The organism is Leisingera sp. ANG-M6 (genome assembly GCF_000813905.1).
In the GTDB taxonomy this organism is placed as follows: domain Bacteria; phylum Pseudomonadota; class Alphaproteobacteria; order Rhodobacterales; family Rhodobacteraceae; genus Leisingera.
Map to the genome: position 1 here is coordinate 111460 of NZ_JWLG01000005.1, position 112357 is coordinate 223816.

The 112357-nt window shown below is 63.9% G+C and carries 103 protein-coding genes, 5 tRNA genes and 1 riboswitch (2 of these 109 running past the window's edge); of the genes, 56 read left to right on the forward strand and 52 right to left on the reverse strand.

Going from position 1 to position 112357, the window contains the following annotated elements:
* From RA24_RS03010 to RA24_RS03025, 3 genes are all read right to left on the reverse strand, one after another.
* Positions 1 to 3059 carry the 5' portion of a Pls/PosA family non-ribosomal peptide synthetase gene (locus tag RA24_RS03010; protein ID WP_082020314.1) on the reverse strand. The gene continues 1027 nt to the left of window position 1, outside the view, so only the first 3059 of its 4086 coding nucleotides appear in the window; its start codon is at positions 3057 to 3059; its stop codon lies beyond the left edge, outside the window.
* A gap of 293 nt (positions 3060 to 3352) precedes the next feature.
* On the reverse strand, positions 3353 to 4693 hold the full coding sequence (gene ectB, locus RA24_RS03015; RefSeq protein WP_052269519.1) for a diaminobutyrate--2-oxoglutarate transaminase: 1341 nt from the start codon (positions 4691 to 4693) through the stop codon (positions 3353 to 3355).
* Between the two features lie 1011 nt (positions 4694 to 5704).
* Positions 5705 to 5780 (reverse strand) — tRNA-Thr (locus tag RA24_RS03025).
* Positions 5781 to 5983: 203 nt separating this feature from the next.
* Between RA24_RS03025 and RA24_RS03030 the strand changes: the two genes are divergently transcribed.
* Entirely contained in the window at positions 5984 to 6859 is an 876-nt protein-coding gene (locus RA24_RS03030; protein ID WP_039189668.1) for a hypothetical protein, read from the forward strand.
* A gap of 43 nt (positions 6860 to 6902) precedes the next feature.
* Here RA24_RS03030 and RA24_RS03035 read toward each other — a convergent pair whose 3' ends face one another.
* The gene (locus RA24_RS03035) at positions 6903 to 7394 is read right to left on the reverse strand and encodes a hypothetical protein (protein ID WP_039149838.1); all 492 of its coding nucleotides are present in this window, start codon (positions 7392 to 7394) and stop codon (positions 6903 to 6905) included.
* Between the two features lie 167 nt (positions 7395 to 7561).
* On the opposite strand from RA24_RS03035, the gene RA24_RS03040 reads away from it, so the two are divergent.
* On the forward strand, positions 7562 to 8551 hold the full coding sequence (locus RA24_RS03040) for a hypothetical protein (RefSeq protein WP_039189670.1): 990 nt from the start codon (positions 7562 to 7564) through the stop codon (positions 8549 to 8551).
* Positions 8552 to 8557: 6 nt separating this feature from the next.
* Here the strand turns inward: RA24_RS03040 and RA24_RS03045 are convergent, their stop codons facing one another.
* From RA24_RS03045 to thiC, 8 genes are all read right to left on the reverse strand, one after another.
* On the reverse strand, positions 8558 to 9883 hold the full coding sequence (locus RA24_RS03045; RefSeq protein WP_206540658.1) for an amidase: 1326 nt from the start codon (positions 9881 to 9883) through the stop codon (positions 8558 to 8560).
* 148 nt (positions 9884 to 10031) lie between these two features.
* Positions 10032 to 10736: a bifunctional hydroxymethylpyrimidine kinase/phosphomethylpyrimidine kinase gene (gene thiD, locus RA24_RS03050; RefSeq protein ID WP_039189673.1), complete on the reverse strand. Its 705-nt coding sequence runs from the start codon at positions 10734 to 10736 to the stop codon at positions 10032 to 10034.
* Positions 10733 to 11701, reverse strand: coding sequence for a HesA/MoeB/ThiF family protein (locus RA24_RS03055; RefSeq protein ID WP_039189675.1), 969 nt, complete (start codon positions 11699 to 11701; stop codon positions 10733 to 10735). Before RA24_RS03055 ends, thiD begins: the two co-directional genes overlap by 4 nt.
* A complete protein-coding gene (locus RA24_RS03060) occupies positions 11698 to 12303 on the reverse strand; it encodes a thiamine phosphate synthase (RefSeq protein ID WP_039189856.1) in 606 nt (201 codons plus the stop codon). The genes RA24_RS03055 and RA24_RS03060 overlap by 4 nt, the downstream gene beginning before the upstream one ends.
* Entirely contained in the window at positions 12303 to 13070 is a 768-nt protein-coding gene (locus RA24_RS03065) for a thiazole synthase (RefSeq protein ID WP_039189678.1), read from the reverse strand. Before RA24_RS03065 ends, RA24_RS03060 begins: the two co-directional genes overlap by 1 nt.
* Before the next feature lies 1 nt (position 13071).
* The gene (gene thiS / locus RA24_RS03070; protein ID WP_039189680.1) at positions 13072 to 13269 is read right to left on the reverse strand and encodes a sulfur carrier protein ThiS; all 198 of its coding nucleotides are present in this window, start codon (positions 13267 to 13269) and stop codon (positions 13072 to 13074) included.
* Complete coding sequence (locus RA24_RS03075; protein ID WP_039189682.1) at positions 13238 to 14206, reverse strand: FAD-dependent oxidoreductase; 969 nt, start codon at positions 14204 to 14206, stop codon at positions 13238 to 13240. Before RA24_RS03075 ends, thiS begins: the two co-directional genes overlap by 32 nt.
* Positions 14203 to 16017: a phosphomethylpyrimidine synthase ThiC gene (gene thiC / locus RA24_RS03080; protein WP_039189684.1), complete on the reverse strand. Its 1815-nt coding sequence runs from the start codon at positions 16015 to 16017 to the stop codon at positions 14203 to 14205. The genes RA24_RS03075 and thiC overlap by 4 nt, the downstream gene beginning before the upstream one ends.
* Positions 16018 to 16154: 137 nt before the next feature.
* A riboswitch (TPP riboswitch) is annotated at positions 16155 to 16283 on the reverse strand.
* A gap of 212 nt (positions 16284 to 16495) precedes the next feature.
* Between thiC and bioB the strand changes: the two genes are divergently transcribed.
* The 12 genes from bioB (at position 16496) to RA24_RS03140 (ending at position 28901) form a co-directional block, all read left to right on the forward strand.
* Positions 16496 to 17473, forward strand: coding sequence for a biotin synthase BioB (gene bioB / locus RA24_RS03085; RefSeq protein WP_019294655.1), 978 nt, complete (start codon positions 16496 to 16498; stop codon positions 17471 to 17473).
* Positions 17473 to 18612: an 8-amino-7-oxononanoate synthase gene (locus RA24_RS03090; RefSeq protein WP_039189685.1), complete on the forward strand. Its 1140-nt coding sequence runs from the start codon at positions 17473 to 17475 to the stop codon at positions 18610 to 18612. The genes bioB and RA24_RS03090 overlap by 1 nt, the downstream gene beginning before the upstream one ends.
* On the forward strand, positions 18609 to 19250 hold the full coding sequence (gene bioD, locus RA24_RS03095; protein ID WP_039189687.1) for a dethiobiotin synthase: 642 nt from the start codon (positions 18609 to 18611) through the stop codon (positions 19248 to 19250). The genes RA24_RS03090 and bioD overlap by 4 nt, the downstream gene beginning before the upstream one ends.
* Complete coding sequence (bioA, locus tag RA24_RS03100; RefSeq protein WP_039152481.1) at positions 19247 to 20545, forward strand: adenosylmethionine--8-amino-7-oxononanoate transaminase; 1299 nt, start codon at positions 19247 to 19249, stop codon at positions 20543 to 20545. Before bioD ends, bioA begins: the two co-directional genes overlap by 4 nt.
* A gap of 3 nt (positions 20546 to 20548) precedes the next feature.
* Positions 20549 to 21163 (forward strand): pimeloyl-ACP methyl esterase BioG family protein, encoded by a 615-nt coding sequence (locus tag RA24_RS03105; protein WP_039189689.1) that lies wholly within the window; start codon positions 20549 to 20551, stop codon positions 21161 to 21163.
* A complete protein-coding gene (locus RA24_RS03110) occupies positions 21163 to 21954 on the forward strand; it encodes a methyltransferase domain-containing protein (protein ID WP_039189691.1) in 792 nt (263 codons plus the stop codon). The genes RA24_RS03105 and RA24_RS03110 overlap by 1 nt, the downstream gene beginning before the upstream one ends.
* A gap of 162 nt (positions 21955 to 22116) precedes the next feature.
* On the forward strand, positions 22117 to 23085 hold the full coding sequence (locus RA24_RS03115) for an ABC transporter substrate-binding protein (RefSeq protein WP_019294649.1): 969 nt from the start codon (positions 22117 to 22119) through the stop codon (positions 23083 to 23085).
* Positions 23086 to 23470: 385 nt separating this feature from the next.
* Positions 23471 to 24436 carry an ABC transporter substrate-binding protein gene (locus RA24_RS03120; protein WP_019294648.1) on the forward strand — a complete coding sequence of 322 codons (966 nt, stop codon included), beginning with the start codon at positions 23471 to 23473 and terminating at the stop codon, positions 24434 to 24436.
* A 10-nt stretch (positions 24437 to 24446) separates the two neighbouring features.
* On the forward strand, positions 24447 to 25499 hold the full coding sequence (locus RA24_RS03125; RefSeq protein WP_039152488.1) for a quaternary amine ABC transporter ATP-binding protein: 1053 nt from the start codon (positions 24447 to 24449) through the stop codon (positions 25497 to 25499).
* Positions 25499 to 27535, forward strand: a complete 2037-nt coding sequence (locus tag RA24_RS03130) for an ABC transporter permease (protein ID WP_039189693.1) — start codon at positions 25499 to 25501, stop codon at positions 27533 to 27535. The genes RA24_RS03125 and RA24_RS03130 overlap by 1 nt, the downstream gene beginning before the upstream one ends.
* A 122-nt stretch (positions 27536 to 27657) precedes the next feature.
* Positions 27658 to 28320, forward strand: coding sequence for an NnrU family protein (locus tag RA24_RS03135; protein WP_039189695.1), 663 nt, complete (start codon positions 27658 to 27660; stop codon positions 28318 to 28320).
* A gap of 62 nt (positions 28321 to 28382) precedes the next feature.
* A complete protein-coding gene (locus tag RA24_RS03140; protein WP_019294644.1) occupies positions 28383 to 28901 on the forward strand; it encodes a DUF2478 domain-containing protein in 519 nt (172 codons plus the stop codon).
* Positions 28902 to 29032: 131 nt separating this feature from the next.
* Here RA24_RS03140 and RA24_RS22175 read toward each other — a convergent pair.
* Positions 29033 to 29116: transfer RNA gene (locus tag RA24_RS22175), tRNA-Tyr, on the reverse strand.
* Between the two features lie 120 nt (positions 29117 to 29236).
* Here RA24_RS22175 and rlmB point away from each other — a divergent pair.
* The 3 genes from rlmB (at position 29237) to RA24_RS03155 (ending at position 31246) form a co-directional block, all read left to right on the forward strand.
* Complete coding sequence (rlmB, locus tag RA24_RS03145; RefSeq protein WP_039171397.1) at positions 29237 to 30013, forward strand: 23S rRNA (guanosine(2251)-2'-O)-methyltransferase RlmB; 777 nt, start codon at positions 29237 to 29239, stop codon at positions 30011 to 30013.
* Positions 30014 to 30107: 94 nt separating this feature from the next.
* Positions 30108 to 30569: a YHS domain-containing (seleno)protein gene (locus RA24_RS03150; RefSeq protein ID WP_019294642.1), complete on the forward strand. Its 462-nt coding sequence runs from the start codon at positions 30108 to 30110 to the stop codon at positions 30567 to 30569.
* Positions 30570 to 30775: 206 nt separating this feature from the next.
* A complete protein-coding gene (locus tag RA24_RS03155; RefSeq protein WP_039189696.1) occupies positions 30776 to 31246 on the forward strand; it encodes a CoA-binding protein in 471 nt (156 codons plus the stop codon).
* 229 nt (positions 31247 to 31475) lie between these two features.
* On the opposite strand, the gene RA24_RS03160 is transcribed toward RA24_RS03155, so the two are convergent.
* Together RA24_RS03160 and hisF are read right to left on the reverse strand one after the other, a co-directional pair.
* Positions 31476 to 31793: a phosphoribosyl-ATP diphosphatase gene (locus RA24_RS03160; RefSeq protein ID WP_039189698.1), complete on the reverse strand. Its 318-nt coding sequence runs from the start codon at positions 31791 to 31793 to the stop codon at positions 31476 to 31478.
* Positions 31794 to 31804: 11 nt separating this feature from the next.
* Entirely contained in the window at positions 31805 to 32566 is a 762-nt protein-coding gene (hisF, locus tag RA24_RS03165) for an imidazole glycerol phosphate synthase subunit HisF (protein WP_039152502.1), read from the reverse strand.
* A gap of 215 nt (positions 32567 to 32781) precedes the next feature.
* Between hisF and RA24_RS03170 the strand changes: the two genes are divergently transcribed.
* Positions 32782 to 33228: a DUF302 domain-containing protein gene (locus tag RA24_RS03170; RefSeq protein WP_019294638.1), complete on the forward strand. Its 447-nt coding sequence runs from the start codon at positions 32782 to 32784 to the stop codon at positions 33226 to 33228.
* A 2-nt stretch (positions 33229 to 33230) separates the two neighbouring features.
* Here RA24_RS03170 and RA24_RS03175 read toward each other — a convergent pair whose 3' ends face one another.
* Together RA24_RS03175 and hisA are read right to left on the reverse strand one after the other, a co-directional pair.
* The gene (locus RA24_RS03175) at positions 33231 to 33518 is read right to left on the reverse strand and encodes a hypothetical protein (RefSeq protein ID WP_019294637.1); all 288 of its coding nucleotides are present in this window, start codon (positions 33516 to 33518) and stop codon (positions 33231 to 33233) included.
* Positions 33519 to 33543: 25 nt separating this feature from the next.
* Positions 33544 to 34266: a 1-(5-phosphoribosyl)-5-[(5-phosphoribosylamino)methylideneamino]imidazole-4-carboxamide isomerase gene (gene hisA, locus RA24_RS03180; protein WP_039189700.1), complete on the reverse strand. Its 723-nt coding sequence runs from the start codon at positions 34264 to 34266 to the stop codon at positions 33544 to 33546.
* Positions 34267 to 34401: 135 nt separating this feature from the next.
* Between hisA and RA24_RS03185 the strand changes: the two genes are divergently transcribed.
* On the forward strand, positions 34402 to 34788 hold the full coding sequence (locus RA24_RS03185; RefSeq protein ID WP_039189702.1) for a DUF2147 domain-containing protein: 387 nt from the start codon (positions 34402 to 34404) through the stop codon (positions 34786 to 34788).
* An 18-nt stretch (positions 34789 to 34806) separates the two neighbouring features.
* Here RA24_RS03185 and RA24_RS03190 read toward each other — a convergent pair whose 3' ends face one another.
* Together RA24_RS03190 and RA24_RS03195 are read right to left on the reverse strand one after the other, a co-directional pair.
* Positions 34807 to 35058, reverse strand: coding sequence for a WGR domain-containing protein (locus RA24_RS03190; RefSeq protein WP_039152505.1), 252 nt, complete (start codon positions 35056 to 35058; stop codon positions 34807 to 34809).
* Between the two features lie 107 nt (positions 35059 to 35165).
* Positions 35166 to 35702 (reverse strand): peroxiredoxin-like family protein, encoded by a 537-nt coding sequence (locus RA24_RS03195; RefSeq protein ID WP_039189704.1) that lies wholly within the window; start codon positions 35700 to 35702, stop codon positions 35166 to 35168.
* A gap of 102 nt (positions 35703 to 35804) precedes the next feature.
* Here RA24_RS03195 and RA24_RS03200 point away from each other — a divergent pair, with 102 nt between their 5' ends.
* Positions 35805 to 36536: an AraC family transcriptional regulator gene (locus RA24_RS03200; RefSeq protein ID WP_039189707.1), complete on the forward strand. Its 732-nt coding sequence runs from the start codon at positions 35805 to 35807 to the stop codon at positions 36534 to 36536.
* Between the two features lie 66 nt (positions 36537 to 36602).
* Here the strand turns inward: RA24_RS03200 and hisH are convergent, their stop codons facing one another.
* Both hisH and hisB read right to left on the reverse strand, forming a co-directional pair.
* The gene (hisH, locus tag RA24_RS03205; RefSeq protein ID WP_039189710.1) at positions 36603 to 37241 is read right to left on the reverse strand and encodes an imidazole glycerol phosphate synthase subunit HisH; all 639 of its coding nucleotides are present in this window, start codon (positions 37239 to 37241) and stop codon (positions 36603 to 36605) included.
* Positions 37242 to 37829 (reverse strand): imidazoleglycerol-phosphate dehydratase HisB, encoded by a 588-nt coding sequence (hisB, locus tag RA24_RS03210; RefSeq protein WP_029204647.1) that lies wholly within the window; start codon positions 37827 to 37829, stop codon positions 37242 to 37244.
* Between the two features lie 192 nt (positions 37830 to 38021).
* Here hisB and RA24_RS03215 point away from each other — a divergent pair, with 192 nt between their 5' ends.
* Positions 38022 to 38261 carry an Lrp/AsnC family transcriptional regulator gene (locus tag RA24_RS03215; protein WP_019294629.1) on the forward strand — a complete coding sequence of 80 codons (240 nt, stop codon included), beginning with the start codon at positions 38022 to 38024 and terminating at the stop codon, positions 38259 to 38261.
* Between the two features lie 371 nt (positions 38262 to 38632).
* On the opposite strand, the gene RA24_RS03220 is transcribed toward RA24_RS03215, so the two are convergent.
* The 7 genes from RA24_RS03220 to RA24_RS03250 form a co-directional block, all read right to left on the reverse strand.
* Positions 38633 to 39985 (reverse strand): aminotransferase, encoded by a 1353-nt coding sequence (locus RA24_RS03220; protein WP_039171424.1) that lies wholly within the window; start codon positions 39983 to 39985, stop codon positions 38633 to 38635.
* Between the two features lie 152 nt (positions 39986 to 40137).
* Positions 40138 to 40212 (reverse strand) — tRNA-Gly (locus RA24_RS03225).
* Between the two features lie 144 nt (positions 40213 to 40356).
* A tRNA-Gly gene (locus RA24_RS03230) sits at positions 40357 to 40431 on the reverse strand.
* A 90-nt stretch (positions 40432 to 40521) separates the two neighbouring features.
* The gene (locus RA24_RS03235) at positions 40522 to 40935 is read right to left on the reverse strand and encodes a very short patch repair endonuclease (protein WP_039171426.1); all 414 of its coding nucleotides are present in this window, start codon (positions 40933 to 40935) and stop codon (positions 40522 to 40524) included.
* The gene (locus RA24_RS03240) at positions 40920 to 41822 is read right to left on the reverse strand and encodes a NaeI family type II restriction endonuclease (RefSeq protein ID WP_039189712.1); all 903 of its coding nucleotides are present in this window, start codon (positions 41820 to 41822) and stop codon (positions 40920 to 40922) included. The genes RA24_RS03235 and RA24_RS03240 overlap by 16 nt, the downstream gene beginning before the upstream one ends.
* A 48-nt stretch (positions 41823 to 41870) precedes the next feature.
* Positions 41871 to 42830, reverse strand: coding sequence for a DNA cytosine methyltransferase (locus RA24_RS03245; protein WP_039189715.1), 960 nt, complete (start codon positions 42828 to 42830; stop codon positions 41871 to 41873).
* A 143-nt stretch (positions 42831 to 42973) separates the two neighbouring features.
* Positions 42974 to 43048 (reverse strand) — tRNA-Gly (locus RA24_RS03250).
* Between the two features lie 119 nt (positions 43049 to 43167).
* On the opposite strand from RA24_RS03250, the gene RA24_RS03255 reads away from it, so the two are divergent.
* The gene (locus tag RA24_RS03255; protein ID WP_019298321.1) at positions 43168 to 43389 is read left to right on the forward strand and encodes a hypothetical protein; all 222 of its coding nucleotides are present in this window, start codon (positions 43168 to 43170) and stop codon (positions 43387 to 43389) included.
* Positions 43390 to 43627: 238 nt separating this feature from the next.
* On the opposite strand, the gene RA24_RS03260 is transcribed toward RA24_RS03255, so the two are convergent.
* The 3 genes from RA24_RS03260 to RA24_RS03270 form a co-directional block, all read right to left on the reverse strand.
* Positions 43628 to 47071, reverse strand: coding sequence for a pyruvate carboxylase (locus RA24_RS03260; protein WP_029205049.1), 3444 nt, complete (start codon positions 47069 to 47071; stop codon positions 43628 to 43630).
* A 322-nt stretch (positions 47072 to 47393) separates the two neighbouring features.
* Positions 47394 to 48539: an alpha-hydroxy acid oxidase gene (locus RA24_RS03265; protein ID WP_039189717.1), complete on the reverse strand. Its 1146-nt coding sequence runs from the start codon at positions 48537 to 48539 to the stop codon at positions 47394 to 47396.
* An 81-nt stretch (positions 48540 to 48620) separates the two neighbouring features.
* Positions 48621 to 50420, reverse strand: coding sequence for a sensor domain-containing diguanylate cyclase (locus tag RA24_RS03270; protein ID WP_039171434.1), 1800 nt, complete (start codon positions 50418 to 50420; stop codon positions 48621 to 48623).
* A 206-nt stretch (positions 50421 to 50626) separates the two neighbouring features.
* Between RA24_RS03270 and RA24_RS03275 the strand changes: the two genes are divergently transcribed.
* Positions 50627 to 52984 carry an ATP-dependent helicase gene (locus RA24_RS03275; protein WP_039189720.1) on the forward strand — a complete coding sequence of 786 codons (2358 nt, stop codon included), beginning with the start codon at positions 50627 to 50629 and terminating at the stop codon, positions 52982 to 52984.
* Between the two features lie 146 nt (positions 52985 to 53130).
* Here RA24_RS03275 and RA24_RS03280 read toward each other — a convergent pair whose 3' ends face one another.
* The 3 genes from RA24_RS03280 to RA24_RS03290 form a co-directional block, all read right to left on the reverse strand.
* On the reverse strand, positions 53131 to 53994 hold the full coding sequence (locus tag RA24_RS03280) for an EamA family transporter (RefSeq protein ID WP_039189723.1): 864 nt from the start codon (positions 53992 to 53994) through the stop codon (positions 53131 to 53133).
* Entirely contained in the window at positions 53995 to 54783 is a 789-nt protein-coding gene (locus tag RA24_RS03285; protein WP_039189859.1) for a phosphodiesterase, read from the reverse strand. It abuts the gene before it with no gap.
* A gap of 315 nt (positions 54784 to 55098) precedes the next feature.
* Positions 55099 to 55308 carry a DUF1127 domain-containing protein gene (locus RA24_RS03290; RefSeq protein WP_039189726.1) on the reverse strand — a complete coding sequence of 70 codons (210 nt, stop codon included), beginning with the start codon at positions 55306 to 55308 and terminating at the stop codon, positions 55099 to 55101.
* Between the two features lie 341 nt (positions 55309 to 55649).
* On the opposite strand from RA24_RS03290, the gene RA24_RS03295 reads away from it, so the two are divergent.
* Positions 55650 to 56714 (forward strand): Mrp/NBP35 family ATP-binding protein, encoded by a 1065-nt coding sequence (locus RA24_RS03295; RefSeq protein ID WP_039189728.1) that lies wholly within the window; start codon positions 55650 to 55652, stop codon positions 56712 to 56714.
* 87 nt (positions 56715 to 56801) lie between these two features.
* Here the strand turns inward: RA24_RS03295 and RA24_RS22430 are convergent, their stop codons facing one another.
* A complete protein-coding gene (locus RA24_RS22430) occupies positions 56802 to 56963 on the reverse strand; it encodes a hypothetical protein (RefSeq protein WP_193747105.1) in 162 nt (53 codons plus the stop codon).
* A 594-nt stretch (positions 56964 to 57557) separates the two neighbouring features.
* Here RA24_RS22430 and mraZ point away from each other — a divergent pair.
* The 7 genes from mraZ to mraY are packed head-to-tail and all read left to right on the forward strand — an operon-like array spanning position 57558 to position 65191.
* A complete protein-coding gene (gene mraZ, locus RA24_RS03300; RefSeq protein ID WP_082020315.1) occupies positions 57558 to 58061 on the forward strand; it encodes a division/cell wall cluster transcriptional repressor MraZ in 504 nt (167 codons plus the stop codon).
* Positions 58062 to 58064: 3 nt separating this feature from the next.
* On the forward strand, positions 58065 to 59057 hold the full coding sequence (gene rsmH, locus RA24_RS03305) for a 16S rRNA (cytosine(1402)-N(4))-methyltransferase RsmH (protein ID WP_039189732.1): 993 nt from the start codon (positions 58065 to 58067) through the stop codon (positions 59055 to 59057).
* Positions 59054 to 59404 carry a cell division protein FtsL gene (gene ftsL, locus RA24_RS03310; RefSeq protein WP_039189733.1) on the forward strand — a complete coding sequence of 117 codons (351 nt, stop codon included), beginning with the start codon at positions 59054 to 59056 and terminating at the stop codon, positions 59402 to 59404. Before rsmH ends, ftsL begins: the two co-directional genes overlap by 4 nt.
* A complete protein-coding gene (locus RA24_RS03315; protein WP_039189736.1) occupies positions 59401 to 61185 on the forward strand; it encodes a peptidoglycan D,D-transpeptidase FtsI family protein in 1785 nt (594 codons plus the stop codon). The genes ftsL and RA24_RS03315 overlap by 4 nt, the downstream gene beginning before the upstream one ends.
* Positions 61186 to 61202: 17 nt before the next feature.
* Entirely contained in the window at positions 61203 to 62690 is a 1488-nt protein-coding gene (locus RA24_RS03320; protein WP_039189739.1) for a UDP-N-acetylmuramoyl-L-alanyl-D-glutamate--2,6-diaminopimelate ligase, read from the forward strand.
* Positions 62687 to 64087, forward strand: a complete 1401-nt coding sequence (locus tag RA24_RS03325) for a UDP-N-acetylmuramoyl-tripeptide--D-alanyl-D-alanine ligase (RefSeq protein WP_039189745.1) — start codon at positions 62687 to 62689, stop codon at positions 64085 to 64087. Before RA24_RS03320 ends, RA24_RS03325 begins: the two co-directional genes overlap by 4 nt.
* 21 nt (positions 64088 to 64108) lie before the next feature.
* Complete coding sequence (mraY, locus tag RA24_RS03330; protein WP_019298306.1) at positions 64109 to 65191, forward strand: phospho-N-acetylmuramoyl-pentapeptide-transferase; 1083 nt, start codon at positions 64109 to 64111, stop codon at positions 65189 to 65191.
* A gap of 569 nt (positions 65192 to 65760) precedes the next feature.
* Here mraY and RA24_RS03335 read toward each other — a convergent pair.
* Positions 65761 to 66675, reverse strand: a complete 915-nt coding sequence (locus tag RA24_RS03335; protein WP_039189748.1) for a glutaminase — start codon at positions 66673 to 66675, stop codon at positions 65761 to 65763.
* 130 nt (positions 66676 to 66805) lie between these two features.
* On the opposite strand from RA24_RS03335, the gene murD reads away from it, so the two are divergent.
* Together murD and RA24_RS03345 are read left to right on the forward strand one after the other, a co-directional pair.
* Positions 66806 to 68203, forward strand: a complete 1398-nt coding sequence (gene murD / locus RA24_RS03340; protein ID WP_039189751.1) for a UDP-N-acetylmuramoyl-L-alanine--D-glutamate ligase — start codon at positions 66806 to 66808, stop codon at positions 68201 to 68203.
* Between the two features lie 19 nt (positions 68204 to 68222).
* Positions 68223 to 68564: a thiamine-binding protein gene (locus tag RA24_RS03345; RefSeq protein ID WP_039189754.1), complete on the forward strand. Its 342-nt coding sequence runs from the start codon at positions 68223 to 68225 to the stop codon at positions 68562 to 68564.
* Between the two features lie 60 nt (positions 68565 to 68624).
* On the opposite strand, the gene RA24_RS22180 is transcribed toward RA24_RS03345, so the two are convergent.
* Positions 68625 to 68768 carry a DUF1127 domain-containing protein gene (locus RA24_RS22180; protein ID WP_019298302.1) on the reverse strand — a complete coding sequence of 48 codons (144 nt, stop codon included), beginning with the start codon at positions 68766 to 68768 and terminating at the stop codon, positions 68625 to 68627.
* Between the two features lie 113 nt (positions 68769 to 68881).
* Here RA24_RS22180 and RA24_RS03350 point away from each other — a divergent pair, with 113 nt between their 5' ends.
* Entirely contained in the window at positions 68882 to 69775 is an 894-nt protein-coding gene (locus RA24_RS03350) for a LysR substrate-binding domain-containing protein (RefSeq protein WP_039152234.1), read from the forward strand.
* Between the two features lie 71 nt (positions 69776 to 69846).
* On the opposite strand, the gene RA24_RS03355 is transcribed toward RA24_RS03350, so the two are convergent.
* From RA24_RS03355 to RA24_RS03365, 3 genes are all read right to left on the reverse strand, one after another.
* Positions 69847 to 70296 carry a MarR family winged helix-turn-helix transcriptional regulator gene (locus RA24_RS03355; protein ID WP_039189758.1) on the reverse strand — a complete coding sequence of 150 codons (450 nt, stop codon included), beginning with the start codon at positions 70294 to 70296 and terminating at the stop codon, positions 69847 to 69849.
* Positions 70297 to 70301: 5 nt separating this feature from the next.
* The gene (locus RA24_RS03360; RefSeq protein WP_039189860.1) at positions 70302 to 70595 is read right to left on the reverse strand and encodes a putative quinol monooxygenase; all 294 of its coding nucleotides are present in this window, start codon (positions 70593 to 70595) and stop codon (positions 70302 to 70304) included.
* A 66-nt stretch (positions 70596 to 70661) separates the two neighbouring features.
* Positions 70662 to 71843, reverse strand: coding sequence for an NAD(P)/FAD-dependent oxidoreductase (locus RA24_RS03365; protein ID WP_039189863.1), 1182 nt, complete (start codon positions 71841 to 71843; stop codon positions 70662 to 70664).
* 235 nt (positions 71844 to 72078) lie between these two features.
* On the opposite strand from RA24_RS03365, the gene ftsW reads away from it, so the two are divergent.
* From ftsW to RA24_RS03435, 15 genes are all read left to right on the forward strand, one after another.
* Positions 72079 to 73245 carry a putative lipid II flippase FtsW gene (gene ftsW, locus RA24_RS03370; protein WP_029205045.1) on the forward strand — a complete coding sequence of 389 codons (1167 nt, stop codon included), beginning with the start codon at positions 72079 to 72081 and terminating at the stop codon, positions 73243 to 73245.
* Positions 73246 to 73271: 26 nt separating this feature from the next.
* Positions 73272 to 74363, forward strand: a complete 1092-nt coding sequence (locus RA24_RS03375; protein WP_019298296.1) for a UDP-N-acetylglucosamine--N-acetylmuramyl-(pentapeptide) pyrophosphoryl-undecaprenol N-acetylglucosamine transferase — start codon at positions 73272 to 73274, stop codon at positions 74361 to 74363.
* 5 nt (positions 74364 to 74368) lie between these two features.
* The gene (gene murC / locus RA24_RS03380; RefSeq protein ID WP_039189761.1) at positions 74369 to 75766 is read left to right on the forward strand and encodes a UDP-N-acetylmuramate--L-alanine ligase; all 1398 of its coding nucleotides are present in this window, start codon (positions 74369 to 74371) and stop codon (positions 75764 to 75766) included.
* Between the two features lie 4 nt (positions 75767 to 75770).
* Entirely contained in the window at positions 75771 to 76019 is a 249-nt protein-coding gene (locus tag RA24_RS03385; RefSeq protein ID WP_019298294.1) for a DUF2484 family protein, read from the forward strand.
* 128 nt (positions 76020 to 76147) lie between these two features.
* Positions 76148 to 76480 (forward strand): hypothetical protein, encoded by a 333-nt coding sequence (locus RA24_RS22435; protein WP_152614071.1) that lies wholly within the window; start codon positions 76148 to 76150, stop codon positions 76478 to 76480.
* Positions 76405 to 77346 (forward strand): UDP-N-acetylmuramate dehydrogenase, encoded by a 942-nt coding sequence (gene murB / locus RA24_RS03390; RefSeq protein WP_039174800.1) that lies wholly within the window; start codon positions 76405 to 76407, stop codon positions 77344 to 77346. The genes RA24_RS22435 and murB overlap by 76 nt, the downstream gene beginning before the upstream one ends.
* Positions 77347 to 77674: 328 nt before the next feature.
* Entirely contained in the window at positions 77675 to 78559 is an 885-nt protein-coding gene (locus tag RA24_RS03395) for a D-alanine--D-alanine ligase (protein ID WP_241480892.1), read from the forward strand.
* The gene (locus tag RA24_RS03400) at positions 78547 to 79443 is read left to right on the forward strand and encodes a cell division protein FtsQ/DivIB (RefSeq protein ID WP_019298291.1); all 897 of its coding nucleotides are present in this window, start codon (positions 78547 to 78549) and stop codon (positions 79441 to 79443) included. The genes RA24_RS03395 and RA24_RS03400 overlap by 13 nt, the downstream gene beginning before the upstream one ends.
* A 1-nt stretch (position 79444) precedes the next feature.
* Complete coding sequence (gene ftsA, locus RA24_RS03405; RefSeq protein WP_039152224.1) at positions 79445 to 80779, forward strand: cell division protein FtsA; 1335 nt, start codon at positions 79445 to 79447, stop codon at positions 80777 to 80779.
* Positions 80780 to 81165: 386 nt separating this feature from the next.
* On the forward strand, positions 81166 to 82896 hold the full coding sequence (ftsZ, locus tag RA24_RS03410) for a cell division protein FtsZ (RefSeq protein ID WP_039189865.1): 1731 nt from the start codon (positions 81166 to 81168) through the stop codon (positions 82894 to 82896).
* A 199-nt stretch (positions 82897 to 83095) separates the two neighbouring features.
* A complete protein-coding gene (lpxC, locus tag RA24_RS03415; protein ID WP_039189771.1) occupies positions 83096 to 84043 on the forward strand; it encodes a UDP-3-O-acyl-N-acetylglucosamine deacetylase in 948 nt (315 codons plus the stop codon).
* Between the two features lie 237 nt (positions 84044 to 84280).
* On the forward strand, positions 84281 to 85129 hold the full coding sequence (locus RA24_RS03420) for an outer membrane protein assembly factor BamD (protein ID WP_019298287.1): 849 nt from the start codon (positions 84281 to 84283) through the stop codon (positions 85127 to 85129).
* A gap of 27 nt (positions 85130 to 85156) precedes the next feature.
* Complete coding sequence (gene recN, locus RA24_RS03425) at positions 85157 to 86806, forward strand: DNA repair protein RecN (protein WP_039189773.1); 1650 nt, start codon at positions 85157 to 85159, stop codon at positions 86804 to 86806.
* Positions 86807 to 86895: 89 nt separating this feature from the next.
* A complete protein-coding gene (locus RA24_RS03430) occupies positions 86896 to 88578 on the forward strand; it encodes a chloride channel protein (RefSeq protein ID WP_039189775.1) in 1683 nt (560 codons plus the stop codon).
* 196 nt (positions 88579 to 88774) lie between these two features.
* Complete coding sequence (locus RA24_RS03435) at positions 88775 to 88966, forward strand: hypothetical protein (RefSeq protein ID WP_039152219.1); 192 nt, start codon at positions 88775 to 88777, stop codon at positions 88964 to 88966.
* Between the two features lie 186 nt (positions 88967 to 89152).
* Here RA24_RS03435 and RA24_RS03440 read toward each other — a convergent pair whose 3' ends face one another.
* The 5 genes from RA24_RS03440 to RA24_RS03460 form a co-directional block, all read right to left on the reverse strand.
* Entirely contained in the window at positions 89153 to 89494 is a 342-nt protein-coding gene (locus RA24_RS03440; RefSeq protein ID WP_019298283.1) for a DUF427 domain-containing protein, read from the reverse strand.
* 62 nt (positions 89495 to 89556) lie between these two features.
* On the reverse strand, positions 89557 to 91347 hold the full coding sequence (locus RA24_RS03445; protein WP_039189777.1) for an aminopeptidase P family protein: 1791 nt from the start codon (positions 91345 to 91347) through the stop codon (positions 89557 to 89559).
* Between the two features lie 370 nt (positions 91348 to 91717).
* The gene (gene cobT / locus RA24_RS03450; RefSeq protein ID WP_019298281.1) at positions 91718 to 93595 is read right to left on the reverse strand and encodes a cobaltochelatase subunit CobT; all 1878 of its coding nucleotides are present in this window, start codon (positions 93593 to 93595) and stop codon (positions 91718 to 91720) included.
* 166 nt (positions 93596 to 93761) lie between these two features.
* Positions 93762 to 94748 carry a cobaltochelatase subunit CobS gene (gene cobS / locus RA24_RS03455; RefSeq protein ID WP_019298280.1) on the reverse strand — a complete coding sequence of 329 codons (987 nt, stop codon included), beginning with the start codon at positions 94746 to 94748 and terminating at the stop codon, positions 93762 to 93764.
* Between the two features lie 409 nt (positions 94749 to 95157).
* Positions 95158 to 95781 (reverse strand): DnaJ domain-containing protein, encoded by a 624-nt coding sequence (locus tag RA24_RS03460; protein WP_039189778.1) that lies wholly within the window; start codon positions 95779 to 95781, stop codon positions 95158 to 95160.
* Between the two features lie 106 nt (positions 95782 to 95887).
* Here RA24_RS03460 and RA24_RS03465 point away from each other — a divergent pair, with 106 nt between their 5' ends.
* Positions 95888 to 96142 (forward strand): BolA family protein, encoded by a 255-nt coding sequence (locus RA24_RS03465; RefSeq protein WP_039189781.1) that lies wholly within the window; start codon positions 95888 to 95890, stop codon positions 96140 to 96142.
* 41 nt (positions 96143 to 96183) lie between these two features.
* Here RA24_RS03465 and RA24_RS03470 read toward each other — a convergent pair whose 3' ends face one another.
* From RA24_RS03470 to gatB, 3 genes are all read right to left on the reverse strand, one after another.
* A complete protein-coding gene (locus tag RA24_RS03470; RefSeq protein WP_039174793.1) occupies positions 96184 to 96681 on the reverse strand; it encodes a DUF4177 domain-containing protein in 498 nt (165 codons plus the stop codon).
* Between the two features lie 169 nt (positions 96682 to 96850).
* Entirely contained in the window at positions 96851 to 98092 is a 1242-nt protein-coding gene (gene pepT, locus RA24_RS03475) for a peptidase T (RefSeq protein ID WP_039189784.1), read from the reverse strand.
* A 196-nt stretch (positions 98093 to 98288) separates the two neighbouring features.
* Positions 98289 to 99800 carry an Asp-tRNA(Asn)/Glu-tRNA(Gln) amidotransferase subunit GatB gene (gatB, locus tag RA24_RS03480; RefSeq protein WP_039189787.1) on the reverse strand — a complete coding sequence of 504 codons (1512 nt, stop codon included), beginning with the start codon at positions 99798 to 99800 and terminating at the stop codon, positions 98289 to 98291.
* Between the two features lie 311 nt (positions 99801 to 100111).
* Between gatB and RA24_RS03485 the strand changes: the two genes are divergently transcribed.
* Complete coding sequence (locus RA24_RS03485) at positions 100112 to 102481, forward strand: Tex family protein (RefSeq protein ID WP_039189790.1); 2370 nt, start codon at positions 100112 to 100114, stop codon at positions 102479 to 102481.
* A 44-nt stretch (positions 102482 to 102525) separates the two neighbouring features.
* Here RA24_RS03485 and RA24_RS03490 read toward each other — a convergent pair whose 3' ends face one another.
* From RA24_RS03490 to pepN, 3 genes are all read right to left on the reverse strand, one after another.
* Positions 102526 to 103815, reverse strand: a complete 1290-nt coding sequence (locus RA24_RS03490; protein ID WP_039189793.1) for a hypothetical protein — start codon at positions 103813 to 103815, stop codon at positions 102526 to 102528.
* Between the two features lie 160 nt (positions 103816 to 103975).
* Positions 103976 to 104434, reverse strand: a complete 459-nt coding sequence (locus tag RA24_RS03495) for a hypothetical protein (protein WP_039174790.1) — start codon at positions 104432 to 104434, stop codon at positions 103976 to 103978.
* Positions 104427 to 106979 (reverse strand): aminopeptidase N, encoded by a 2553-nt coding sequence (gene pepN, locus RA24_RS03500; RefSeq protein ID WP_039189803.1) that lies wholly within the window; start codon positions 106977 to 106979, stop codon positions 104427 to 104429. Before pepN ends, RA24_RS03495 begins: the two co-directional genes overlap by 8 nt.
* Before the next feature lie 222 nt (positions 106980 to 107201).
* Here pepN and RA24_RS03505 point away from each other — a divergent pair, with 222 nt between their 5' ends.
* Both RA24_RS03505 and RA24_RS03510 read left to right on the forward strand, forming a co-directional pair.
* On the forward strand, positions 107202 to 109349 hold the full coding sequence (locus RA24_RS03505) for a malate synthase G (protein WP_039189805.1): 2148 nt from the start codon (positions 107202 to 107204) through the stop codon (positions 109347 to 109349).
* Between the two features lie 109 nt (positions 109350 to 109458).
* Positions 109459 to 109887, forward strand: coding sequence for a GlcG/HbpS family heme-binding protein (locus tag RA24_RS03510; RefSeq protein WP_019296836.1), 429 nt, complete (start codon positions 109459 to 109461; stop codon positions 109885 to 109887).
* 87 nt (positions 109888 to 109974) lie between these two features.
* Here the strand turns inward: RA24_RS03510 and RA24_RS03515 are convergent, their stop codons facing one another.
* Complete coding sequence (locus tag RA24_RS03515; RefSeq protein WP_019296835.1) at positions 109975 to 110454, reverse strand: fasciclin domain-containing protein; 480 nt, start codon at positions 110452 to 110454, stop codon at positions 109975 to 109977.
* Positions 110455 to 110612: 158 nt separating this feature from the next.
* Here RA24_RS03515 and RA24_RS03520 point away from each other — a divergent pair, with 158 nt between their 5' ends.
* The 3 genes from RA24_RS03520 to RA24_RS03530 all read left to right on the forward strand — a co-directional run.
* Positions 110613 to 111233: a helix-turn-helix domain-containing protein gene (locus tag RA24_RS03520; RefSeq protein WP_019296834.1), complete on the forward strand. Its 621-nt coding sequence runs from the start codon at positions 110613 to 110615 to the stop codon at positions 111231 to 111233.
* A gap of 108 nt (positions 111234 to 111341) precedes the next feature.
* Positions 111342 to 112121, forward strand: a complete 780-nt coding sequence (locus tag RA24_RS03525) for a gamma-glutamyl-gamma-aminobutyrate hydrolase family protein (protein ID WP_019296833.1) — start codon at positions 111342 to 111344, stop codon at positions 112119 to 112121.
* A gap of 9 nt (positions 112122 to 112130) precedes the next feature.
* A protein-coding gene (locus RA24_RS03530) for a GNAT family N-acetyltransferase (RefSeq protein WP_052269522.1) crosses the window boundary here: on the forward strand, positions 112131 to 112357 show its beginning. 289 nt of this gene lie beyond the right edge of the window; only the first 227 of its 516 coding nucleotides appear in the window; the start codon lies at positions 112131 to 112133; its stop codon lies off the right edge, out of view.

Genomic DNA, 112357 nt, shown 5'->3' on the forward strand with positions numbered 1-112357 from the left:
TCCGAAACCATTGTTCCGCTGCCAATGTCGCAAAGGAACGGATCGGTGTGGCGGTGATTGATCCCGAAATTCGACCCGGTCTGCACCACCTTGTTCAGGTTGTAGCCGACATACCGCAGGTAATAGACAATTGCCGAGCTGTCGCCGAAAATCAGATTGTAGAAGCGTGAATTCGACCAGCGGGCAACAAGGCCGTGCATGAAGTAGTGAAAACCATACAGCGTGTAGACCCGGCCAGGTTCCACGAATTTATGTGCAATGCGCGGCATGATGCCGATAAACAGCAGTCCGGCAGGAAAGGCCACGAGGTAAAGGACAAACGTGACTTGCACGGCGAGGATTGCCATTTCCCGCAGGTCAGTGATCGCGGCGATTTCATTCACATAGCCGCCCAGAATGACCGCGCCCAAGACGCTGGACATCAGCCCTAACATCAGGAAACCGAAGGTCAGTCCGCCGAGCGTATAGGCCCACCGGCGCAGTTCGCTGCAGCGGCGCGGTTCGATCCTGCAATAGTCATCATTTGTTTCGACAGCAGGGGTGCCGTGATAGCGCTTGCCGGAAAGTGCAACTTGATCCCTTTCCAGGCTCGACGCGTGGCCAAGCTGGGTTCCGTCTTCCATTGACGAGCCGATTTCAAGAATGCTGGCCTCGCCGATGAACACATCGTCTCCGATGGTGACTGGCCCGGTTTCGATGAAGCCGGCTTCGGCCTGGTAACCAAGTGCAACCGTTTCGCGGCGCAGGATTGTGTTGCTGCCGATTGATAGCAGATCGGTACAGACCGGCGTGGCGGAATGGATCACAGTGCCGCGTCCGATCCTGGCACCGAGGGCGCGCAAATAGACATTGTAGACCGGCGTGCCGGCGAGCAGGGCCGGCGGAGCGCTGCGCACCAGTCCCTTGACCAGCCAGAACCGGAAATACGCCATGCTCCAAATCGGAAAACGCTCAGGCTTCCAACGGCCGATCAGCGTCCATTTCGCGGCAATCGGAATCAGGCTGAACAGCACAAACAGACCAAAACCGGCGAGCATCATGCGCCCGCCCGCCTCTATGGCGGTAGGGCTGCCCGACAGCGCCCATTCAATGGATTTGACAATCAGCCACAAGCCCGCCAGCCCATAGGCCATCATCCAGGCGGCTTGCGCAGCTCCGCAAAGAAGGTACGCGCCGTCGCTTGCGATGTGTGCGGGTTTGGGCGCCTGCGGCGGTTTGCGGACCTGCGGGGCAGGTGCTGCGGCCTTTGCAAAATCGCCCAGCTTACGGATTGTCGGGTTAAGGTAGATATCGCGCATCGAGATGCTCGGCAGCTCGGGGCATTTGCGCAGCGCCGCGCAATAGCGCGCCATCAGCAGGGAATGGGCTCCAAGATCATCAAAGAAATGGTCGTCCGCCGAAATCTGTTCAACATTCAGGATCGGGTAAAGCTGCCCGGCGAGCAATTCCTCCACTTCGCCCTGCAGGGCAACCGCATTCTTGCTGCTGACAATGAAGCGCGGCCCGGCCGGGGCCGGCAGCTGCTTCCGGTCCGCCTTGTTGTTGACGGTCATTGGAATGTGTTTCAGCTCCTCCAGATATGAAGGGATCATATAGGCCGGCAGCCTCCCCTTCAGCTTCCGGGCGACAGTTTCCCTGTCCAGCGCTGCAACACCTTGATTGAGTGCGTAATAGGCAACCAGCTCCCGCGTTCCGGGTTCGGTTTCCCAGGTGTCGACGACGGCTTGAGAGATTTCAGGAAGTTCAAGCAGCACCGACTCGATTTCTGTCAGCTCGATACGGTACCCCCGCAGTTTGACCTGGGTGTCTATCCGGCCGTGGAATTCGATTTCGCCATCGGCGTTGATACGGCCCAGATCGCCCGTGCGGTAAAGCCGGCGGGAAGGGTTGTTGGGGCCGTTCAGGCAATCGGGAACAAATTTCCTGGCGGTCAGATTCGGACGGTTGAGATAGCCGGCGGCCAAGCCAACGCCTGCGACGGCTATTTCCCCCAGCTCGCCATCTGCCAGCTCGGTGTCCTCGTCCGGGTCGAGGATGGCAATCGAATAACTGGGCAGCGGGCCGCCGATGGTGACCGGCTTGTCCGGGTGCAGTTCAGTTATGGTGCATGTAACGGTCGCTTCCGTTGGTCCATAGGCATTCAGGATCGTGCGGCCATCCCGGTGCCAGCGAGAGATCAGGCCTTGCGGACATGCCTCTCCCGAAACAAGCAGCAGCCGCAGGTCCGGCAATTCTTCTTCCAATGTCGCCAGCAGCGTCGGCACGCAGCACATCGCAGTGACCTGGCGCCGGCGTAGAAAATCTGCCAGTTCTTCTCCGACCAGACTCACTCCCTGCTTGGTGGGAACAAGTGCCGCCCCGGCCAATAGCGGCACCCAAAGCTCTTCGACGGAAAAGTCGAACGCAATCGTCATGCCCTGATACACCCGGTCGTCGGGCCGGTAGCCATAGGTCTCGGCTGCGACCCGCACAAAATTGCAGATACTCGCCTGTTCAATCACGACACCCTTCGGCTTCCCTGTCGTGCCTGACGTGTAGATGAGATAGGCAACCTCGTCGCCTTTGCCTGTCAGTTCAGCGGGGCTCAGCCGGGCCGTGCTGCAGGCTTCGATTTGCGGCGCAGCGAAGTCCAGAAAATGTGCGGGAAGATCAATTCCGCTAAAGCAGCCGGCATACCGCTCAAGCGAAAGAACCGCGTCGACGCCCGCGTCTTCCAGAATGAAGGCTATGCGCTCGCGGGGGAAACCTTCATCCAGCGGCACATATGCGGCGTGTATCTTCTGCACCGCCAGAAGGGCGGTATAGGATGCCGCGGATTTGTCGAACATCAGGCCAATGCGGTTGCCCGGTCCCAGCCCGTTTGACAGCAGGTAGCGGGCCAGCTGGTTGGCATGGTTGTCCAAATCCCGGAAGGTCAGCGTTGCGTCCCTGGAAATGACTGCAAGGTGGTCACTGTCGCCGGCGGCCTCGAATTCATCGCAGCGTCTTTCGAACAGGTGGTGCAGCCGTTCACCGGGCTGCCAGCGGACAGAGTTCACTGCTGAATGACACGTAAGCACTTTTGAGCTCCATTGGCCGGAACGCCGTGCAGCGCGGGCTGTTCAGGCGTCGTTGCGTGGTGGTGCTGTGCTCTGTGCTTTCCGTCGCCCTGGCGGGGATTGCGTGGATGGATGCGGCTGCAGGCTCGCAAATGCGGTGCCCGCAGTCCGGTTGGGAAGGAAAACTGTGCCCCCCTTCCCAACCTTTCCGGCTCAAGGGTCGCAGAACGGCAGACTTTGAGCCGGAATTCTCATGCAAACGTCCCTCAACAGCGCTGTCCAGCGGTTAGGAAAGCTGATGCACAGTTGCCGGGTCAGGACTTCGCGATGCGGATTTTCGGGCCGGATCTGCCTCGCGCACCCAGAATATCAGCGGTGGCGCGCTCCAGGATGTCCAGTCCCTCGGCCAGTTCCCCGTCGGTGATCGTCAGAGGCGACATGCATTTGACGACTTCGTCATCCGGTCCGCAGCGCTCGCAGATCAGCCCAAGGGCGAAGCAGCGGTCGCGCACCTGACCGGCCTTGCCTGCGTTCGCAAAGCTGATGCCCCGCATGAACCCGCGCCCCTTGACCCTCTCCAGATGCTCGGGGAACCGGGCGACGATGCCCTGCAGGCGCCCCACGAGATATTCGGCCTTCTGCATGACATCCCGGGAGAAGTCCTTTGTCCGCCAATAGTGGCGCAGCGTTGCAGCGGCGGTCACGAAGGCATGGTTATTGCCGCGGAAGGTTCCGTTGTGCTCACCGGGCTCCCATTGATCCAGTTCCCGTTTCAGCAGGACTATCGCCAGCGGCAGCCCATAGCCGGAGAGGGATTTCGACAGCGTGACGATATCCGGAACAATGCCCGCCGCCTCAAAGCTGAAGAACGTGCCGGTGCGTCCGCAGCCGGCCTGAATGTCGTCGACAATAAGCAGGATCTCCAGGCGGTTGCACAGCGCCTCAAGCTTGCGCAGCCACTCCCGGCTTGCGGGGTTGAGGCCGCCTTCCCCTTGAACGGTTTCAACAAGCACCGCCGCTGGCAGGTCGATGCCGCTGGAGTTGTCGCAAAGCATCCGGTCCAGAATGGCGATCGTATCCACGCCGTCCCCGAGATAGCCGTCGAATGGCATGCAAACCGCCCCCTGCAGCGGCACGCCGGCCGCCTTGCGCAGGGTCTGATTGCCGGTCATGGAAAGCGAGCCAAGCGAAACACCGTGGAAGCTGTTGGTAAAGTGCACAACAGTGGTCCGGCCGGTCACTTTTCTGGCAAGTTTCAATGCCGCTTCCACCGCGTTTGTGCCGGTCGGCCCGGTGAACTGAGCAACATAATCCAGCCCGCGGGGCCGCAAGATGGTGTCCGCAAGTTCCGCCAGAAAGAACGCCTTGGCCTCTGTGTGCAGGTCAAGGCTGTGAACGATGCCATCCGAATTCACATATTCGGTCAGCGCGTTTTTCAAAACGGGGTTGTTGTGCCCGTAATTCAGTGATCCTGCACCTGATAGAAAATCGAGATAGCGGTCTCCCGCCTCGCTCCAGATTTCACAGCCGACGGCTTTTGCAAAAACTGCAGGCATTGACCTGGCATAGGATTGCACATTGGATTCATATCTCGCAAATAGTCCGGTTTCGGAAAATTGGACATTTTCCGATCCGAATTGCTGCACGTGTTCCATGGTATTCTCCATATCTAACGCAGCACACCCCAGACACAGGTCTGGCCGGGGAAATTAACTGTATTTGAAGTTGTGTGGCAGCCCGGTTCGGGGCCGTGCAGGAGGGGCGCCTATTCTGAGGACCCAATCAGCACGTACACAAGGGGCGCCCTGCAGCCGGCAAGTTCCTGGCGGATAAACCGCGTGGCAGACACGCGGTCCTGAAACACTCCGCCGCAAGCAAACTTGGCATCCAGAACTTGCCACAAGCCGGTTTTCGTCTTTGCAAGCTGGAATTTCAGGTCTGCCTTCGGAGAATTGCCCACATGCCCGGTGGCGGCGTCCTTGCGGATGGCCGCACGCTCTCCACGAGAAGAAAGCAGGCTTTTAGGTGCAGAACGGACGCTTGCGCTGCTTTGTGTTTCGCAGCGCAATTCTGGCCTAACAATCATTTGATACCCCCCCTAGTAAATAAACCCCCTAGTTTTGCTCCATTAGCAAATGAGAAGAATAGCAAATTGCTATTCAACGCTCTCCGTGATCCCGGATGAACGCATCAAGTCCACGGTTTACCATGTTAGGATAATTTAACCACTCACTGTTGCATGGCAGTATCAGCTTATGTCATTTTTACGAAATTTTCAAGAAATTATTTGAAATGCGGACCCGCCATACTAGCGCGGATCGGGTATCATTTTGAATTTCCCAGCATCAATTGGAGTCTAGCTCCAGTTCACTTTTTCGAGTGCCAGGTTACACTTTGGCCATTGAAGCTGGCGACCAGTGCTCAGCAAAAACTGCAGCTCGGCGCGAGGGCCGGGAGCACGTTCCGCATCTGAGGCCTGGCGATCGAAGCCAGCTTTTTGTAGAAACGCCTTGGGTATACAGTGCCGGCAAGCCGCCCGCATCTGCGCAGGCAATTGAAGTCTTTTCCCGCCGCAGCGAAATACAGAGCAGTTTTGCCGCAGGTATTTTCATCCGCCTGTGCAGACCGCAACCTGGTTGCTTCGGAATAACTGATATCCGGGAAAATGGTGCCCCCACACGGACTCGAACCGCGGACCTACTGATTACAAATCAGTTGCTCTACCAGCTGAGCTATAGGGGCGCTGAGCTGTGAAACCGCGCTTAGCATCGTTCGCGGGTCGGTCGCAAGAGGTCTTTTTCAACAAGCGGACAGGCCTGCTCTCATGTGGGGAAAACCTGTTGAATATCCGTTGCAGACCGGGCAGGTGCCTGGCCTCTGGTTTGACCTGGCGGCCGCGCCGCAGTAGGTCTGGACACAGGCAACAGGCAACCACGGGTCCGCTCATGCAGGTCATCATTCACTGCGGCGCGCATGCCACTGAGGAGGACCTGCTGCTGAAGGCGCTGTTGAAGAACACAGGCGCGCTGTCACGGCAAGGGGTTGCCGTACCCGGTCCCGGAAAATACCGCAGTTTGCTGAAGGATTGCCTGGCCGCCATGAAAGGCGGCACCGCCGCAGCAGAGGCGCCTGATGTCCTGTGGGATGCCATTCTGGATGACAGCCCGGCCAGCCGGGTGGTGTTTTCGAACCCGCATTTCTTCGGTTCGCCGCGGCATGCGCTGCGGGGCAGCAGTTTTTATCCGGACGCAGAGCAGCGGCTGCAGGGGCTGCAGCAGCTGTTTCCCTATGATCAGCTGGAAATCTTCATGGCGCTGCGCAACCCGGCGGCCTTTCTGCCTGCGCTGTTTGCAAAATCCGCCCGCGGCACCGTGCGCGAAGCTTTGCAGCGATGCGATCCGTTGCAGCTGCGCTGGTCCGGCCTGCTGCAGCGGATGCGGCAGGCGGTGCCGCAGATGCCAATCACGGTCTGGTGTTACGAGGATTTGCCACTGATCTGGGGCCAGGTTTTGCGTGACCTCGCGGGGCTGGAAATGTCAGCGCCGGTCAAGGGCGGGTTCGACCTGCTGGCGTCGCTCATGCAGCCCGCAGGGGTTGAGCGATTGCGCGCCTATCTGGACGCACACCCGGATATGACAGAGATCCACAAGCGCCGGGTCTGCGCAGCCTTTCTCGAAAAATTCGCAAGGGAGGATGCGCTCGAGGAGGAGCTGGATTTCCCCGGCTGGACTGCAGGGCTGGTCGCGGAAATGAGTGAGGCCTATGAGGAGGATCTCTATTCCATCCAGCGTCTGCCCGGCGTGTCTCTCATTTCCCCGTAACAGCCCGTTTGCCGCGCGGATTGCAGGCCGCAGCTGCTCTGTATTACTGCACCGGCTGGCCGTTGCGGCCGAAGGTCAGGCTTTCGGAGGTCAGGTCATCATAGGTCACCTCAACCGCGATCTGCTGGATCGAGCCCAGCGGGTAGCTGCGGTAGGGCAGGCCGTCTTCTTCCTTGATCATGTTGGGAAAGCCTTCGTCCAGATGGCAGTCCGGCAGCGGCCAGATTTCCGGCGCCTGGCCGTTCACCCCCAGCTTGATCTGCGCCAGGCCGCAGCGCCAGGACCACAGATGAGTCACATAGAGCAGATCCTGCCCGTCAAACTCGCGCACATGGATCCAGTTGGCCTGCGTCGCCGCCAGGATCGGCTTGACCTCAAGCGCGGTCGTAAAGCTGCCAGTCGCCTCTTGCGGTTCCGCGGTCAGGGCGGTCTGCACCGCTTCCGCGGCGGGTGCCGCTGCGGCAGCTGCCGGCGCGCCGCTGTCCACCCCGGGTCGGGCCGAGGCAGCAATGATGGCCAGGATTACGTCAAACATCGTCTCTCTCCACTCTCGGGCGCCTTTTGCGTCACAAGGCGCCCTGAAATTCCTAAGGCCGGTTGCGCGGCTTCCTGCCGGCTTATAGCTAGCTTAGCAGGCAATTCTCTTTGCTGCCTTAACGCGCAGTCCTAACCGCCCGGCAGAGACGGAAAACGGGGAAAACAATGGCAAATGCCCCCTTCAATGTGATGATCGTCGGCCAAGCGGGCCGGCTGCAGTATGAGGCGCTGCTGTTTGCTGCCTCGCTGCGCCACTGTTCTCCGGGATTTTCCGGCCGCCTGTTCGTGGCCGTGCCGCAGCCGGGGCCGCTGTGGGACAAAGATCCCGGCATCCGCAATCAGGATGTCCTGCAGGCACTTGCGGATCTGGGCGCAGAGATCCTGCCGTTCGAAAGCAAGCTGTTCGGCGCGGCCTACCCCTATGGCAACAAGATCGAGGCGCTGCAGGCGCTGCCCGAGGGGGAGCCGTTTGTGTTCTTTGACACCGACACGCTGATCACCGGCGAGCTGGCAGAGGTGCCGTTTGACTTCTCCCGCCCCAGCGCCTCGCTGCGGGTTGAGGGCACCTGGCCGAAACCGACGCTGTACGGTCCGGGCTACGCGGGCATCTGGCAGGCGCTCTATGACCGCTTCGGCCTTGATTTTCTATCCAGCCTCGATCTCAGCCAGCCGGATGAGTACTGGAAGCGTTACCTCTATTTCAACGCGGGCTTTTTCTATGGCGCCTGCCCGCGGGCCTTTGGCAAACGCTTTCTGGTTTATGCGCAATCGGTCCGCAACGACCCGCCGCAGGAACTGGCGGGCCAAAGCCTGGACCCCTGGCTGGACCAGATCGTGCTGCCGCTGGTGATCCACTCCTTCGGCGGCGGCCGCGATGCGCTGCCCGCAGGCTATCTCGACGGCGAGGTCAGCTGCCACTACCGGCTGTTCCCGCTGCTTTACGCGCGCGAAAGCGACCGCGTGGTGGAAGTGCTGCAGGAGGTTGCCGCACCAAACAGGATCAAAAAGGTGCTGAAAGGCTACGAGCCGATCAAGCGCATGGTCTATCAGGGCCGCGGCGAGAAGGTGCGGGCGCTGTTTGACCGCAAAAACCTGCCGCGGCGCGAGCAGGCGATCCGCAACCGGATCAAGTCCGAAGGCTTCTGGATGCGCTGAGGCACGTCAGCCCTGGATCGCCCGCTCGATGCTGCGGGCAAACTGCAGCAGCCGCGCATCCGACCCTTTCGGCCCGGTGATATGCAGCCCAACCGGCATCCCGTCAGCGGAATTGCCAAAGGGGATGGAGGCTGAGGGCAGCTCCATCGGCGGTGTCAGCGTCACCGTGCGCCAGTCCTCAGTGATCTCCCCGTCGCGCAGGTCAGCGGAAAACGGCATCCCCGTCGCAGTGGGCCAGAGGGCAAAGTCGTAACGCTGGAAGAAGGCGCAGACATCTGCCCAGACCTTGGCGCGGGTAGTCTGATAGGCGATCAGCTCCGCCAGGCTGCGCCCCTCGGCCTGGGCGCAGGCGGTGCGGTAGCTTTCGCCCGCCAGCGCCATATCCGGCTGCAATGCAGACCGGAGCTGCAGCGCGCATTGGCCCCGGATGATGTCCTGATGCGCCAGCAGCGGCTCCAGCGGCGGCGTGTCTTCCGCGACCTGCCAGCCCAGCTCGCGGCACAGCGCCTCCACCGGGGCAATCGCCGCCTGCACGGATGGCTCCACGCTGGAGCCAAACGGGGACAGTGACAGCGCCACCCGGCCAGAGCGCGGTGCAGGGGCCTCTTCCAGCTCCGCCAGCCGCGGCAGCGCCTGCCAGTACCCCAGCGGCTGGCAAGCCGCATTGCCCTGCATCACCTCCAGCATCAGCACCAGGTCCCGCACAGTCCGTGCCATCGGCCCCGGCACCGACAGCCCGTCAAAAGGCGCCGGGTTCGGATCATAGGGGATCAGGCCGGAGGAGGGACGCATCCCTACGACGCCGCACCAGGCGGCAGGGGTGCGGGTGCTGCCGCCCAGGTCGGAGCCGTCGGCCAGCGCCGCCATGTTTGCCGCCAGTACCGCTGCCGCGCCGCCGGAGCTTCCCGCAACGGATTTTTGCGGGTTCAGCGGATTGCGGGTGGTGCCGGAGACCAGGTTGGCGGTTTGGCCCGACAGGGTGAACTCCGGCGTATTGGTCTTGCCGGTGATCACCGCACCGGCTGCGCGCAGCCGGGCCACATGCAGCGCGTCGTAATCCGGCACAAAGGTCTCAAAACTCTTGGACCCCCAGGTGGTGCGCAGCCCCTTGGTTTCAAAGCAATCCTTGATGGCAACGGGCAGACCGTGCAGCGGGCCGGCAAAATCCCCGCGTGTCGCCATTGCATCCAGCTCCGCCGCCCGCCCCTCTGCTGCCTCCCAGTCCAGGGTGATGAAAGCGTTGACCGTGGGTTCCTGTACTTCGGTCCGCGCTTGGTGGGCCTCCAGCACTTCGCGGGCACTCAGCTCCCGCGCCCGCAGTTTGGCAGCCATTGTTTCGGCGCTAAGCGCGGTTATTTCGGCCATGCGGCAAGTCTCCCTGTTAAGATGGCAGCGGTGCTGCCGCGACCCTAGGGAGACTGAACGCTTCGCTCCGTCCTGAAACCGTCCTGAAAGCGGCCTGCCAGCGACCTTGCCGCGGTCAGCGGCGCAGCCAGCGGTGGACAGAGAGCTTGGCTTGACCGCAAGCGCTGTCCAAATCAGCGCCCCGCGCCAGATGGCAGGCAATTGCGGTGGCGAGGCTGCATCCGGTGCCGCGTTTCGCAACAGGCAGCCGCTGCGCCGTGTGCCGCCTGACTGACCTTTGCGGCGTGAACAACAGGTCGGTGCTCTTGGTGCCGGTGCCGTGCCCGCCCTTGACCAGCACCGCCTGCGCGCCTTGGCTCAGCAGGGCTGCTGCTTGTGTCTCAAGCGGACCACCTATTCTGGCGAGCACCTCAAGTTCAGCCAGGTTCGGCGTAACCAGCGCGGCACGGCGCAGCAGGACGCCAAAGCCGTTCGCGTCCATCAATGTGCCGCCGGAACTCGCTTTCAGGACCGGGTCCAATATAATGGGCAGCCCGGCTGGCAAGGCAACCGCCACAGCCTCCGCGACTGCGGCGGAACCGAGCATGCCGATCTTCACAGCACCCGGCGCCGGGGATGTTGCCAGCGCCGCGCGGATCTGATCCGCCACCGCCTCGGGCGGGCAGGGGTGAACACCCAGAACTGCCTCGTCTGTTTGCACCGTGACGGCTGTCACCACCGGGCGGACAGTCACGCCCAGCTCTGCGGCCATCGCTGTATCCCGTGTCAGCCCCGCACCGCCGCTGCTGTCGGTGCCGCCAATGGCCAGGATCACCGTCATGCGCTGTCCCCCGCGGCGAGCAGGGCCAGATCGCTGTACCCCGCCTGTCGCAGATCCTGCGCTGCGCCCCAAGCGCGCAGCCCGCTGCGGCAGCACAGCACGATCCGGCTCTCCCTTGGCAGCCCCGCTGCTGTTAGCTCCGCACGCGCGATCCGGCGGGCCTGCGGAGCCAGCAACTTGGGCGCTTCAGCGGTGTCCCGCAGTTCAACCACCGTGTCGTCAGGCGAGATATGAGCCGCGGCAAGGAAGGGCAGGGCCTCCTCTGGCTCCTCGGCTTTGTCAAAGCGGAAAGTGCTCACCTGCAGCTCTCCGAGCCGGAAAACAAACAGCTGCCCCAGCGGCGAGGGCTCATGTTTCAGCAGCGTCTTCAGCGCCAGTTGCGCCTGCAGGGCGCCGATCATGCCCACCACCGGCCCCATCACACCGGCGGTTGCGCAGGTCGCGGCCTGTGCAGGCAAGTCCGGGAAAACGGCACGCAGCGACGGCGCGCCGCCGCAAAAGCCCCCGGCATAGCCCGACTGCCCCAGTGCAGAGGCCGAAACCAGCATCTTGCCCTGCCGCAGGCATTCATCCGACAGAATATAAGACACCGCAAAACTGTCCGCCGCATCCACCACCAGATCGACGCCAGCCACCATCTGCTCCGCGTTGGCTGCATCAAGATACCGGGCCTGCGCTGTAAACTGCAAACCCGGATTGGCGGCTAGCAAGTGCTGCCGGGCCGCCTCCACCTTGGGCAAACCGATGTCCGCCATGGAATAGAGCACCTGCCGGTGCAGGTTGCTTTCCTCTACCATGTCGCCATCCATCACCGTGATCCGCCCGACACCCGCGCCGCTCAGGTATTGCAGCACCGGACAGCCAAGCCCCCCGGCGCCAACCACCAGCACATGGGCGCGGGCGAGGCGTTCCTGCCCTTCCGCACCCACTTCCGGCAGGATCATCTGGCGTGCATAGCGGCTCATGCGTTCTCCCGGATCCGGCAGGCCTGCACCCATTCGCGGGTGCGGGCCTCAGGATCGTCTGCCAGCTGGATGTCCGTCACCACCGCCGCGCTGTCGGCGCCCGCTGCAAAAACCCCCGGCAGCCGTTCCGGCGTCAGCCCGCCGATGGCAACCAGCGGCACATCGCCTGTCATCTGCTTCCAGCGCGTCACCCGCTCCAGCCCCTGCGGCCCCCATTTCATCTTCTTCAGAAGCGTCGGATAGACCGGCCCCAGCGCCACATACGCGGGCCCCAAGGACAATGCGCGGTCCAGCTCCGCCTCGTCATGGGTCGACAGTCCAAAGCGGACCCCCTTGCGGCGCAACGCGGCAAAGTCGGCACTGTCCATGTCCTCCTGTCCCAGGTGCACAAAGTTGCAGTTCAGGTCCAAAGCCGCCTGCCAGTAGTCATTGACCACCAGCTGGGCATCATGCACCGCGCAGAAGTCGCGTGCCCGGGCGATCTGGCGGCGCACCTCAGCCTCCGGCTGGTCCTTGATCCGCAGCTGCACCAGCTTGGCCCCATGCGGCACCAGCAGCTCCAGCCGTCCCACATGGCCTGTGATCATATAAAACCGTTCCATCATGCAAACTCCGCCATTCCCAGAACCGGGGTTGAGGGCACCGCCATATCGCGCCGCTCCATTGGATCGGCAGCAAACCCCGCACGGCCCGCCTCAACCGCCAGCGCCATTGCACGGGCCATGCCCGCAGGGTCGCCGGCCTTGGCGACCGCAGTGTTCAACAGCACCGCATCCATGCCCAGCTCCGTCGCCTGGGCCGCGTCCGAGGGCCGCCCGATGCCGGCATCAACAACCAGCGGCACCCCCGGAAAATGCGCTCGCATCGCCCGCAAGGCGTCCGGGTTGCGCAACCCCTGGCCGGAGCCGATCGGCGCCCCCCAGGGCATCAGCACCTCGCAGCCCGCCTCCAAGAGTTTCTCACCCACCACCAGATCATCGGTGGTATAGGGAAACACCTGGAAGCCTTCGCTGCTCAGGATACGCGCGGCCTCTACCAGACCAAACACATCCGGCTGCAGCGTGTCGGAGTGTCCGATCACCTCCAGTTTGATCCAGGGCGTATCAAACAGCTCCCGCGCCATGCGGGCCGTTGTCACCGCCTCCTGCACCGAATGGCAGCCCGCTGTGTTCGGCAGGATGCGGCAGCCGGTCTTCTGCAGCTCCTGCCAAAATGCAGTGCCGGATCCATCGGCGGTTTCGCGGCGCAGGGACACGGTGATGATCTCCGTGCCGCTGGCCTTCACCGCCTCCGCCAGCACCGCAGGCGACGGGTATTGCGCGGTGCCCAACAGCAGCCGCGAGGTGATCTCTGTTCCGTAGAATTGCATCTCAGCCTCCCTGCATCGGGGCCAGGACTTCCAAGCAGTCACCCTCAGCCAGCTGCACCTCTGTCCGCTGGCCGCGCGCAATAAATGTGCCGTTCAGTGCGGTCGCAACGGAGGAGCAGGCATAGCCGAGTTCCTGCAGCGCCCCCTTCAGGTCGCTTGCGGCAACCTCATGCGGTTTGGCGTTCACGATGATCTTCATCTGATGTCTCCGTTAGCAGGTGGTCCGCGGCCTGCTGCGCCATCGCGGGTGCCAGCAGAAATCCGTGGCGGTACAACCCGTTGAGGTAAAGCGTGCCGTTCTGTTCAGTGAGCCGCGGCAGGTTGTCGGCAAAGGCCGGGCGCAGGCCTGCGCCGGTCTCCACTACGCTGGCCTCGGCAAACCCCGGGTGCAGGGCAAAGGCCGCGCTCAAAAGTTCACTTAAGGAGCGCAGCGTGATGGCACGGTCAGAACTGCTCTCGATCATGGTGCCGCCGATCATGAAATACCCGTCGCCGCGGGGCACCAGGTAGAGAGGCATCCGCGGGTGCAGCAGGCGCAGGGTGCGGGTGATCTCCACCTGCGGGCAATGAAGGACCGCCATCTCGCCGCGCACCGGGCGCAAGCCGGGCAGCGGTGCCGCCATCCCGGTGCAATCCAGCGTGACGCGGGCCGGGGCGGGTGAGCCATAGCGGATCTCGACCCCCAGTTCCTGCACCTTGGCGCTCAAGTCCCGCAGCGCCCGCCGCGGGTCCAGATGCGCCTCGCCTTCAAAGAACAGACCTTGCGCAAACCGCCCCACCAGCGCTGGCTCCAGCGCGCCGATCTCCGCTCCGTCCACACTGCGGTGGCTACTTGTGCGGCGGGCGAAACGGGTCAGCTCTGCCCGGTCGCGGGCAGGCGCCACCACCAGCGTGCCGCGCCTGTGCACGGTCGTGACCTTGGCCCACCAGCCGAAGGCGCGGCTGCCGAGGGTGATCACCTCTGCTTCGGCGCTTTCGCGTTCGCACCAGGGTGCCAGCATGCCGCCCGCAAAGCGCGCGACACTGCCAGCCCCGGGCGTCTCGCCCCGCTCATAGACGGTGACCGCCGCCCCGCGCTGCGCCAGTTCATAGGCGCAGGCGAGACCGGCAAGCCCCGCACCGGCGATGGAGATCATTCCGCCGGTTCCGCAGCTTCAGCCGCAGGCACATAGAGCTCGCCGCCCTCGCGGAACTTGGCGGCCATCGCCTCCATGCCCTCTTTCTGCGCTTCCGAGCGGATGTCGTGGCTGATCCGCATCGAACAGAATTTCGGCCCGCACATGGAGCAGAAATGGGCAACCTTGTGGGCCTGTTTCGGCAGGGTCTGGTCGTGGAATTCGCGTGCGGTGTCCGGGTCCAGCGACAGGTTGAACTGGTCCTCCCAGCGGAACTCGAACCGCGCGCGGCTCAGCGCATCGTCGCGGCGCTGGGCGCCGGGCAAACCCTTGGCGAGGTCGGCAGCATGGGCTGCGATCTTGTAGGTGATGACCCCGGTCTTAACATCGTCGCGGTCGGGCAGGCCCAGATGCTCCTTCGGTGTCACGTAGCACAGCATCGCGCAACCGAACCAGCCGATCATCGCCGCCCCGATGCCGCTGGTGATGTGGTCATAGCCCGGCGCAATGTCGGTGGTCAGCGGCCCCAGCGTATAGAACGGCGCCTCGTGGCAGCACTCCAGCTGCTTGTCCATGTTCTCCTTGATCTTGTGCATGGCAACATGGCCCGGCCCCTCAATCATCACCTGGCAGTCCTTGGCCCAAGCGATCTTGGTCAGCTCACCCAGGGTTTCCAGCTCGGCAAACTGCGCCTCGTCATTGGCGTCCGCAATGGAGCCCGGCCGCAGCCCGTCGCCCAAAGAGAAGCTCACATCATACTGGCGGCAGATGTCGCAGATTTCCTCGAAATGCTCATAGAGGAAGCTCTCCTTGTGGTGATGCAGGCACCACTTCGCCATGATCGAGCCGCCGCGCGAGACAATCCCCGTCACCCGGTTCACCGTCATCGGCACCATATGCAGCCGCACGCCCGCATGGATGGTGAAGTAATCGACGCCCTGTTCCGCCTGTTCGATCAGCGTGTCGCGGAACACTTCCCAGGTCAGGTCCTCGGCGATGCCATTCACCTTCTCCAGCGCCTGGTAGATCGGAACCGTGCCGATCGGCACCGGCGAGTTGCGCACGATCCATTCGCGGGTGTTGTGGATGTTGCGGCCCGTGGACAGGTCCATCACGGTGTCGGCGCCCCAGCGGATCGCCCAGACCAGCTTGTCGACCTCTTCCTCCATTGAGGAGGTCACGGCAGAGGTGCCCATGTTGGCGTTGATCTTCACCTTGAAATTGCGGCCGATGATCATCGGCTCGATTTCCGGGTGGTTGATGTTTGCGGGGATGATGGCGCGACCGGCGGCGATTTCGGACCGCACGAATTCCGGCGTCACGTAGTCCGGGATGTTGGCGCCAAAGTCATTGCCGTCGCGGTTGCCGTGGCAGGGCGACAGCTCGCGCAGCTGGTTTTCGCGGATCGCCACGAACTCCATCTCCGGCGTGATGATGCCCGCACGCGCATAGGCCAGCTGGGTCGGCGCCTTGCCGTCCTTGCCGCGCAGCGGGGCAGGATTCACCGGGAACTCCGGCGTCAGCCGGTCGCCTTCGACAAAGCCGTTGTCCTCCGGCTTCACATCGCGGCCCTGGTAGCTCTCGACGTCGCCGCGGGCCTCGATCCACTGGCGGCGCAGCTGCGGCAGGCCCTGGCGGATGTCGGTCAGCACCTCCGGATCGGTATAGGGGCCGGAGCTGTCATAGACCGGCAGCGGCGCCTCGCCCGCGGTGGGGTGGGTGGAGATCTCACGCATCGGCACGCGGATGTCCTCATGGACCTCGCCGTTGACGTAGATCTTGCGCGATGCGGGCAATGCGCCCGTGGTGATTTTCGGGTTGGGGACGTTCATCTGGTGTTCCTCCGGGCCTTCGGTTCAAAAACACCAATTGAGCCGGGACGGAGGAAAACGGGCAGGGGGGTGTACAGCCGGTGTACGGCCGGTGCACGCATGCTGCCTGTCCGAAACACCGCTTGCCGCCGGGGCGCCGTGCGATGCTTCTTGCTTCCTACGCCAGTATCAACTGGGTCAGGTTCAAAGGGTCGCGCCGCCGGTCCGGGATCCCCCGCACCATGACGCCTCTCAGTCCCTTGGGCGGGACTCCCCTGCGTGCCTATAGGGCTAGGGGAGGTGCGGGGTTTGCGTCAACCGGAATCTTTGTAGATTATTTTTTGGCATTAATATCAGTTCAGTATTGGCCTTATTGGCACCGGATTGGGGCAAATCGCTGCAGCGCAGCTTTGATGCTTGATCGAAGGCTGCAAATTTATCTATAAAACCGGAAACGCCATCCGCGCATGGCCAACAGGTATAGAGAACAGGAGACAGCATGCTGGACGCTGCACCCATCCGCACCGACTGGACCCGCGAGGAAGCGGAAGCGATTTATAACAAACCTTTCATGGACTTGCTGTTTCAGGCGCACACCGTGCACCGGCAGTATTTCGATCCCAACCAGGTGCAGAAATCCAAGCTGCTCAGCATCAAGACCGGCGGCTGCGCCGAGGATTGCGCCTATTGCTCTCAGTCGGCGCGCAACGGCGCGCAGCTCTCTGCCTCCAAGCTGATCGAGGTGCAGCGGGTGATCGCCGAGGCCAAGAAAGCCAAGGAAGGCGGCGCGACGCGCTATTGCATGGGGGCCGCCTGGCGTTCGCCCAAGGACCGCGACATGGCCGCACTTGAGGCGATGGTGCAGGGCGTCAAGGACTTGGGCATGGAAACCTGCATGACCCTGGGCATGCTGGACGAGGAACAGGTGTTCCGCCTGCGCGATGCCGGTCTGGATTACTATAACCACAACATCGACACCTCGGAGCGTTACTACTCCGAGATCATCACCACCCGCACCTTTGCCGACCGGATCGACACCCTGAACCGGGTGCGTGAGGCGGGCATCAAGGTCTGCTCCGGCGGCATCGTTGGCATGGGGGAAAAGCAGCTCGACCGCATCGACATGATGCTGGCGCTGGCGACGCTGGAGGTGCACCCGGATTCGGTGCCTGTGAACATGCTGATCCCGATTGCCGACACGCCGCTGGCCAATGTCGAGAAGCTGGACCCGATCGAATTCGTCCGCTCCGTGGCGCTGGCCCGCATTCTGATGCCGAAATCGCACGTGCGCCTGTCCGCAGGCCGCACCGATATGTCGGACGAGATGCAGGCGATGTGCTTCTTTGCCGGTGCCAACTCGATCTTTGTGGGCGACACGCTGCTGACCGCGGACAACCCCGAAGAGGACAAGGACCAACAGCTGTTCGACCGTCTGGGCATCACCGCGATGGCGGCAGGCTGCGACGGCAGCCGCTGATGGCGGGCGCCTTTCCGCGGCATGAGAAATCGCTGGAAGCGCTGCGTACGCGCGGACGCTACCGGCAACTGATGCCGCGGGACGGGCATGACTTTGCCTCTAATGACTATCTTGGGCTGGCGGGCAGCGATGTGCTGCGCGCCGCCGCCGCAGACGCGCTGGCGCGCGGGGTGCCGGTGGGGGCAGGCGGCTCGCGCCTGCTGCGCGGCAACGATGCAGAACATCAGCTGCTGGAGGCTGAGGCGGCTGCGTTTTTCGGCACTGAGGCCGCGTTGTTCATGGGCGGCGGTTTCAACGCCAATCAGGCGATCTTCTCCACCCTGCCGCAGCAGGGCGATCTGGTGCTCTATGATGCGCTGATCCATGCCAGCACCCATGACGGGATGCGGCTGGGCCGGGCAGAGACCCGCAGCTTTGCCCACAGCGATGCGGAGGACGCGGCACGGGTGCTGAAGGACTGGCGCTCGACAGGCGGCGAGGGCCAGGTCTGGTTCGCGGTTGAGGCGGTCTATTCGATGGATGGCGACCTCGCGCCGCTGGACGCGCTGATGGCGCTGGCGGATGCAGAGGGCGCCGTGCTGGTGGTGGATGAGGCGCATTCCTCTGGCGTGTTCGGCGATCTGGGGCGCGGGCTGGCGCACGGCATCGCCAACCGTCCGAATGTCCTGTCCCTGCACACCTGCGGCAAGGCGCTGGGCGCCTCGGGCGCGCTGATCTGCGGCCAGAAGGTTTTGATCGAGACACTGATCAACAAGGCGCGCGGGTTCATCTTTGCCACCGCGCCGTCGCCGCTGAACGCGGCCCTGGTGCGCGCAGCTTTGCAGGAACTTCAGCAGAACCCGCGCCGCCGCGAACAGGCGTGGCAGGGAATTACCCATGCCCAAGATGAGGCCAAGCGCCTGTGCGGGCTGGATGGTTTCCAAAGCCAAATCCTGCCGGTGGTGATCGGTGACGACAAGAGCACCATGGCGCTGGCCGCGGCCATGCAGGCGCGCGGCTACGACATCCGCGGCATCCGCCCGCCGACAGTGCCGCGCGGCACCTCGCGGCTGCGGCTGTCGATCACACTGAATACGGGGGCAGAGGTCATCACCCGGATGTTCGAAGACCTCGCCCGGGAAATGGAGAGTGCAGCATGAGCGCGCTGATCGTCACCGGAACCGATACCGGTATCGGCAAGACCATCTTCTCGGCCGGCTTGGTGCAGGCGCTGGGCGCCACCTATTGGAAGCCGGTGCAATCGGGGCTGGAAGAGGAGACCGACAGCCAAATCGTCTCCCGCCTGTCGGGCCGCCCGGCGCTGGCCGAGGGCTACCTTCTGCAACTGCCCGCTTCGCCGCACCTGTCAGCAGAGGCCGAAGGCGTTGAGATCGACCCGGACGCGCTGTCCTTGCCGGAGGTGGACGGTACTCTCATCGCCGAAGGCGCGGGCGGGCTGATGGTGCCGTTGAACCGCGAGGTTCTGTATCTCGATCTGTTCGCCCGCTGGCGCGCACCGGTGATCCTTTGCGCGCGGACCCAGCTGGGCACGATCAACCATACGCTCCTTTCGCTGAAGGCGCTGCGCGATGCGCGCTGCCCGGTGGTCGGCGTGGCCTTCATCGGCGACGCGGAGCCGGCGGTTGAGGAGACCATCTGCCAGTTCGGCCAGGTGGCGCACCTGGGGCGGCTGCCGGTGCTGGGCGAGCTGACCTCTGACGCGCTGGCCGTGGCCTTTCAGGCCAGCATCCGGGTGGATCTGATCAAGGAGGCCTTGGCCCAAGGAGAGATGGCATGAGTGCCGCAGACCTCACCCAGCTGGAGTTTGATCAACAGCACCTCTGGCATCCCTATACAAATGTCACCAAGCCCGGCCCGACCTTTGTGGTGAAGGAAAGCGAAGGCATGTACATCACCCTGGACGACGGCACCCGTCTGATAGATGCCATGTCGTCCTGGTGGTGCATGATGCACGGCCACAAGAACCCGGCGATTACCAAGGCAATCCACGACCAGCTTGACACCCTGCCGCATGTGATGTTCGGCGGGCTGACCCATGACCCGGCCATCGACCTGGGCCGCAAGCTCTTGGAGATCACCCCCGAAAGCCTGACGCGCATCTTCTATTGCGACAGCGGGTCCGTCTCGGTCGAAGTGGCGATGAAGATGGCGGTGCAATACCAGCACGCCATCGGCCAGGCGGGGCGCAAGGAATTTGCCACCATCCGCTCCGGCTATCACGGCGACACTTGGAAGGCGATGAGCGTCTGCGACCCGGATACCGGCATGCACCACCTGTTCCAGGGCGCGCTGAGCGTGCAGCACTTCGTCTCCCGCCCGCCAGTCCGCATTCATGAGGATTGGATCGACGACCCGGCGCAGAACGGCCTGGGCGAGCTGCGGGCAGTGCTGGAGGCCAACGCCAAGAGGATCGCAGCCTTCATCCTGGAGCCCGTGGTGCAGGGCACCGGCGGGATGTATTTCTATCACCCCGAATATCTCAATCAGGCGCGCGCGCTCTGTGATGAGCTGGGCATCCTCCTGATCTTCGACGAGATCGCCACCGGCTTTGGCCGCACTGGCGAGTTGTTTGCCACCAATTTCTGTTCGGTTGAGCCGGATATCATCTGCCTCGGCAAGGGGCTGACCGGCGGCCATATCTCCTTTGCCTGCACCATGACCAATGACCGGGTGGCAGAGGGCATCGGCGGCGGCAACCCGGGCCTGTTCATGCACGGGCCGACCTATATGGGCAACCCGCTGGCCTGTGCCGCTGCCAAGGCGTCGCTGGACCTGCTGACGGGGCAGGACTGGCGCGGCACGGTGGCGGCAATCGGCGAACAGATGCAGGCCGAACTGGCCCCGGCGCGGGATCTGCCGAATGTGGCCGATGTGCGGGTCTTGGGCGCCATTGGAGTCATTGAGATGAAGCATCGCGTCTCAGCCGACGAGGCGCATGCCCGGGCGCATGAAATGGGCGTGTTTCTGCGCCCCTTCGGCACCAACATCTACACAATGCCGCCCTTCATCACCTCGCCGGATCAGCTGAGCGAAATCACCGCAGGTATGCTGCGGCTGGCGCGGGAGCTGTAAGCCATGGAGTTCCGCTGGCTCAAACAGATCCAGGCAGCCGAGGCCATCGTGGTCTTCGGCGGCTGGGCTGTGGGGCCGGAGGTGTTCTGGCATCTGGATGGCCCCCAGGACATCCTGTTTGCAAGCGATTACACGGATTTGGATGCAGAGCTGCCGAACCTTTCCGGCTATGAGCGGGTCAGCCTGCTGGCCTGGTCGTTTGGCGTGGCTGCCTATGCGCATTGGCAGCAGGGGCGTCCGGACCCGTTCAGCCGCAAGACGGCAGTGAACGGCAGCCTGCAGCCGGTGAACCGCGGGGCGGGCATACCGCCGGCCGTGTTCCGCCGCACTGTGGAAACCCTGAGCCTTGACAGCTATCAGCAATTCCTAGGCCGGGTGTTTGGCGCCCGGCAGGACGCCGAAGCTCTGGATGTGGAAGCGCGCCGGGCAGAACTGCTGGCGGTGGAGCGCCGCGGGGACGCGCCTCAAATGCGCTTTGACAAGGTCTGGATTTGCTCCGGCGACAAGATTTTTCCGCCAGCCAATCTGGCGCGTGCCTGGGCGGGGCAGAACGTTGCGAACCTGGACGCGCCGCATGCGCCATTTGACCGGTTTGCGCAGTGGGAGGCGCTGTTCTGATGAAAGACATGCAGCCCCAGCATCCGGATCAGTCACGTGTGCGGAAAAGCTTCCGGCGCGGGCTGGAGAGTTATCACGACGCCGCATCGGTACAGGCGGAAACTGCCCGCCAATTGGCCCGGATGCTGCAGGATCAGGCGGGGGCGCGGCGCTTCGGCAGTGTTCTCGAGTTCGGCTGCGGAACCGGCCATTTGACGCGGCAGATTATGCAGCGGTTCCGGGCGGACCGTCTGATCCTCAATGACCTTGTGCCGGAGGCGGGACAGGTGTTGCAGGCACTGGAGGAGGAGACCCGGCTGAACGCCAGGTTTGAGGCCGGTCCGGTGGAGAGCTTGCCGCTGCCGTATCAGCTGGATTTGATCGCTTCTGCCTCGACCGTGCAGTGGATACCTGACTTGCCGGCGCTGCTGTCCCGGCTGGCAATGCAACTGAAACCCGGCGGCTGGCTGGCGCTATCGGGTTTCGGCCGCAGCCAGTTCCGCGAGCTGGCAGCGTTGGGGTCCGCCGCCGCTGCACCCAGTTACCTTGATGCGGATGAATGGTGCTCGGTGCTGCCCGATGGTTTGGAAGTCCAGCAAATCGCCCAGCATCCAGTCGTTGTGGAGTTCGGCTCTGCGGTAGAGCTGCTGAAGCATCTGCGCCAGACCGGGGTGAACGGCAATGCGCAGCAGGGGTGGAGCCGCAGGAAACTGCGTTCGTTCGAGGATGACTACCGCGAGCGGTTTGGCCGGGGCGGCAAGCTGCCGCTGACCTATGATCCGGTGATTCTGGTTGCCCGTCGTGCTGGCTGATCCGGGCGGATGCTTGAAGCAAGTTTTAGGCTTTTTCCTATTCAAAGGCGCAGCTGTTCCCGCAAGCCGTTAATCTTTGTCAACTCCCGCCTGATATGCCGGTCCGCGGAGCTGCGCTGAGGCGCGGCGCGTGGGACGACTGGCAGAACGGGAGTTACGCCAATGAAAATCAATGTGATTGCCGCAGCTTTTGCGGCACTGGCGGCTACGGGGGCCGCCGAAGCTGCAGATATGGGGGATATGGGAACTCCGATCCGGCTGTCGCTGAACAACTGGACCGGCCAGCACCTGTCGACTTATATCGCTGGCGGACTGCTGGAGGAGGCGGGCTATACCGTCGAATATGCCGAGGCGGACCAGAGCAACCTGTACGGTGAAATCGCCGACGGCGATATGCATGCAATGGTGGAGGTCTGGACCAGCAGCGATCCTGCTGAGTACTTCGATCTGGTGGATGCGGGCCGTCTGGAGAACCTGGGCGACATGGGGCTGGATGCGCGCAACGGCGTGGTGTTCCCGCCCTACGTGGCGCAGATGTGCCCTGGGCTGCCCAATTGGGAGGCGCTGCGCGACTGCGCAGGCATCTTCTCAGAGGACGGCAAGGGCAAACGTGGCATTTACCTGGCCTACCCGGAATCCTGGGGCTCGCCCGGTGCTGACCGGATCCGCGCGCTGGAATTGCCGTTTGACGTGGTCGCGGCCGAGTCAGAGGCGGCGATGATCGAAGCCTTCCAGGCGGCTTATCGCGAGAAACGCCCGGTGATCTCCACCTTCTGGGCGCCGCATTGGGCAATGTCTTCGTATGCGCTGCAGTTTGTGCGCCTGCCCAAGCCGGAGCCCGCCTGCTACACAGACCCGTCCTGGGGGCCGAACCCCAAGGCCACTGGCGACTGCGATTTTTACCGCGGCGGCGTGGTCAAGGCGAGCTGGCCGGGGTTTAAGGAGCGCTGGCCTGCCGCCTATGAGATCTTGAAGAACTACCAGCTGAGCATCTGGGACCAGCAACCATTGATCGGGCTGGTGGATGTCCGCGGCGAAACCCCGCAGGGTGCGGCCCGCGGCTGGCTGGCGGTGAACCGGGCCAAATGGATGCCCATTGTCGAGGAAGCGACGGGCAAGGGCCGTTCCTGAGCCGGGCTGCTCTTAACTGCTAAAAAATAGACAGCGCTCCCGCGATGCGGGGGCGCTCGTCCCGTTTCATCGCATCCGGCTTGCGGTCTGAAGAGCCCCCGGGCTAAGTCCAGCGGGCACGCCTGTTGATTCCGGAACTTGTGTGGTTGCACAAAAACTTAAACCGTCAATCAAAATTTTTTGCCATTTGCGTCGCATTTGCTCGACAAGCGGTCGTAATATGTTCCAATACTTGCATTATCCCCGGCCACACTTGGGGCATCGGCGTCTGCAAGTAACAGAACGGCCGGCCAAAAGGCTGGCCAGGCGCCATGAACCGCCGGGTTCCAATGACGCGCCAAGCCGGACAACCGGTGGCGCAACAACAATGACAGGGAGTAGAAGGATGAACTTCAAGGGATTTGCGCTGGCGCTGGGCGCCGCAACAATGACGGTTGCCGCGGGCATCGCCTCCGCTGCCGAGCTGGGCGACACCAGCAAGCCGATCAAGCTGGCGGTGAACGAATGGACCGGCCAGCATGTGACCACCCACATCGCGGGCGAGATGCTCAAGGCTGCGGGCTATGATGTGGAATATGTCTCTGCTGGGATGATGAACCAGTTCCAGGCGATTGCAGATGGCGACATCCATGCGACGCTGGAAATCTGGTCCTCCAATGTCTCCGATGAATACGCCAAGAAGGTTGAGGAAGGCACCGTCGTCGAGCTGGGTGACCTGGAGCTGAACGCCCGCGAAGGCATTGCCTATCCGGCGCATGTGGCCGAGATCTGCCCCGGCCTGCCGGCCTGGGAGGCGCTGAAGGACTGTGCCGCGCAATTCGCCACCGCTGAAACCCTGCCCGAAGGCCGCTTGGTTGATTACCCGGCCGATTGGGGCACTCCGGGGGCCGATCGCATGACCGGCCTGGCGCTGCCGTTCAAGGCCGTGCCTGCGGGTTCCGAGGCCGCGCTGATTGTTGAACTGCGTGCCGCGACCGAACGCAAGACGCCGCTCCTGATCACCTTCTGGCAGCCGCATTGGGCGATGTCGGCATATGACGTGAAATTCGTCGATCTGCCGCCGGGCGAGGACGCCTGCTTCTCCGATCCGGCCTGGGGCCCGAACCCGGATGCTGTCAACGACTGCGACTTCTCACCCTCGCGCATCTTCAAGGCCGCCTGGTCCGGCACCGCGGAAACCTGGCCCGCGGCGTTTGAGATCCTGTCGAACTACACCCTGGCCGTGGAAGACCAGCAGCCGATGATGGGCGCGGTCGACGTGGATGGCGGCAAGGTTGAAGAGGTGGTTGCCGAGTGGATGGCCGCCAACGAGGACAAGTGGCGCCCGGTTGTCGACGCCGCCATCAACTGAGCTGACCCAAGTGAGCGGCTCTGAGACGCCAGCCATCACCTGCCGGAATGTCTGGCAGGTGTTTGGCAACAACGCAGACAGCGCCTTGAAGGAGGCGCTGTCGCAACACGAAACACCTGAAGCAGCAGCACAGGACTTGCGCTCCAAGGGGCTGATCCCCGCCGTGCAGGACGCTTCCTTTGACGTGAAGGAGGGGGAGCTGTTTGTGATCATGGGGTTGTCGGGTTCTGGTAAGTCGACCCTGATCCGATGCATCTCGCATTTGCTGCACGCCACCGGCGGCGAGATCCGCATCGACGGCGAAAACATCGTCGAGGCCAGCCCCAAGCGGCTGATCGAGCTGCGCCGCAAGAAGCTGGGCATGGTGTTCCAGCATTTCGGCCTGTTCCCGCATATGACCGTGGCCGAAAACGTCGCCTACCCGCTGCGGGTGCAGGGGGTGAAGAAGAAACAGCGCCTTGCCAAGGCGCAGGAGGTGATCGAACTCGTTGGCCTTGGCGGGCGTGAAAAGAACTTCCCGCGTGAACTCTCCGGCGGTCAGCGCCAGCGCGTTGGCATTGCCCGCTCACTGGTGGCGGATTGCTCGGTCTGGTTTCTGGATGAACCGTTCTCGGCCTTGGACCCGCTAATCAGGCGGCAGCTGCAGGATGAGTTCCTTGAAATCCAGGCCAAACTTAGGACCACCATCGTTTTCATTACCCACGACATCAACGAGGCGCTGAAGCTGGCTGACCGGATCGCCATCATGCGCGACGGCAAGGTGGTGCAGATCGGCACCCCCGCCGATATCGTGCTGCGCCCGGTGGATGACTATGTGCGCGAGTTCTCCAAGGACGTGGCCAAGGGCCAGCACGCGCATGTGTCCTCGGTGATGCAGACCGGCGAGCACCATGTCTATGGCGCTGACGATCCCGGCCTGCGCCAGGATATGACGCTGGACGCGGCCCTTGCACGCTGCATGGAGTTGTATGAGCCGGTGCCGGTCCGCACGCCGGAGGGCAAACTGGTCGGCGTCGTGAACCCGGCAGACCTGGCCGCCGCATTGCAGGTGGAGCAGGGGTGATGGCAGGTCTTTCGAAAGGCTCGATTGCGGCGCTGATTGCTGCCGCAGTGGGCGCCCTGTGCCTTCTGCTGGAAAGCAGCATGCCGTGGCTGGTGAAATTTCCCGCTGCCTGGGTGCTGCCCGCCACCGACTGGGTTGGGGCCTTCATGGAGTGGTTCCTGGCGCTGATCAAACCAACCGCACGCGCCTTCTCAGCGCTGATGTTCTATCCGATGGAAGCGGCAAACTACGTGCTGAGCCACACGCCTTGGCCGCTGGTCATCTGCGCCACCACGGCGCTGGCTTGGACCCTGGGCGGCGTGCGGATGGCGCTGATGGCGGTGGTGGGCCTCGGCTTTGTGCTCGCTTCCGGCTACTGGCCCGAAAGCATGAACACCCTGGCGCTGGTTGCTGTCTCGGTGCCGTTGGCGCTGATCATCGGCGGCGGTATAGGCATCCTTGCCAATGAATACCCCCGCATCCGCCAACCGGTTCAGGCGGTGCTCGACATCATGCAGACGGTGCCGACCTTTGCCTACTTGACGCCGTTGCTGGTGCTGTTCGGCTTTGGTCCTGTGGTCGGCCTCATCGCCTCTGCCATCTACGCGGCGCCGCCGATGGCGCGCAATGTGCTCCTTGGCCTCGAACGGGTGGAGCCGGAGATCAAGGAAGCCGCCGTCATGGCGGGCGGCACCCGCCTGCAGCAGCTGTTCCAGTGCGAGATCCCCTCCGCCGGGCAGCAGATCATGGTTGGTGTCAACCAGTGCCTGATGGCGGCGCTGTCGATGGTGATCATCGCCGCCGTGATCGGCGGCTTTGACGACATCGGCTGGGAGGTCCTCTTGACCATGCGCAAGGCCCAGTTCGGGCAGAGCCTGCTGGCAGGCCTGGTGATTGTGATCTTCGCGATCCTGATCGACCGGATGAGCGGCACCCTGACCCAGGACCGGCGTGACAGGCATGACCCGCGCGTTGCCTGGGGCATCCTGGCGCTGGGCGTCGTGGTCAGCGCTGCCTTCTGGGGCAGCGTTCAGCAGCCCGGCGCCTATGGCTTGTTCAATCCGGTGGCGGATAGCGTGGACCGGGGCCTTTCGTCCTTCACCAGCGCCAATGCGGAGTTCCTGACCGCCCTCAAGAACAACGTGCTGTTCTACGTGCTGCTGCCGATGCGGATCGGGCTGGATCAGGCAGTGCTGCCCTTCACCTGGGGCTTTGCCTGGACCCCGATGATGAGCGCGGCGCTGTTTGCGGCTGGTGCCGCGGCAGGCGTGATCTTTGCACTGCGCGGCCAGATGGCGCTGGGGGTGATGCTGCTGATCGCGGCGGGAATGCTGGAAACCGGCATCTCACAGCTGCCCTGGCCCTTCGTTCTGGTCGGTGCCGGCGCGTTGGCCTGGGTCGCAGGCGGGCGCAATTTGGCCATCCTGACTGTCGTCCTGCTGGGCACAATCCTGGTCTCCGGCCTGTGGGAGCGGGCATTGCTGTCGCTCTACCTTTCCGGGGCTGCCGTGTTTGCCTGCGCGCTGATGGGCGGTGCCATTGGCCTGGCCTCGGCGGTGTCGCCCGGAATCTGGCGCGTGGTGCGCCCGGTCTGCGACATGCTGCAGACCATTCCGCTGTTCGTGTTCCTGATCCCGGTGCTGATGGTGTTCCAGATCGGCGAGTTCTCCGCCTTCCTGGCGATCATCGCCTATGCCATCGTGCCGATGATCCGTTACACAAGGCACGGGCTGGTCTCGACGCCGGACGAGATGATCGAGGCCGCCACTGCCTCCGGCGCGACCACGTGGCAGATGCTCAAGGACATCCGCGCGCCCTATGCAGCGCCGTCGATCCTGCTTGGGCTCAATCAGACCATTCTCTACGCCTTTGCGATGCTGGTCATTGCGGCCCTGATCGGCACCACCGGCCTCGGCCAGTCGATCTATCTGGCGCTAGGGCAGGCGGATGTGGGGCTGGGCATCTCTGCAGGCGCGGCGATGGCGATCCTCGCCCTGATCGCCGACCGCATGGTGCAAGGTTTTGCTGAGGAGCGGCGTAAGGCGCTGGGTCTGTAACGGCCCAAGAAGCCAATAGAAAGGGCGCCTAAGCGGCACCCTTTTTTGATCTGGGGCAACGTTTAATACTGCCAGCCCGCCTATAGCTGCACCGAAGACTGATCTATATCCGGAGAGACCCTATGGGCTGGCTTGAATTCACCGCTGCGCTGCTCTTGTTCCTGGCCAGCCATGCCATCCCTGTGCGCCCGCCAGTGCGGCCCTGGCTTGTCAGTCGTCTGGGCCTGCGCGGCTACACTATCGGCTACAGCCTGCTGTCGCTGATGATCCTGGCCTGGCTGGTCGTGGCAGCCGCCCGCGCGCCTTATGTCGGCGTTTTGCCTTATTGGGAGGGCTTCCGCTGGGTGCCGCTGCTGGTTATGCCGCTGGCCTGCCTGCTGGCGGTGGCGGGAATGATGCGGCAGAACCCTTTCAGCTTCGGGGGACTTGGCATCACACCTTTCGACCCTGCCAATCCCGGCATCCTGGCCGTCAGCCGCCACCCGCTCTTGGCGGCAATGGCGCTCTGGGGCGGGGCGCATCTTCTGGCCAACGGCGACCTCGCGCATGTGATCCTGTTCGGGCTCTTTGCGGGATTTGCCTGGATGGGCATGGCACTGATCGACAGGCGCAAGCAGCGCCAGATGAGGCAGGGCGAATGGCGCCGCCTCAGCCGTAACACCGTGCGGCTGAACCTGCTGCGCCTGCGCCCCGCGGCTAGTGAGGCCGTGCTGGCCGCTGCGGTGTTCCTGGCGCTTTTGCTGCTGCACGCCCCTGTCATCGGCTACAACCCGCTGCCCTGGTAGGGGTTGACCCCGGCGCCCGCATGACCACCTATGAAACGACACGAGACCGGAGAATAAGACCGATGCACCTAGCCTATGTGATGACCGAAGAACGCGGTGCCACGGACCGCTTGCTGAGCGAGCTGGCCGAACGGCTGCAGGCCAAGGGGATCCGCCTGGCCGGCATCGTGCAGACCAATGTGGAATGCTACGACAAGGAACTGTGCGACATGGATGTGCGGGTGCTGCCCGCAGGCGAGACCATCCGCATTTCGCAATCCCTTGGCGCTGGCGCCCGCGGCTGCCGCCTGAACCCGGAGGCGCTGGAACAGGCGGTCGGGCAGGTCTCTGCCACCCTGCAGACGGACCCGGCACCGCAGCTGATGATCGTCAACAAATTCGGCAAGCATGAAGCCGACGGGCGCGGCATGCGGCCCATCATCGGCGAGGCGCTGGCGCTGGGCATCCCGGTTATTTCCGGTGTCAACAAGATGAACGTGGAGCCGTTCCAGGCGTTTGCCGACGGCATGGCGGTCGCGGCAGGCCCGGATCTGGATGCACTGGCCGAATGGGCGGAACAGGCCGTGGCCGAAACTGCCTGAGTGGCGGATTCTCTATTCAAATCAAAGGAAAGGCCTGCGAAGCTCACGCGGGCTTTTTGCTGTGCGCACAGCGCGCGGCCTGTCCAGCCTGCTGCTGAACCACCATCGTCATTTCTGAAATAGAGAGAAGATGGTGGGCGACCCTGGAATCGAACCAGGCGTGCGTCTCCGCGAGGGAGTTACAGTCCCCTGCCACACCTTGCGGCCTGTCGCCCACTGTCAGTTGCTTGTTGCACCTGATGTGGAGGCGTGATTACAAGCAGGCCAAAGGGGCGTCAACCGGAAAAACGCAAGTTTTTCGCGTGCCTCGAAATTTCTTTCTGCCGGAGAGCAAAATGTCCAAGAAACCCAAATGGGTCGTCGAAAAAGAACAGTCCAAGAAGGCCGCCGCGGCAGAAACCGTATGGCTGTTCGGGCTGCATGCGGTGCGCGATGCGCTGCTCAATCCCAAGCGTGAAAAATTGCGGCTGATGGTGACCATGAACGCGCAGGCGAAACTGGCAGATGCCATTTCTGACTCCGGCATCGAGGCAGAGGTCATCGACCCGCGAAAGTTCAACCCGCCAATCGACCCGCAGTCGGTGCACCAGGGGGCGGCGCTAGAAGTGAAACCCTTGAATTGGGGCGGGCTGGCAGAGAACTGCATTGGCCGTGAAGCGCCCCGCGTGCTGCTGCTGGACCGGGTCACCGACCCGCACAACGTCGGCGCCATTCTGCGCTCTGCCGAGGTGCTGGGCGCCAGCGCGGTCATTGGCACCCGCCACCATTCGGCACCGGAAACCGGCGCGCTGGCCAAAACAGCCAGCGGCGCGCTGGAGCGCCAGCCTTATCTGCGGATGCGCAACCTCGCCGACACCATCACCGAACTGCAGAATATGGGCTTTGTCGTGCTGGGTCTGGATGGCGAGGCGGAGCAGACCATCGAAACCGCGCTGGCGGGTAAGCAGCACCTGCCGGTGGCGCTGGTGCTAGGGGCCGAAGGGCCGGGCCTGCGCCAGAAGACCAAGGAAACCGTCGATGGCCTGGTCAAGATCGACGCTGCGGGCGGTTTTGGATCGCTCAATGTCTCCAACGCAGCCGCCATCGCCCTTTACGCCTCCATCGCCCGCTGACGCGACCCGCGTCACACCCTGTTCACATCTGCGTATGCTGCCTTTGCAAAGCGCGGCCTGTGCGGCAGACTCGCAGGGTTGCTGCAAGTAGTGAATGGAGTGCAATGTGATCCTGCGTCTGGTCCTGATGGCTGCCGCGGTGCTGTTCTTGTCCATGCCGGATACGGTGCGGGCCGAACCAGCGGTGTTTTCCTCCCGCTCAGGGGTGGCCATTGGCGGATATGATGCGGTTGCCTTCTTTGAACGCGGCGCGGCTGAGCAGGGGCGGCGCAGCCATGCTGTAATGTGGAAGGGAGTCGTCTGGCGCTTTGCCTCCTCCCGCAACCAGGCGCTGTTTGAGGCCAACCCGCGCGCCTATGCCCCCGCCTTTGGCGGCTACTGCGCCTATGCCATGTCCAGGGGGCAGCTGCACGAAGGCAATCCGCAGCTGTGGGCGATCGTTGATGGAGACCTGTATCTGCTGAATAACAGGCGGGTGCTCGTTCTGTGGCAGGCAGATACCGCCCAGATGATTGCCGCCGGGCACATCCACTGGCCTGCAATCCTGCGAAAATAGCTTGTCACCTCACAATTGCGTGACAGCCCCTTTTATTTTTCAATGTGTGACCCATATTCAATGCAGACTGCGGAGTGGAACCACCGCAGATCTTTTTCACTGTCCCTCGTTCCATACCTAGCGCCCGGTTCTTCCGGGCGCTTTTTTGTTTGCTCAGCTCCGAATCCGGCTTTGCGGCGGGTGGCACCGCAGCTAGGGTACGCGGCATGACAGATTACAGCGATGAGCATCTCAAGAAGGTCCTGCAGCGTGCCAAGACAGTGGCCGTGGTGGGCGTGTCGATGAACCCGGTGCGTCCCAGCTACTATGTGGCGCGCTATCTGGGCCTCAAGGGCTACCGTGTGATTCCGGTGAACCCCGGCCATGCCGGCAAGATGCTGTTTGAAGAGGCGGTACGGTCCAGCCTTTCGGATATTGATCTGCCTGTGGACATGGTCGACATCTTCCGCCGCTCAGAGGCAGTGCCGCCCATTGTCGATGAGGCGCTGGAGGCCTTTCCCAAGCTGCAGACCATCTGGATGCAGATCGGGGTTGAACACACAGAGGCCGCCGCCAAGGCCGAGGCGCGCGGCGTCACCGTGATCCAGAACCGCTGCCCCAAAATCGAATACCAGCGCCTGTTTGGTGAGCTGCGCATGGGTGGCTTTGCCACCGGGATCATTTCCTCGAAACTCTGACGGCTGACGCGGGGCTAGGCGCTCCCGCCCGCTGCTGCCGTCCTGCCGGGCGGCCTTCACGGTTGGGCCCGGCGCCGCTGCGCTGCGCAAAGGATTTGCTGAGAAGCCCTTGAAGGGCAGGTTTGCCCTCTAGGTCCTGGCTGAGATTGCTCAAGACCGCGCGTCAAGGACAAGCCACGCGTGCCGCGCGGAGGCTGCGCCTCCCTTGACCCGCCGCCGAACCCGTCTGTCAGTCCTTGGGTCGGCTGGCCTTCTCGGCAATGCCGCTGAGCCCCTGCCGTTCAGCCAGCACCTGCAGCACTTCATCCAGCGCCACGTTGCGGGCGGCCAGCATCACCAGGAAGTGATACAGAACATCGGCGCCCTCGGACGCAAGCCCTGCCTTGTTATCCTTCACCGCCTCGATGATCGCCTCAATGGCTTCCTCGCCGAATTTCTCGGCGCATTTCTCCGGCCCTTTGGCCAGCAGCTTGGCCGTCCAGCTGGTCTCCGGGTCGGTGCCCTTGCGGGACAGGATGGTGGCTTCGAGATCGTGCAGCAGGCTCATCACATGTCCCTTCAGTTCAACCGCATCGGGATGCCGGCGGCAGCCATGTGGTCCTTGGCTTCCTGGATGGTGAATTCCCCGAAATGGAAGATCGAGGCCGCCAGCACCGCGCTGGCACCGCCCTTGGTCACGCCCTCCACCAGGTGATCTAGGTTGCCGACGCCGCCGGATGCAATCACCGGCACGTCCACCGCATCGGAAATCGCCTTGGTCAGCGGCAGGTTGAAACCGGACTTAGTGCCATCGCGGTCCATTGACGTCAGCAGGATTTCCCCCGCGCCTTTGGCTGTCACCAGCCTGGCAAATTCCACCGCGTCGATGCCGGTGGGCTTGCGGCCGCCGTGGGTAAAGATCTCCCAGCGGCCCGGCTCCACCGTCTTGGCATCAATGGCGCAGACAATGCACTGGCTGCCGAACTGGTCTGCGGCTTCGGCAATCACGTCCGGGTTTGCCACTGCGGCCGAGTTGAAAGAGACCTTGTCAGCACCCGCCAGCAGCAGCGCGCGCACATCTTCCTTGGTCCTGACGCCGCCGCCCACGGTAAGCGGCACGAAACACTGCTCGGCGGTGCGCTGGACCATGTCGAACATGGTGCCTCGGTTTTCATGGGTTGCGTGAATATCCAGAAAGCAGATCTCATCCGCGCCCGCCGCATCATAGGCCTTGGCGCATTCCACCGGGTCGCCCGCATCACGCAGGCCGACAAAGTTGACGCCCTTGACCACGCGCCCGTCAGCGACGTCGAGACAGGGGATGATGCGGGTTTTCAGCATGGATCGTGCCTTTCAAGCTGCTTGCCCCGTGGGTACGAAATGACTGCCGTAAGCGCAACAAATATAGCGGGGGATGCGCGTTTTGGTCCTGACTGTCGGCGGAGGAAGCATCCGCGTGGAACCGCCGGAACGGGCTGGTCTCGCAGATTTGAGTTGCCTGCCCGGCCTGCCTGCCCGGATCATGGATGGACGCCGTGACATTTGGAGACTTCGTTATGACAAAATCCCTTGTTCTTGCAGGCGCCGTTGCGCTCGCCTCTGCACTCCCCGCCGCCGCTGAACTGGTGACTGTGCAAAGCCAGAAATCCGTCGGTGAAACCATGGATGCGCTGCAGGCCGCGGTGGAGGGTGCGGGCGCGACTGTCTTTGCCCGGGTGGACCATGCCGCAGGAGCGCAGAATGCAGCACTGGAGCTGAGCCCGTCCCAGCTCCTGATCTTCGGCAATCCGAAACTCGGCACTCCGGCGATGCAGGCAGACATGCGGGCGGGGCTCTACCTGCCGCTCAAGGTGCTGGCGTATGAGGATGGGGACGGCCAGGTCTGGCTGACTTATCAGGATCCAGGCGAAATGCTCTCTGGCCTCGACATCCCGGCTGACGCGGCGTTTATCGCCAAGATGCAGGGCGCCTTGGGCAAGCTGACCGCAAAAGCAGCCGAGTAGGCTTAGCGCCGCGCTGCCAGATAGCGTGACAGCGCAATTGCCAGCCCCCACAGCAGACCGGCCCCCATGGAGACCGGGCCAAAAATCAGCGGCCCCCAGGCGGCAAGGACACCCATGGTATAGGCGGTCTCACCCAGGTCCTGGCCCAGCACCACGCAGGGGTTGGCAAACCCTTCGTGAATTTCGCAATCAAAGCCAAACCCCAGCAGCATCACAAAGGCAATGCACAAGAGCCACAGGACAATCGGCCCAATGGTCAGGATGGCCAGAACTCGGCGGACAAGGCGCATGGGTTTTCCCTTCGCCAGTAAGGTGTCAGGCTTTCAGAACCGCCAGCGCCTCTTTCAGGTCAATGGCGCCATCATAGAGCGCCCGGCCTGAAATCGCACCATTGAGAGGCGCGCCGCAGGATTTCAGCGCCCTGAGGTCATCCAGCGATGACACGCCGCCGGAGGCAATCACCGGAATGCTGACCGCATTGGCCAGATCGGCGGTGGCTTCCACATTCGGGCCCTTCATCGCACCGTCGCGCAGGATGTCGGTATAGATGATCGCGGCAACGCCCGCGTCCTCAAATGATTTGGCGAGGTCGGTGACCATCACGTCGGTCTCCTCGGCCCAGCCCTTGGTGGCAACTTTGCCGTTGCGCGCATCAATACCGACCGCGACCTTGCCGGGAAACTCCCGCGCCGCCTCGCGCACGAGGTCCGGGTTCTCAACCGCCACGGTGCCCAGGATCACCCGTGCCAGGCCCTTGTCGATCCAGCGCTCGATGGTCGCCATATCGCGGATGCCGCCGCCCAGCTGTGCGGGCACCTTGGTCTGCTTCAGGATCTCTTCGACCGGCGCCGCATTCACCGGTTCGCCGGCAAACGCGCCGTTCAGGTCCACCAGATGCAGCCACTCACAGCCCGCCTCGACAAACTCCAGTGCCTGCGCGGCGGGGTTGTCATTGAACACAGTGGTCTTGTCCATCTCGCCATGCAGCAGGCGCACGGCCTGGCCGTCTTTGAGGTCAATCGCGGGGTAGAGGATCATCCGGGCGGTCCTTCGTGAAATCAAGCTGGCGGTGTTTTGCACAACGTAAGGGCAGATTGCAACGCGACCCGAAGTCAACCTTGCCTCAAAGACGGCATCAGGGACAGGCTGCCTGAAAAACAGGGAGGAAATGGAATGAAACATCTTCTGGCAGGCATTGCTGTCGCCTTGGGACTGGCAGGCGCCGCAGCGGCGGATCCGGTGCTGGGTGTCTGGAAGACGGAAGCAGATGACGGCTCCTATGCTCATATCCAGATGGCGAAATGCGGCGCAGCGGTCTGCGGCAAGATCGCCCGTACCTTCAACAGCGAAGGCGAGTACAAGTCCCCGAACATCGGCAAGACGCTGGTGATCGACATGGTGCCGAACGGCGACGGCTCCTATGAGGGTAAGGTGTGGCGGCCGTCGAATGACAAGATCTACATCGGCAAGATGGATCTGGCGGGCAGCTCTCTGGCCTTGCGCGGCTGCGTCGCGGGCGGGCTGATCTGCTCCAAGCAAACCTGGACCCGGGTCCAGTAAGCACCTTGAGGGCTGCCGCTACAGCAGCCCCAGCTGCACCGGGATCGGCGCATAGCCGCGTTTCAGCTGCCGGTCCCGGAAGCGCTCGAATATTGCTTGCGCCTCGGCCTGCGCCGCGAAATAGGTCCGCTTCTGTGCGCCGCCCGGAGCATTCAGAGGCCCCGAGACACGCTCAACACACCAGTCGCCGAACAGCGTCGGCGTCAGGCTCAGCAAGCAATACCGGTGCTTGCCTTCGGCGTGGTCGTATTTCTCGAAACGGATGTGCAAGGGGGCTGCCGCAGTGACAAGAGGTCCGCCCCGTATGCCTCGAAGCGGACCCCTTGTCTATTGTTCAATCCGGCGAATTGCACCGGCCCCGGCGGCAGCTGTGACGCTTACACCTCACCTGTGTATTCGCCGCGCGCCGGGTAGTTGTTGGGGATGGCAAAATCCAGCGCCGCCACCAGCTCGGCGAAACGCGGGCGCACAAACGGCATCGTTTGCACAGACCCGTAATAGAGCGTCTGCTCCGGCGTCACCATGAACAGGCCGGGCTCGGAGAACAGCGCCGGCTCCTCGATCCCGATCGAGGTCTTGCCGCGCGAGGTTGAGATATAAAGCCCCCATTCCTTGGCCACGGACAGCGGCAGGTCATAGCCGAACCGCAGTTCCTTGGCCTCGATCTTGTCGGCCATCGCGCGGGTACGCTCCTCGCCGTCGGAGCTGATCGCGATGCAGTTGACGCCGCGCTCGGCAAAGGCCGCAACCTTCTTCTCGAACTCTTTCAGATAGGTGGCGCAGATCGGGCAGTGCAGACCGCGGTAGAAACAGATCACGGTGCCGCGCTCGGCATTTTCCGAGGACAGGTCGAACTGCCCGTGATCCAGCGTCGGCAGGGTCAGGTCCGGGGTCTTCTGGCGGGGGATCAGCATGTGAATGGTCCTTGTGAGTGGTGTGAGTGGTGGTGCTTGCCTGAAGGTATCGCGCAGCTTATTGTCGTATAAATCCGAAAAACCTGATGGAAACACCGGAATATGGACCGCCTCACGACCTTAATGGACCGTTTCCAGCTCGCCGTGCAGGCTGCTGCCCCGGGCCGGGCCAACCTTATTGCCCTAGCGGAAGCGGCAGGGCAGCCGGCGCAGATCCTCTACAGCACCCGCGGACCGTTGGCGGATCCGGCTCTGGGCGCGGTCATGTGGGCGGCGCGGGTGGAATGGTCGGGGCAAAGCAACCCGTTCCTGGCCGCCCTGCCGCCGGTGGTGGAGTATGACGTGTCCGGCAATGCCGAGGCGCAGGGGCTGGTTAGGCTGATGCGGGACGAGGCAGAGGGCCAGCACTGCGGCGCGCAATCGGTGATCAACCGGCTGGGCGAGGTTCTGATGGTGCGCCTTCTGCGCAATCAGATCCAGAAAGGTGCGACAGAGCCAGGGCTCTTGGCGGGTCTTGCCGATCCCCGCCTCAGCCGGGCCATCGTGGCGATGCATGACCATCCGGGCCGCCTCTGGACCAATGCCGATCTGGCGCAAGAGGCAGGTCTGTCGCTGTCGCGCTTTGCGGAACTCTTTGCCGCCGAAGTGGGCGAAACCCCGATCGGCTACCTGCGCCGCTGGCGGCTGATCCTGGCGCATCAGGACCTCGCACGCGGTGACCGGGTGGAGGCCGTGGCCCGCCGCTACGCCTACACCAGCCCCGAGGGTTTCACCCGCGCTTTCCGCAAGGCATACGGCGTCGCGCCGGTCTCCCTGCGCTCCGCTGCCGCCTGAACGCCGCGGCTTTCATCTCTCCACAAATACTCCAGCCGGAGGCAACGGCGCATCAGCGCCGTCCCCTTACGGTTTCCAGGTCAGGAAGTTGCCGATCATCCGCAAGCCCGTGGCCTGGCTTTTCTCCGGGTGGAACTGCATGCCCACCATGGTGTCCCGCCCGATGACAGCAGTCACGTCGCCAGCATAATCCACATGCGCCAGCCGCTCCGCCGGGTTTGCCACGCGGAAGTGGTAGGAGTGCACGAAATACACATGGTCGCCGCTCTGGATGCCGTCAAACACCGGGTGCGGGTGATCAATAACCAGATCATTCCAGCCCATATGCGGCACCTTCAGCGACGCATCCGCTGGCGTGATCTTCGCCACATCGCCGCCGACCCAGCCGAGGCCTGGCGTCTCTTCATACTCATGGCCGGTGGTCGCCATCAGCTGCATGCCGACACAGATGCCCAGGAACGGCCGGCCCCTTTGCTCTACCGCTTCGACCATGGCGTCATAAATGCCCTTGTGGCCGCGCAGCTCAGCCGCGCAGGCAGGGAAGGCGCCATCGCCGGGCAGCACCAGCCGGTCGGCGCGCGCCACAACGTCAGCGTCTGAGGTCACCACGACCTCGCCCGCATCCATCTCCCGCGCCATGCGCTGGAACGCCTTCTCGGCCGAGTGCAGGTTGCCGGATTCGTAATCAATGATTGCGGTCAGCATTTACAGCGCACCCTTGGTCGACGGAATCGCATCCGCCTTGCGCGGATCGGTCTCCACCGCCAGCCGCAGCGCGCGGGCCACTGCCTTGAAGCCCGCCTCGGCGATGTGGTGGCTGTTGAATCCGTGGATCTGGTCGATATGCAGGGTGATGCCGCCGTGGGTGCTGAGCGCCTGGAAAAACTCGCGCACCAGCTCGGTGTCAAAGGTGCCGATTTTCTGGGTCGGCAGCTCCACATTCCAGATCAGGAAGGGGCGCGCCGACAGGTCCAGCGCACAGCGCACTTGGGCGTCATCCATTGGCAGGTGGCACTCGCCGTAACGGCGGATGCCTTTCTTGTCCCCCAGCGCTTGCACCAGCGCCTGACCCAGCGCGATGCCGGTGTCCTCCACGGTGTGGTGGTCGTCGATGTGGTAATCGCCCTTGGCGCGAATGGTCATGTCGATCAGCGAATGGCGCGCCAGCTGGTCCAGCATGTGGTCGAAAAAGCCGACCCCGGTCTGGTTGTCATAAACCCCGGTGCCGTCGAGGTTGATCTCGACGGAGATTTCGGTCTCCGCGGTCTTGCGGGTCACTTTGGCGGTACGCATCAGCGGCTTATCCTTCGTCATGCTGCAAGAACTTCAATTCTGCCTGGGCGCTTATAGGGCGGGCAGGGGGCATGGCTCAAGTGCGGCATTGTGCAAGGGGGGTAACCTGTTGCAGCAATCCCGGTCTCTTGCGCCCGCCTGCGCCGCGTGCGAGCTTGGGCGAAAATCCGTGACCATTCAAAAGGGCCGCCCATGTCCACCTGCGTCTTTGTCCAGATCCGCTGCAAACCCGGCACCACCTACAAGGTGGCCGAGGAGATTGCCCTGCGCGAAATCCATTCTGAGCTTTACTCCACCAGCGGCAACTTCGACCTGCTGATGAAGCTCTACATTCCATCGGGCGAGGATGTTGGCAAATATATCAACGACCAGCTGTTGCAGATCGACGGAATCGAACGGTCGCTGACCACCATGACCTACAAGGTGTTCTGAAAGGTCAAAGAAAGCCCCCCGCAGCTGCCCGGGCTGCGAGGGGCATTGAGGGTCCCCGGTCCCCAACGGAACTCGTGACCGGAACAGGTGCCCGGTCTGCTGTCAGCAGGCTGAGATTCGGCGCAGAGCGCTTAAGCGGTCACAAAACGGACCCTTGCAGTGGTATCTCTGGCAGATGGACCGGCAATGCCGGTGCGGCGTGTCATAATTAAAATCTCGGTCTGAAACAAACTGTGTGAAGTGTAGCGGATTTGAGCAGAAAAATCGACCCGCTTGACGAGGGGTGATTAACCTCTTGCGCAGCAGACACTTAACGGAAAACGCCCCGGACAGGCCGGGGCGTCTCACGGAAATTTGTCAGGTCGCTGGCTTCAGCCTGCAATCAGCCCCTGCGCCTTCAGCTCCTCATAGGCGCTGTCGACCGCGGTTTTCATCCGCGCCAGCATGTCATTGACCTCTTCCTTGGTAATAATGATCGGCGGGCACAGCGCCAGCGCGTTGCCAGCCACCGCCCGCAGGATCAGCCCGTTTTCTTGGCAGGCCTTCTGCGCGGCGGCGCCTGCGGCCCCTTTGTCAAAGCTGGCGCCGGTGGTCTTGTTCGACACCAGCTCCAGCGCCGCAATCAAGCCCTTGCCGCGAACTTCGCCGACCAGCGGATGATCAGTGAAAACCTCGCGCAACTGCGCCTGCATATAGGCACCCACTTCGGCGGCGTGCTCGAACAGGTTGTCACGCTCATAGATTTCAAGCGTCTTCAGCGCCGCAGCGCAGGCCGCCGGGTGGCCCGAGTAGGTGTAGCCGTGGCCGAAGACGCCGACCTCATTGGTCTGGTCGATCATCGCCTCGTACATGTAACCGGGAATGACCGAGGCGGAGATCGGGAAATAGGCAGAGCTCAGCTGCTTGGCGAATGTCATCAAGTCCGGCTTGATGCCCATGGTGGTGCAGCCGAAATCGGCGCCGGTCCGGCCAAAGCCGCAGATCACCTCATCGGCCCAGACTAGAATGCCATGCTTGCGCAACAGCGCCTGCAGCTTCTCGTAATAGCCTTCCGGCGGCACGATCACGCCGGACGCGCCGGTGATCGGCTCGACAATCATCGCTGCGATGGTGTCGGGGTCCTCGGCCAGGATCTGCTCTTCCAGGTTATGGATGATCCGGTCGACAAACTGCTCCTCGGTCTCATTGCCCTGGCGACCGGTGTAATAATGCGGCGCGTCAGAACGCAGAATGTGCAGCGCTTCCAGCGGCGCATCGAAATGCGCCAGATTCGCGGGCAGGGAGGTCAGCGAGCCGGCGGCGACAGTCACACCGTGATAGCCGCGCTCGCGGGTGATGATCTTGCGCTTCTCCGGCTTGCCGATGGCGTTGAAGTAATAGCGCAGCATCTTGTAGTGGGTGTCATTGGCGTCCGAACCCGAGTTGCCAAAGAAGATATAGGCATCCTCCACCGGCACCATCGCCTTCAGCTTCTCGGCCAGCTCCATGATCGGCTTGTGGGTCTTGCCGCCGAATGTGTGGGTGAACGGCAGCTTGTGCAGCTGCTCGGTGATCGCGTCCATCACCTCAGTATTGCTGTAGCCCAGCGAGGTGCACCACAGGCCTGCCAGCCCTTCGATATATTTGTTGCCGTCGGTGTCATAGACATGGATGCCTTCGCCGCGGTCCAGGCACAGCTGTTCGGTCGCGGTGAAATTGGTGGTGGGGTAGATGACTGGGGCCATGGCCAAACTCCTGCGATGATCTGCCCGTGAGCATTGTTTGGCAGTAGCATTGGCCTGTTTTTTAGCCCGCGTCAAAGGAATTTGATCAAATTTCACAAGGGCGCTAGAAAAAGCGAAAGGCCGCCCCGAAGGGCGGCCTGTCCGTTTCCCGATGGAGCGGGCGATGAGATTCGAACTCACGACCCTTACCTTGGCAAGGTAATGCTCTACCCCTGAGCTACGCCCGCGCTGCCATCCGGTGACGCGGTGAATAGGAAATCCGCGCGCAACCCGCAAGCGGAAAATGAAAGGATGGTGAAGAAAATGCCGCCGATGCCGCGGCGCAGAAAAGCGAAAGGCCGCCCCGGAGGACGGCCTTTTCGGCTTTCGAATGGAGCGGGCGATGAGATTCGAACTCACGACCCTTACCTTGGCAAGGTAATGCTCTACCCCTGAGCTACGCCCGCGCTGCCATTCGGTGAGGCGGTGTTTAGGGTTTTCCCAATCGGGCCGCAAGAGGAAATTTTCAGAACCGCGCAAGTATCTGTGGATAATCGTTATTCTTCGTTTCTAAGGAACTCCGCGAGGCGGATTTCCAGTGCAGCAAGATCCTTGGTCTCGCATTCCCAGATTGTCAGCACCTGCCAGCCTGCCGCCTGCAGGGCAGCCAGATGCTCCGCGTCACGTTCCGCATTGCGCAGCAGCTTGGGTTCCCAATAGTCGCGGCGCGTTGCCGGGATGCGCCCGTCGCGGCAGTCATGCAGATGCCAGAAGCAGCCATGCACAAAGATCACCTTGCGGCGCGGCCCGAACACCAGATCTGGCTTGCCCGGCAGGTCTTTGCGGTGCAGGCGGTATCGGATGCCCATCCCATGCACCATCCGCCGCACCAGCATTTCCGGCTTGGTGTTCTTGGCGCGGATCTTGGCCATATTGGCGCTGCGCCGTTCCGGTGTCAGCTTGTCGGCCACGCGATGGGATGCCCTGATTGTCCGGCCATGCGGGCATGGTACTCCGTTTCAATCCGGCAGGAAATGAATTCGCTGGCCGCACAGGGCGGCAGATCCAGCGCCTTGATCAGCTGGGCATCCTTGCGCCCCTCCAGCACCACAATCTGCTCCCGCCCCAGAATGTCGCGGGTGCCATGGCCGCCGTCGGCGCGGATGCGGCGCATGAAATCCTTCTGCTGCGCCACCGCCTCCACCGCAGCGCGGGGAATCGGGCGGCGCTGCATCAGCCGGAACAGTGTGGCCATGCGGGCGTTGCCTGTGTCGCAGCCAAATATCTCCTCGACTGCATCCGCATCTGCAGTGCGCCAGAAGTTGGCGGGGTAGGGGTGGTCCTTCAGCAGCCATTGGATGTGCTTGAACCCTTCGGCAGAAATGGTGCGCTTAGCATCCTTGTTCTGGCCTGCGGTCAGATACTCGGGCCGCGCCACGATCAGCCCCAGATAACAGCGCGCCCGCGCCTCGTCCGCGGCCACCAGCAGGCAGGCGCTGCCCACCGCTTCAGTTGGGATCATCCAGTTGCTGCCCATGGTGTGCTTGATGTCCACGTCATGGCCCAGGATCACGGTATCCAGCCGTCCCTTCCGCAGGCCCAGCAGCGCCCGCAGTTCAATCTCCACCCGGGTGCCGATGTATGTCTTCTCGGTCTTCTCCAGCTCTTCGTAGGACCGCCGCCCGGTCTTGGGCGTCATGATCACATCGTCGATGCAGTCGCGCAGCATGAAGGCCACGTCATGCTCAAGTGCCAGAAACCCGCCGGCGCGCTGGGTGATCTCCATCTCAAGGTGGAGCAGAACGTTGAAATCCTGGTGGTCGAAATCAACAAGGCTGTCGGGAATGTTCTGTTTCATGGCTGCTGCTGTCCAACGATCCGCAAGACAGCGGGGGCAGGAAACGGATTACGCCCGAACGGCATGCAGCTTCGGCTTGGCAATCGCCGCCTTCAACTCCCGCGCCACCGCCTCTGCCACCGGCGGCGGGAAGGCGTTGCCCACCTGGCGGTAGGCATTGGTCTTGGCGCCGGTGAAATGCCATGAGTCCGGAAACCCCTGGATACGCGCGACCATCCGCACCGTCAGACGCGGCATGTCGTTGTGGAAGGGATCCGGCGCCTCATTGGCGATGGTGCGCCCCTCAACCCCCAGCGCCGCCCAGGCGCGCCGCGCACGGGTCGGACCCAGATCGGGGCCGCCGTGTTTCTTGGAGCCGCCCACGATGGTCGGCGCAATCTCATCCGCCTTGGCAGCCCAGTCATCCGCCCCGCGCCAGCCGCGCTCCTTCATCAGGTCCACTAGGGTTGCGCCCACGGTCGGCGGATTGTGCGGCAGCGGCTCAGGCCAGTTGAACTGGCCGGCAAATTCCTTGCGCAGCGCAACAATTGCCACCCGTGGCCGCAGCTGCGGCACGCCGAAATCGGAGGCATTGAGCAAGCGCCAGTCGGTTTCATAGCCCAGTTTCGAGAGCTGTTTCTTCAGCTTTTCGCGGTAGTCATGAAACACCGCATCCAGAAAGCCGCGCACGTTTTCAATCATCACCGCGCGAGGGCGGGTGGCATCGACGATCTCGATCGCATCATCGAACAGGTTGCGCTCGTCCTTCTCGCCCAGCTGCTTGCCCGCGACCGAAAACGGCGGGCAGGGCAGGCCGCCGGCCAACAGGTCGATGCCTTTGTAGTCGCCCGCGACGTCCTTGAACTTGCGCACGTCCTCTTCCAGCACGTTCCACGCGGGGCGGTTGTGGCGCAGGGTGGCGCAGCAGTGCTTGTCGATCTCAACCAGCGCCGTGTGGTCAAAGCCCGCCGCCTCGAGACCGAGGGCCTGGCCGCCCGCACCTGCGCATAGTTCTACCGATGTCAGCATTCTGCTCTGCCCGCCCGTTTCTGTTCTTGCTCTGTTCCTAAGCGGTAAAGCGATTCCGCACAAGGTTTTCTGCACCCGGCCAGACTATGCGGAAATGCCGAAAAGCGAAAGGCCGCCCTAAGGGCGGCCTGTCCGTTTCCCGATGGAGCGGGCGATGAGATTCGAACTCACGACCCTTACCTTGGCAAGGTAATGCTCTACCCCTGAGCTACGCCCGCGCTGCCATCCGGTGAGCGGTGAAATAGGGTCTCGGGGGCTAAGCTGCAAGAGGAAAATCGGCAATGGAAGAAAAAAATCTGCATCGGCAGCGACGGAAAGCCAAAGGACGTGCGTTTGATTGGCGAAGAAGAAGATTTTCAGGGAGATTGAGCCCATGCCGTGCAAGGATTACCTGCGGATCGCCAGCTTGGCGGCCGCGATTGCCCTGGGGCTATTTGTGCACAGTGATCATCACTTCAGCACACCTCAGGCGGACAGCTGGGCGGGGCAGTTCGAGGCGGTTAAGCCAGTGCAGGTTGAAACCATGACCCTGCCGGCTCCAGCCGCCTTAAAGGCCTGACAGCGAAGCAATCCGTTTCCCGGCGCGGGAAACGGCCAAAATCCTGCGAGGATTTTCGGCTGCCGGCGACGCCGGTTTTCCGCGCCGGTAAATTGGCCGGAATTCGCGCCGAATTCCGCCTCCTGAAAACGCGCCGAATTCCGCCTCCTGAAAACGCGCCGAATTCCGCCTCCTGAAAAAAAGAAAAGGGCGCCCCGCCATCCGGCGGGACGCCCTCTGTTGAGTTCAGCCTTGCAGCTTATTCCAGCTCGACCAGCAGGTCCTTGGCGTCAATCTGGCCGCCGGCCTGAACATGCACCGCCTTCACCACCGCGTCGCGCTCGGCGTGGATGCCGGTCTCCATCTTCATCGCTTCGATGGTCAGCAGCATATCACCTTCATGCACTTGCTGGCCCACCTGAACCGCGACAGATGCCACAACACCGGGCATCGGTGCGCCGACGTGGTTCGGGTTGCCCGCTTCCGCCTTGGGGTTGGCCTGGGTTGAGGCCTTCACCAGACGGTTCGGCACCCGGATCACCCGCGGCTGGCCGTTCAGCTCGAAGAAGACCTTCACTTCGCCCTTCTCGTCGGTCTCGGAAATCGCCTGCAGGCGGATTTCCAGGGTCTTGCCCGGATCGATCTCGGCGGTGATCTCCTCACCCGGCTCCATGCCATAGAAGAAGGTCTTGGTCGGCAGGGTGCGCACCGGGCCGTACTGGCGGTGGCGGCCCATGTAGTCCAGGAACACCTTGGGATACATCAGGTAGCCGTTCAGGTCCTCGTCATCGACGGTGAAGCCTTCCAGCTGCTTGGAGAGATCCGCACGGACCGCCTCCAGGTCAACCGGCTCCAGATGCGCGCCGGGGCGCTCGGTGTTGGGCGCTTCGCCCTTCAGCACCTTGGCGACGATGCCGTCCGGGAAGCCGCCCGGGGGCTGGCCCAGGTTGCCGCGCATCATGTCGACGACCGAGTCGGGGAAGGCCACGTCGGTCTTGGGATCCTCGACCTCATCACGGGTCAGGCCCTGGGAGACCATCATCAGCGCCATGTCGCCAACCACCTTGGACGACGGAGTCACCTTCACGATATCGCCGAACATCTGGTTCACGTCAGCATAGGTCTGCGCCACGTCGGCCCATTTCTCTTCCAGACCCAAGGAGCGCGCCTGCGCCTTCAGGTTGGTGAACTGGCCGCCCGGCATCTCGTGCAGGTACACTTCCGAAGCCGGGGCTGCGAGGCCGCTTTCAAACGCCGCATACTGCGCCCGCACCTGTTCCCAGTAGCCGGAGATCTCGCGCACCTTGGCAATGTCGATGCCGGTGTCGCGGTCGGTGTTGCGCAGGGCCTCGACTATCGAACCCAGGCAGGGCTGCGAGGTGCCGCCGGAGAAGGCGTCCATCGCCGCATCCACCGCATCCACGCCGGCATCCGCCGCCGCCAGGATGGTGGCACCGGCCACGCCGGAGGTGTCGTGGGTGTGGAAGTGGACCGGCAGGCCGACCTCTTCCTTCAGCGCCTTGACCAGCTGGCGGGCCGCGGCGGGTTTCAACAGGCCCGCCATGTCCTTCAGGCCCAGGATGTGGGCACCGGCGGCCTCCATCTCCTTCGCCATGCCGACATAATACTTGAGGTCGTACTTGGCGCGGTTCGGATCCAGGATATCGCCGGTGTAGCAGATGGTGCCTTCGCAGACCTTGCCGCTCTCGACCACTGCATCCATCGCAACGCGCATGTTCTCGACCCAGTTCAGCGAGTCGAAGACGCGGAACACGTCGACGCCGGTCTCCGCCGCCTGGCGCACGAACTCCTGCACCACATTGTCCGGATAGTTGGTGTAGCCGACGCCGTTGGAGGCGCGCAGCAGCATCTGGGTCATCAGGTTCGGCATCCGCTCGCGCAGGTCGCGCAGGCGCTGCCAGGGACATTCCTGCAGGAACCGGTAGGCCACGTCAAAGGTCGCACCGCCCCAGCATTCGACCGAGAACAGCTGGTTCAGGTGCTGCGCATAGGCCGGCGCCACTTTGATCATGTCGATCGAGCGCATCCGGGTCGCCAGCAGCGACTGGTGGCCGTCGCGCATGGTGGTGTCGGTCAGCAGCAGCTGGCGCTGCGCCTTCATCCAGTCGGCCACGGCCTGCGCGCCTTTCTGCTCCAGCAGATTGCGGGTGCCATAAGGCAGATTGCCCACATCCGCCTTCGGTGCGCGCGGCTCCTTCAGGTCGGCAGCGGGGGCCGCCCGGCCTTCTGTCTCCGGGTGGCCGTTCACGGAGATATCCGCGATATAAGTCAGCACCTTGGTGCCGCGGTCGCGCCGTTTCTTGAATTGGAACAGGTCCGGGGTCTCGTCGATGAACTTGGTTGTGTATTCATTCGACAGGAAGGTCGGGTGCTTCAGCAGGTTCTCGACAAAGGCGATGTTGGTGCTGACACCACGCACCCGGAATTCGCGCAGCGCGCGGTCCATGCGAGCAATCGCCTTCTCCGGGGTCGGCGCCCAGGCGGTCACTTTGGTCAGCAGCGAGTCATAATAGCGGGTGATCACGCCGCCCGCATATGCGGTGCCGCCGTCCAGGCGGATGCCCATGCCGGTGGCGGAACGGTAGGCGGTGATGCGGCCGTAGTCCGGGATGAAATTGTTCAGCGGATCTTCGGTGGTCACGCGGGTCTGCAGCGCGTGGCCATTCAGGCGGATGTCGCCCTGGCTGGCCTTGCCGGTTGCCTCAGCAATGGTCTTGCCTTCGGCGATCAGGATCTGCGCCTGCACGATGTCGATGCCGGTGACCTCTTCAGTCACGGTATGCTCCACCTGCACCCGCGGGTTCACCTCGATGAAGTAGAACTTGCCGTCGTTCATATCCATCAGGAATTCGACGGTGCCCGCGCATTCATAGTTCACATGCTGGCAGATCTTGCGGCCCAGGTCGCACAGCTCGGCGCGCTGTTCTTCGCTCAGGTACGGGGCAGGCGCGCGCTCAACCACTTTCTGGTTGCGGCGCTGCACCGAGCAGTCGCGTTCATAGAGGTGGTAGATCTCGCCGTGCTTGTCGCCCAGGATCTGCACCTCGACGTGGCGGGCGCGGGTGATCATCTTTTCCAGATAGCCCTCGCCGTTGCCAAAGGCGGCTTCCGCCTCGCGGCGGCCTTCCAGCACCTTTTCTTCCAGCTCTTTCTCGGCGTGGATCGGACGCATACCGCGGCCGCCGCCGCCCCAGGAAGCTTTCAGCATCAAGGGATAGCCGATCTCGGCCGCTTCCTTGCGGATCGCATCCATGTCATCGCCCAGCACCTCGGTTGCCGGAATGACCGGCACGCCGGCCGCAATCGCCACCTTGCGGGCAGAGGCCTTGTCACCCAGCGCGCGCATGGTTTCGGCCTTGGGGCCGATAAAGGTGATGCCGTTGCGGGCGCAGGCGTCCACGAACTCCGGGTTTTCCGACAGCAGGCCGTAGCCGGGGTGGATCGCGTCAGCGCCGCTTTCCTTGGCAACGCGGATGATCTCGTCGATCGACAGGTACGCCGCAACCGGCCCCATGCCTTCGCCGATCCGGTAGGCTTCGTCCGCCTTGAACCGGTGCAGGCCGAGCTTGTCCTCCTCGGCATAGACGGCGACGGTGCGTTTGCCCATTTCGTTGGCGGCGCGCATCACGCGGATCGCGATCTCGCCACGGTTGGCAATCAGGATTTTTTTGAAGTCGGTCATGTCACCCTCGGGGTCCGTGCAAGTTGGTGCAGTGTTAGGCGGATATTATCGAACCGCACAACAGTAGTTCTGGGTATTTCCGGCATGATTGCGCTCTCAAGCGGCTTGTCCTTTCCTTTCTGGCCTCGTTTTTGGGGGTTCCTGACTTTGCAATTTACCGCATTGCTCGGCGCTAACATTTGCAGATTCTGCAGAAATTCTGCACATGCAGCATGATTTTGTAACTTTTTTTGTTGCGGTGCAGCGCAAAGTGACGCTGCGTGTGCGTCATTTTGGCGCAATTCGTGCGAATTCGCGCAAAAAGCGCCGGCCGGGTGCACAATCAGCCCAGTTGACGGGTTTGCAATCCGCATGCCCCGGCCAGGCTGGACAGGCCTAGCTGGCCCATATTGGCCTCCAGGTCCTTGGCCAGGATGCTGATCAGATGCGCCGGCCCGGCACTTCCCAGGGCCGCCAGCGCATAGTGGAAGGCACGCCCCAGCATGACGAAATCCGCCCCTAGCGCCAGCGCCCGCAGGATGTCCAGCCCGCCCCCGATGCCGCTGTCAAAGACCACCGGCACGGTGACGGCCTCGCGGATCTCCGGCAGCAGGCTGATGGCAGGCGGGCAGCCGTCGAACTGGCGGCCGCCGTGGTTCGACAGCCAGATGGCATCTGCGCCGGCCTCCTGCAGCCGCTGCGCATCCGCAGCCCGCTGCACGCCTTTGATGATCAGCGGTCCGTCCCAGTTGCGCCGCAGCCAGTGGACATACTCCCAGTCGGGTGAGGTCCGAAGCAGGTATCCGATATGCGCCGTTGGTGGCAGGTTGGCCTGTTCGCCGCTGATGTATTTGTCCAAGGTCCGCATATGCGGTATCCCGGCCCGCGCCATCCCCAGCGCCCAGGCGGGCCGCAGCGCGATCTGCGCCAGCAGGCGGGGTGTCAGCCGCGGCGGCTGCGTCAGGCCAGAGCGCGTCTGCCGTTCCCGGCGCGAGGCCACCGGCACATCCACGGTCAGCACCAGGGTGCGGAACCCGGCGTCCTTCGCTCGCGCCAGCATATCGGCACGGATGCCTTCATCCTTGGGCGGGTACAGCTGGAACCAGGCATTTGCCCCCAGATGCGGCGTCAGATCCTCAGGCGATTGGCTGGCCACGGTGGACAGGCAATAGGGAATGCCTGCCGTTCTGGCGCTGCGGGCCAGGATGCCCTCCGCATCCGGCCAGATCAGCCCGGACATGCCGACAGGAGCGACCCCGAAGGGGAAAGCGTGCTTCGTGCCCAGCAGATCAACGGACAGGTCGGTCTCCAGCGGCCCGTGCAGCACCGAGGGCAGCATGCCGATCCGGTCCAGCCCGGCGCGGTTCTGCGCCTTGGCGGATTCAATGCCTGTGCCGCTGTCCAGATACTCCCAGACAAACTTGGGCAGCCGCTGCCGGGCGCGGCGTTTCAGGTCATCCAGGCCCGGATATGTCTGATGCAGATCCATCTGCGCATTGGTACGCGCCGTGAACGATTGTGCAAGGCAAAGCGCCGGCGCCTGCAATTGGCGCCGGCGGCCAGCCGAGGCTTACGCCGCGCCTTTCTGCCGGTCCTCAGCATCCTCTGCGCTGTCTGCAACTGGCAGCGCTGCCGGGTTGCGGGGCAGGGGGCTGGCGCCTTCGGCGACGCAGACCTGGTTGCGGCCCTTGGCCTTCGCCTCATAGAGGGCCTCATCCGAGGCGCGCAGCAGATCCTGCGGCATGGTGCCATGCGCCGGGTAATGGGCCACCCCCAGCGAGATCGAGATCCGCGGCAGCGCCTTTTCACCATAGCGCACCACCACGTCCTCAATGGACTGGCGCAGCAGCTCCGCCTTGGTGACCGCATCGTCCGGGCTCACGCCCGGCAGCAGCAGCGCAAATTCCTCACCGCCGGGGCGGCAGGCCACCTCATCGCCGTCACAGGCCTGCTCCATCGCGGCGCCAACCGCGCGCAGCACCATGTCGCCTGCATCATGGCCGTGGTTGTCATTGAATTTCTTGAAGTGATCGACGTCGATCGACACCACGCTCAGCGGCTTGCCGCTGTTCTGGCTGGCCCCCACGAACTTGCGCAGGGATTCGGTCATGTGGCGGCGGTTGAACAGCCCGGTCAGCGAATCGCGCACCGACTGGTCGTGCAGCTGATCGCGCATCTTCACGTTGGCAATCGCCATGCTGATCTGCTCGGCGCACATTTGCGCCAGCTGCTTGCAGCCGGCAAAATCCCCGGCCCGGCTGGGACGCGCCCGCAGATGCATCAGGCCCACCGTCTCGCCATGCGCCAGAATCGGAAAGCAGAAATAGGGGCGCCCGTCGTGCGGTTCTGCATGGGCACAGGTGAACTCGACTTCCGAGGCGCCGAACTCATAGGTCCGCCCGCGGCGCAGGCCCCAGCACTCGCCTGGCTGGATATGGTCCTTGTGGCTGCCGCCGTTCCAGCTGGAGCATCCATCCAGCACATCACGCGAATTGGAGAACACATAGATGCTGCCTTCTGCATCCGGCAGCAGATGGCCCATGAACTCCGACACCATGTCAAACAGCTCACCCAGCGAGCGGCAGGATTGCAGCCACTCGTTCAGTTCGCCCAGCAGCTTCACCTCCCGCGCCAGTTGCAGCTGGTTCGCCATTGCCTCCTGATCGCGGGCAGAGCGTTCCTCAACCTGGCGCAGGCTGCGGCGGTTGGCCTTGAAGACGACAACCGACACGATGGTCATCGCCGCCACTGTCACCAGCGAAATCAGCGCCAGCGAGATCCGGACGCGGGTGATGAAGGTGTTCCGGATATCGGTGATGTCCGAATAGAACTCAATGGCGCCAATGAAAATGCCGTCGTGCAGCACCGGGGAATAAACCTCTGCCACCTCGCGCTCCGGGATCGACCCGTCCGCATTGGCCGCGGTGCGCAGCCCGTCCACCTCTGTCGCGGGCTTTTCCTCATGCTTGTAATAAACCAGCCCTTGCGAGACGACGGACTGAAAATACGGCTTGGTGTTGCGCTCACCGATTTCCTCGGGCCGCGTCGACCAGAAGATAGTGCCATCCGCCTCAAACAGTTTCAGCCGGTACACATCCGAGGTTTCCGGCACCAGGCCCAGGTATTCCTGGTCGTGCTCATCCAGATCACCCAGCACAAAGGCATCCTTGCTGTTATCAAGATGCAGCAGAACCGCCCGCCGCCAGGTGTCGGCCTGCTTTCGCAGGTCCGCTTCCAGCATCCGGTCCACAATAGGTGCCGGCACAGAATAGACCGCCCAGGCGCTCAGGCCGGCCGCCGCCAGCAGCAGCGGCAGCATCGAAAATGTTTTGAGCTTGGATATCAGCTTCCGGGCCGTCCCCTGTGTCATGGTGGTCCTCTGGCATTGGGCGTTTGCGCTAGAATTGCGCGTTAGCCTTTACAGAACATGAAGACACCGGTCTGCGCTTGTGCCGAATAGGCAAAATGCAAGTAAAAGCAGGCCTTGACGCCGGGTGCGGATACTACGGGCGGACAAGTGAACAGACTGTGAACGTCCTCTTTCCGCCGGACCTGAATCACGCTAGGATCACGGCCATGAGCAGTTTTGACGAAATGGACGCCTTTGAGGGCGCATCGCTGTCGTCCCGCGCCATGGGCGCGCGGGTGATGCCCTATTTGGACACGCTGAATCCCGCCCAGCGGGAGGCGGTGGAATGCCTCGACGGACCGGTGCTGATGCTGGCCGGCGCCGGAACCGGCAAGACCAAGGCGCTGACCACCCGCATCGTGCATCTCCTCAGCACCGGCCGCGCGCGCCCGAACGAGATCCTGTCGGTGACCTTTACCAACAAGGCCGCCCGCGAGATGAAGGAGCGGGTGGCAGGCATGCTCGGCCAGGCGGTCGAAGGCATGCCCTGGCTCGGCACCTTCCACTCGATCTGTGTCAAGCTCCTGCGCCGCCATGCGGAACTGGCGGGGCTGAAATCGAATTTCACCATTCTCGACACCGATGACCAGATCCGGCTGCTGAAACAGCTGATCCAGGCCGCAGGCATAGACGACAAACGCTGGCCTGCGCGGATGCTGGCAAACATCATCGACGATTGGAAAAACCGCGCCCTGACGCCGGAGAAGGTCCCCGCAGGCGACGCCAGCGCCTACAACAACCGCGGCACCGAGTTCTACGCTTTGTATCAGACCCGCCTGCGCGAGCTGAACGCGGTCGATTTCGGCGACCTGCTCCTGCACATGGTGACGATCTTCCAGAAACATCCGGACGTGCTGGAGCAGTACCAGCGCTGGTTCCGCTACATCATGGTGGACGAATACCAGGATACCAACGTCGCCCAGTACCTCTGGCTGCGGCTGCTGGCCGGCGCGCACAAGAACGTCTGCTGCGTTGGCGACGATGACCAGTCGATCTACGGCTGGCGCGGCGCCGAGGTCGGCAACATCCTGCGGTTCGAGAAGGATTTTCCCGGCGCCATGGTGGTGCGGCTGGAGCAGAACTACCGCTCCACCGGCCATATCCTCGCCGCCGCCGCGGGCGTCATCCGCGGCAATGCCGGCCGCCTGGGCAAGGAGCTGTGGACCGACGCGGGCGATGGCGAGAAGGTCCGCCTGATCGGCCATTGGGATGGCGAGGAAGAGGCCCGCTGGATCGGCGAAGAGATTGAATCGATGCAGCGCGGCACCCGCGGGCAGGCGCCCATTGGCCTCAACAGCATGGCCATCCTGGTCCGCGCCTCCCACCAGATGCGCGCGTTTGAGGACCGCTTCCTCACCATCGGCCTGCCGTACCGCGTGATCGGCGGCCCGCGCTTTTATGAGCGGATGGAGATCCGCGATGCCATGGCCTATTTCCGCGTCGTGGTCTCCCCCGATGACGGCTTGGCTTTTGAACGCATCGTCAACACCCCCAAGCGCGGCCTTGGCGACAAGGCGCAGCAGACCATCCAGATGATTGCCCGCGAGAACGGCGTCTCGCTGGTCGAGGGCGCCCGTCTGGCAGTTGAAGGCGGCCACATCAAGGGCAAGGGCGCAGGCAAGCTGCGCGAACTGGTCGAGGGCATTGCCCGCTGGGGCCGCATGGCCGGCGACGCGGACATCACCCATATGGAGCTGGCGGAGATCATCCTCGACGAGTCCGGCTACACAACCATGTGGCAAAACGACAAAAACCCGGATTCGCCCGGTCGGCTGGAGAACCTCAAGGAGCTGGTCAAGGCGCTGGAAAGCTTCGAGAACCTCCAAGGCTTCCTCGAGCACGTCAGCCTGGTGATGGACAATGACAAGCAGGACGCGGATGAGAAGGTCTCGATCATGACCCTGCACGCCGCCAAGGGCCTGGAGTTCCCCGCTGTTTTCCTGCCGGGCTGGGAGGATGGGCTGTTCCCCTCGCAGCGCTCGATGGACGAAAGCGGCCTGAAAGGCTTGGAGGAAGAACGCCGCCTGGCCTATGTCGGCATCACGCGGGCAGAGCAGATCTGCACCATCTCCTTTGCCGGCAACCGCCGGGTGTTCGGCCAGTGGCAGTCGCAGCTGCCCTCCCGCTTCATTGACGAACTGCCGGAGGAGCACGTCGAGGTGCTGACTCCGCCGGGCCTCTACGGCGGCGGCTACGGCGCGGCGGCTCCAGGTGCCGCACAAGTCCGCTCCACCATCGACGAGCGCGTGGCACAGGCCGACGGCTACAACTCCCCCGGCTGGAAACGGATGCAGGCCCGTGCAGGGCAGTACGGCATGTCTCAGCCCAAGGAGAGCAGGAACACGGTGATCGACCTCACCGCCACCTCCAGCTTCACGATGGGGGAGCGGGTGTTCCACCAGAAGTTCGGCTATGGCGCCATCACCGGCATCGAGGGCGACAAGCTTGAAGTGGACTTCGAGAAGGCAGGCCCCAAGAAAGTGGTGGCCAAGTTTGTGACCGCCACCGACGACGTGCCGTTCTGAAACATCCATCTGCATCGGGATGACCGCCGGATCGGATCGCGCAGCGATCCGATCCGGGCGCAGGCGCGGCGGGCAGCACTGCTGCCCGCCGCGCCTGCGCCACCCTCTTCCTCTGAAGTTCGCGTGAGGCGGGGAGGGCTGCAGGTTTACCGCAGCGCAATCATCGCAATACCTGCGGCAATCAGCACCGCCCAGCCCAGCCGGCTGAGACCGCGCGGCTCCTTCAGCACCAGCGCCGCCAGGATCACAGACACCGGGATCGACACCTGCCGCACCGCGCTTACCGCCGCCGCCTCGGCGCCCAGCTGAAACACCCGCAGGATCAAGAGGTACGACAGGTAGGACGACAGCCCGGCAAACAGGATGCGCCAGGGGTTCTGCGCCCAGCCGCGCACCACGCCTAGCAGCGGCGCCGACTGCCCCCTATCCTCCCAGGCGCGCAACGCCCCCATCGCCAGCGTCACCAGGATATAGGTCCAGAACAGGAACGGTGCGCTGGCTGCTCCTTGCATCGCTGCCGCGTCGGAGATCGAATAGGCAGCCGACCCCAGCATCGCCATCCCCGCCATGGCAAAGGCGCGCGGGTCATCCAGCAACCGCCCCTTGCCCTTCTGGATCATCAGCCCGGCCCAGATGATCAGCCCCATCCCCAGCAAGGCCGCGCCGGTATAGCTGCGGTCCAGCGCCAGCCAGCTGAAGGCGGCAATCGCCAGGGGCGAGGAGCGCACGATCGGGTAGTAGGCCGACAGGTTTCCCCGCCGCAGCGCCGACAGGGTGCCATAGTAGTAAACCGTCAGCCCCAGCGCCGAGGCCAGCACCAAAGGCCAGATCCCGGTGGGCAGGGCAAGGCTATGCCCCGCCAGCGCCATATGCGCAGCGGCAAACACCACCCACGACAGGCACACGCCGGTGTAGCAGGACACCGGATGCGCCACGCCCTTCAGCGTCAGGTCGCGCAGCGGGTGGGTGACCGCCGACAAGAGGACCAGCAAGATCCACAGAAGTTCCACTTAGGAGACAGCCCCCTGGCCGGGCCGGTCCAGATAGGCATCGAAATGCACCGTTACCTGGTCATCGCTCACCTGCACCACGCCATAGGCCATCGGCTCAACGCAGTATTCGCTCCCGGCCCGTTCCGGCACCAGCGGGATCTGGTGGTTGGTGCTGGGCAGCGAGGTGAAGCTGTAGCCGCGCCAGTTCACATAGGTCATCCGGTGGATATGGCCAAAGAAGATATGGCGGATGTTCCGCCCCTTCTGCAGTGCGGCGTGAAAACATTCCGGATCGCGCAGCTTGATGTCGTCCACATAGGGCAGACCGACGTCAAACGGCGGATGGTGCAGGAACAGGAACACCGGTGTTTCCCCGGCCTGCTCCAGCTCCGCCTCCAGCCAAGCCAGCCGTTGTGTGCACAACTCGCCATCATGGACACCCGGCCCGCCGGTCAGGGTGTCCAGAAACAGGAACCTGGCACCACGCGCCGCGTGACTGTGCTGCACGAAACCGCCAGAATCGCGGGGGTGATCTGCAAAGACACCCAGGAAGTTCTCCCGCACATCATGATTCCCCAGCATCAGGAACGTTGGCAGCGGGAACGCCGCCAATTGCTCCTGCAGCCAGCCATAGGCCGCCGGGTCGCCCTCATCCGCCAGATCGCCCGAAATCACGCAGAACGCCGCATCGCGGTGCCACTCAGTAATATCCGCCAGCACCCGGCTGAGATTCGCAGCCGGATCGCCGCCATTCAGCGGCACGCCCGGCGCCATCAGGTGGATATCGGTGAGGTGGATGAATTTCATGGCGCGGTCCCGCAAATCACTGATGCCTATGCCTGCGATCAAATCAGCAGATGCGGCAAAGGGATAGCGCAAAACCGTCAGCCTCCCGGCCCGGGCGCGGCAAACCGCGGCCCTAGAACCAAGAAACGGCGGCGCCCAGGGAGGAGGAGGGGGCACCGCCGTTCTGTCAAACACCGGGTATCAGGGAGGAGGAGACCCCGGTGATCCAAACCCGGCTTTCGGCCGGTATAGGGTGCGGCGGCATCAGGGAGGAGGAGGATGCCGCCGCAGAAGACAGGCTCTTCTAAGGGAGGAGGAGAAGGAGCCTGATCTCTATTAGTTGTTCTCGTATGCCGCCTGGTAGGCGACGCGCTTGATTTCGGACCGGTTCAGGCCCAGGTCTGCCAGATCGCGGGCGGTCAGCGCGGACAGCTCATTCACGGTCTGGCGGTACAGGCGGTAGCGGGTGAACTTGACCAGCAGGGCATCCAGGAAGCCTACCGGGGATGCAATGCTCACCGCGGAGATCTGTTGTGCTGCTGCCATCGTTCTGTTCCTTCGTCTATCGTCTCGTCTGTGCCGTCGTGGCGTTTCTTGAATGACAATTTAAGGAAATGCCGCAGATGCACAATCCCGCGCTTCGTCAATGCCGCTATGCAGCATCTGCATGGGTGACGCAGGGTAGGCCTTTGTAATTGGCCAAGATTTTCCGCGGCCCGTTGCGCAGCTGTATAATTTCCGGGCATGCAGCCACGCTCAGCGCATGGCTTGTGCGGCTATGGATTGACACATCTGCCGCCCTGTTGATGCGGCAAACGCGCAGGCCGGGTTTCCTGCGCGCGGGCACACACATATATATGGGCCGGATTTGACGCAGGAGAGCAGCAATGAGTGTCACACAGGAACAGATTCGCGCGGTGCTGGAGCGGCTGGCGCTGCCCGATGGCGGCACGCTGGTCTCACGCGACATGCTGCGCGCGCTGCGCATCGAGGGCAGCAAGGTGAGCTTCGTGATCGAAGCGCCCAGCCCCGAGATCGCCAAGCTGATGGAGCCGCTGCGCAAGGCCGCCGAGGCCGCGGTGCAGTCGCTGGAAGGCGTTGAAACCGTCTCCGCCGCGCTGACCGCCCATGCCCCCCAGCAGCCCGCACCCAGCCTCAAGGTCGGCGGTCACCCGAAGCCGCAGGCGGAGCCGCTGAAGCCTGCAGGGGTGAAGCGTATCCTGGCGATTGCCTCCGGCAAGGGCGGGGTAGGCAAGTCCACCGTGTCGTCGAACCTCGCTGTGGCGCTGGCCAAACAGGGCCGCAAGGTGGGCCTCTTGGATGCCGACATCTACGGCCCGTCCCAGCCGCGGATGATGGGCGCCAAGGGTCGCCCCGCCAGCCCGGACGGCAAAATCATCGAGCCGCTGCACGCCCATGGCGTCACCCTGATGTCGATCGGCTTCATGGTGGATGACGCCAAGGCCGTGGTCTGGCGCGGCCCGATGCTGATGGGCGCGCTGCAGCAGATGCTGGGGCAGGTGAATTGGGGCGAGCTGGACGTGCTGATCGTCGACCTGCCGCCCGGCACCGGCGACGTGCAGCTGACGCTGTGCACCAAGGCAGAGCTTTCCGGCGCCATCGTGGTCTCCACCCCGCAGGATGTGGCCTTGCTGGACGCACGCAAGGCGATGGACATGTTCAACACCCTTAAAACCCCGGTGCTGGGACTGATTGAGAACATGTCATTCTTCACCTGTCCCGATTGCGGCGGCGAACATCACATCTTCGGCCACGGCGGCGTCGCGGCAGAGGCTGAGACTCTGGGCCTGCCGCTGATGGGCGCGCTGCCGATTGATCTGGAGACCCGCCTGGCCGGCGACAGCGGCACGCCCATCGCCGCGGGGGAGGGGCCAATGGCCCAGGTCTATGCCCGCATTGCCGAAGGCTTGATCGGCGGCGGCATGGCCTGAGGCGTTCCTCGGCCCATATATTTCTCCACTAATATTTGGAGAGGCCTGGCGGACCCGCCGTTCTGGTGGGTCTCGTTGCAATTGCGCCTAGCTCTTTTTTCGCTTCAGTGCTTCCCGCACTAGTTCGAGGAGTTGAGGTCCAAGCCAAATAAGCAACAGTAGTGCCAGTGCAAAGAGCAGTATCACTCCTGCGCCGTTGGTCTTGAAGCCAAAGAAGCTGGCCTCGCTTTTCAATAGAAATTCATACATGCAAGCCCCCCTAGGCGCATCTTCTTCATAGATACACCTCGAGAGCCGAATCGGCAAGCGACTTACAAATTTATCTTTCCCATGATTTCCCGGCAGTTTCTAGGGGTATCCATGGGAGATCGTGGGAAACTTGGAAATTTTTTTTGGTGTGCGCTTTTTGTAGGTATTTTACAGCAGTTGCACCATATGTTGTGTGGATTGCTGTGCGGGACTCCAAGATTAAGAGGTTGGGCTGGTGTGGAAGGGATGGGAAGGCATGGGTGGAGTGGCGAATCGTGCCATGAATTCCCATTTTTTTGTTGCCATACCATCAATTCCCATAGTATCCCTAATTTATCGAATGAGACGAGGGACGGGGCGCTAAACGACCCCAGAGCCAAAAACAAAACAAGCAGGTTTCATACAGGCCTTCGCTTTCATCGAACCAAGAGATCCGGCGCGCGGGCGAGCAGACATCCCCCCAGGTGGCGCGTGCAGTCGGACATCCCGCAAAGCGGGCCAAGGCGGCGGGTTGATCAGTGGCAGCAGATCAACCCGCCCCTTTTCATTCTGGGGGACGGATTAACGCGAGGGACGCGCGAAAAGGACGGGAAATTGGGCCGCAGGTTCAGAGGCGAAAGCCACCACAAGGTGGATACAAAGGGGCGGGTGTCAGTGCCTGCCTCCTTTCGCCGTGTGCTGGAGGCCGCTGACCCCAATTGGCAGCCCGGCCAGAACCCCGAACTGGTGATCGTCTACGGCGACCAGCGCCGCAACTTCCTGGAATGCTATACTATAGAGGCGATCGAGGAGGTCGACGCCAAGATCGACCAGCTTCCCCGCGGTTCGATGCAGCGCAAGATGCTGCAGCGCATGTTCCACGGCCAGTCCTTCCCGACCAACGTGGACGAAACCGGCCGCCTGGTGCTGCCGGCCAAGCTGCGCCAGAAAATCGACCTTGAGGCAGAGGCTTTCTTCATCGCTGCGGGCGACACCTTCCAGATCTGGAAGCCGGAAACCTACGAGCAGGAAGAACTGGCCCAGGCCGAAGAATGGATGGACGACCTGCCAGAAGGTTTCGATCCAATGGAATTCCTAGACGGCGCCGGGGGCGCTTAAGACATGACCCAGGACCAAACAGCTGCCAATGGTCCCCACATCCCGGTTCTTCTCCGCCCGCTGCTTGGAGCCGTGGCGCCGGTGTCGGGCCGCTGGCTTGATGGCACCTTCGGGGCAGGCGGCTATACCCGCGGCCTGCTGGAGGCTGGCGCGGAGCAGGTGATCGGCGTTGACCGCGACCCGCTGGCCTTTGAACTGGCAAAACCCTGGGCGGGGGAGTACGGCGACCGCCTGATCCTGCAGCCCGGTGTCTTTTCCCGCATGGATGAATACGCCCAGGACCTCGACGGCGTGGTGCTGGACCTTGGCGTCTCCTCTATGCAGCTGGACCTGGCCGAGCGCGGCTTCTCCTTCATGAAAGACGGCCCGCTGGATATGCGGATGTCGCAGTCCGGCCCCTCCGCCGCGGACCTGATTGCCGAGCTGGACGAAGCGCAGATCGCCGACATCCTGTTCCACTACGGTGAGGAACGCGCCAGCCGCCGCATCGCCAAGGCGATTGTCAAAGAGCGCGCGATTGAACCCATCACCACCACCCTGCGCCTTGCGGGCATCATCGAGAGTTGCCTGCCGCGCCCCAAGCCCGGCCAGTCGCACCCGGCGACCCGCAGCTTCCAGGGCCTGCGCATCGCGGTGAACGCCGAATATGACGAGCTGTTCGAGGGCCTTCTGGCCGCTGAACGGGCGCTGAAGCCCGGCGGGCTGCTGGCGGTCGTGACCTTCCACTCGGTCGAGGACCGCATGGTCAAACGCTTCTTCCAGCACCGCGCAGGCAAAACCGGCCGCGCCAACCGCTATGCACCGGAACAGGCGGAAACACCCTCGCAGTTCGAACTGGTCACCCGCAAGGCCGTGGGCCCGGACGATCAGGAGTTGGCCGAAAACCCGCGCTCCCGCTCCGCCCGCCTGCGGGTCGGACGCCGGACGGACGCCGCACCGGGGCCAATCACGGCCAAGGAACTTGGAATGCCGCAGCTGAAAGAGGCGCGCAAATGAAGACTTTGCTGTATGCCGCAACCTGCCTGGCCGTCTTCGGCCTCGCCTTCTGGGCCTACCGCGAAAACTACGCCACCCAGCAGGTGCTGAAGGATACCCGCGGATTGCAGCGCCAGATCGGTACCGCCCAGGTGCGTCTCAGCGTGCTGCGCGCGGAATGGGCCTACCTGAACCGCCCGCAGCGTCTGCGCGACCTTGCGGACATCAACTTTGACAGCCTTGGCCTTTTGCCGCTGCGCCCGGATCAGTTCGGCCGCGTGGATGAGGTCTCCTACCCGGCGCCGCCGGAGCTGGAGATCACCAACGAGGTTGAAGTTTCCGGCCTGAATGCAGGGAGCCAGCCATGATCCGCACACCGCTCCGCCCGCTGGCCCGCATCCTCCACGCCCGCGCAAGCGGCGAAAACCCGGATGTGATCGAAGAGGAAAACATCAGCCTGCGCCATCAGGAAATGCAGGTGCAGGCCCGCCAGCGCGCCGAGGGGCGGCTTCTGGTGCTGGGGTTGTTCTTTGTCTGCGCCTTTGGCGCCATCATCGCCCGCATGGGCATGACCGCAGTGTCGGAACCGGCCGAGCCCGTTGCCAGCGTTCCCGGCGCCGCCATCGCCGCGCAGCGCGCCGATATAGTCGACCGCAACGGCAGCCTGCTGGCCACCAATTTCGAAACCCACTCCCTTTACGCGCAGCCGCCGCAGATGATTGACCCGGTTGGTGCCGCGGAAAAGCTGGTGGCGATCTTCCCCGACCTCGACCGAGAGCGCCTGATCAAGGACTTTACCGGCAAGCGCAAGTTCCTGTGGGTGAAGAAGAAAATCAGCCCCGAGCAGCTCCAGGCGGTGCATGATATCGGCGATCCCGGCCTCATGTTCGGCCCACGCGAAATGCGCCTGTATCCCAACGGCAGTCTGGCCGCGCATGTGCTGGGCGGGGCCGGGTTCGGCAAGGAAGGCGTGAACGCGGCTGAGGTGATCGGCGTTGCCGGTGTCGAACGCCAGTTCGACGACTACCTGCGCGACCCGGCCAATGCGGGCAAACCGCTGCAGCTGTCGCTGGACCTCACCGTGCAGGCGGCGGCGGAGCAGGTGCTTTATGGCGGCATGAAGCTGATGAACGCCAAAGGAGCCACCTCGATCCTGATGGACGCTCACACAGGCGAAGTGATCTCGGTGGTCTCTTTCCCGGATTTCGACCCCAACGACCGTCCGCGCCCGCCCACCTCCGGTTTTGACCCCTCCGACAGCCCGCTGTTCAACCGCGCGGTGCAGGGCGTGTATGAACTGGGCTCCACCTTCAAGATCTTCACCGCCGCCCAGGCGATGGACCTCGGCCTGGTCAACGCCGACACCGTGATCGACACCCGCGGGCCGCTGCGCTGGGGCCGCTTTGCGATCCGCGATTTCCGCAACTACGGAAACGAAATGTCGGTGACCAAGATCATCGTCAAATCCTCCAACATCGGCACCGCGCGGCTGGCGCAGCAGATCGGGGTGGAGCGGCAGAAAAGCTTCCTGGAAACGATGGGAATGCTGGAGCCGACGCCGTTTGAAATTTCTGAGGCTGCAGGCGGCAAGCCCCTTCTGCCCGCCAACTGGTCGGAGCTGTCGGCGATGACCATCTCCTACGGCCACGGCATTTCCACCACACCGATGCATCTGGCAGCGGGCTATGCGGCGGTGGCCAATGGTGGCCGTTACGTGGCGCCGACGATTCTGAAGCAGACCGCGCCGCAGCTGGGCCAGCGGGTGATGAGCGAGGCATCTGCCAGGGCCGCGCGCAAGATGTTGCGCAAGGTGGTCAGCGAAGGCACCGCCTCTTTTGCTGAAGTTGAAGGCTATCAGGTCGGCGGCAAGACCGGCACCGCCGACAAGCCCAAACCCCGCGGCGGCTATTATGATGACAAGGTGATCGCTACTTTTGCCTCTATTTTCCCGGCACATGACCCGAAATACGTGCTGATCGTAACGCTGGACGAACCGTCTATTATTGCCCATGGCGAGGAGCGCCGCACCGCCGGCTGGACCGCCACCCCGGTGGCGGCTGAGATGATCGGCCGCGTCGCGCCGCTCCTGGGGCTGCGTCCGCAAGTTGAACCCGCAGAGGTGACTGGTATAACCCTCACCTCGAACTGACACAGGTGAGGGCCGCCATGAGCAGCAGCAGACCAGACCAGCCCCTGAGCCAATTGGGGCTCACTGCCCGCGGCGGCGCTGACCCGCAGATTTCCGGACTAGCGGTGGACAGCCGCGAGGTGCGCGAGGGGTTCCTGTTTGCCGCGCTGCCGGGCAGCCAGGTGCATGGCGCCAAGTTCATTCCCGGCGCATTGGATAAGGGGGCAACCGCCATCCTGACCGATGCCGCAGGGGCAGAAATCGCCGCCAAAGTGCTGGACGAAAGCCATGCCGCTTTGGTGGTGGTCGAGGATCCGCGCCAGACGCTGGCCTATGCCGCCGCCTTGTGGTTCGGCGGCCAGCCGCAGACCGTGGTGGCGGTCACCGGCACCAACGGCAAGACCTCCGTGGCGACCTTCGTGCGCCAGATCTGGAGCGAGCTGGGCCATGAGGCCGTCAACATGGGAACCACCGGCATCGAAGGCGCCTGGAGCTACCCGCTGGCCCATACCACGCCGGAACCCATCACCCTGCACCGCGCGCTGGCCGCTGCGGCAGAGGCAGGCGTGACCCATGCAGCGATGGAGGCGTCCTCGCACGGGCTGGACCAGCGGCGTCTGGACGGGGTGCAGCTGGCGGCTGCCGGCTTTACCAATTTCACCCAGGACCACCTGGACTATCACGAAACATTCGACGCCTATTTCGCCGCCAAGGCGGGCCTGTTCCGCCGGGTGCTGCCGGATGAGGGCGTAGCTGTCATCAATATGAACGACCCCCGCGGCGCTGAAATGCGCGCCGTCGCCGCTGCCCGCGGGCAGGAGGTGATTTCTGTCGGCCGGGGCCTCGGCGATCTGAACTTGATGGGGATGCGCTATGACGGCACCGGCCAGGACGTGCGCTTCTCCTGGCATGACAAACCCTACCAGGTGCGGCTGAACCTCATCGGCGGTTTCCAGGCGGAAAACGTGCTCTTGGCCTGCGGGCTGGTGATTGCCGGCGGCGAGGACCCGGAGCGGGTGTTTGAAACCCTGCCGCATCTGACCACGGTGCGCGGCCGGATGCAACTGGCGGCATCGCGCGACAATGGCTCTGCAGTGTTTGTGGATTACGCGCACACTCCTGATGCCGTTGCCAGCGCCATCAAGGCGCTGCGGCCGCATGTGCTGGGCCGGCTGATTGCCATCGTCGGCGCTGGCGGCGACCGCGACACCACCAAGCGGCCCCTGATGGGGCAGGCGGCGCATGACAATGCCGATGTGGTGATTGTCACCGACGACAACCCGCGCAGCGAGGACCCGGCCATCATCCGTGCTGCGGTCAAAGGTGGCGCGCCCGACTGTATTGAGATCGGTGACCGTGCCGAGGCGATCCTGCGCGGCGCTGACATGCTGCAGGCGGGTGATGCGCTGATTGTCTGCGGCAAGGGCCATGAGACCGGCCAGACCGTGGGCGACACGGTGCTGCCGTTTGACGATGTGGAGCAGGCCAGCATTGCCGTGGCCGCGCTCGATGGGAGGATCGCATGACCCTTTGGACCGCATCTGAGGCCGCCGCTGCAACTGGCGGGAAGGCGCAAGGCGACTGGTCTGTTTCCGGCCTGTCGATAGACACCCGCACCATCGAACCCGGCGATATGTTCGTGGCGCTGAAGGCCGCGCGCGACGGCCATGATTTCGTGGCGCAGGCGCTGGAAAAGGGTGCAGGCGCTGCGCTGGTCTCCCGCGTTCCCGATGGGGTGCCTGCGGACGCGCCGCTGCTGATTGTGGACGACGTGCAGGCGGGGCTGGAGGCCCTGGGCTGCGCGTCGCGGGCACGGACGAACGCCAAGGTCGTTGCGGTGACCGGCTCGGTCGGCAAGACCTCGACCAAGGAAATGCTGGCGCGGATGCTGTCGGACCAGGGCCGCACCCATGCCGCCGTTGCCAGTTACAACAACCACTGGGGCGTGCCGCTGACGCTGGCGCGGATGCCGCGCGATACCGAGTTTGCGGTGATCGAGATCGGCATGAACCACCCCGGCGAAATTGCGCCCCTTGCAAAGCAGGCGCGCCCGCATGTGGTGATGGTGACGACGGTTGCTGCCGTTCATCTGGAGGCCTTTGAAAACGTCGAAGGCATCGCGGCTGAGAAGGCCGCGATCATGGAAGGGCTGGAGCCCGGCGGCACCGCGGTTTTGAATGCCGATATTGCTGAGGCCCATGTACTGCACGACGTGGCCGCTGGTCTGGGCGCAACCGCCCGCTGGTTTGGCGAGAGCGCTGCGGACTACACCTTGCATTCCGCCGGGATAGAGGGCGAGGAGACCGTGGCCCGCGCCACGGCAAACGGCCGGGATGTTGAGCTGCATATTCAATCGCTTGGCGCCCATTTCGCAATGAATGCGCTGGGTGCGCTGGCCTGCGCCGAAGCTCTGGGCGCTGATCCGGCTAAAGCCGTTGAAAGCCTCGCCCTGTGGTCGCCGGTCAAGGGCCGCGGCGTGCGCGAAGCGATCCAACTGGAGAACGGTTCGATTACCCTGCTGGACGACAGCTACAACGCCAACCCGACCTCAATGGCGGCGGCGCTGGCGGTGCTGGCGGCGACGCCGGGGCGGGGGCGGCGGATCGCCTATATCGGCGACATGAAAGAACTGGGGCCGCAGGAGGTGCAGCTGCACGCCGGGCTGGCGGATCTGGACGCGGTCCAGGGCATCGACAGGATTCACTGCATTGGACCGCTGATGCAAGCGCTGCACGAAGCCTTGCCGGAGGAAAAACGCGGCGGCTGGTTTGCAACCAGTGCCGAGGCAGTACCCGGCCTTGCAGAAGAAATCCGGGGCGGCGACATCGTGCTGGCCAAGGGCTCGCTCAGCATGGCGCTGGCCAGGATTGTTGACGGCATCCGCGAAATGGGTCACTCCACCCCCACACAAGAAAACGCATAAGAGAACGAGGGAAGGGCCCAGATGCTCTATTGGCTGACCGCTTTGTCGGATGGGGGGGATGTTTTCAACCTCTTCCGCTACATTACATTCCGCGCAGGCGGCGCCTTCATGACTGCGCTGATCTTTGGCTTCCTGTTCGGCAAGCCGCTGATCAACGTGCTGCGCAAGCGCCAGGGCAAAGGCCAGCCGATCCGCGATGACGGGCCGGAGGGGCATTTTTCCAAGGCTGGTACCCCGACCATGGGCGGCCTCCTGGTGGTCGGCGCGCTGCTGACGGCAACCCTGATGTGGGCGCGCTGGGACAATCCCTTTGTCTGGCTGGTGCTGTTTGTGACGCTGGCCTACGGCCTGATCGGCTTTGCCGATGATTACGCCAAGGTCTCCAAGCAGAACACCGCGGGTGTGCCGGGCAAGGTCCGGCTGGCGCTGGGGATCATGATTGCGGTAATAGCGGCAGTCTGGGCCGCGGCCTATCACCCGGCGCCCTTGCAGAACCATCTGGCGCTGCCGGTGTTCAAGGACACGCTGATCAATCTTGGGATTTTCTACGTGCCGTTCTCGATCTGCGTCATCGTCGGTGCTGCTAATGCGGTGAACCTGACAGATGGCCTGGACGGTCTGGCGATCATGCCGGTGATGATCGCGGCAGGCACCCTGGGCGTCATCGCCTATGCGGTGGGCCGCGTCGACTTCACCGAGTATCTGGACGTGCATTACGTGCCTGGCACCGGCGAGATCCTGATCTTCTGTGCCGCACTGTTCGGTGCCGGCCTTGGCTTCCTGTGGTACAACGCGCCGCCCGCGGCGGTGTTCATGGGCGACACCGGCTCGCTGGCCCTGGGCGGCGCGCTTGGCGCTATCGCCATTGCCACCAAGCACGAGCTGGTGCTGGCCATCGTCGGCGGGCTGTTCGTGGTCGAGGCGCTGTCGGTGATCATTCAGGTCCTGTACTTCAAGCGCACCGGACGGCGGGTGTTTCTGATGGCGCCGATCCATCACCACTATGAGAAGAAGGGCTGGGCCGAGCCGCAGATCGTGATCCGCTTCTGGATCATCTCGCTGATCCTGGCAATGATCGGTCTGGCGACGCTGAAGGTGCGGTAAGACACGCCGTTTTACCGCCGCGCCGTGTCCTTGACGGGGTGGTTTGAACTCTCTTTTCCATGGAACCGCCCGGGGCTGCTGCGTCGGGCGGTTTGTCTTTGAGGAAGAAGGCGGCGCCGCCGGAGGGGCGGAGCATCGGACAGCCCTTGCCAAGGGGCTGTGCCCGTCTATCGGCCTATGCGGGCCCGCCCTGCACCCAATGAAGAGGTGGTCTGAGGGGGCCGGTCTCCTGGTCTTCTTGTTGCAACGGTTCGAAGGTAACCCGGCGGAGTGAAGATGTGGTGAGGGCAGCGTACGCAGGGTACGCAACACCTTTCAAAAGCCTTCCGCCCGGCCGATAGGCCGGGCAGCGCCCGTCCCGCCCCCCACGGGGCGGGCGCTTCGCTTCCCACCCCGCCGGGCCGGGCGCCGCCCTCGGTGGTGGACGCGGGGTTTCAAACTCTATGCGATTTGGTGTCCGGTTCAATTAAGGCCGTAGACTGGATTGAAATGGAAGGTGCCAGGGACGTTTTGGCGCCTTCCCGGCACCGCTCTGCGCAGGCTGTGCAGGGGGGCTCGGAGCAACCGGATCAGAACACCGACCAGTCCATCTCGCGGGCCAGCAGCTCCATCGCTTCGGTGCCAAGTTTGGAGTTGCCGTTGTGGTCCAGCCCTGGCGACCAGACCGCGATGCTGGCTTTGCCCGGCACAATCGCCAGAATGCCGCCGCCGACCCCGCTCTTGGCGGGCAGGCCGACGCGGTAGGCAAACTCTCCCGACCCGTCGTAATGGCCGCAGGTCAGCATCAGCGCATTGAGCCGCCGCACCCTGCCTTGCGACACCAATGCCGGTTTCGCACCGCCGCCAATCAGGAAGCGGCCCGCCTTGGCCAGCTGCACCGTTGTCAGTTCGGTGGCGCATTGGTGGAAATAGGTGCCCAGCGTTTTCTCCGGCGTGTTCTTGAGGTTGCCGAAAGACGCCAGGAAATTGGCAAGGGCAAAGTTGCGGTGCCCGTGGCGGGTTTCCGAGCTGGCAACTGCCTTGTTGATGTGGATGTCCTCGTCCCCTGCGGCGGCGCGGAAGAAGGCCAGGATTTCCGCCAGTGCCTCTTTGGGGGCGCGGCCGGCCAGCAGCTCATCCGTGGTGACGATAGCGCCTGCGTTGACGAAGGGGTTGCGGGGGCGGCCGCGCTCATGCTCCAGCTGGACGATAGAATTGAAGGCGGTGCCCGAGGGCTCGCGCCCGACACGGCTCCACAGCTGATCTCCAGCGCGGCCAAGCGCGATGGCGAGCGTGAACACCTTGGTGATGCTTTGGGCGGAAAACCGGGTCAGCGCATCGCCCGCGTGGAACAGGCCGCCTTCGGCAGTGGCCACCGCGATGGCGAACTGGTTGGGGTCAACCTGCCCCAGTTCCGGAATATAGCTGGCGACGGCGCCGCGGTCGGTGCGGCCCTGCATCTCAGCACTGATCCGGTCGAGCAAAACCTGCATATCCGCAGCCACGGGGCGATCCTTCCTTCTTGATTTGCGCGGAATCTCCGGCATGGGCCGGGGCTTGTCAATCTGACGGCTCTGGCAAAGGCTGAGCGGATCGGATAGCGGTTCTGGCAATAGGTCTATGGGAGGGCAGGTGATGATCCCGGTCAAAGGATATGAGGGCGCGAAAGTTGCTGTGCTGGGTCTTGGACGCTCAGGCCTGACAACCGCACGGGCCCTGCGGGCAGGCGGTGCGGAGCCGCTGTGCTGGGACGACAACCCGGCAGCGCGGGAGGCGGCGGAGGCGGAAGGCTTCACCTGCCGCGACCTGCATAAAGCCGGTGCCTTTGATGACGTGGCGGCGCTGATCACGTCGCCCGGCATACCGCATCTCTATCCCAAGCCGAACCCTGTGATCCGCGCCGCGATGGAGGGTGGGGTGCCGGTGGACAATGACATCGGGTTGTTCTTCCGCTCCTTTGCCGATGCCGACTGGCAAATGCACGACCAGCCGCCGCGGGTGGTGGCTGTCACCGGCTCCAACGGCAAGTCGACCACGGTGGCGCTGCTGCACCACATCCTGCAAGAGGCGGGGCGAGAGAGCCAGCTGGCGGGCAATATCGGCCGCGGTGTGCTGGACATTGATCCGCCCGGTGAGGGTGGCGTGGTTGTGCTGGAGCTGTCGAGCTATCAAACAGAGCTGGCGCGCGCGCTGACCCCGGATGTGGCGGTGTTCACCAACCTGTCTCCTGACCATCTGGACCGGCACGGCGGCATGGGTGGCTACTTTGCTGCCAAACGCCGCCTGTTTGCCGAGGGCGGGCCGGACCGCGCCGTTATTGGCATCGACGAGGATGAGGGACTGTTCCTGGCAGGCCAGCTGTCGGAAGGAATGGGCGACGACCGGGTGATCCGCATTTCCGCCGCGCGCAAGCTGACCGGGCCGGGCTGGCAGGTCTTTGCCCGCAAAGGCTTCCTGAGCGAATACCGCAAGGGGCGGCAGGCGGCCTCGATCGACCTGCGGGAGATGATGGGCCTGCCGGGCGCGCATAACCACCAGAACGCCTGCGCGGCCTATGCAGCGGCGCGCACCCTGGGGCTGGCGCCGCGGCTGATCGGCGAGGCGATGGCCAGCTTCCCCGGCCTGCCGCACCGCAGCCAGACCATCGCTGAGGCGGATGGCGTCCGCTATGTGAATGACAGCAAGGCCACCAACCTGGACAGCGCTGTAAAGGCGCTGAGTGCCTTCAGGAACATCCGCTGGATCTGCGGCGGGCTGGAGAAGGACGGCGGGCTGGACGCCCTGAAGGGGCAGACCGGCAATGTTCAAAAGGCCTATGTGATTGGCCGCGAGGCGGCAGGGTTCGCGCTGCAGCTGGATGTGGAGGCCGAAGTCTGCACCACCATGGCCGCAGCGGTGGAGCGCGCCATGGCGGAGGCGCAGGCTGGCGATACGGTGCTGCTGGCGCCGGCCGCCGCAAGCTTTGACCAGTACGACAACTTCGAGCAGCGCGGCGATGATTTCGTGGCTGAGGTGAAGAAGCGGCTGGGATGAGCCGCAGGAGGAGACAGGCATGACTGCAGGCGCTGCGACCGGCAATGCCGTGATGCTGGCCTTTCAGGTCATACCGCGGCTGCGTGAGGGTAACAATTTCGAGGCGGTGGACGCGGCGATTGCCGTGGTGAAATCCGCAGGCGTGCCGTTTCAGGTGGGGGCGATGGAAACCACCATGAAGGGGGAGCTGGATCACCTGCTGGAGATCGTCAAAGCCGCGGAGAAAGCCTGCCTGGAGTTCGGTGCGGTGGAGGTGATCACCAATATCAAGATCCACACCACCACGCCCGAGGCGCATGACACCTTCTGCACCTATACCCGCGGTGTGACCCCGAACAACAAGGTGTTCATCGAAGAGTGAGCGAAGCGGCCGGCGGCAGGACGGCCTGGCTGATTTCCAGGGCTAGTCTCACAGGCCGGCTCATAGGCCGATGTCCCGCAGCAGATGCTCTGGCAGGTGGTTAAGCCGCCTGCGGGCCAGCTGCTGGCCGGCAGCCTGGCTGGCGGAGGCGTCCTCGCGCGGGTGCGAGACAAAAACTCTGCTGATAACGTGCCAGAGGCTCATCTGTGAAAGCATTTCAGACATGGGGTCAATCCTTGTTCTGTGTGAACAAGATGTGGCTGCTTGCCGCTTCAATGACCAATTGAATCTCAGCGGTTCTGGTATAAGCTGTCTTGATGGATCGACCTGTAAATCCCCTGCCGCCGCTGCCGGCGGTGCGCGTCTTTGAAGCCGCGGCCCGGCTGGGCAGTTTCAGCCGCGCGGCGGAGGAGCTTGCGATGACGCAGGCAGCGGTCAGCTATCAGATCAAGCTGCTGGAAGACCGGGCGGGCCAGCCCCTGTTCCGGCGCCTGCCGCGCGGGGTGGCGCCAACCGCGGCGGGAGAGGCCCTGCAGCGCCACGCCAGTGAGGCGCTGGACCTGTTGCGCCAAGGATGGGCGGATCTGCGCGGCGGGGGCGAGGAGCTGGTGATCAGCACCCTCACCAGTTTTGCCGCCTTCATTCTGGCGCCGCGGCTGGGGCAGTTTCAGGTCGCGCACCCTGGTATCACCACCCGGGTCGACGTCAACCCGCGCGTCGCGGACCTGCTGGCAGGGGAGGCCACCGTGGCGATCCGCGCCGGGCGCGGCAGCTGGCCGGGGCTGGCGGCGGATCTCTTGATCCGCGGCAGCTATACGCCGCTGCTGACGCCTGCGCTGATGGAGGCCTATGGCCCCATAGTGCAGCCAGCTGACTTGCTGCGGGTGCCGCGGGTGGATGCCGGGGACCCGGCCTGGGCCCTGTGGTTCCGCGCTGCCGGCGTGGCGCCGCCAAAGCCGGCCGAACAGCACAGCCTGGGAACCCAGATGCTGGAAGTGCAGGCGGCCCTTGCGGGACAGGGCGCCTGTCTGCTGACACCGGCCTATGCCCGCGGCCTGATTGCCAGCGGCGCGCTGGTGCAGCCGTTCGATCTGGTGACGGAGGATGATATCTCTGTCTGGCTGGTCTACCCGGAGGCACGCCGCGACGCGCCGGCCATTTCCGCTTTCCGCAGCTGGCTGCTGGCGGAGGTGGCGGAGCTGGCCGGGTAAAGTCTGGCAGGTGAGGGCGGAGGGCTTCAGGCCCACCCAAGCGGAAAATCCCCAAACAGCAGGCCGGAGGCTCAATCCCCGGCGGCGGGCGGGTGGGCCATTTCCTCCGACAGAATCCTGAAATAGCCGGGCAGGGCATCTTGCAGCTGCTGCCGCCCTGCCGCTGTCAGCGCGGCTTCCTTGGACCTCTTGTCGGTCTGGCTGGCCGCAAGGCTGATCAGCCCGTCCTGCTGCAAGGATTGCAGGGTGCGTGTCATGACCGGTTTTGACACATCTATGCGGCTGGCGATCTCATTTGGCGTCAGCGACTGGCGTTCAGGTTCCCGGTCAATAACGATCAGCACCAGAAAGCGCAGCTGCGACAGGCCATGCGCGGCAAAATAGGCATCGAGCCTGCGGATCAGCAGGCTGGCGCGGCGCATCATCAAGAGCGCGCTGGTGATATGTGCAGGATCGGCGCCGTAGGTTTCGGCGTAAGTGCCGACCATCTGCTGCGATGGCAGTTCCTTGAGGAAGAACATGAGGGTCAGGCCAGGGAAGTCATCTTGTGGATTTCCACCGGCTTGGCCAGCCAGGCTTCGTATTTTGCGAAGACCGGGGTGATGTAATCCGCCGCGTAATGCGCTGCCAGGGCGTCGTCGCTGGCCCATTCTTCGTCAAGGTAAAAGCAAGTGCCATCGCGGCCTTCGAGCAAGCGGAACTTCAGACAGCCGGCTTCAGCGCGGGTCGGCTCCAGAACATCCAGCAGGCTTTGCCGGACATCCTGCATGTGCTCGGGTTTCGGGGTGATCCTGGCGACGAGTTGAAAGGGGCTGGTCATCATAGGCTCCATTTATGTTATCATGGTAACTAAATGGGCGGTCCCGCGCCCAAAGTCAAGCCGGCTTCATCTGCCGGCGGCGATGGCAGTGCCCGCGGCATGGCCCGACGCCCAGGCCCATTGGAAGTTGTAGCCGCCGAGCCAGCCGGTCACATCCACTGCTTCGCCGATCGCATAAAGGCCGGGGACGGCTTTGGCTTCCATGGTCTTGGAGGACAGGCCATCGGTGCAGATGCCGCCCAAGGTGACTTCGGCGGTGCGGTAGCCCTCGGTGCCCGCGGGCAGCAGGCGCCAGCTTTGCAGCGCCTCGCAAAGGGCGGATAGCGCGGCGTCGGATTGGTCGGCGAGGCGGCCCTTGAGGTCCAGTTGCGGTTTTAGGAACTCCACCAGTTTGCCCGGCAGGTGGCGGGACAGCTCGGTGGTCAGGTCGCGGCGGCCCTCGGCCTGGCGCTGTTCGCGCAACAGGTCATAGAGCGGAGTTTCCGGGATCAGGTTCACGGTGATCTCCTCGCCCTCGCGCCAGTAGGAGGAGAGCTGCAGGACGGAAGGGCCGGAGAGGCCGCGGTGGGTGAACAGCAGGGCCTCGTCAAAGCTGGTGCGCGCATTGCTGAGGCGCGCGGGCAGGGAGATGCCGGCCAGCGGCTGGAAACGGCCGTCGGGGAAGGTGAAGGGCACCAGGCCGGCGCGGGTCTCGGTGACCTCGAGCCCGAACTGGCGGGCGAGGTCATAGGCAAGGCCGGTGGCGCCCATCTTGGGGATCGACTTGCCGCCAGTGGCCAGCACCAGGTTGCGGCAGATGACGGTATGGGGTTTGCCCTCGCGCAGGAGCTGGACACGGTAGCCGTCCGCGGTCTGCTCCACCGTCTCGACGGAAGTGTGAAGCCACAGGTCCGCGCCAGCCTGCGCCATCTCCTGCGTTAGCATGGCGATGATCTGTTTGGAGGAGCCGTCGCAGAACAGCTGGCCCAGGGTCTTCTCGTGCCAGGCGATGCGGTGGCGGTCCACCAGTTCAATGAAATCCCACTGGGTATAGCGCGCCAGCGCCGACTTGCAGAAATGCGGGTTGGCGGAGAGGTAGTTCTTGGCCTCCGCATACATGTTGGTGAAGTTGCAGCGGCCGCCGCCGGAAATGCGGATCTTCTCGCCCGGCGCTTTGGCGTGGTCGATCACCAAAGTGCTGCCGCCGGCGTGGGCCGCGCACATCATGCCAGCCGCGCCGGCGCCGAGAATCAGGGTGTTTATCCGCATGGCGCGCATCCACCACGGAACCGGCAGCGGCGCAAGAGGCAGGCCGGCGGGCGCGGTCCGGCGGATTGGCGCTGGCGCGCGGGCAGCTTCCTGCCTGTCAAGATGGCCCGCCGTGCGGGCGGTGGATTCTTGCCGAACTGTGTTCTTTTTCTGGCGCCGCGGCTCACGTTTCGTTACAGTTTCTGTGAGACCCCGAAAAATGGGGCGGAACGAGGCATATAGTGGCGGTATTCCCATGACTGAGATGGTCTATGGCGCGGTTCCCGTGCAGGCTGGTGAGCCGATTCTTCCCAAGTGGTGGCGGACGCTGGATAAATGGACGATGTCCTGCATCCTGATGCTGTTCGTGATCGGACTGCTGCTGGGGCTTGCCGCCTCAGTGCCGCTGGCAGAAAGGAACGGGTTCAGCAATTTCCACTATGTGCAGCGGCAGGCGGTTTTCGGCCTGACGGCGCTGATGGCGATGCTGATGACCTCAGTGATGTCGCCGGTGCTGGTGCGGCGGCTGGCGGTGGTCGGCTTTGCCGTGGCCTTTGTGGCGCTGGCCTTCCTGCCGATTTTCGGCACCGATTTCGGCAAGGGCGCGGTGCGCTGGTACTCGCTTGGCTTTGCCTCGCTGCAGCCGTCGGAGTTCCTGAAGCCCGGTTTCATCGTGGTCGCCGCCTGGATGATCGCCGCCAGCCAGCAGATCAACGGCCCGCCGGGCACGCTGATGTCCTTCGCGCTGTGCATGATGGTTGTGATGATGCTGGTTTTGCAGCCGGATTTCGGCCAGGCGAGCCTGATCCTGTTCGGCTGGGGCGTGATGTATTTCGTGGCGGGCGCGCCGATGCTGCTGCTTGTGTGCATGGCCGCCGTGGTCGTGATGGGCGGTGTTTTTGCCTACAACAGCTCTGAGCATTTTGCCCGCCGCATCGACGGCTTCCTGAACCCGGATGTCGATCCCACCACCCAGCTGGGCTATGCCACCAACGCTATCCGCGAGGGCGGGCTGTTCGGGGTCGGCGTCGGCGAGGGGCAGGTGAAATGGTCGCTGCCTGATGCCCATACCGACTTCATCGTTGCCGTCGCGGCAGAGGAATACGGGCTGGTGCTGGTGGCGGTGCTGATCGCGCTTTACGCCTCCATCGTGGTGCGGTCGCTGTTCCGGCTGATGCGCGAGCGCGATACTTTCATCCGCCTCGCGGGCACCGGCCTGGTGTGCATGTTCGGCGTGCAGGCGATGATCAACATGGGGGTTGCAGTGCGGCTCTTGCCCGCCAAAGGCATGACTTTGCCGTTTGTCAGCTATGGCGGATCTTCGCTGATTGCCACCGGGATCGCGGTGGGTATGCTCCTGGCCTTTACCCGGACACGCCCGCAGGGCGGGATTGCCGACTACCTGAACGGCCGCGGCCGCTGACGAGATAAGAAAAGAGACCAGCTGCGATGGCACAGAAAATGCTCTTGATGGCTGCCGGGGGAACCGGCGGCCATATGTTTCCTGCACAGGCGCTGGCCGAGATGATGCTGGCGCGCGGCTGGCGGGTGAAGCTGTCGACCGATGCGCGCGGCGCGCGCTACACCGCGTCCTTCCCCAGCGCGGTTGAAATCTCCCAGGTGTCCTCTGCCACCTTTGCCCGCGGCGGGCTGCTGGCCAAGGCGCTGGTGGCGCCGAAGATTGCCGGCGGCGTGCTGTCGATGGCGATGCAGATGCGCAGTGACCGCCCCGATGCGGTGATCGGCTTTGGCGGCTACCCGTCAATCCCGGCGCTGGGCGCGGCAACGCTGCTGAAGCTGCCGCGGATGATCCATGAGCAGAACGGCGTGCTGGGCCGCGTCAACCAGATCTTTGCCACCCGCGTCGCGGGCGTCGCCTGCGGCACCTGGCCGACCACGCTGCCTGAAGGTGTCGCGCATGAGCATGTGGGCAACCCGGTGCGCAGCGCGGTGAAGGAGCGGGCAGGGGCCGGCTATATTCCGCCGGGCGATTACCCGATGTCGCTTTTGGTGATGGGCGGCAGTCAGGGCGCGCGCATCCTCTCTGACGTGGTGCCTGCTGCCGTCGCGGCGCTGCCGGAGGGCATCCGCCAGCACCTGCGCGTGTCGCATCAGGCGCGCGAGGAGGACCTGGAACGGGTCAATGCGTTTTATGCAGAGCACGGCATAAATGCCGATGTGCAGACCTTTTTCACCGATGTGCCCGCCCGCATGTCGGAGGCGCAGCTGGTGATCTCGCGCTCCGGCGCGTCTTCGGTCGCCGACATCTCGATTATCGGGCGGCCCTCAATCTTGATCCCCTTTGCCGCCGCCGCAGGCGACCATCAGAGCGCCAACGCCCGCGGGCTGGTTGATGCCAATGCTGCCGTGATGATTCCCGAAAGCGCCCTTGATATCCCGGTGCTGGCAGAGCATATGGGCGCGATTCTGAGTAACCCGCAGGCTGCCACCCAGATGGCAACCGCTGCACTGAGCGCCGGGGTTCCCGATGCCGCCGAACGTCTGGCGGCACTGGTGGAGCAACTGGCCGAGGAAGGATAAACGTTATGAACCCTGCAACCAAACTGCCTGGTGATGTCGGCCCGATCCATTTCGTGGGTATCGGAGGCATCGGCATGTCGGGCATCGCCGAGGTGCTCTTGAACCTCGGCTACATGGTGCAGGGCTCGGACCTGAAATCCTCCAAAATCACTCAGCGGCTGGAGAAGCTGGGCGCGCGCATCTTCGTGGGCCAGCAGGCAGAGAACCTGGAAGAGGCCGCGGTTGTGGTGATCTCCTCCGCGATCAAGCCGGGCAACCCGGAGCTGGACGAGGCCCGCCTGCGCGGCCTGCCGGTGGTGCGCCGGGCCGACATGCTGGCGGAACTGATGCGGCTGAAGTCGAACGTCGCCATTGCTGGCACCCATGGCAAGACCACCACCACCACCATGATGGCAGAGCTGATGGTGGCCGGCGGCTTTGACCCGACCATTGTCAACGGCGGCATCATTCACGCCTATGGCTCAAATGCGCGGATGGGGCAGGGCGAATGGATGGTGGTCGAGGCGGATGAGAGCGACGGCTCCTTCAACCGGCTGCCTGCAACCATTGCCGTTGTCACCAATATCGACCCGGAGCATATGGAGCACTGGGGCGACTTTGACCGGCTTCGCGACGGCTTCCTGGAGTTTGTCTCCAACATCCCGTTTTACGGCGTTGCCGTCTGCTGCACCGACCATGCGGAAGTGCAGGCGCTGGTCGGCCGGATCTCTGACCGCCGGGTGGTGACCTATGGCTTCAACGCGCAGGCTGATGTGCGGGCGGTGAACCTGACCTACAAGGCAGGCGTTGCGCATTTCGACGTGGTGCTGCAGGCCGAGGACCGGGTGATCGAGGGCTGCACACTGCCGATGCCGGGGGACCACAATGTCTCCAACGCCTTGTCTGCCGTTGCAGTGGCGCGGCACTTGGGCATGAACAGCGTTGAAATCCGCGAGGCGCTGGCAGCCTTTGGCGGGGTGAATCGCCGCTTCACCAAGGTGGGCGAAGTGAACGGCGTCACCATCATCGACGACTACGGCCACCACCCGGTGGAGATCGCCGCGGTGCTGAAAGCGGCGCGCCAGGCCAGCGAGGGCCGGGTGATCGCGGTGCACCAGCCGCACCGCTACTCGCGCCTGTCCAACCTGTTCGACGATTTCTGCGCCTGCTTCAATGAGGCTGACGTGGTGGCAATTGCCGAAGTGTTCTCTGCCGGGGAGGGCCCGATCGAGGGCGCCAGCCGCGATGACCTGGTGGCAGGCCTGATCCGCCACGGCCACCGCCACGCCCGCGCCATCCTGAACGAGGAAGACCTGGAGCGCCTGGTGCGCGAGCAGGCGCGGCCCGGCGACATGGTTGTCTGCCTCGGCGCCGGCACCATCAGCACCTGGGCCAATGGCCTGCCGGAACGGCTGGGGCGCTAGGGGTATGACGCTGTCGCTGACCCTGGCCGCCGTCTGGGCGCTGGCTGCCAATGTGCTGGCGATGATCCCCAGCCGCGACAACCATTGGCGGCGCGCCTATGTGCTGATTGCGCTGGGCATTCCGCTGCTGGGCTATGTCACCTATGAGAACGGTCCCTGGTGGGGGCTGGTTGTTCTCTTGGCCGGGATGTCGGTGCTGCGCTGGCCGGTACTGTATTTCGGGCGCTGGGTCAGGCGCACGCTGGGAATGTAAACCTCCGCAAAAAGGCCGCCGTTGGGGAAAGCTTAACCTTTTCTTCCGGATGGCCTGATAATCAGACGGGAATACCCAGTGTACCCTGTTTGACGCCAGCGCGTTTCCGCTGGCGGTGGAGGCCTCTTTTGGCTGCTGTTACTGTAATCTGGCTGCTGTTCGGTGCCGTATGGCTGGCGGCGTTTTATAATCTTGCCCGGGCCAGGCAGGCGGCTGCGGCCATTGTTGCCTCAGTAATCTGGCTTATGGTGCTGGTCCTGCTGGCTGGCCTGCTGTTGTTTGCGGCGGAGACTGGCCGCCAAACCGTGTTATCCCTTTATTTCATCGGCCACCTGGTCTACGGACTGTGCTCGCTTGCAGGATGGAATTTGGGACGGAAACGGCGATGGCGGCGCAAGGTGAAATCATTCTTCCGGCGGTGCGTGGCCGCCTTACCGGACAGAAACCGCTTGCGGAGCTGACTTGGCTGCGGGTCGGCGGACCGGCGGAGCATCTGTTTCAGCCCGCGGATATTGATGACCTGGCGGATTTCCTGCGCCAGCTGGAGCCGGGCGTGCCGGTGTTTCCGATGGGGGTCGGCTCCAACCTGATCGTGCGCGACGGTGGTATGCGGGCGGTGGTGATCCGGCTGGGCCGCGGCTTCAACAGCATCGAAACTGAGGGTGATACGGTGACCGCGGGCGCTGCGGCGCTGGACGCGCATGTGGCGAAGAAAGCCGCGGATGCGGGAATCGACCTCACCTTCCTGCGCACCATTCCCGGTTCCATCGGCGGTGCGGTGCGGATGAACGCGGGCTGCTACGGCAGCTACACCGCAGATGTGTTTGTGTCGGCCACCATCGTCACCCGCCAGGGCGAGGTCCGCGAGATCAGCGCGGAAGAGCTGGCTTTCCAATACCGCCAGACGGCGTTCCCGGAGGGGGCAGTGCTGGTTTCCGCTACCCTGCGCGGCCCCAAGGGCGACCCGGAGGAGCTGCACGCCCGGATGGCGGCGCAATTGCAAAAGCGGGACGAAACCCAGCCGACAAGGGACCGTTCGGCCGGCTCCACCTTTCGCAACCCGGCGGGGTTCTCCTCTACTGGCCGCGCCGATGATGTGCATGACCTCAAGGCCTGGAAAGTGATCGACAACGCAGGCATGCGCGGCGCGCGGCGCGGCGGCGCGCAGATGAGCGAGAAGCATTCCAACTTCCTGATCAACACCGGTGGCGCAACTGCCGCAGATTTGGAAGGGCTGGGCGAAGATGTGCGGAAAAAGGTTTACGAAGATTCCGGCATCACGCTAGAGTGGGAAATCATGCGGATAGGTGATCCGCTTCCCGAATAACCGGAAATCTTGAGCGCCGGCAAAGGCTTCTGCAATGGCAGCTTGAGCAGGAACAGGGTCTGACACAGATCCGGGGAGCGGAAATCTTAACCGTGGTAAAGGCACTGTTAACACGCCGGTAAGATTTTGGGCGTTACGGTGCCGCTAAGGCGGCAAAGCACCGCCGGTTTCAGGGGCGCCGAGCCCCGCAATAATCAGCCGGGATCAGCCCGGCGCAAAATGATAAGGCGGGCCTGCAAGGGGTCCCAAGAAACAGGGGCAAAAAGCCCCGCGTATATTGAGGCGTTTTGTGGTGAGTAAGTCGAGCAGGGCACTCCCGAAAGTCGCGATGCTGATGGGCGGACCGTCAGCCGAACGCGAGGTATCGCTATCCAGCGGCCGTGAATGCGCGGCCGCGCTGCGCGGTGAGGGGTTCGAGGTTGTTGAGGTGGATGCGGGTGCTGACCTGCACGCGCGCCTGTTGGACATCAAACCGGATGTGGTGTTCAACGCGCTGCACGGGCGCTGGGGCGAGGATGGCTGCGTCCAGGGCGTGCTGGAATGGCTGCAGATCCCCTATACCCATTCCGGGGTGCTGGCCTCGGCGCTGGCAATGGACAAGCAGCGCTCCAAGGAGGTTTTCCGCACCGCCGGACTGCCGGTGGTCGATAGCGGCCTGTTTGCCAAGGATGACGTGAGCGCAGGCCACGTGATGGCGCCGCCCTATGTGGTGAAGCCCAACAACGAGGGCTCCAGCGTTGGCATTTATATCGTGCATGAGGCTACCAACGGCCCGCCGCAGCTGTCGGAGGAAATGCCCGCCGAGGTGATGGTTGAGACTTATGCCCCGGGGCGCGAGCTGACCACCACCGTGGTCGGGGACCGGGCGCTGACCGTCACCGATATTTTGACCGACGGCTGGTATGACTATGACGCCAAGTACAAGCCCGGCGGCTCGCGCCACGTGCTGCCCGCCGATGTGCCGCAGGAAATCTTCGACCTGTGCCTGGAATACGCCCTGAAGGCGCATGAGGTGCTGGGCTGCCGCGGTGTCAGCCGCACCGATTTCCGCTGGGATGAGGCGCGCGGCGCCAGCGGCCTTGTGCTGCTTGAAACAAACACTCAGCCCGGCATGACGCCGACCTCGCTGGCGCCGGAACAGGCGGCCCACTGCGGCATGACCTTTGGCCAGCTCTGCGCCTGGATGGTGGAGGATGCCTCATGCAACCGCTGAAGGACCGGTTCCGGCGCAGCGGTGGTGAGGGACGGTGCGATCCGGCGCCGTCGCGGCTGAAATACCGTTTGCAGCGCTGGATGCTGACGCCGGGCATCCGCTTTGGCCTGCGTTTCGGGGTGCCGTTCTGCCTGGTGTTTGCGGCGGGCAGCGCCTATCTGGCGGACGAGGCCCGGCGCGATACGCTGGTGGGGCTCTATAATGATGCCCGTGCCGCGATCCAGGAACGGCCGGAGTTCATGGTCAAAGTGATGGCGGTGGATGGTGCCGGCGCCAGTGTGGCGCGCGACATCCGCGAAGTGGTGCCGCTGGACTTCCCGGTCAGCTCCTTCGATCTGGACCTGGAGCAGATCCGCGACGTGATCACCGGGCTGGACCCGGTCAAGACTGCCAGCGTCAGGATCCGCCCCGGCGGCATCCTGCAGGTTGACGTGGAGGAGCGCGAGCCGGCGCTGATCTGGCGCAGCCGCGAGGGGCTGGCGCTGCTGGACGAGCAGGGCATTCACGTGGCCGAGCTGGGCCGCCGCAGCCTGCACCCGGATCTGCCGCTGATCGCGGGCAAGGGGGCGGCCAAGCATGCGGCGCAGGCGCTGCGGCTGTTTGCGGCGGCAAAACCGCTGGGGCCGCGGTTGCGCGGACTGGTGCGTGTCGGCGAACGGCGCTGGGACGTGGTGCTGGACCGCAAGCAGCGCATCATGCTGCCCGCGCAGAACCCGGTCCGGGCGCTGGAGCGGGTGCTGGCGGTCAGTGAAGTACAGGATTTGCTGGAACGCGATGTGGCAGCGGTGGATATGCGTCTGGCTGGACGCCCCACCGTGCGGATGACCGAAAACTCAGTGGAAAACTGGTGGCGGATCCGGCAGTTGAACGGGGGCGGGCAGTAACATGACAGATCTTTATCAATCGCAAAGGGCGATGCGGCAGATGCGCCGTCAGGCGATGCAGCGCGGAGTGGTGGCCATTCTGGACGTGGGTAGTTCCAAAATCGCCTGCCTGGTGCTGCGCTTCGACGGCACCGGGCGGCTGAGCGAGGACGGCTCCATCGGCGCCCTGGCCGGGCAGTCGGGGTTCCGGGTGATCGGCGCTGCAACAACGCGGTCGCGCGGCGTGCAGTTCGGCGAGATCAACGCCATGCAGGAGACCGAGCGTGCGATCCGCACTGCGGTGCAGGCGGCGCAGAAGATGGCAGAGGTGCGGGTTGATCACGTGATCGCCTGTTTCTCCGGCGCCAATCCGCGCTCTTACGGGCTGGATGCCAGGCTGGATCTTGAGGGGCAGGTGGTCTCCGAGCATGAGGTGGCGCAGGTGCTGGCCTCCTGCGAGGTGCCGGAATACGGGGCGGGGCGCGAGGTGCTGCATGCGCAGCCCGTGAACTTCGCGCTCGACAACCGCTCCGGCCTGGGCGATCCGCGCGGCCAGATGGGGCAGACGCTGGCGGTCGACATGCACATGCTGACGGTGGACGCCATAGCGGTGCAGAACCTGGTGCGCTGCATCCAGCGCTGCGACCTGGAGCTGGCGGGGATCGCCTCCTCGGCTTATGCCTCCGGCTTCTCGGCGCTGGTCGAGGATGAGCAGGAACTGGGCGCGGCCTGTATCGACATGGGCGGCGGCTCCACCTCGATCTCGATTTTCATGAAGAAGCATATGATCTATGCCGACGCGGTGCGTCTGGGTGGCGATCACATCACCAGTGACATCTCGATGGGGTTGGGGGTGCCGCTGGCCAATGCGGAGCGGATCAAGACCTTCAACGGCGGGGTGCATGCCACCGGCGCCGACGACCGGGAAATCATCGACATCGGCGGCGACACCGGCGACTGGGAGCACGACCGCCGTACCGTCAGCCGGGCAGAGCTGATCGGCATCATGCGCCCCCGCGTCGAGGAAATTCTGGAAGAGGTGCGGGCGCGGCTGGATGCAGCCGGGTTCGAATACCTGCCGAGCCAGCAGATCGTGCTGACCGGCGGCTCCAGCCAGATCATGGGGCTGGACGGGCTGGCAAGCCGCATCCTGGGCCAGCAGGTCCGCTTGGGCCGCCCGCTGCGCGTCCATGGCCTGCCGCAATCGGCAACCGGGCCGGGCTTTGCCTCTGCCGTCGGCCTGTGCCTGTTTGCCGCCCATCCGCAGGATGAATGGTGGGATTTCGAGATGCCCGCAGGCCGTCATCCGGCAGGCACCCTGGGCCGTGCCGTGCGCTGGTTCCGCGACAACTGGTAAAGCCGGGACGAAAGCCGCAAATCAATTCAGCCGGAACGGGCAAAGAGGGCGTGACAGCGCCCCGGTCACCCGTTAAGTTGTGCTTAACGTCCGCGGCAAACGCGGCGATTCAGCAGGCCGGGCAGTGGCCAGCCAAGTTTCGGAACCGACCTCCTCTGCAAAGCGATTTTGCGGCTGGAGAGGTTTTGTTGTGTGTGGCTTGTGCTCAATCCGCAATATCTGCTAGGGACGGCGAAATACCGCGGTTTTTGCCTTAGAATGAGGCCTTATTTTGTGGTTCGTCGTGCTTTTTAGGATGACGAAACACCCTCTCCGCGGTAGATTATGGTGAATAGGACAGGAATAAGCCCTTTGCGGGAAGGGCAGGTAACACAGGCGGTATGAGCATGACGTTGAACCTTTCGATGCCCGGGAATGAAGAGTTGAAGCCGAAGATCACCGTGTTCGGTGTCGGCGGCGCTGGCGGCAATGCCGTCAACAACATGATCGCCAAGGAATTGGATGGCGTCGAATTCGTCGTGGCCAATACCGATGCGCAGGCGCTGCAGCAGAGCGCTGCCAAAAGCCGCGTGCAACTGGGCATCAAAGTCACCGAAGGTCTGGGCGCAGGCGCCCGTCCGCAGGTCGGCTCTGCCGCAGCTGAGGAAAGCATCGAACAGATCGTCGACCACCTGGCGGGCGCGCATATGTGCTTCATCACCGCGGGCATGGGCGGTGGCACCGGCACCGGCGCCGCGCCGATCATCGCGCAGGCCGCGCGGGAACTGGGTGTGCTGACCGTTGGTGTTGTCACCAAGCCGTTCCAGTTCGAGGGCCTCAAGCGGATGCGCCAGGCCGAGGCCGGTGTTGAAAGCCTGCAGAAGGTGGTCGACACGCTGATCATCATCCCGAACCAGAACCTGTTCCGCCTTGCCAACGAGAAGACCACCTTCACCGAGGCGTTCTCGATGGCCGATGACGTGCTGTACCAGGGCGTCAAAGGCGTGACCGACCTGATGGTCCGCCCGGGCCTGATCAACCTCGACTTTGCCGACGTCCGCGCCGTGATGGACGAGATGGGCAAGGCGATGATGGGCACCGGCGAGGGCGAGGGCGAGGACCGCGCGGTCCAGGCCGCCGAGAAGGCGATCGCCAACCCGCTGCTGGACGAAATCAGCCTCAAAGGCGCCAAGGGCGTGCTGATCAACATCACCGGCTCGCACGACCTGACCCTGTTCGAACTGGACGAGGCCGCCAACCGCATCCGCGAGGAAGTGGACCCGGATGCCAACATCATCGTCGGTTCCACCCTGGATACCGGCATGGAAGGCAAGATGCGGGTCTCCGTCGTTGCCACCGGCATCGACGCAACCGACGTGAACACCGACATGCCGGTACCGCGCCGCCCGATGTCGGCGCCGCTGCGCCAGACCGTCAGCGTCGAGGAAAACCGCGCCGCGCCGCTGGAGCTGGAAACCCCGGTTCAGCAGCCCGCCGCCGCTGAGACCGCGCCTGAACCAGTGCAGGAAGCGCCTGCCGCCGCCGCTCTGGAAGAGCCGTCGCTGTTCGAAGAGCTGAACGTGCAGCAGGCTGCCGCTCAGGAGCAGGCAGAAGACGTGTTTGAAGAAGTTGAGCAGCTGGACGACGACGGCCTGCCGCCCCCCGCCTACCAGCCGCAGGTGCCGGAGTTCCGTCCGCAGGCAGATGTTGCAGAGGCTCCGCAAGCTGCCTTTGTCGCCCCCAAGGCGCCCGCGCCGGGCACCCCGTCGCCGCAAGCGCTGGAGCGTCTGCAGGCCGCCGCCCAGCGGGTGCAGCAGCCGCAGCAGCAACAGGCTCCGCAGGCCGTGCGTCCTGCCGCCCCTGCAGCCCAGGCGCCGCAGCAACAGCAGCAACAGCAGCAAACGCAGCAGCAGCAGCCGGAAGGGCAGCGCCGCTTTGGCCTGAATTCGCTGATCCACCGGATGACCGGCAGCAATGACGCCCCGGCCGCGAAACAGCAGCCGCAGGCGGTCCGCCAGCAACCCGCAATGCACGCGCACGCACCGGCAGCCCAGCCGCAGCAGGCACAGCAGCAGCAGGCGGATCCGGATCAGGAACGCATCGAAATCCCCGCTTTCCTGCGCCGCCAGGCAAACTGAAGCATCACATATCGCGCTTGAAAAGCCGCCTTCGGGCGGCTTTTTATTTTTGTATTTCAAGCTATTGCGGTGATCTGAGCGGTGTTTTGCCGACCTGTTACATCCATGTTTCAATCCGTTACAAAGATTGAGTTGTGCGTTTTTAAGCAAAACCTTAACTCTCATCCGCAACACGGCCCCCGAGGCCGGAAACAGTGGAATGAGGCGCAACGTGCAGAATACGCTCAAAGCATCGGTGGCATTCGAAGGGGTCGGCCTGCACTCCGGCAAACCCGCACGCATGGTCCTGATCCCGGCTCCGGCGGGGCACGGCATCGTGTTCAAGCGCACCGACATTGCATTGGGCAACACTGTGGTTCCGGCCCGCTGGGATCTGGTGGAGCGCAGCCCGCTCTGCACCCGGCTTGTCAATGGCTCCGGCGTCAGCGTTTCCACTGTTGAGCACATCATGGCCGCGCTCGCCGGCTGCGGCGTGCACAACGCACTGATCGAAATCGACGGCCCGGAAGTGCCGATCGTGGACGGCTCCTCGGCACCGTTTGTGCGCGGCATCATGCAGCACGGCGTGCAGCGTCTGGCTGCGCCGATCATGGCTTATGAAATTCTGAAGCCGGTGACGGTGGAGAAGGATGGCGCCCGCGCCACCCTGCTGCCCAGCGACCGGCTGACCATTGAATTCCACATCGACTTTGCCGAGGCTGCCATCGGCCGCCAGAGCAAGGTTCTGGACATGCGCAATGGCAGCTTTGCGCGTGAGCTGTGCGACAGCCGCACCTTCTGCCGCCAGGCAGATGTCGAAACAATGCAGGCCAACGGCCTCGCTCTCGGCGGCAAGCCGGGCGAAAACGCCGTTGTGTTTGATGGGGAACGTGTCGAGAGCGGCGCAGGTCTGCGCCACTCGGACGAGCCTGTACGCCACAAGATGCTGGATGCACTGGGGGATCTGGCACTGGCTGGGGGGCCGATCTTGGGGCGCTACGTTGGCGAGCGCGCGGGGCACGCGCTGACCAACACTTTGCTGCGGGCCCTGTTTGCGCAGCCGGATGCGGTCCGGGCCGTCGCCTGCGATGCAGCGATGACCGCACGGCTGCCGGGGCAGGGGCTGATCTGGTCGGAAATCCCGGCCGAGCAGCGCCGCGTGGCATAAGGCAGAAGACCACACTACGAGCGGACAGACTGGCCCGGGACGTGAGTGTCCCGGGTCTTTTCCTGTGCGGCGGCGCGGTACGGGGCGGGAACGGCAGGGCAGCCTTGACCATGGACGGCTTTCTCTGCCATGTGAGTGCGGAAGTGTCGAAAGGCGTTTTGCGCGCCATTTGAATATGCTAGAGACGGCATAACCGGGGCATACACCCGTAAGGCAATGACGGTGAGGTGAGGCACAATGAACGGCATCAGGGCAGGAGCCAAAACCCTCGGCGCAGTCCTTTTGATGGCGGCCCTTGCAGGCTGCGGCGGCGACGGCGGCGCGGTGAAGCGCGGCGAGTCGGTCGAAGCCTTCCCGCCGGATCAGATTTATGAGCGGGCCGAGTTCGAACTGGCCAACCGCCGTCCCAAGGATGCGGTTTATTACTTTTCCGAGATCGAGCGCCTGTACCCCTATTCCGAATGGGCCAAGCAATCAGTGATCATGCAGGCCTTCTCCTATCATCAGGTCAAGGATTACGAGAACAGCCGCGCCGCCGCGCAGCGGTTCATCGACTTCTACCCGGCGGATGAAGACGCGGCCTATGCCCAGTATCTGCTGGCGCTTAGCTATTATGACCAGATCGACGAAGTGGGCCGTGACCAGGGGCTGACCTTCCAGGCGCTGCAGGCGCTACGCACCGTGATCGAGGTCTACCCTGACAGTGAATATGCCAATTCGGCGATCCTGAAATTCGACCTGGCCTTTGACCACCTGGCGGGCAAGGAGATGGAGATCGGCCGCTATTACCTGCGCCGCGGCCACTACTCCTCTGCGATCAACCGCTTCCGGGTGGTGGTGGAGGACTTCCAGACCACCAGCCACACGCCGGAAGCGCTGCACCGTCTGGTCGAGTCCTACCTGTCGCTGGGCCTGACCGCCGAGGCGCAGACTGCGGCGGCCATTCTGGGCCATAACTTCCAGTCCACCGATTGGTACGAGGACAGCTACAAACTGCTGTCCGCAAATGGGCTCAAGCCCAAGGACCGCGGCAACAATTGGCTGAGCCAGATTTACCGCCAGACGATCAAGGGGCGGTGGCTGTAACGGCCGCCGCGGCAATGGGGCGGGGCAATGCTGCGCGCGCTTGATATCCGGGATATCCTGATCATTGATCATCTGGAGCTGAACTTTCAGCCCGGATTGAATGTGCTGACCGGCGAGACCGGGGCCGGCAAATCCATCCTGCTCGACAGCCTCGGCTTTGTGCTGGGCTGGCGCGGCCGCGCCGAACTGGTGCGCCAGGGGGCAAGCCAGGGCGAGGTTCTGGCGGAGTTCGAGCTGGGCGAAGGCCATCCCGCACATGCTATTCTGGAAGAGGCCGGGCTGCCGGGCGGCAATGAGCTGATCCTGCGCCGGGTGAACACCGCCGAGGGGCGCAAGACTGCCTGGGTCAACGACCGCCGCTGCTCGGGCGAGGTGCTGCGGGCGTTGTCGGAGACATTGGTGGAACTGCACGGCCAGCATGACGACCGCGGTTTGCTGAACCCGCGCGGCCATATGGCGCTGCTGGACCAATACGCCGGGGTGCAGGCGCTTCTGGCCTCTGTGCGCAGCGCCTGGGGCGATGCTGCCAAGGCGCGCAAGACGGTGGCGGCCACCCGCGCCGCGCTGGAAGCGGTACGTGCCGAGGAAGAGTTCCTGCGCCACGCGGTGGGGGAGCTGGACAAGCTGGACCCGCAGCCGGGCGAGGATGAGGCGCTGGACACCCGCCGCCGCCAGATGCAGGCGGCAGAGCGCATCCGCGGCGACATCGCCCGCGCCCACGCGCTGCTGAGCGAGGGTGCTGAGGCGGCAATGGGCGAGGCGCAGCGCTGGCTGGAAGGCGTCGCGGGGCAGGAGGCCGAGGGCGGGCTGGATGAGCCGCTGGCGGCGCTCAGCCGCGCGATGATTGAACTCGGCGATGCCCAGGACGGGGTTGAGCGGGTGCTGGACAGCCTTGATTTCAATCCTGGTGAGCTGGAAGATTGCGAGGAGCGCCTGTTCGCGATCCGTGGCCTGGCGCGCAAGCACGACGTGCAGCCGGATGAGCTGGCAGGCTACGCAGAAACGCTGCGCAGCAAGCTGGCGGCATTGGACGCGGGCGATCAGGATCTGGCCGACCAGGAGGCAGCATTGAAGGCCGCGGAGGCGGCCTATACCGAGGCCGCCAAGCAGCTGGGCGCGGTGCGCCGCCAAAGCGCTGCGGCGCTGGATAAGGCCGTGATGGCAGAACTGGCACCGCTCAAGATGGAACGCGCGGTGTTTGAGACCCGCATCACTACGGCAGAGCCGGGGCCGGAGGGCATGGACGCAGTGGCATTTACCGTTGCCACCAACCCGGGCGCGCCCGCGGGGCCGCTGAACAAGATCGCCTCCGGCGGCGAGCTGAGCCGGTTCCTGCTGGCGCTGAAGGTCTGCTTGCGCGGCGAGGATTCCAGCAAGACGCTGATTTTCGACGAGATCGACCGTGGCGTCGGCGGTGCGACGGCAGATGCCGTGGGCCGGCGCCTGCGCAGCTTGGCTGGCAGCGGCCAGGTGCTGGTGGTGACCCACTCGCCGCAGGTGGCGGCCCTTGGCGGCCATCACTGGCAGGTGCGCAAGCAGGTGGTCGACGGCATGACCCTGTCGCAGGTAGTGCCGCTGGCCGAGTCCGAGCGGGTGGATGAGCTTGCCCGGATGGTGTCCGGTGATACCATCACCGAGGAGGCCCGTGCCGCGGCCCGCGCGCTGCTGGCGGGATGACCCGCCGGCGCCATAGCCTGGGTGAGGGTTCTTTAACCGCGATGTGGCAGCTAGGGGCCACAGAAAACAAAAAGACCCGCTGACAGGTTATGGTGCAAGAAATCCGTTCGTCCCTTTCCGCAATTCTCCTGCAATGGCTGGCCGGCCTCAAGGACATCTGGCGGGTGCTGCGCCACCGCGGCCCGAGCCAGTTCCAGTTCTGGCTGATCGCGCTCCTGATCGGCATCGCCGCCGGTTTTGCCGCGCTGTTCTTCCGCAAGGGGATCGCGGCGCTGCAGGCCTGGGTCTATGGCGCGCCGGATGTCGACTACCTGCATTCCTACGCGCAGGACCTGCCATGGTATGTGCTGGTCAGCATAGCCGCGGGCGGCGGGCTGGTGGTGGGTCTGATCCTCGACCGCTTCACTCCGGATGCCCGGGTGCGCTCGGTTGCCGATGTGATCGAAGGTGCGGCGCTGCATGACGGCAGGGTCGAGCACAAGGAGGGCCTGGCCTCGGCGCTGGCGTCCTTCATTACGCTCTCCACAGGCGGCTCCACGGGCCGGGAAGGGCCGGTGGTGCATCTGGCCGGGGTGATTTCCACCTGGGTCAGCAACCGGATCAACGCCGACGGTATCACCGGGCGCGACCTGTTGGGCTGTGCGGTGGCCGCGGGTGTCTCTGCCAGCTTCAACGCGCCGATTGCGGGCGCGCTGTTTGCGATGGAGGTGGTGCTGCGGCATTTCTCCGTCAACGCCTTTGCGCCGATCGTGGTGGCCTCGGTCGCGGGCACCGTGATCAACCGGCTGGAATACGGCGACGTGACCGAGTTTACCCTCAACACGCCCGGCGCGCTGCAGTTCTATGTGGAACTGCCCGCTTTTCTGATCCTTGGCCTGATCTGCGGCCTGGTGGCGGTGGCGCAGATGCGGGCGATCTTCTTTGCCGAGAAGGTGGGCAACACGGTGCAGCAGCGCCTGATGCTGCCGCGCTGGCTGCGCCCGGCGGTGTCTGGTGCCATGCTGGGCGTCATCGCCGTCTGGTTCCCGCATATCATCGGTGTCGGCTATGAAACCACGGTTCTGGCCCTCACTGGGGGACTGCTGCTGGGACAGGCAGTGATCTTCACCGTGGTCAAAACCGCCGCTGTGGCGATCACCATGGGCGGGCGCATGGGCGGCGGGGTGTTCTCGCCCTCGCTGATGATCGGTGCCCTGACCGGGCTGGCCTTCGGGCTGATTGCCACTTCGGTGCTGCCGGATGTGTCCGGCACCCACACGCTTTACGCATTCGCCGGCATGGGGGCGGTGGCCGCCGCGGTGCTGGGCGCGCCGATTTCCACCACGCTCATTGTGTTCGAGCTGACCGGCGACTGGCAGATTGGCCTGGCGGTGATGGTGTCCGTTTCCATGTCCACCGCGCTGGCCTCGCGGCTGGTGGACCGGTCCTTCTTCCTGACCCAGCTGGAGCGCCGCGACATTCACTGCGCCGCCGGGCCGCAGGCCTATCTGCTGGCGCTGATCCGCGCAGGCGCGGTGATGCGGCCGATGGGCGATAGCCGCTGCGCCAGCCCGGAGGACTGCCAGGCGCTGGTGGAGGAGGGGCTGTGCATCCGCGCGGCTGCCTCGCTGGAGGCGGCGATGCCGGTTTTCGACCGGGCCGATGTGCCCTATCTGCCTGTGGTGATGGAAGAGGACGGCAAGGAGCAGGTCATCGGTGCGCTCTATCATGTGGACGCGCTCAAGGCCTACAACCGCGCCCTGGCCGCCACCGCCGCCGAGGAGCACAGGTAGGGCAGGCAGAGCAGTTGCAGCGGCGCCAGTGCAAACCCGTGCCGGTTTAGGGGAAACTTTCCGCGTTGCTCCCCGGATATGTGAGATTTTGGATACAGGTTAAGGATTAATTAATCTGCGCATTGCTCTGCATCAAAGTCTGACTCAACAATACGTGAATAAGTCGCAAAAACACTCACATCGGCAGGCAACCAAAATGCGAAACTTCGAAACTGGCCCGCAAGAGGCTGGTGCGAAACACAAGGCGGACGAGCGGGAAAACGAACGGGCAGCACTGGAAGCGGCAATCAACTACGCAATCCAATGTGCGCGCGAAACGGATATTCTCGGTGCAGGCGACTCTTTGGAGCAAGCCAGGCTGAACCTCAGCCGGGCCGTCCTGACCTGATCCCCTTAGATTGTGCCGGACGGCAGACAGCCGCTGTTTTGGACAGCGGCAGGGCTTTGTCGGCCTAAGAACCCCCAAGTGAAAACACCGGCGCCAAGGCACCGGTGCTTGTTTTTTTAACTTATTGCCGTCTGGCAGGACGGCCGCAGCTGCGCGAAACTCCCGCAGTGAAGCCGGGCGGGCGGTTCAGACCTGTTCCACCTTGACGGAGTCGCTCAGCACAAAGGCCAGGTGGCCCTTGATCTCTGCAACTTCATCCTTGGGGTCCTCATAGCTCCAAGCGGCGTTTTCGGTCACCGAGGACTTGTTGGCGATCGAGAAATAGCTGGCGTCACCCTTGTGCGGGCAGTGGGTGGTCTTGCTGGTGCGGTCCAGGAACGCCATCGCAATGTCTTCGCGCGGGAAATAGATGACCGGATCCAGATCGCCCTCCGACAGCTCCAGTGCATTGGAGGTTTCCCCCAATACGGCGCCGCCTGAGCGGACAGTCCAGGTGCCTTCGGCCTTGCGGATGCGGATAGTGGTCATGCGTGTTTTCCCATTCTCTTCGGTCTTGTCGTCTTGTGTTCAGCCTATGTAACACTTCCGTGTCACAAGGGGGCGGTTGCGGCATCAAGCCACGCCTTTGCGGCGGGGCTGAGCTGCGGGCCGATTTTTGCCAGAACCTCCTGGTGGTAGCTGTCGAGCCAGTCTTTCTCGTCTGCTGTCAGCATGGAGGCATTCACCAGCCGCCGGTCTACCGGGGCAAAGGTGAGCGTGCGCCAGCACAGCATGTCGCGCTCTGCGTCGCTGGTGTCAAGGGCCGGGGCGGTTTCAACAACCAGAAGGTTCTCGATCCGGATGCCAAAGGCACCCTCGCGGTAGTATCCCGGCTCATTGGACAGGATCATGCCGGGCTCAAACGGCACATGGCTGGTGCGCGCCAGCCGCTGCGGGCCTTCATGCACACTCAAGTAAGCTCCGACGCCGTGGCCAAGCCCGTGGTTGAAGTCCTGGCCTGCCAGCCACAGCGGCATCCGCCCGATACATTCGATGTCGCGGCCCGCCAGCCCCTTGGGCCAGCGCAGGCGGGACATGGCGATCATGCCCTGCAGCACGCGGGTAAAGGCCGCGCGCTCCTCCTCGCCGGGCGTGCCGATGGCGATGGTGCGGGTGATGTCGGTGGTGCCGTCCAGATACTGGCCGCCGCTGTCCATCACCAGCAGGTGGCCGTCCTCCAGCCGTGTGTCGGTCTCCTCAGTCACGCGGTAATGCATGACGGCGCCGTTCTCGCCGGTGCCTGCGATGGTTTCAAAGCTGATGTCGCGCAGGGCAGGGTCGGCACTGCGGAGGCTCTCCAGCTTCTTCACCACATCAATCTCGGTAATGGTGCCGGGTGCCTGCGCATCCAGCCAGGCCAGCATTTCCACGATGGCGGCACCGTCACGCAGATGCGCTGCCGCGCTGCCCGCGATCTCGGCGGCGTTCTTGCGGGCCTTAGGCAGGGCGCAGGGGTCGCCTGCGGGCACCAGCCGTTCGCCCAGCTTGTCCGCCACGATCTGCGGCACGGTGCCGGAGTCGGCAGCGACTGACCCGTTGAGTGCTGCAGTGGCTTTGAGGAAGTCTTCCGGCGCATGCACGGTGACGGAGCTGTCAAAGTGGCCCTCAAGCCCTTCCAGCTTCTCCGCAGCCATGAACAGGTCCACCCGCGCGTCATCGTGCAGGATGGCAAAGCCATGCGCCACCGGGTTGCGGGCCACGTCGCTGCCGCGGATGTTCAACAGCCACATGATGCTGTCGGGCAGGGTGATGACCGCCGCCGCCTGGCCTGCCTCGCGCAGTCCCTTGGCCAGCCGCGCGCATTTGTCCGCCGCACTTTCGCCTGCGTAGTCCAGCGGGTGCGCGGCCACCGGGTTCATCGGCGGCGCGGGCTGGTCCGCCCAGATCCGGTCCACCAGGTTATCGCATTGAACCAGGGTGATGCCGCTGCCCTTCAGCTCCTTTTCCAGGGCGGTGATCTGCCCCGCCGCATGCAGCCAGGGATCAAAGCCCACCTTGCCGCCGCTGGGCAGCTGTTCTTTCAGCCAGTCCGCCAGCTGCACATCGGGCCAGGGTACGGGGGTGTAGTCCGCGGCGACCTGCCGTTTCACCTGGGTGCGGTAGCGGCCGTCGATGAAGACGCCGGCAATCTCCCGCAGCACCGCGCAAAAGCCCGCGGAGCCGGTGAAACCGGTGAGCCAGGAAAGGCGCTCATCAGGTGGTGCCACGTATTCGCCCTGATGGGCATCGGAGCGCGGCACCAGGAACCCGTCGAGACCTTCCGCCGCCAGTTCCTTGCGCAGGGCAGCCAGACGGGGCGGGCCCTGGTCCGGGCGGGCAGTCACGTCAAAGGTCTGATACATCGGCGTCTCTCCTGCTAATGGGGCGGGGCGGCAGCAGGGGAAACCCTGAGTGCCGCAGCAAAGAAAAGGCGCGGGGCTGAGCAGCCGCGCGCCCCTTCTTGTCCCAAATACCCCTGCGGCTGGCAAGGGCGGCGGCAGAGAGATTTGCCGGGACCTGACGGAACAAGCGGGAAGGCTTGAATCGGGCGAGGCTCCCGCCCGTCCTTGGCGCATCCAAGATGCGCTGCGGCCCGTTGGGCCACGCGCCGGATGCAGGGCATCCGGCGCCGCCGCGCGCGTCAGCGCGCGGCCATGCCCAAGGCTGAGGACGGCATCTGCAGATGCAGGCCGCAGGCGCGGGAGCCCGCCCTTGCCTTTGTCCGCTACAGGATCAGCTCGCCCGTTTGATGCCCATCACCCGGGCGCGGGCGCGCGGGTCGCTGTCGAACAGGGCGGCCAGCTGTTCGGTCATGGCGCCGGCCAGCTGCTCAACATCGGTGATCGTCACCGCACGCTCATAATAGCGGGTCACGTCATGGCCGATGCCAATCGCCAGCAGCTCCACCTGCTTGCGCTTCTCCACCATCGCAATCACGTCGCGCAGGTGCTTCTCCAGATAGTTCGCCGGGTTCACTGACAGCGTCGAATCATCCACCGGCGCGCCGTCGGAGATCACCATCAGGATCTTGCGGGCCTCGCGCCGCGCCACCATCCGCCGGTGCGCCCATTCCAGCGCCTCGCCGTCGATGTTTTCCTTCAAGAGGCCCTCTTTCATCATCAGGCCCAGATTGGCGCGGGTGCGGCGCATCGGGGCGTCGGCGCCCTTGTAGATGATGTGGCGCAGGTCGTTCAGGCGGCCGGGCTGCTGCGGGCGGCCGTCGTTCAGCCAGGCCTCGCGCGCCATGCCGCCTTTCCAGGCGCGGGTGGTGAAGCCGAGGACTTCAACCTTCACGTTGCAGCGCTCCAGCGTGCGGGCCAGCACGTCGGCGCAGATCGCCGCGATGGAAATCGGGCGGCCGCGCATAGAGCCGGAGTTGTCGAGCAGCAGCGTCACCACGGTGTCGCGGAACTCGGTGTCCTTTTCGACCTTGAAGCTGAGCGGCGTGGTCGGGTTGGCAACCACCCGCGCCAGGCGGCCTGCATCCAGGATGCCTTCTTCGCGGTCAAACTCCCAGCTGCGGTTCTGCTGCGCCTGCAGGCGGCGCTGCAGCTTGTTGGCCAAGCGGCTGACGGCGCCCTTCAGCGGCTCCAGCTGCTGGTCGAGATAGGCGCGCAGGCGCTCCAGCTCGGCAGGCTCGGCCAGTTCCTCGGCGTTGATTTCCTCATCATGGGCATCCAGGAACACCTTGTAGTCCGGGTCGGCGTCAGAGACCGGCGGCGGGGCAGGCGGCTCCAGCGGCGCCTCGCCATCGGGCATCTCGGTGTCCTCGGCCAGATCATCGTCGGCCATTTCGTCCATCGAGACCTGGGCCTGGCTCTCGTCCTGCTGCTGCTCCTGGCTCTGCTCAGGAGAGGCGTCGGCCTGCTCCTCCTCGCTATCGTCCTGGCCGGTGCTGTCCGGATCCTGCTGCTCCTCGGCGTTGTCCTCGGCCTCATCATTGGCCTCGTCGTCCAGCTCATCCGGGTCGTCGCCCAACTGGTCGCCATAGCCAAGGTCGGAGATTACCTGCCGTGCCAGCTTGGCAAAGGCAGCCTGGTCGGCAATGGTTTCGTCCAGGTTCTCCAGCGTGCCGCCGGCCTGGGATTCGATGAACCCGCGCCACAGCTCCATGATGTTGCCCGCGCCTTCGGGCAGCTCGCGGCCGGTTGCCAGATGGCGCACCAGATAGCCCGCGGCGGCAGCCAGCGGTGCCTCGGAGGAGGACTTCATCTGGTCATAGCCGCGGCGGATCGACTCGTTGCGGATCTTGACGTCGATGTTCGACGCGGTGCCGGGCATATGCCGCGCGCCCATCGCCTCGCAGCGGGCGGTTTCCATCGCCTCATAGAGATCGCGGGCCATTTCGCCCTGCGGCACGTATTTGGCGTGGGTAGCGTCGTCGTGGAACTTGTGGCGCAGCGCCAGCGCATCCGCGGTGCCACGGGCCAGCAGCACCTCCTCGCGGGTCATCCGGCGGGAGACCTGCGGCAGCCGCATCGAGTCACCCGACAGCCCCGAGGGGTCGACGGTATAGCTGACCGACAGTTCCGGGTCGTCGGCCATCACCTTGGTGGCTTCGGCCAGCGCCTTCTTGAACGGATCGGCTGGGTTGTCGTTCGGCTTTTTCATGGTCGCACCTTTTCCGCCAGTCAGCATCGCCCTTGCCTGATTGAAAGTCCAGCGAGTGTGCTGCGGATAGGGCAGCGGCCGGCCCGGCGGGGTGGGCGAGAAGCGCCCGCCCCGTGGGGGGCGGGTCGGGCGCTGCCCGGCCTGCGGCCGGGCGGCATTTTACCAGTTAGCCCAGCGAAACGCTCGCGGCGCTCTCCGGCAGCTCCTCGTCAAAGCAGCGCTGGTAGAACTCGGCCACGGTCTGGCGCTCCAGCTCGTCGCATTTGTTCAGGAACGACAGGCGGAAGGCATAACCCACATTGCGGAAGATCTCGGCGTTCTGGGCCCAGTTAATCACCGTCCGCGGCGACATCACGGTCGACAGGTCGCCGTTCATGAAGGCTGTGCGGGTGAGGTCTGCAACGGTTACCATCTGAGAGATCTTCTTGCGGCCCTCGGCGGTGTTGTAATGCGGCGCCTTGGACAGGACGATGGCGCTCTCGGCGTCATGGCTCAGGTAGTTCAGGGTCGAGACCAGCGACCAGCGGTCCATCTGTGCCTGGTTGATCTGCTGGGTACCGTGATAGAGCCCGGTGGTATCGCCGAGGCCGACGGTGTTGGCGGTGGCAAACAGGCGGAAGAACGGGTTCGGAGTGATGATCTCGTTCTGGTCCAAGAGGGTCAGCTTGCCGTCATGCTCCAGCACCCGCTGGATCACAAACATCACGTCGGCGCGGCCCGCGTCGTATTCGTCGAACACGATGGCAACCGGATTGCGCAGCGCCCAGGGCAGGATGCCCTCGTGGAATTCAGTGACCTGCTTGCCGTCGCGCAGCTTGATCGCGTCCTTGCCAATGAGGTCGATCCGGGAGATGTGGCTGTCCAGATTCACCCTCACGGAGGGCCAGTTCAGCCGCGCCGCAACCTGTTCGATATGGGTCGATTTACCGGTGCCGTGGTAGCCCTGGATCATCACCCGGCGGTTGTGGCTGAAGCCCGCCAGAATCGCCAGCGTGGTTTCCGGGTCGAACTTGTAGGTGTGGTCCATCGCCGGAACGCGCTCTGAGCTGTCGGCAAACCCCTTGACCGTCATGTCAGTGTCGATCCCGAACACATCGCGCACCGAAATCGTTTCGGTCGGTTTCGCATCCATATCCACAAATCCGTCGGTCATCGCAGTCGGTCCTTATCCCTCTTCCCTGCTGTCAGGGGCCAATTCGCGGGATTGGTGCCTGATCTGGCCGCCAAGGGCAAGGGAAAGTCGCGCCGGAAGCCAGCTGAACGTGCGATTGATCCGCAACTGGACGGGCCAGAGCGGGCCGACCAGGCAGTTCAGCGCTGCAGGGGAAATTCAAAGCGCCCCCAGCCGGGCAGCAGGGGGCGCGTTTTGCCGGTTATGTCGCGCTTTTGGGGGGACAGCTGCGCCCGGCATGCCCCTGCGTAACCGGTCAGGGCGGTATGCGTCAAAGAAATAAAATTTCTATCATAAACTTTCGGCAAAAGACCGCCCATCGCAACCTATGGCGCGGCAATGAAAAAAGGGCGGCTGCTGCCGCCCCGGTTTCCGGAAATCCCCCCCCGGCTCACTTGAAGCTGCGGCTGTCCTTGATCTGGTCCCAGGCCCAGCGGACCTCCTGCAGCTGTTCTTCCTGGCTGCGGTCGCCACCGTTCATGTCCGGGTGCAGCACCTTGATCAGCTTCTTGTAGGCCTTGCGGATGTCGGCCTTGGACCAGTCGTCCTTGGCTTCCAGGATCTCGATGGCGCGGCGTTCAGTGGGCGGCAGGCGGCGGCCTGCCTTGGCCGCGCGGCCCGGGTTCTGGGTCGCATTGGCGCCCAGCACCTGATGCGGGTCCTCGATGCCCAGCCGTGCCCAGGCGCGCGCCTCCGGGTCGCCCAGCGGCTTGGTCTCGCGCTCCCAGACCTTGTCCTTGGAGCGCTGCGCATTCATCTCTGCCTCGGTGGTGCCTTCAAAGAAGTTCCACTGGTTGTTGTACTCGCGCACGTGCTCCTGGCAGAACCAGTAGAAGTCATCCAGCACATCCGGCGCCTTGGGGGCGCGGAACTTGCCGGCCTCCTCGCAGCCGTCCTTGTCGCACACGCGCTGGGACGTCTCGGAGGCGCCGCTGGCAGCGCGCCGCCCGCGCGGGTTCTTCTTCTTGGCGGAGCGGACGGACATATCGAAGCCAAAGGGATCGGATTTGCTCATGGGGCGCACCTTCTAGACGCATCTGTTCGACTCGGAGGCAGCAGTTTAGTCTAAGGGGCGCCAGATTGAAGGGGGCGCAGGCAAAAAAGATGGGGATGAGCGGAAAATGAGCGTTCAGCAGGAAATGGAAGCGGCGCTGCAGGCGGCCTTTGCGCCAACCGCGCTGGAAGTGGTCAACGAAAGCCACAAACACGCGGGCCACGCGGGCGATGACGGCTCCGGCGAGAGCCATTTTGCGGTGCGAATCCGTGCCGGGGCCTTTCAGGGCATGAACCGGGTGCAGCAGCACCGCGCGGTGCATAAGGCGCTGGGCGGCATCGTGCCGCGCATCCACGCGCTGGCGCTGGATATCGGCGCCTGAGACCAAAGAGCGGCGGGCAATCTGCCCGCCCTTCCAAGAGCTTACTCTTTATCGCCGTCCTTGATTCCGGCCCGTGCCTTCAGCGCGGCGGTCATGCCGGAGACCGGGCTCAGTTCCTCGACCCCGTCATCGGCCTGCATCTTTGCGGCACCGGGGCCAGGCACCTGTTCCGCTTCCGGCGGGGCCTCCGGGTCGCCTGCGGCCGCCGTCAGCCGCGGTGTTTCCGGTTCGCTGTGACGGAATTCCACCGACGGTGCGGCAGGCTCCTTGCGGGTGCTCGCGGCCTTCTCAGCAGGCTTGTCCGTCGCCAGCGCGCGGCGGAACACCATCACGTTGCGCCAGTTGGTGGCAGAGCCCATCATGCCGGAGCGCTCCTCGCTCGGCAGCAGCTCGGCGCGCTGGAACTCCCAGCCCTCGGCGGCCATCTCATTGAGCAGGATCTCGATCGAATTGGCAAAGCGCGCCTCCGGTGTCTTCACGCCCTTGGCCTTGGTGCCCTTGGCCGGGGCGGGGACAACCTTGTATTCAAATGCTTGCATGAACGTCTCCTGTCTCAGGCCGCAGGTTTAGCGGAATGGGGGGGGCGGTCAAGGGGCAGGGCGTTTGGGCAATGCGCGGTCCTTCGCCGTTTTCCGGCGCGGAAAACGGCCCGGAAAACACGTGTTTTCCGAGCCGGAATTTTCGCAGAATTCCGGTTTCTGGGCTGTTTCAGCCCTCTGACGTCGCCATCTGCACCAGGGTCAGGCACACCTCCGTGGCTTTGGCCATGTCCTGCACCGAAATCCACTCCAGCGGCCCGTGCACATTCTGCATGCCGGTGAAGATATTGGGTGTCGGCACCCCGAATTCAGTCAGGCGCGATCCATCTGTGCCACCGCGGATCGGGGCAGAGATCGGTTCGATCCCATGCGCGCGGCAGGCCGCCAGCGCCAGCTCCACCGGCGTCATGTCATTTTCCAGCCAATAGCGCATGTTGCGGTATTGCGGGAAAATCTCACAGGTGATTTCCGCCCGCGGCTCAGTGGCTTGCACCGCCTCGCAGACACTGCGCAGCAGGGTGCCCTTGGCGGCCAGCCCGTCCAGTTCGAAGTCACGCAGGATCAGCTTGATCTCCATCTCCGAAGACCCGCCGTTCATGTCGGTGATGTGGATGAACCCTTCGCGGCCCGCGGTGGTTTCCGGGGTCATGGTGGCCTGCGGCAGGGTCTGCACGATCTTCGCGGCCAGGTGCGCGGCGTTGACCATCTCTTCCTTGGCCCAGCCGGGGTGGATCGACACACCCTTCACACTCACCACCGCGCGGTCGGCAGAGAAGCTCTCATAGACGATCTCGCCTGCGTCGCCGCCGTCCAGCGTATAGGCGAAGTCCACACCCAGGTCCTTGGGCAGCTGTTCGCCGACCCCGCGGCCGATTTCCTCGTCCGGGGTGAAGGCGAGGCGGATCTTCGGATGCTGGATCTCCGGGTTTGCCAGCAAGTGCTGCGCCAGCGTCATGACGATGGCGACGCCCGCCTTGTCGTCTGCGCCCAGCAAGGTGAGGCCGGAGGCGGTGATCAGATCATCGCCCTGTTTGGAGGCCAGATAAGGGGATTTCTGCGGCGACAACACCAGGTCCGGATTGTCGGGGAAGGTGATATCACCGCCGTCATACCCTTTGATCACCCGCGGCTTGACGCCGGTGGCATTGAACTGGGGCGCGGTATCCACATGGGCGAGCAGTCCGATGGCCGGCCCCGGCGCTGTGGCGGGAATGGTCGCCAGCACCACGCCATAGCTGGTGAGAGCGACGTCTACAGCGCCGATTTCCTGCAATTCTGCCACCAGCAGGTTCAGCATGCCGAACTGGATTTCAGTGCTGGGTGTTGTGGCGGATGTCTCGTCGCTCTGGCTGTCGATGGCGGCGTAGCGGACCAGACGGTTCTCAAGTTCCTGATCGAAATTGGGCTGCATGAAACCTCCGGGATTTTGGCAGGAGCAAAGCCCTTGGCGCGGCGAAGGTCAAGGCGGGGAATTCCGGTGCAGTGGCGGGGAAAGGCACCGCCCGCTGCACAGGGGGTGCACAGGGGGTGCACGCAGGACACCCCCATTTCCGGCACGAAAAAGGGCGCCGCGAGGGGCGCCCTTCCGGTATCGGATGTGCGGCGGATCAGCTGCCCAGTTTCTTGGCAACCAGCTCGTTCACCGCCTTGGGGTTGGCCTTGCCGCCGGTGGCCTTCATCACCTGGCCGACAAACCAGCCTGCCAGCTTCGGGTTCACCTTGGCCTTCTCCACCTGCGCCGGGTTGGCGGCGATGATTTCGTCCAGGGCGGTCTCGATGGCGCCGGTATCCGTCACCTGCTTCATGCCGCGTTCCTCGACGATCTGCGCCGGGTCGCCGCCTTCGGTATAGACGATCTCAAAGAGGTCCTTGGCGATCTTGCCGGAGATGGCGTCAGAGGCGATCAGGTCGATGATGCCGCCCAGCTGGGCCGGAGAGACCGGGGATTCGGTGATCGCGTGGTCTTCTTTCTTCAGGCGGCCGAACAGCTCGTTGATGACCCAGTTTGCAGCCAGCTTGCCGCTGCGGCCCTTGGCGGTTTCCTCAAAGAAGGCCGCCGATTCCACGTCTGCGGTCAGTACCGAGGCGTCATAGTCGCTGAGTCCGAAGTCGTTGATGAACCTCGCCTTTTTCTCGTCCGGCAGCTCCGGCAGGTTGGCGGCGATATCATCAACCCAGGCCTGCTCGATTTCCAGCGGCAAGAGGTCGGGATCGGGGAAATAGCGGTAGTCATGCGCTTCTTCCTTGGAACGCATGGAGCGGGTTTCGCCCTTGTCCGGATCGTACAGACGGGTTTCCTGCTCAACCTTGCCGCCGCCCTCGATGATGGCGATCTGGCGGCGCGCCTCGACTTCGATTGCCTGCTGGATAAAGCGCATGGAGTTCATGTTCTTGATCTCGCAGCGGGTGCCGAGGTGGCTGAAGTCCTGGGTTTCCTGGTACTTCTCATACTGGCCCGGCAGGCAGACCGAGACGTTCACGTCGGCGCGCAGGTTGCCGTTCTGCATGTTGCCGTCGCAGGTGCCCAAGTACTGCATGATCTGGCGCAGCTTGGCGATATAGGCGGCGGCTTCCTCCGGTCCCCGGATGTCGGGGCGGGAGACGATCTCCATCAGGCAGACGCCGGTGCGGTTGAGGTCGACAAAGGACATGTTGGGGTCCATGTCGTGGATCGACTTGCCCGCGTCCTGCTCCATGTGGATACGCTCCACCCGCACGTTGCGCGCGGTGCCGTCACCCAGTTCCACCAGCACTTCGCCTTCGCCTACAATGGGATGATAAAGCTGGGAAATCTGGTAGCCCTGCGGCAGGTCGGGGTAGAAGTAGTTCTTGCGGTCAAAGGCGGACCACAGGTTGATATCGGCCTTCAGCCCCAGCCCGGTGCGCACGGCCTGTTCGACGCAGTATTCGTTGATCACCGGCAGCATGCCGGGCATCGCCGCGTCCACAAAGGCCACGTTGGAGTTCGGCTCGGCGCCGAACTTGGTGGAGGCACCGGAGAACAGCTTGGCATTGGAGCTGACCTGGGCGTGCACCTCCATGCCGATGACCAGTTCCCAGTCATGCTTGGCGCCCGCGATCACCTTGGGCTTGGGGAGTTCATATGTCAGGTCGAGCATGGTTTTCCGCCGTATCCGAATGTCAGTTGCAGTGGCATGGTGCGATGTTTCACCGGCACAATGTCATTTTCAGTTGCACAGCGTTCTAGGCCCGGCGGCGCGCAGGGGCAAGAGGGCAGGTGACGGAGAAAATTCTGCGCGGTGCGGATAGCCCTTATTTTGCACGGGCTGCAAGCCCGGGCAGCGCCCGTCCGCCCCCACGGGCGGGCGCTGCCCTTCGCAATGGTTCGCTTGGGGCAGATTCAGCCTCTTGGCGGGGTGCATCAGGAGGGCTAAAACTGGCAGCCCGAGCAGTTCAACAGGAGGCCGCCTTGGACACATCCGCCCGCATCAGCCAGACCATTGCCACGGAAATCGGCGCCGCCGCCAAGCAGGTGAGCGCCGCGGTTGCGCTGCTGGATGAAGGCGCCACGGTCCCCTTTGTCGCACGCTACCGGAAGGAGGCAACCGGCGGGCTGGATGACACCCAGTTGCGCACCCTGGCGGAACGGCTGGCGTACTTGCGGGAGTTGGAAGCGCGCCGGGCCGCCATTCTTGAGTCGATCAAGGGGCAGGACAAGCTGACCGATGATCTGGCGGCCTCGATCGCCAAAGCGGAGACCAAGGCGCAGCTGGAAGATATCTATCTGCCTTACAAGCCCAAGCGGCGCACCAAAGCGATGATCGCCAAGGAAAACGGGCTGGAGCCGCTGGCAGATGCCATCCTGGGCGACCGCAGTGCCGATCCGGAGAAGCTGGCGGAAGGGTATATCACCGAGGCCGTGGCCACGGTGAAGGACGCGCTGAACGGCGCGCGGGATATCCTGACCGAGCGGCTGACGGAAAACGCTTCCCTGCTGGGGCGGCTGCGGGAGTTCCTGCAGCGGGAGGCGGTGCTGACCGCTAAGGTGATTGAGGGCAAGGAGCAGGAGGGCGCCAAGTTCTCTGACTATTTTGCACATTCGGAGCGCTGGGCGGATGTGCCCTCGCACCGGGCGCTGGCGATGCTTCGCGGCTCAAACGAAGGCGTGCTGACGCTGGACGTGGGACCGGAGCCGGAAGAGGGCGTGGCCCGGGCGGAAGGAATGGTCGCGGCGGAGCTGGGCGCGGGCGGCAATGGCCCAGGCGACAAGTGGCTGCGCAAGGTCGCGGGCTGGACCTGGCGGGTGAAACTGAGCCTCTCGATGATGCTGGAGCTGATGGGCGATCTGCGCGGCCGCGCGCAGGAAGACGCCATTCAGGTTTTTGCCCGCAACCTCAAGGACCTGCTGTTTGCAGCTCCGGCCGGTGCGCGGCCGACCCTCGGGCTGGACCCGGGCATCCGCACCGGCGTCAAGGCGGCGGTGGTTGATGCAACCGGCAAACTGGTGGCGACAGAGACCTTGTACCCGTTCCAGCCGAAGAACGATCTGCGCGGCGCGCAGGTGTCGATTGTGAAACTGATTGCCGAACATGGCGTGGAGCTGATCGCCATCGGCAATGGCACCGCCAGCCGCGAGACCGAGCGGATGGTGGCCGAAGTGCTGAAACATCTGCCTGCCAAGATCAAGGCGCCGACCAAGGTTGTGGTGAGCGAGGCCGGCGCTTCGGTCTATTCCGCCTCCGAACTGGCAGCGCGGGAGTTTCCCGGTCTGGATGTGAGCTTGCGCGGCGCGGTGTCGATTGCCCGGCGCCTGCAGGACCCGCTGGCGGAACTGGTGAAGATCGAACCCAAGAGCATCGGTGTCGGCCAGTACCAGCACGATGTGGACCAGCACAAACTGTCGAAGTCGCTGGAGGCCGTGATCGAGGACGTGGTGAACGCAGTTGGCGTCGACCTCAACATGGCGTCGGCGCCGCTGCTCTCTCATGTCTCGGGCCTTGGCCCCGGCCTGGCGGAGGCGATTGTGGCGCACCGCGACATGAACGGCGCATTCAGCTCGCGCAAGGAACTGCTGAAGGTGGCGCGGCTTGGCCCCAAGGCGTTTGAGCAATGCGCGGGCTTCCTGCGCATCCGCGACGGCAAGGAGCCGCTGGATGCCTCGTCAGTTCACCCCGAAAGCTATGATGTGGCACGCAAGATCGTCGCTGCCTGCGGGCGCGATATCCGCCAGATCATGGGCGACGGCGCGGCGCTGAAGTCCCTGCGGGTGGAGGATTTTGTGGGCGGAGAGGTAGGCTTGCCCACCGTGCGCGACATCTTTCAGGAACTGGAAAAACCGGGCCGCGACCCGCGCCCGTCTTTCGTGACGGCCTCTTTCAAGGACGGGGTGGAGGAGATTACCGACCTGAAGCCTGGCATGGTGCTGGAGGGCACAGTGACCAATGTGGCGGCCTTTGGCGCATTCGTCGACATCGGCGTGCATCAGGATGGTCTGGTGCATGTGAGCCAGCTGGCCGACCGGTTTGTGAAGGACCCGCATGAGGTGGTGAAGACCGGCCAGGTGGTCAAGGTCACCGTCACCGAGGTGGACGTGCCGCGCAAGCGGATCGGGCTGACGATGAAGAAGGACGGCGGCGCCTCAGCCAAGGAGGAGCGGAACGCCCGCGGCCCGGCCAAGGGCGCGGGACCGCGCCGTGGCGGCAAGCCGGGCGGGCATCAGGGAGGCGGCAAGGGCAGGACGCCTGCCGCACCCAAGGGCGGCCAGAGCCGTGATCAGGGTTCCGGCCAAGGCACAGGGGCGCTGGGCGCGGCTTTGATGGATGCCTTCAAGAAGAAATGATGGAACGGGGCCGCGGCCCCGTTTTTCTTTTCAAAACAATATCTTCAAGCTGAAGTGAGCTGCAGGCCTTGTTCTGTAAAGGCAACCTGCTGGCCGTTTTCGATTTCCTCACGGAACTGGGCGGCAATTGCTTGCAGCGCGCCGGCGTGACCGCGGGCGGCGAAGCGGCTGACCGAGCGGATGCGGGTGCTGTTGTCGAAGCCTTCCTCTGCGTGGGCCCAGACCAGCGGGTGCAATTCGCTCAGGTGATCGCGGATCAGCCAGTTTGCGGCCTCAGCGATCTTCAGCCTCTGCCTTTCGCCCTGCGGGTCCCGGTCCGGCCCCTTGGACAGGGCAACGGTGCAATATGCGGTCAGCAGGTTGATCATCTCCTGCGAGGGGTTGGCCCGCACGATGTCGCGCAGCCCGTCCAGAAAGAACTGGGTGTCGACGCGGGCGCAAGCCTGATCGTCGATGGAGATGGCGTCAAAATAGACCCAAGCGTAGCCGCCTGCGCCCCAGGTCTGTTCGGTGCGGGCAGCGGTGCGGCGGGCTTCCAGCTCCAGCGCGGCATAGGAGCCTGAAGCGCCGGGCAGCATCTGTGTGCCAAGCGCGCGCATGTGGCGGTGGTTGCCGGGGGCCAGATCAATCAGCGCGCTGTAGGCGTCTGCCACCTGCATGGTGCCGCTGCGGCGGCCGGCATAGAGCGCGCATTGCGCCGCCAGCAGGAACGGGCTGTTCTGGCTGGACTGCGCAATCGGGTCCAGCAGGGCCGCGGCACGGTCGAAATGAGCGGCGCAGCGGCGCTGGTTCGGGGGTGGCGTATCCTGCCCGCCGGTGCCGCGCCAGGCCCAGCCGATATCGATATGGGCCAGCGCCACCAGGGCTGTCAGATACGGATCGTGGCGGTTCTCTGCCCGCAGCGCCTCAAACGCCATCAGGCCACGGATCAGGGCGCGGCTGCCGGCGTTTTGGCTTTCGGCCAGGGCATGTTCGGTTGCGGTCACCACATCGGCGCGGGCGCCATAGGCGATGAGATCGGCCAGCGGCAGGCCGCATCGGGCGGCGGCGCGGGTCTCGTCAGCGTCGCGGATCTGCTGCGACAGATCTTCCCACAGCTCCTGGCGGGCCAGGAACTGGCCGCGGTCCTGGGCCGCGATGCACTCGGGGTCGCCGTGTTCGCTGCGGACCGGGATGGACAGGCTGTCTTCGAGCCGCCGTGCAGGATTCTGACCGGCAGCGGCAGGGGCTGGTGAAGGGGCTGGGACCTGGCGCGCAGCAGGCCGGGACCGGCTGGAAACCAGGCCTGATATGCGGGACAGAAGATCCCGTGCCTGTCGAGACTGTGTGAGCATTTGTGCTTCCTGATACGTGGCAGCTTATCGTTGTTCACAGTTTCGTCAGGCAATGGGGCGCAAAGATGGCGGCACTGAGGAAGTTAACGCGCTTGGGCGGTTAACCGCGCAAGGCTGTTTAAAATCCAAAATGGTTTTGCCGCGCGATTGACGGAGGCTTTCAGAACGCCGTGAAATGGTGGCGTTCCGTGCGGATGCCGCGCTTCTGAAATTCGGCATCGGCTTCGCCGTGCGGCGGGGTGGCCTCCTGCGGCAGGCGGATTCGCTTTCCGTTGCGCAGGACCAGCGTCGCGCGCACCGAGAAGTCCCAGCGGGTGTCGAACCGCACGTGGTCTATCTCATCCAGCTGCGCCTGTCCGGTCAGCTTGCCGGTGAACCACTCAATCCGGTCTTGGGAAATATTCAGCCCGGACAGCGGGTTGCGGATCAGGTCCGCAATGGCAGGCAGAACGGGAAGTGCCAGAAGGATCACCAGCCACAGGGCGGCGTCCAGCACCAGCCACAGCACCAGAAGGGCAGCCAGCCAGCCGCCCGTTGCAATAATGGCCGCCCGGGAGCGGCCCCGGCGGGAGAAGCTATAGTCCTCCGCCGGGACTGGTGTGACAGGCGTTTCAGGCATCCAGGATCCGGGTCACCATTTCATTGGTGTCACGGCTGAGGCCTTCTGTATCCGCAATACGTGTCAGCTGGGCGCGGATCATCGACTGGCGCCCTGCATCATAGCGCTTCCAGGTCTGGAAGGCGGCGCACATGCGGGCAGTGGTCTGCGGGTTCAGCCTGTCCAGCGCGATCAGGTTGTCGGCCAGCAACTGATAACCCTCGCCGCTGGAATGGTGGAAGCCCGCGTGATTGCCGGCCAGCGCCCCCATCACCGCACGGAAGCGGTTTGGGTTCTTCATGTCGAACAGCGGGTGTTTGGTAAGCGCCGCAGCGGTTGCAGCTGTCTTCTCCGGCGCGGCGCAGGCGATCTGCAGGGCAAACCACTTGTCCATCACCAGCCGGTCGTCCTGCCATTGATCAAAGAACGCCTGGCTTTGCGTTTCGCCGTTCTCCGCCTTCATCAGGGCAGCCAGCGCGGCAGACTGCTGGGTCATGTTGTCGGCAGAGGCATACTGGCGCGCGGCCTGTTCGCCGCCGTCGAGCCGGGTCAGCAGCGACAGGATGCGGCCATTCAGGGCGCGTTTGCCGGCGCTTTCGGCATCCGGGGAATAGGGGCCTTCGACGGTGGTGGCTGCATAGAGCCGGGGCAGGCTGGTTTCCAATTGCTGCGCCAGGGTCTGGGCGAAGGTCTCTGCGGCGTCGTAGATCTTCTGCGGATCGGGGGTATAGCCGCGCTCATGCAGGGTTTGGGCGATGTCGGCCTGGCTGGGCGGTGACAGCACCAGGGCGCGGAACGCCGGATCCTGATCGTCGTCGCGCACCAGTTTTTCCAGCGCGTCGAGATAGGCGGCATCGGGCGCGGCCCCGTCCAGCACCATCGCCACGCGGGTTTCTTTGGCCAGCGCATTGCCGGCCTCCCAGCGGTTGAACGGGTCGGTGTCGTGGGCCAGCAAAAAGGCGCGTTCGGCGTTGGTGGTCTCGCGCTCCAGGATCACCGGGGCGGAGAATTCACGCAGGATAGAAGGAACCGGCTTGGAGGCGAGGCCGCCGAAGGTGAAGCTTTGCTTGGCTTCGGTCAGTTCCAGCACTTCTGTGCCGCGCACCTCGTCGCCGTTGGGGGACAACAGGCCCACCGCCACCGGAATGACCCGCGGCGCCTTGTCGGGCTGGCCCGGCGTCGGCGGCGCCGATTGCTCAAACGTCAGGGTATAGGTGCCGTCGGCGTAGTCTTCCGTGACCTTGACCCGCGGAGTGCCCGCCTGGCTGTACCACAGTTTGAACTGGCTGAGGTCGCGACCGGTGGCATCCTCGAACACTTTCAGCCAGTCCTCGATGGTGCAGGCTTGGCCGTCGTGGCGCTCGAAATAGAGCTTCAGAGCCTTGTAGTAGTTGTCATCGCCCACCAGCCGCTTCAGCATGCCAATCACCTCGGCGCCTTTTTCATAGACGGTCGCGGTGTAGAAGTTGTTGATTTCCTGGAAGGCTTCCGGGCGCGGCGGATGGGCCAGCGGGCCGTTGTCCTCGGGGAACTGGCGGGCGCGGAGCGTAATCACGTCGTCGATCCGTTTCACCGGCTCAGAGCGCATGTCGGCAGTGAACTGGGCGTCGCGGAAGACGGTCAGGCCCTCCTTCAGGCACAGCTGGAACCAGTCACGGCAGGTGATGCGGTTGCCGGTCCAGTTGTGGAAATACTCATGCGCGATGATCGCCTCGATGCGTTCGAAATTGGCATCCGTGGAGGTTTCGGGCGACGCGAGAACGCAGGAGGAGTTGAAGATGTTCAGCCCTTTGTTCTCCATCGCGCCCATGTTGAAGTCGTCGACGGCGACGATGTTGAACAGCTCCAGGTCGTATTCCAGGCCGTAGACGTCCTCGTCCCATTTCATCGACTTCTTCAGCGCCTCCATGCCAAAGGCGCATTTGCCTTCGTCGCCGGGGCGGACCCAGATGTTCAGCTCCACATCCTTGCCGGATTTGGTAGTGAAGCTGCCGGGATGGTTCACCAGATCGCCGGCCACCAGCGCAAACAGATAGGCCGGTTTCGGCCAGGGGTCGTGCCATTCGGCCCAGCCTTCGCCCTGGCCCATGGGATTGCCGTTTGACAGCATCACCGGCTCGTCGCCCTCAATCCGCACGGTGAAGGTGGACATCACGTCGGGGCGGTCGGGGTAATAGGTGATCTTGCGGAAGCCCTCGGCCTCGCATTGGGTGCAGTACATGCGATTGGACATGTAAAGCCCTTCCAGCGCGGTATTGCCGGCCGGGTTGATCTCCACCTCGGCTTCCCAGGTGAAGGGGGCGCTGGGCACGTCGCATTTCAGGCCGCCCTCGACCATTTCCGGCGTGACCGGCTGGCCGTCGATTTTGGCCGAGATCAGCTGCAAATCCTCGCCGTGCAGGAAGAAGGTCTTGTTTGCCGCGTCCGGTTTCGGGGCAAAGCGGATTTTGCTCAGGACGCGGGTGGTTTCCGGCGCCAGGCGGAAGGTCAGGTGAACGCTTTCGACGTCAAACCCAAAGGGCGTGTAGTCTTTCAGGTAGAAGGTCTGGGGCGTGTCTTTGGCCATTCTCGCTCTCCTCTGCACTGCTTCTTTTCAGGTGTAGAGGATAGGGGCGGGACTGCAAGCGGATTGGCGGTTGAAATGCGGCTTCCGGAAAATCCGCAGCACTTTCTTGAAAATCAAGAAATTGAGTTCGGTTTCACAAGGCGCCTGTTTTGTTGCCGATCGGAAACCTCTATCCTAGACAGGTGTCAGCATACAGTGGTGTACCGCCGGAAGGAGCAGAGCATGAACCGGGTCGAAAAACAGGGAATTCAGGTGACGCCTGAGCTGGCGGAGTTCATCGAGAAGCAGGCGCTGCCGGGCACCGGGATCGAGGCGGAGGCGTTCTGGAAAGGCCTGGCGGAGCTGGTGAACGCCTTCGGCCCGGAAAACCGGGCGCTGCTGGCCAAGCGCGAGGACATCCAGGCCAAAATCGACGCCTGGCATATCGCCAACCGCGACAAGCCGCATGACCACGAGGCCTACAAGGCGTTTCTGACAGAGATCGGCTACCTGCTGCCGGAGGGTGGCGATTTTGAGATCGAAACCCAGAACGTGGACCCGGAGATTGCCAAGGTGCCGGGGCCGCAGCTGGTGGTGCCGATCACCAATGCCCGCTACGCGCTGAACGCGGCCAATGCGCGCTGGGGCAGCCTTTATGACGGGTTCTATGGCACTGACGCGATGGGCACTCCGGCCCCCAAGGGCGGCTATGACAAGGGCCGCGGCGCGCGGGTTGTGGCGCGGGCGCGGGTGTTCCTGGATGAGGCATTTCCGATCAATGGCGCCAGCCACGCCGACGTGCGCCGCTATCACGTGCAGGATGGCCAACTGCTGATCGACGACCTGCCGCTGGCGCAGCCGGAGAAATTTGCAGGCTACCGCGGCAACCCCAAGGCGCCCGAAGCCGTGCTGCTGCGCAACAATGGCTTGCATGTGGAGCTGGTGTTCGACCGCGCCCACGCCATCGGCGCCCGCGATCAGGCCGGTCTGGCCGATGTGCGGCTGGAAAGCGCGATGTCGGCGATCATGGACTGCGAGGATTCGGTCGCCTGCGTCGATGCCGAGGACAAGGTGCAGGCCTATTCAAATTGGCTGGGCCTGATGAAGGGCGATCTGGAGGCGGAACTGGAGAAGGGCGGCAAGACTATCACCCGCCGCCTGAACCCGGACTTCGGCTATACCGCACCGGACGGCTCTGCCATGTCGGTGAAAGGCCGCGCCCTGCTGTGGGTGCGCAATGTCGGCCACCTGATGACCAACCCGGCGGTGCTGGATCAGGATGGCAGGGAGGCCTACGAGGGCCTGCTGGACGCGCTGATCACCGTGATGATCGCCAAACACGACCTGAAGCGCGAGGGCGGCAACTCTGCCCATGGCTCTGTCTATGTGGTGAAGCCCAAGATGCACGGGCCGGAAGAAGTGGCGTTCACCGACCGGATTTTCGGCAAGGTCGAGGAAATCCTGAGCCTGCCGCGCCACACCGTGAAAATCGGCATCATGGACGAGGAACGCCGCACTTCGGTCAACCTCAAGGAATGCATCCGTGCCGCCAAGCACCGGGTGGCCTTCATCAACACCGGCTTCCTCGACCGCACCGGTGACGAGATCCACACCTCGATGGAGGCGGGGCCGTTCAGCCGCAAGGATTTCATCAAGCGCAAGGGCTGGATCGGCGCCTATGAGAACTTGAACGTCGACATCGGCCTGGAATGCGGGCTGAGCGGCAAGGCGCAGATCGGCAAGGGCATGTGGGCAATGCCTGACATGATGGCGGCGATGCTGGAGCAGAAGATCGAGCATCCGAAATCCGGCGCCAATTGCGCCTGGGTGCCGAGCCCGACTGCCGCCACACTTCACGCGCTGCATTACCACAAGGTGGATGTGCTGGCGGTGCAGGCCAAGCTGAAAGAGGGCGGCCGCCGCGCCCATGTGGACGGTATCCTGGAAATCCCGCTGGCCACCTACCGCAAATGGACCCCGCGCCAGATTGCCCGCGAAGTGGACAACAACGCGCAAGGCATCCTGGGCTATGTGGTGCGCTGGGTGGATCAGGGCGTCGGCTGCTCCAAGGTGCCGGACATCAACGACGTCGGCCTGATGGAGGACCGCGCCACCTGCCGGATTTCGGCGCAGCACATCGCCAATTGGCTGCACCATGGCGTCGTCTCGGAAGAGGAGGTGATGGGCTCTTTGCGCAAGATGGCCAAAGTGGTGGACGAGCAGAACCGCGGCGACAATACCTACCGCGCGATGGCACCGGGGTATGACACCATCGCCTTCAACGCGGCCTGCGATTTGGTCTTCAAGGGGCGGGTGCAGCCCTCCGGCTATACCGAGCCGGTGCTGCACGCCCGGCGGCTGGAGTTGAAGGCCCAGGAAGCCGCGGCCTGACCGCGGCAAACTGACCGGATGAAACAGTTTCCCCGCAAAAAGGGGTAGTCAAAAGGGGCCTTTTGGCCTCCTTTTCTGTTCCGTAACGTCAGGAGAGGAGGCTGAACTGATGGCTGGGATTTCACTGGAGCAGGCGCGCACCATCATCCGCGTGGCGCTGGAGAAGGGGCATGAGCTGAACCTGAAACCGCTGTCGGTAGTGGTGCTGGACGCTGGCGGCCATGTGCAGGCATTTGAGCGTGAAGACGGCGCCGCGCCGGGCCGCTTTCCGATTGCGCACGGTAAGGCCTATGGCTCGGTGATGCTGGGAATGGCCGGCAGCGCCCAGATGGCGCGGGCAGAGGCGCAGTCCTATTTTATGGCAGCGGTGAACGGCGTTTACGGCGGCCAGGTGGTGCCGGTGCCCGGCGGTGTGCTGGTGCGCGGTGCCGATGGCGCAGTGATCGGAGCGGTCGGCGTGACCGGCGATACCTCGGACAACGACGCCATTGCGGCTATGGCGGGCATCGAAGCTGCGGGCCTCAAGGGCGAAATCTGAAAAAGTGCCCCTCCCGCAGGGACGGGAGGGGATGCTCTGCAAGCGGTCTTACTGCCCTAAACTAAGGGCAGGAGGGGAAGGCCGCTATTAGGGCAGGATTACGGTGTCGATCACATGGATGACGCCGTTTGCGGTTTCGATATCCGCGGTGGTGACCGAGGCGTCATTGATCTTGACGCCGCCGTTCAGGGACACCGTGATTTCCTTGCCCATCACGGTTTCCGCTTTCATCCCATCGCTCAGATCGGACGACATCACCTTGCCCGGCACCACGTGGTAGGTGAGGATCTGGGTCAGCTGCTCGCGGTTCTCCGGCTTGAGCAGGTTTTCGACCGTGCCTTCGGGCAGGGCGGCAAAGGCTTCATCAGTCGGGGCGAAGACCGTGAAAGGCCCGTCGCCCTTGAGCGTGCCCACCAGGTCCGCGGCGGTCAGCGCGGCGGCCAGGGTTTCAAAGCTGCCGGCTTCAACTGCAGTGTCGACAATGTCCTTGGATGCGGCAGGCGCGGCGGCAGGCAGGGCCAGGCCGATGGCGATTGCGAGAGCTGTCAGGGAAGGGCGGTTAAACATCTCGGATGATCCTTTCTGTCACTGGCAGGAGCGGAAAGCCCCTTGGTGATTGCAGCATTTCATGCAAGAATTTTGCATACAGTGCACATTTGTGTGATGTGCATGATTTTTGCATGATGTTAAAATCAAGAGCGCAAGTTTGCTCTGGAGGTGAAACCGTGAACCGGACAGCGCTGTCAGACACCCTGCAGGACGGGCTGGAGGCCTATCGAATCGGTCCGAAAGTACGGACCCTGCGCCTGGCCAAGGACATGGGGCTGGCCCAATTGGGGGAACATACCGGCCTGTCCGCGGCCATGCTGTCGCGGATCGAGCGCGGGCAGGTGTTTCCGACACTGGCAACGCTGCTGCGCATCGCCTTGGTGTTTGGCGTCGGGCTGGATCATTTCTTTGGACCCGGCGAGGAAGAACCGGTGTTTGAGGTGGTGCGGGCGCGCGACCGCCTGAAACTGGGGGACAAGACCGACGGGCCGGTGTCCTACCTGTTTGAAAGCCTGGATTTCCCGGTCTCAAAAAGCCGGTTTCAGGCCTATCTGGCGGAGTTCCCGGCAACGGCGGTGCAAAGCAAGCCGCACAGCCACGAGGGCGCGGAGATGCTCTATGTCATCGAGGGCAGCCTGCAACTGTCCATTCATGGCAAAACCGAAGTGCTGCAGAAGGGCGACTCGGTCTATTTCGATGCGGGTTTCGAACACAGCTACCGGGCTGCAGGCGGCCAGAGATGCAAGGTGATCACCGTCGTGTCCGGCGGCAATGCGGCAGGCAAGGAGGGCAGCTGAGGCGGAGGCGTGTGCGCATGTGAACAATCTGTTGCGCCGCAGGAACTGTTGAACCCGGGCAGTGGCAGAGCTAGGTTTTTCTAAAGGACAAGGATTTACAGGCAGATCATGGCGCGACCCAAAGTAGGCATCATCGGCAATTCCTATCTGCTGAACGATCAGTATCCCGTGCACGCGGGCGGGACGATGAATTCCGAGGCAATCGCCGAGGTGGCGGGCTGCATGCCGCTGATGATCCCCTCGGATCCGCGGTTCGTGACGGTGGCGGAACTGCTGGATACCTTCGACGGCTTCCTGCTGACTGGCGGGCGGCCCAACGTGCATCCCAATGAATATGGCGAGGCCGAGACGGAGGCGCATGGTGCCTTTGACCGGGCACGCGACGCGATCACGCTGCCGCTGGTGCGTGCCTGCGTGGAGCGCGGCCAGCCGTTTCTGGGCATCTGCCGCGGTTTCCAGGAGGTGAACGTGGCGATGGGCGGCACCCTGCACCCGGAAATCCGCGACCTGCCGGGGCGGATGAATCACCGGATGCCGCCGGACGGCACGCTGGAGGAGAAATTCGCCCTGCGCCACACGGTCAAATTCAGCTCTGGCGGGGTGTTTCACCGCCTGTTCGGCGCGGAGGAAGTGATGACCAACACCCTGCACGGTCAGGGCATCAAGCGTCCCGGCGCGCGGGTTGTCATCGACGGCCACGCGCCTGATGGCACGCCGGAGGCGGTCTATATCAAGGACGCGCCGGGGTTCACCCTGTCGGTGCAATGGCATCCGGAGTGGGAGGCGGCGGCGGACCCGGTTTCGCGGCCGCTGTTCGAAGCCTTTGGCGCTGCGGTGCAAGCCTGGGCCGCGGGCGGCCCGCAGGCTGGTCTTCAGAAGACGGCATAGGGTTCTTTCATGACACAAGAAGGTGCAGGCGGCGCTGCCTCGGGGCTGCGGGCGTTCACTGTCAGGCGCGGCAGGGCTGAAGATGCAGCCGCGCTGGCGGATGTATTCCATTCAGCGGTGCATGGCCTTGCCAGCCGCCATTATACTCCGGAGCAGATTGCCGCCTGGTGTCCGGAGGCTCCGCCGCCGGAGCTGTTCCGGCAGCGGGTTTGCGATGGCCGCAAGCTGTGGGTGGC

Bases quoted from the DNA above. Each gene is read 5' to 3' on its own strand.
- ectB (WP_052269519.1), bottom strand. From the start codon at position 4,693: ATGGAACACGTGCAGCAATTCGGATCGGAAAATGTCCAATTTTCCGAA.
- RA24_RS03030 (WP_039189668.1), top strand. From the start codon at position 5,984: ATGCAGGTCATCATTCACTGCGGCGCGCATGCCACTGAGGAGGACCTG.
- RA24_RS03035 (WP_039149838.1), bottom strand. From the start codon at position 7,394: ATGTTTGACGTAATCCTGGCCATCATTGCTGCCTCGGCCCGACCCGGG.
- RA24_RS03040 (WP_039189670.1), top strand. From the start codon at position 7,562: ATGGCAAATGCCCCCTTCAATGTGATGATCGTCGGCCAAGCGGGCCGG.
- RA24_RS03045 (WP_206540658.1), bottom strand. From the start codon at position 9,883: ATGGCTGCCAAACTGCGGGCGCGGGAGCTGAGTGCCCGCGAAGTGCTG.
- thiD (WP_039189673.1), bottom strand. From the start codon at position 10,736: ATGACGGTGATCCTGGCCATTGGCGGCACCGACAGCAGCGGCGGTGCG.
- RA24_RS03055 (WP_039189675.1), bottom strand. From the start codon at position 11,701: ATGAGCCGCTATGCACGCCAGATGATCCTGCCGGAAGTGGGTGCGGAA.
- RA24_RS03060 (WP_039189856.1), bottom strand. From the start codon at position 12,303: ATGGAACGGTTTTATATGATCACAGGCCATGTGGGACGGCTGGAGCTG.
- RA24_RS03065 (WP_039189678.1), bottom strand. From the start codon at position 13,070: ATGCAATTCTACGGAACAGAGATCACCTCGCGGCTGCTGTTGGGCACC.
- thiS (WP_039189680.1), bottom strand. From the start codon at position 13,269: ATGAAGATCATCGTGAACGCCAAACCGCATGAGGTTGCCGCAAGCGAC.
- RA24_RS03075 (WP_039189682.1), bottom strand. From the start codon at position 14,206: ATGATCTCCATCGCCGGTGCGGGGCTTGCCGGTCTCGCCTGCGCCTAT.
- thiC (WP_039189684.1), bottom strand. From the start codon at position 16,017: ATGAACGTCCCCAACCCGAAAATCACCACGGGCGCATTGCCCGCATCG.
- bioB (WP_019294655.1), top strand. From the start codon at position 16,496: ATGCTGGACGCTGCACCCATCCGCACCGACTGGACCCGCGAGGAAGCG.
- RA24_RS03090 (WP_039189685.1), top strand. From the start codon at position 17,473: ATGGCGGGCGCCTTTCCGCGGCATGAGAAATCGCTGGAAGCGCTGCGT.
- bioD (WP_039189687.1), top strand. From the start codon at position 18,609: ATGAGCGCGCTGATCGTCACCGGAACCGATACCGGTATCGGCAAGACC.
- bioA (WP_039152481.1), top strand. From the start codon at position 19,247: ATGAGTGCCGCAGACCTCACCCAGCTGGAGTTTGATCAACAGCACCTC.
- RA24_RS03105 (WP_039189689.1), top strand. From the start codon at position 20,549: ATGGAGTTCCGCTGGCTCAAACAGATCCAGGCAGCCGAGGCCATCGTG.
- RA24_RS03110 (WP_039189691.1), top strand. From the start codon at position 21,163: ATGAAAGACATGCAGCCCCAGCATCCGGATCAGTCACGTGTGCGGAAA.
- RA24_RS03115 (WP_019294649.1), top strand. From the start codon at position 22,117: ATGAAAATCAATGTGATTGCCGCAGCTTTTGCGGCACTGGCGGCTACG.
- RA24_RS03120 (WP_019294648.1), top strand. From the start codon at position 23,471: ATGAACTTCAAGGGATTTGCGCTGGCGCTGGGCGCCGCAACAATGACG.
- RA24_RS03130 (WP_039189693.1), top strand. From the start codon at position 25,499: ATGGCAGGTCTTTCGAAAGGCTCGATTGCGGCGCTGATTGCTGCCGCA.
- RA24_RS03135 (WP_039189695.1), top strand. From the start codon at position 27,658: ATGGGCTGGCTTGAATTCACCGCTGCGCTGCTCTTGTTCCTGGCCAGC.
- RA24_RS03140 (WP_019294644.1), top strand. From the start codon at position 28,383: ATGCACCTAGCCTATGTGATGACCGAAGAACGCGGTGCCACGGACCGC.
- rlmB (WP_039171397.1), top strand. From the start codon at position 29,237: ATGTCCAAGAAACCCAAATGGGTCGTCGAAAAAGAACAGTCCAAGAAG.
- RA24_RS03150 (WP_019294642.1), top strand. From the start codon at position 30,108: ATGGAGTGCAATGTGATCCTGCGTCTGGTCCTGATGGCTGCCGCGGTG.
- RA24_RS03155 (WP_039189696.1), top strand. From the start codon at position 30,776: ATGACAGATTACAGCGATGAGCATCTCAAGAAGGTCCTGCAGCGTGCC.
- RA24_RS03160 (WP_039189698.1), bottom strand. From the start codon at position 31,793: ATGAGCCTGCTGCACGATCTCGAAGCCACCATCCTGTCCCGCAAGGGC.
- hisF (WP_039152502.1), bottom strand. From the start codon at position 32,566: ATGCTGAAAACCCGCATCATCCCCTGTCTCGACGTCGCTGACGGGCGC.
- RA24_RS03170 (WP_019294638.1), top strand. From the start codon at position 32,782: ATGACAAAATCCCTTGTTCTTGCAGGCGCCGTTGCGCTCGCCTCTGCA.
- RA24_RS03175 (WP_019294637.1), bottom strand. From the start codon at position 33,518: ATGCGCCTTGTCCGCCGAGTTCTGGCCATCCTGACCATTGGGCCGATT.
- hisA (WP_039189700.1), bottom strand. From the start codon at position 34,266: ATGATCCTCTACCCCGCGATTGACCTCAAAGACGGCCAGGCCGTGCGC.
- RA24_RS03185 (WP_039189702.1), top strand. From the start codon at position 34,402: ATGAAACATCTTCTGGCAGGCATTGCTGTCGCCTTGGGACTGGCAGGC.
- RA24_RS03195 (WP_039189704.1), bottom strand. From the start codon at position 35,702: ATGCTGATCCCCCGCCAGAAGACCCCGGACCTGACCCTGCCGACGCTG.
- RA24_RS03200 (WP_039189707.1), top strand. From the start codon at position 35,805: ATGGACCGCCTCACGACCTTAATGGACCGTTTCCAGCTCGCCGTGCAG.
- hisH (WP_039189710.1), bottom strand. From the start codon at position 37,241: ATGCTGACCGCAATCATTGATTACGAATCCGGCAACCTGCACTCGGCC.
- hisB (WP_029204647.1), bottom strand. From the start codon at position 37,829: ATGCGTACCGCCAAAGTGACCCGCAAGACCGCGGAGACCGAAATCTCC.
- RA24_RS03215 (WP_019294629.1), top strand. From the start codon at position 38,022: ATGTCCACCTGCGTCTTTGTCCAGATCCGCTGCAAACCCGGCACCACC.
- RA24_RS03220 (WP_039171424.1), bottom strand. From the start codon at position 39,985: ATGGCCCCAGTCATCTACCCCACCACCAATTTCACCGCGACCGAACAG.
- RA24_RS03240 (WP_039189712.1), bottom strand. From the start codon at position 41,822: ATGAAACAGAACATTCCCGACAGCCTTGTTGATTTCGACCACCAGGAT.
- RA24_RS03245 (WP_039189715.1), bottom strand. From the start codon at position 42,830: ATGCTGACATCGGTAGAACTATGCGCAGGTGCGGGCGGCCAGGCCCTC.
- RA24_RS03260 (WP_029205049.1), bottom strand. From the start codon at position 47,071: ATGACCGACTTCAAAAAAATCCTGATTGCCAACCGTGGCGAGATCGCG.
- RA24_RS03265 (WP_039189717.1), bottom strand. From the start codon at position 48,539: ATGGATCTGCATCAGACATATCCGGGCCTGGATGACCTGAAACGCCGC.
- RA24_RS03270 (WP_039171434.1), bottom strand. From the start codon at position 50,420: ATGACACAGGGGACGGCCCGGAAGCTGATATCCAAGCTCAAAACATTT.
- RA24_RS03275 (WP_039189720.1), top strand. From the start codon at position 50,627: ATGAGCAGTTTTGACGAAATGGACGCCTTTGAGGGCGCATCGCTGTCG.
- RA24_RS03285 (WP_039189859.1), bottom strand. From the start codon at position 54,783: ATGAAATTCATCCACCTCACCGATATCCACCTGATGGCGCCGGGCGTG.
- RA24_RS03290 (WP_039189726.1), bottom strand. From the start codon at position 55,308: ATGGCAGCAGCACAACAGATCTCCGCGGTGAGCATTGCATCCCCGGTA.
- RA24_RS03295 (WP_039189728.1), top strand. From the start codon at position 55,650: ATGAGTGTCACACAGGAACAGATTCGCGCGGTGCTGGAGCGGCTGGCG.
- RA24_RS22430 (WP_193747105.1), bottom strand. From the start codon at position 56,963: ATGTATGAATTTCTATTGAAAAGCGAGGCCAGCTTCTTTGGCTTCAAG.
- rsmH (WP_039189732.1), top strand. From the start codon at position 58,065: ATGACCCAGGACCAAACAGCTGCCAATGGTCCCCACATCCCGGTTCTT.
- ftsL (WP_039189733.1), top strand. From the start codon at position 59,054: ATGAAGACTTTGCTGTATGCCGCAACCTGCCTGGCCGTCTTCGGCCTC.
- RA24_RS03315 (WP_039189736.1), top strand. From the start codon at position 59,401: ATGATCCGCACACCGCTCCGCCCGCTGGCCCGCATCCTCCACGCCCGC.
- RA24_RS03320 (WP_039189739.1), top strand. From the start codon at position 61,203: ATGAGCAGCAGCAGACCAGACCAGCCCCTGAGCCAATTGGGGCTCACT.
- RA24_RS03325 (WP_039189745.1), top strand. From the start codon at position 62,687: ATGACCCTTTGGACCGCATCTGAGGCCGCCGCTGCAACTGGCGGGAAG.
- mraY (WP_019298306.1), top strand. From the start codon at position 64,109: ATGCTCTATTGGCTGACCGCTTTGTCGGATGGGGGGGATGTTTTCAAC.
- murD (WP_039189751.1), top strand. From the start codon at position 66,806: ATGATCCCGGTCAAAGGATATGAGGGCGCGAAAGTTGCTGTGCTGGGT.
- RA24_RS03345 (WP_039189754.1), top strand. From the start codon at position 68,223: ATGACTGCAGGCGCTGCGACCGGCAATGCCGTGATGCTGGCCTTTCAG.
- RA24_RS22180 (WP_019298302.1), bottom strand. From the start codon at position 68,768: ATGAGCCTCTGGCACGTTATCAGCAGAGTTTTTGTCTCGCACCCGCGC.
- RA24_RS03350 (WP_039152234.1), top strand. From the start codon at position 68,882: ATGGATCGACCTGTAAATCCCCTGCCGCCGCTGCCGGCGGTGCGCGTC.
- RA24_RS03355 (WP_039189758.1), bottom strand. From the start codon at position 70,296: ATGTTCTTCCTCAAGGAACTGCCATCGCAGCAGATGGTCGGCACTTAC.
- RA24_RS03360 (WP_039189860.1), bottom strand. From the start codon at position 70,595: ATGACCAGCCCCTTTCAACTCGTCGCCAGGATCACCCCGAAACCCGAG.
- RA24_RS03365 (WP_039189863.1), bottom strand. From the start codon at position 71,843: ATGCGGATAAACACCCTGATTCTCGGCGCCGGCGCGGCTGGCATGATG.
- ftsW (WP_029205045.1), top strand. From the start codon at position 72,079: ATGACTGAGATGGTCTATGGCGCGGTTCCCGTGCAGGCTGGTGAGCCG.
- RA24_RS03375 (WP_019298296.1), top strand. From the start codon at position 73,272: ATGGCACAGAAAATGCTCTTGATGGCTGCCGGGGGAACCGGCGGCCAT.
- murC (WP_039189761.1), top strand. From the start codon at position 74,369: ATGAACCCTGCAACCAAACTGCCTGGTGATGTCGGCCCGATCCATTTC.
- RA24_RS03385 (WP_019298294.1), top strand. From the start codon at position 75,771: ATGACGCTGTCGCTGACCCTGGCCGCCGTCTGGGCGCTGGCTGCCAAT.
- murB (WP_039174800.1), top strand. From the start codon at position 76,405: ATGGCGGCGCAAGGTGAAATCATTCTTCCGGCGGTGCGTGGCCGCCTT.
- RA24_RS03395 (WP_241480892.1), top strand. From the start codon at position 77,675: ATGCTGATGGGCGGACCGTCAGCCGAACGCGAGGTATCGCTATCCAGC.
- RA24_RS03400 (WP_019298291.1), top strand. From the start codon at position 78,547: ATGCAACCGCTGAAGGACCGGTTCCGGCGCAGCGGTGGTGAGGGACGG.
- ftsA (WP_039152224.1), top strand. From the start codon at position 79,445: ATGACAGATCTTTATCAATCGCAAAGGGCGATGCGGCAGATGCGCCGT.
- ftsZ (WP_039189865.1), top strand. From the start codon at position 81,166: ATGACGTTGAACCTTTCGATGCCCGGGAATGAAGAGTTGAAGCCGAAG.
- lpxC (WP_039189771.1), top strand. From the start codon at position 83,096: ATGAGGCGCAACGTGCAGAATACGCTCAAAGCATCGGTGGCATTCGAA.
- RA24_RS03420 (WP_019298287.1), top strand. From the start codon at position 84,281: ATGAACGGCATCAGGGCAGGAGCCAAAACCCTCGGCGCAGTCCTTTTG.
- recN (WP_039189773.1), top strand. From the start codon at position 85,157: ATGCTGCGCGCGCTTGATATCCGGGATATCCTGATCATTGATCATCTG.
- RA24_RS03430 (WP_039189775.1), top strand. From the start codon at position 86,896: ATGGTGCAAGAAATCCGTTCGTCCCTTTCCGCAATTCTCCTGCAATGG.
- RA24_RS03435 (WP_039152219.1), top strand. From the start codon at position 88,775: ATGCGAAACTTCGAAACTGGCCCGCAAGAGGCTGGTGCGAAACACAAG.
- RA24_RS03440 (WP_019298283.1), bottom strand. From the start codon at position 89,494: ATGACCACTATCCGCATCCGCAAGGCCGAAGGCACCTGGACTGTCCGC.
- RA24_RS03445 (WP_039189777.1), bottom strand. From the start codon at position 91,347: ATGTATCAGACCTTTGACGTGACTGCCCGCCCGGACCAGGGCCCGCCC.
- cobT (WP_019298281.1), bottom strand. From the start codon at position 93,595: ATGAAAAAGCCGAACGACAACCCAGCCGATCCGTTCAAGAAGGCGCTG.
- cobS (WP_019298280.1), bottom strand. From the start codon at position 94,748: ATGACCGACGGATTTGTGGATATGGATGCGAAACCGACCGAAACGATT.
- RA24_RS03460 (WP_039189778.1), bottom strand. From the start codon at position 95,781: ATGAGCAAATCCGATCCCTTTGGCTTCGATATGTCCGTCCGCTCCGCC.
- RA24_RS03465 (WP_039189781.1), top strand. From the start codon at position 95,888: ATGAGCGTTCAGCAGGAAATGGAAGCGGCGCTGCAGGCGGCCTTTGCG.
- RA24_RS03470 (WP_039174793.1), bottom strand. From the start codon at position 96,681: ATGCAAGCATTTGAATACAAGGTTGTCCCCGCCCCGGCCAAGGGCACC.
- pepT (WP_039189784.1), bottom strand. From the start codon at position 98,092: ATGCAGCCCAATTTCGATCAGGAACTTGAGAACCGTCTGGTCCGCTAC.
- gatB (WP_039189787.1), bottom strand. From the start codon at position 99,800: ATGCTCGACCTGACATATGAACTCCCCAAGCCCAAGGTGATCGCGGGC.
- RA24_RS03490 (WP_039189793.1), bottom strand. From the start codon at position 103,815: ATGCTCACACAGTCTCGACAGGCACGGGATCTTCTGTCCCGCATATCA.
- RA24_RS03495 (WP_039174790.1), bottom strand. From the start codon at position 104,434: ATGCCTGAAACGCCTGTCACACCAGTCCCGGCGGAGGACTATAGCTTC.
- pepN (WP_039189803.1), bottom strand. From the start codon at position 106,979: ATGGCCAAAGACACGCCCCAGACCTTCTACCTGAAAGACTACACGCCC.
- RA24_RS03505 (WP_039189805.1), top strand. From the start codon at position 107,202: ATGAACCGGGTCGAAAAACAGGGAATTCAGGTGACGCCTGAGCTGGCG.
- RA24_RS03510 (WP_019296836.1), top strand. From the start codon at position 109,459: ATGGCTGGGATTTCACTGGAGCAGGCGCGCACCATCATCCGCGTGGCG.
- RA24_RS03515 (WP_019296835.1), bottom strand. From the start codon at position 110,454: ATGTTTAACCGCCCTTCCCTGACAGCTCTCGCAATCGCCATCGGCCTG.
- RA24_RS03525 (WP_019296833.1), top strand. From the start codon at position 111,342: ATGGCGCGACCCAAAGTAGGCATCATCGGCAATTCCTATCTGCTGAAC.